Origin of the sequence: Metasolibacillus sp. (assembly GCF_025291715.1) — a bacterium.
Classification (GTDB): Bacteria; Bacillota; Bacilli; order Bacillales_A; family Planococcaceae; genus Metasolibacillus; species Metasolibacillus louembei.
Map to the genome: position 1 here is coordinate 169535 of NZ_JAMBIZ010000001.1, position 115343 is coordinate 284877.

General features: G+C 37.5%; 127 protein-coding genes and 1 other annotated feature (1 of these 128 cut by a window edge). Of the genes, 98 read left to right on the forward strand and 29 right to left on the reverse strand.

The genetic code is table 11. The features are described 5' to 3' along the window. Positions 1–391: 391 nt before the first annotated feature. Entirely contained in the window at positions 392–793 is a 402-nt protein-coding gene (locus M3Z76_RS00930) for a VOC family protein (protein ID WP_293920011.1), read from the reverse strand. A 120-nt stretch (positions 794–913) separates the two neighbouring features. On the opposite strand from M3Z76_RS00930, the gene M3Z76_RS00935 reads away from it, so the two are divergent. Then, entirely contained in the window at positions 914–1504 is a 591-nt protein-coding gene (locus M3Z76_RS00935; protein ID WP_293920010.1) for a biotin transporter BioY, read from the forward strand. A gap of 15 nt (positions 1505–1519) precedes the next feature. Further along, on the forward strand, positions 1520–2524 hold the full coding sequence (gene bioB / locus M3Z76_RS00940; protein ID WP_293920009.1) for a biotin synthase BioB: 1005 nt from the start codon (positions 1520–1522) through the stop codon (positions 2522–2524). A gap of 65 nt (positions 2525–2589) precedes the next feature. Here the strand turns inward: bioB and M3Z76_RS00945 are convergent, their stop codons facing one another. Continuing rightward, the gene (locus M3Z76_RS00945; protein WP_293920008.1) at positions 2590–2775 is read right to left on the reverse strand and encodes a hypothetical protein; all 186 of its coding nucleotides are present in this window, start codon (positions 2773–2775) and stop codon (positions 2590–2592) included. A gap of 190 nt (positions 2776–2965) precedes the next feature. On the opposite strand from M3Z76_RS00945, the gene M3Z76_RS00950 reads away from it, so the two are divergent. Then, positions 2966–4960: a methyl-accepting chemotaxis protein gene (locus M3Z76_RS00950; protein WP_293920005.1), complete on the forward strand. Its 1995-nt coding sequence runs from the start codon at positions 2966–2968 to the stop codon at positions 4958–4960. Positions 4961–5395: 435 nt separating this feature from the next. On the opposite strand, the gene M3Z76_RS00955 is transcribed toward M3Z76_RS00950, so the two are convergent. Beyond that, complete coding sequence (locus M3Z76_RS00955; RefSeq protein ID WP_293920004.1) at positions 5396–6214, reverse strand: squalene/phytoene synthase family protein; 819 nt, start codon at positions 6212–6214, stop codon at positions 5396–5398. Between the two features lie 164 nt (positions 6215–6378). On the opposite strand from M3Z76_RS00955, the gene M3Z76_RS00960 reads away from it, so the two are divergent. Both M3Z76_RS00960 and coaW read left to right on the forward strand, forming a co-directional pair. Next, positions 6379–7440, forward strand: a complete 1062-nt coding sequence (locus tag M3Z76_RS00960; protein ID WP_293920002.1) for a 3'-5' exonuclease — start codon at positions 6379–6381, stop codon at positions 7438–7440. 16 nt (positions 7441–7456) lie between these two features. Further along, the gene (gene coaW, locus M3Z76_RS00965) at positions 7457–8284 is read left to right on the forward strand and encodes a type II pantothenate kinase (protein WP_293920001.1); all 828 of its coding nucleotides are present in this window, start codon (positions 7457–7459) and stop codon (positions 8282–8284) included. 39 nt (positions 8285–8323) lie between these two features. Here the strand turns inward: coaW and M3Z76_RS00970 are convergent, their stop codons facing one another. After that, the gene (locus tag M3Z76_RS00970; protein ID WP_293919999.1) at positions 8324–9505 is read right to left on the reverse strand and encodes a chromate transporter; all 1182 of its coding nucleotides are present in this window, start codon (positions 9503–9505) and stop codon (positions 8324–8326) included. A gap of 100 nt (positions 9506–9605) precedes the next feature. Further along, the gene (locus M3Z76_RS00975) at positions 9606–10001 is read right to left on the reverse strand and encodes a ribonuclease HI family protein (RefSeq protein WP_293919997.1); all 396 of its coding nucleotides are present in this window, start codon (positions 9999–10001) and stop codon (positions 9606–9608) included. A gap of 110 nt (positions 10002–10111) precedes the next feature. Between M3Z76_RS00975 and M3Z76_RS00980 the strand changes: the two genes are divergently transcribed. Next, a complete protein-coding gene (locus tag M3Z76_RS00980; protein WP_293919995.1) occupies positions 10112–10303 on the forward strand; it encodes a zinc-finger domain-containing protein in 192 nt (63 codons plus the stop codon). A gap of 31 nt (positions 10304–10334) precedes the next feature. Here the strand turns inward: M3Z76_RS00980 and M3Z76_RS00985 are convergent, their stop codons facing one another. Further along, complete coding sequence (locus M3Z76_RS00985; protein WP_293919992.1) at positions 10335–11303, reverse strand: SEC-C metal-binding domain-containing protein; 969 nt, start codon at positions 11301–11303, stop codon at positions 10335–10337. Between the two features lie 201 nt (positions 11304–11504). Then, positions 11505–12404 (reverse strand): DMT family transporter, encoded by a 900-nt coding sequence (locus M3Z76_RS00990; RefSeq protein WP_293919989.1) that lies wholly within the window; start codon positions 12402–12404, stop codon positions 11505–11507. A 234-nt stretch (positions 12405–12638) separates the two neighbouring features. On the opposite strand from M3Z76_RS00990, the gene M3Z76_RS00995 reads away from it, so the two are divergent. Genes M3Z76_RS00995 through M3Z76_RS01010 form a run of 4 tightly spaced genes read left to right on the forward strand, consistent with a single transcriptional unit; the run spans position 12639 to position 15502 of the window. Next, positions 12639–13529, forward strand: a complete 891-nt coding sequence (locus M3Z76_RS00995) for a LysR family transcriptional regulator (RefSeq protein WP_293919986.1) — start codon at positions 12639–12641, stop codon at positions 13527–13529. Positions 13530–13541: 12 nt separating this feature from the next. Next, positions 13542–14222 carry a phosphopantothenoylcysteine decarboxylase domain-containing protein gene (locus M3Z76_RS01000; RefSeq protein ID WP_293919985.1) on the forward strand — a complete coding sequence of 227 codons (681 nt, stop codon included), beginning with the start codon at positions 13542–13544 and terminating at the stop codon, positions 14220–14222. Continuing rightward, positions 14212–14688 (forward strand): YbaK/EbsC family protein, encoded by a 477-nt coding sequence (locus M3Z76_RS01005; protein ID WP_293919983.1) that lies wholly within the window; start codon positions 14212–14214, stop codon positions 14686–14688. Before M3Z76_RS01000 ends, M3Z76_RS01005 begins: the two co-directional genes overlap by 11 nt. Positions 14689–14701: 13 nt before the next feature. Beyond that, entirely contained in the window at positions 14702–15502 is an 801-nt protein-coding gene (locus M3Z76_RS01010) for a VOC family protein (protein WP_293919980.1), read from the forward strand. 37 nt (positions 15503–15539) lie between these two features. Here the strand turns inward: M3Z76_RS01010 and M3Z76_RS01015 are convergent, their stop codons facing one another. Then, positions 15540–15740 (reverse strand): cold-shock protein, encoded by a 201-nt coding sequence (locus M3Z76_RS01015; protein ID WP_293919979.1) that lies wholly within the window; start codon positions 15738–15740, stop codon positions 15540–15542. A 187-nt stretch (positions 15741–15927) separates the two neighbouring features. Between M3Z76_RS01015 and M3Z76_RS01020 the strand changes: the two genes are divergently transcribed. Next, on the forward strand, positions 15928–17601 hold the full coding sequence (locus M3Z76_RS01020) for a formate--tetrahydrofolate ligase (protein ID WP_293919978.1): 1674 nt from the start codon (positions 15928–15930) through the stop codon (positions 17599–17601). A 1-nt stretch (position 17602) separates the two neighbouring features. Next, the gene (locus M3Z76_RS01025; RefSeq protein WP_293919977.1) at positions 17603–18232 is read left to right on the forward strand and encodes an HD domain-containing protein; all 630 of its coding nucleotides are present in this window, start codon (positions 17603–17605) and stop codon (positions 18230–18232) included. A 111-nt stretch (positions 18233–18343) separates the two neighbouring features. Here the strand turns inward: M3Z76_RS01025 and M3Z76_RS01030 are convergent, their stop codons facing one another. Beyond that, positions 18344–18787, reverse strand: a complete 444-nt coding sequence (locus M3Z76_RS01030) for a hypothetical protein (protein ID WP_293919976.1) — start codon at positions 18785–18787, stop codon at positions 18344–18346. A 91-nt stretch (positions 18788–18878) separates the two neighbouring features. Beyond that, positions 18879–19136, reverse strand: a complete 258-nt coding sequence (locus M3Z76_RS01035; protein WP_295655648.1) for a helix-turn-helix domain-containing protein — start codon at positions 19134–19136, stop codon at positions 18879–18881. 197 nt (positions 19137–19333) lie between these two features. On the opposite strand from M3Z76_RS01035, the gene M3Z76_RS01040 reads away from it, so the two are divergent. The 5 genes from M3Z76_RS01040 (at position 19334) to M3Z76_RS01060 (ending at position 26101) form a co-directional block, all read left to right on the forward strand. Then, entirely contained in the window at positions 19334–20038 is a 705-nt protein-coding gene (locus M3Z76_RS01040; protein WP_293919973.1) for a hypothetical protein, read from the forward strand. Between the two features lie 52 nt (positions 20039–20090). Next, positions 20091–21047 carry a S66 family peptidase gene (locus tag M3Z76_RS01045; RefSeq protein WP_293919972.1) on the forward strand — a complete coding sequence of 319 codons (957 nt, stop codon included), beginning with the start codon at positions 20091–20093 and terminating at the stop codon, positions 21045–21047. 194 nt (positions 21048–21241) lie between these two features. Beyond that, complete coding sequence (locus M3Z76_RS01050; RefSeq protein WP_293919971.1) at positions 21242–23128, forward strand: ABC-F family ATP-binding cassette domain-containing protein; 1887 nt, start codon at positions 21242–21244, stop codon at positions 23126–23128. 12 nt (positions 23129–23140) lie between these two features. Next, entirely contained in the window at positions 23141–24268 is a 1128-nt protein-coding gene (locus tag M3Z76_RS01055) for a conserved virulence factor C family protein (RefSeq protein ID WP_293919969.1), read from the forward strand. A 147-nt stretch (positions 24269–24415) separates the two neighbouring features. After that, positions 24416–26101: a methyl-accepting chemotaxis protein gene (locus M3Z76_RS01060; RefSeq protein WP_293919968.1), complete on the forward strand. Its 1686-nt coding sequence runs from the start codon at positions 24416–24418 to the stop codon at positions 26099–26101. Between the two features lie 22 nt (positions 26102–26123). Here M3Z76_RS01060 and M3Z76_RS01065 read toward each other — a convergent pair whose 3' ends face one another. Further along, positions 26124–27002, reverse strand: a complete 879-nt coding sequence (locus M3Z76_RS01065; RefSeq protein WP_293919967.1) for a DMT family transporter — start codon at positions 27000–27002, stop codon at positions 26124–26126. Between the two features lie 119 nt (positions 27003–27121). On the opposite strand from M3Z76_RS01065, the gene M3Z76_RS01070 reads away from it, so the two are divergent. Both M3Z76_RS01070 and M3Z76_RS01075 read left to right on the forward strand, forming a co-directional pair. Next, positions 27122–27679 carry a TMEM106 family protein gene (locus M3Z76_RS01070; RefSeq protein ID WP_293919964.1) on the forward strand — a complete coding sequence of 186 codons (558 nt, stop codon included), beginning with the start codon at positions 27122–27124 and terminating at the stop codon, positions 27677–27679. A gap of 40 nt (positions 27680–27719) precedes the next feature. Beyond that, positions 27720–28292: a hypothetical protein gene (locus M3Z76_RS01075; RefSeq protein ID WP_293919962.1), complete on the forward strand. Its 573-nt coding sequence runs from the start codon at positions 27720–27722 to the stop codon at positions 28290–28292. Between the two features lie 39 nt (positions 28293–28331). On the opposite strand, the gene M3Z76_RS01080 is transcribed toward M3Z76_RS01075, so the two are convergent. Both M3Z76_RS01080 and proB read right to left on the reverse strand, forming a co-directional pair. Next, on the reverse strand, positions 28332–29582 hold the full coding sequence (locus M3Z76_RS01080; RefSeq protein ID WP_293919960.1) for a glutamate-5-semialdehyde dehydrogenase: 1251 nt from the start codon (positions 29580–29582) through the stop codon (positions 28332–28334). A gap of 4 nt (positions 29583–29586) precedes the next feature. Beyond that, complete coding sequence (proB, locus tag M3Z76_RS01085; protein WP_293919959.1) at positions 29587–30678, reverse strand: glutamate 5-kinase; 1092 nt, start codon at positions 30676–30678, stop codon at positions 29587–29589. A 650-nt stretch (positions 30679–31328) separates the two neighbouring features. On the opposite strand from proB, the gene M3Z76_RS01090 reads away from it, so the two are divergent. Then, positions 31329–31808: an RNA polymerase sigma factor gene (locus tag M3Z76_RS01090; protein WP_293919957.1), complete on the forward strand. Its 480-nt coding sequence runs from the start codon at positions 31329–31331 to the stop codon at positions 31806–31808. 45 nt (positions 31809–31853) lie between these two features. Here M3Z76_RS01090 and M3Z76_RS01095 read toward each other — a convergent pair whose 3' ends face one another. Together M3Z76_RS01095 and M3Z76_RS01100 are read right to left on the reverse strand one after the other, a co-directional pair. Continuing rightward, positions 31854–32240 (reverse strand): glucosamine 6-phosphate synthetase, encoded by a 387-nt coding sequence (locus M3Z76_RS01095; RefSeq protein ID WP_293919955.1) that lies wholly within the window; start codon positions 32238–32240, stop codon positions 31854–31856. A gap of 375 nt (positions 32241–32615) precedes the next feature. Continuing rightward, the gene (locus tag M3Z76_RS01100; protein WP_293919954.1) at positions 32616–32762 is read right to left on the reverse strand and encodes a hypothetical protein; all 147 of its coding nucleotides are present in this window, start codon (positions 32760–32762) and stop codon (positions 32616–32618) included. Positions 32763–32888: 126 nt separating this feature from the next. Here M3Z76_RS01100 and M3Z76_RS01105 point away from each other — a divergent pair, with 126 nt between their 5' ends. The 3 genes from M3Z76_RS01105 to M3Z76_RS01115 all read left to right on the forward strand — a co-directional run bounded on the left by M3Z76_RS01105 (position 32889) and on the right by M3Z76_RS01115 (position 37123). Next, positions 32889–34943, forward strand: a complete 2055-nt coding sequence (locus tag M3Z76_RS01105; protein WP_293919952.1) for a type IA DNA topoisomerase — start codon at positions 32889–32891, stop codon at positions 34941–34943. Positions 34944–35050: 107 nt separating this feature from the next. Beyond that, on the forward strand, positions 35051–35248 hold the full coding sequence (locus M3Z76_RS01110) for a hypothetical protein (protein WP_293919949.1): 198 nt from the start codon (positions 35051–35053) through the stop codon (positions 35246–35248). A 516-nt stretch (positions 35249–35764) separates the two neighbouring features. Next, positions 35765–37123 (forward strand): aspartate kinase, encoded by a 1359-nt coding sequence (locus M3Z76_RS01115; protein WP_293919947.1) that lies wholly within the window; start codon positions 35765–35767, stop codon positions 37121–37123. A gap of 79 nt (positions 37124–37202) precedes the next feature. Here the strand turns inward: M3Z76_RS01115 and M3Z76_RS01120 are convergent, their stop codons facing one another. Next, positions 37203–37754 carry a dihydrofolate reductase family protein gene (locus tag M3Z76_RS01120; RefSeq protein WP_293919946.1) on the reverse strand — a complete coding sequence of 184 codons (552 nt, stop codon included), beginning with the start codon at positions 37752–37754 and terminating at the stop codon, positions 37203–37205. A 134-nt stretch (positions 37755–37888) separates the two neighbouring features. Between M3Z76_RS01120 and M3Z76_RS01125 the strand changes: the two genes are divergently transcribed. The 3 genes from M3Z76_RS01125 to M3Z76_RS01135 are packed head-to-tail and all read left to right on the forward strand — an operon-like array spanning position 37889 to position 40365. Continuing rightward, positions 37889–39667, forward strand: a complete 1779-nt coding sequence (locus tag M3Z76_RS01125) for a glycerophosphodiester phosphodiesterase (RefSeq protein WP_293919945.1) — start codon at positions 37889–37891, stop codon at positions 39665–39667. A 10-nt stretch (positions 39668–39677) separates the two neighbouring features. Then, on the forward strand, positions 39678–40208 hold the full coding sequence (locus M3Z76_RS01130; protein ID WP_293919944.1) for a tubby C-terminal domain-like protein: 531 nt from the start codon (positions 39678–39680) through the stop codon (positions 40206–40208). 13 nt (positions 40209–40221) lie between these two features. Then, entirely contained in the window at positions 40222–40365 is a 144-nt protein-coding gene (locus M3Z76_RS01135; RefSeq protein ID WP_293919943.1) for a hypothetical protein, read from the forward strand. A gap of 58 nt (positions 40366–40423) precedes the next feature. On the opposite strand, the gene M3Z76_RS01140 is transcribed toward M3Z76_RS01135, so the two are convergent. Beyond that, positions 40424–42283: a recombinase family protein gene (locus M3Z76_RS01140; protein ID WP_293919941.1), complete on the reverse strand. Its 1860-nt coding sequence runs from the start codon at positions 42281–42283 to the stop codon at positions 40424–40426. A 499-nt stretch (positions 42284–42782) separates the two neighbouring features. Here M3Z76_RS01140 and M3Z76_RS01145 point away from each other — a divergent pair, with 499 nt between their 5' ends. Then, entirely contained in the window at positions 42783–42962 is a 180-nt protein-coding gene (locus tag M3Z76_RS01145; RefSeq protein WP_293919940.1) for a hypothetical protein, read from the forward strand. A 43-nt stretch (positions 42963–43005) separates the two neighbouring features. Here the strand turns inward: M3Z76_RS01145 and M3Z76_RS01150 are convergent, their stop codons facing one another. Continuing rightward, a complete protein-coding gene (locus M3Z76_RS01150) occupies positions 43006–43380 on the reverse strand; it encodes a helix-turn-helix transcriptional regulator (RefSeq protein WP_293919938.1) in 375 nt (124 codons plus the stop codon). A 157-nt stretch (positions 43381–43537) separates the two neighbouring features. Between M3Z76_RS01150 and M3Z76_RS01155 the strand changes: the two genes are divergently transcribed. Beyond that, complete coding sequence (locus M3Z76_RS01155; protein ID WP_293919937.1) at positions 43538–43723, forward strand: hypothetical protein; 186 nt, start codon at positions 43538–43540, stop codon at positions 43721–43723. Between the two features lie 46 nt (positions 43724–43769). Here the strand turns inward: M3Z76_RS01155 and M3Z76_RS01160 are convergent, their stop codons facing one another. Then, complete coding sequence (locus tag M3Z76_RS01160) at positions 43770–44405, reverse strand: DUF5710 domain-containing protein (RefSeq protein ID WP_293919935.1); 636 nt, start codon at positions 44403–44405, stop codon at positions 43770–43772. 75 nt (positions 44406–44480) lie between these two features. After that, positions 44481–44699 (reverse strand): helix-turn-helix domain-containing protein, encoded by a 219-nt coding sequence (locus tag M3Z76_RS01165; protein WP_293919934.1) that lies wholly within the window; start codon positions 44697–44699, stop codon positions 44481–44483. Between the two features lie 101 nt (positions 44700–44800). Between M3Z76_RS01165 and M3Z76_RS01170 the strand changes: the two genes are divergently transcribed. The 57 genes from M3Z76_RS01170 to M3Z76_RS01450 all read left to right on the forward strand — a co-directional run bounded on the left by M3Z76_RS01170 (position 44801) and on the right by M3Z76_RS01450 (position 93794). Beyond that, positions 44801–45049, forward strand: a complete 249-nt coding sequence (locus M3Z76_RS01170) for a helix-turn-helix domain-containing protein (protein ID WP_293919932.1) — start codon at positions 44801–44803, stop codon at positions 45047–45049. Between the two features lie 107 nt (positions 45050–45156). After that, positions 45157–45342 (forward strand): hypothetical protein, encoded by a 186-nt coding sequence (locus M3Z76_RS01175; protein ID WP_293919931.1) that lies wholly within the window; start codon positions 45157–45159, stop codon positions 45340–45342. Between the two features lie 13 nt (positions 45343–45355). Next, a complete protein-coding gene (locus tag M3Z76_RS01180) occupies positions 45356–45583 on the forward strand; it encodes a hypothetical protein (RefSeq protein ID WP_293919930.1) in 228 nt (75 codons plus the stop codon). Continuing rightward, positions 45547–46164, forward strand: a complete 618-nt coding sequence (locus tag M3Z76_RS01185) for a hypothetical protein (RefSeq protein ID WP_293919929.1) — start codon at positions 45547–45549, stop codon at positions 46162–46164. The genes M3Z76_RS01180 and M3Z76_RS01185 overlap by 37 nt, the downstream gene beginning before the upstream one ends. A gap of 161 nt (positions 46165–46325) precedes the next feature. Further along, on the forward strand, positions 46326–46721 hold the full coding sequence (locus tag M3Z76_RS01190) for a hypothetical protein (protein ID WP_293919928.1): 396 nt from the start codon (positions 46326–46328) through the stop codon (positions 46719–46721). Positions 46722–46739: 18 nt separating this feature from the next. Beyond that, the gene (locus M3Z76_RS01195; protein WP_293919927.1) at positions 46740–47330 is read left to right on the forward strand and encodes a Rha family transcriptional regulator; all 591 of its coding nucleotides are present in this window, start codon (positions 46740–46742) and stop codon (positions 47328–47330) included. A 27-nt stretch (positions 47331–47357) separates the two neighbouring features. Next, complete coding sequence (locus M3Z76_RS01200) at positions 47358–47597, forward strand: ORF6C domain-containing protein (RefSeq protein ID WP_293919925.1); 240 nt, start codon at positions 47358–47360, stop codon at positions 47595–47597. A gap of 23 nt (positions 47598–47620) precedes the next feature. Beyond that, positions 47621–48127: an ArpU family phage packaging/lysis transcriptional regulator gene (locus M3Z76_RS01205; RefSeq protein ID WP_293919924.1), complete on the forward strand. Its 507-nt coding sequence runs from the start codon at positions 47621–47623 to the stop codon at positions 48125–48127. Next, positions 48121–48498 (forward strand): hypothetical protein, encoded by a 378-nt coding sequence (locus M3Z76_RS01210; RefSeq protein ID WP_293919922.1) that lies wholly within the window; start codon positions 48121–48123, stop codon positions 48496–48498. The genes M3Z76_RS01205 and M3Z76_RS01210 overlap by 7 nt, the downstream gene beginning before the upstream one ends. Positions 48499–48529: 31 nt before the next feature. Continuing rightward, the gene (locus M3Z76_RS01215) at positions 48530–48811 is read left to right on the forward strand and encodes a hypothetical protein (protein WP_293919921.1); all 282 of its coding nucleotides are present in this window, start codon (positions 48530–48532) and stop codon (positions 48809–48811) included. A 140-nt stretch (positions 48812–48951) separates the two neighbouring features. Next, positions 48952–49227: a DUF2786 domain-containing protein gene (locus M3Z76_RS01220; protein WP_293919919.1), complete on the forward strand. Its 276-nt coding sequence runs from the start codon at positions 48952–48954 to the stop codon at positions 49225–49227. A 42-nt stretch (positions 49228–49269) separates the two neighbouring features. Then, on the forward strand, positions 49270–49701 hold the full coding sequence (locus tag M3Z76_RS01225) for a DUF7168 domain-containing protein (RefSeq protein ID WP_483310134.1): 432 nt from the start codon (positions 49270–49272) through the stop codon (positions 49699–49701). A gap of 29 nt (positions 49702–49730) precedes the next feature. Next, positions 49731–50177: a transcriptional regulator gene (locus M3Z76_RS01230; protein WP_293919913.1), complete on the forward strand. Its 447-nt coding sequence runs from the start codon at positions 49731–49733 to the stop codon at positions 50175–50177. Next, positions 50178–50699 (forward strand): hypothetical protein, encoded by a 522-nt coding sequence (locus tag M3Z76_RS01235; RefSeq protein WP_293919911.1) that lies wholly within the window; start codon positions 50178–50180, stop codon positions 50697–50699. Positions 50700–50900: 201 nt separating this feature from the next. Next, positions 50901–51149, forward strand: a complete 249-nt coding sequence (locus M3Z76_RS01240) for a hypothetical protein (RefSeq protein WP_293919909.1) — start codon at positions 50901–50903, stop codon at positions 51147–51149. Between the two features lie 49 nt (positions 51150–51198). Continuing rightward, positions 51199–51396 (forward strand): hypothetical protein, encoded by a 198-nt coding sequence (locus M3Z76_RS01245; RefSeq protein ID WP_293919908.1) that lies wholly within the window; start codon positions 51199–51201, stop codon positions 51394–51396. A gap of 48 nt (positions 51397–51444) precedes the next feature. Further along, positions 51445–51627, forward strand: a complete 183-nt coding sequence (locus M3Z76_RS01250; RefSeq protein WP_293919906.1) for a hypothetical protein — start codon at positions 51445–51447, stop codon at positions 51625–51627. Positions 51628–51655: 28 nt separating this feature from the next. After that, the gene (locus tag M3Z76_RS01255; RefSeq protein ID WP_293919904.1) at positions 51656–51916 is read left to right on the forward strand and encodes a hypothetical protein; all 261 of its coding nucleotides are present in this window, start codon (positions 51656–51658) and stop codon (positions 51914–51916) included. A 79-nt stretch (positions 51917–51995) separates the two neighbouring features. Continuing rightward, on the forward strand, positions 51996–52397 hold the full coding sequence (locus tag M3Z76_RS01260; protein WP_293919902.1) for a hypothetical protein: 402 nt from the start codon (positions 51996–51998) through the stop codon (positions 52395–52397). 31 nt (positions 52398–52428) lie between these two features. Then, entirely contained in the window at positions 52429–52620 is a 192-nt protein-coding gene (locus M3Z76_RS01265; RefSeq protein WP_293919899.1) for a hypothetical protein, read from the forward strand. Between the two features lie 59 nt (positions 52621–52679). Continuing rightward, a complete protein-coding gene (locus M3Z76_RS01270) occupies positions 52680–53048 on the forward strand; it encodes a DMP19 family protein (RefSeq protein WP_293919897.1) in 369 nt (122 codons plus the stop codon). Positions 53049–53477: 429 nt separating this feature from the next. After that, the gene (locus tag M3Z76_RS01275; RefSeq protein WP_293919895.1) at positions 53478–54626 is read left to right on the forward strand and encodes a hypothetical protein; all 1149 of its coding nucleotides are present in this window, start codon (positions 53478–53480) and stop codon (positions 54624–54626) included. An 814-nt stretch (positions 54627–55440) separates the two neighbouring features. After that, entirely contained in the window at positions 55441–56649 is a 1209-nt protein-coding gene (locus M3Z76_RS01280; RefSeq protein WP_293919893.1) for a hypothetical protein, read from the forward strand. 92 nt (positions 56650–56741) lie between these two features. Beyond that, on the forward strand, positions 56742–57266 hold the full coding sequence (locus tag M3Z76_RS01285) for a hypothetical protein (RefSeq protein ID WP_293919891.1): 525 nt from the start codon (positions 56742–56744) through the stop codon (positions 57264–57266). 56 nt (positions 57267–57322) lie between these two features. Continuing rightward, positions 57323–57487: a hypothetical protein gene (locus tag M3Z76_RS01290; RefSeq protein ID WP_293919889.1), complete on the forward strand. Its 165-nt coding sequence runs from the start codon at positions 57323–57325 to the stop codon at positions 57485–57487. A gap of 41 nt (positions 57488–57528) precedes the next feature. Continuing rightward, the gene (locus tag M3Z76_RS01295) at positions 57529–57732 is read left to right on the forward strand and encodes a hypothetical protein (protein WP_293919887.1); all 204 of its coding nucleotides are present in this window, start codon (positions 57529–57531) and stop codon (positions 57730–57732) included. Positions 57733–57739: 7 nt separating this feature from the next. After that, entirely contained in the window at positions 57740–57985 is a 246-nt protein-coding gene (locus tag M3Z76_RS01300; protein WP_293919885.1) for a pilin, read from the forward strand. A 17-nt stretch (positions 57986–58002) separates the two neighbouring features. Next, positions 58003–58992: a hypothetical protein gene (locus M3Z76_RS01305; protein ID WP_293919883.1), complete on the forward strand. Its 990-nt coding sequence runs from the start codon at positions 58003–58005 to the stop codon at positions 58990–58992. Continuing rightward, a complete protein-coding gene (locus M3Z76_RS01310; RefSeq protein WP_293919881.1) occupies positions 58958–60349 on the forward strand; it encodes a toprim domain-containing protein in 1392 nt (463 codons plus the stop codon). The genes M3Z76_RS01305 and M3Z76_RS01310 overlap by 35 nt, the downstream gene beginning before the upstream one ends. A 15-nt stretch (positions 60350–60364) precedes the next feature. Beyond that, complete coding sequence (locus M3Z76_RS01315; protein WP_293919879.1) at positions 60365–60790, forward strand: hypothetical protein; 426 nt, start codon at positions 60365–60367, stop codon at positions 60788–60790. Between the two features lie 53 nt (positions 60791–60843). Beyond that, positions 60844–61185 carry a hypothetical protein gene (locus tag M3Z76_RS01320; RefSeq protein ID WP_293919877.1) on the forward strand — a complete coding sequence of 114 codons (342 nt, stop codon included), beginning with the start codon at positions 60844–60846 and terminating at the stop codon, positions 61183–61185. Positions 61186–61202: 17 nt separating this feature from the next. Next, on the forward strand, positions 61203–63413 hold the full coding sequence (locus M3Z76_RS01325; RefSeq protein ID WP_293919876.1) for a VirD4-like conjugal transfer protein, CD1115 family: 2211 nt from the start codon (positions 61203–61205) through the stop codon (positions 63411–63413). After that, entirely contained in the window at positions 63413–64123 is a 711-nt protein-coding gene (locus tag M3Z76_RS01330) for a hypothetical protein (RefSeq protein ID WP_295655672.1), read from the forward strand. Before M3Z76_RS01325 ends, M3Z76_RS01330 begins: the two co-directional genes overlap by 1 nt. 16 nt (positions 64124–64139) lie before the next feature. Further along, the gene (locus M3Z76_RS01335) at positions 64140–64403 is read left to right on the forward strand and encodes a PC4/YdbC family ssDNA-binding protein (protein ID WP_293919873.1); all 264 of its coding nucleotides are present in this window, start codon (positions 64140–64142) and stop codon (positions 64401–64403) included. Continuing rightward, a complete protein-coding gene (locus M3Z76_RS01340) occupies positions 64387–64578 on the forward strand; it encodes a hypothetical protein (RefSeq protein WP_293919872.1) in 192 nt (63 codons plus the stop codon). The genes M3Z76_RS01335 and M3Z76_RS01340 overlap by 17 nt, the downstream gene beginning before the upstream one ends. Further along, positions 64575–65711 (forward strand): ATPase, T2SS/T4P/T4SS family, encoded by a 1137-nt coding sequence (locus M3Z76_RS01345; protein WP_295655675.1) that lies wholly within the window; start codon positions 64575–64577, stop codon positions 65709–65711. The genes M3Z76_RS01340 and M3Z76_RS01345 overlap by 4 nt, the downstream gene beginning before the upstream one ends. Further along, positions 65712–66452: a hypothetical protein gene (locus M3Z76_RS01350; RefSeq protein WP_293919868.1), complete on the forward strand. Its 741-nt coding sequence runs from the start codon at positions 65712–65714 to the stop codon at positions 66450–66452. Between the two features lie 205 nt (positions 66453–66657). Further along, positions 66658–67845 carry an S-layer homology domain-containing protein gene (locus M3Z76_RS01355; RefSeq protein ID WP_293919867.1) on the forward strand — a complete coding sequence of 396 codons (1188 nt, stop codon included), beginning with the start codon at positions 66658–66660 and terminating at the stop codon, positions 67843–67845. 242 nt (positions 67846–68087) lie between these two features. Further along, complete coding sequence (locus tag M3Z76_RS01360; protein WP_293919866.1) at positions 68088–74585, forward strand: PKD domain-containing protein; 6498 nt, start codon at positions 68088–68090, stop codon at positions 74583–74585. A gap of 74 nt (positions 74586–74659) precedes the next feature. Beyond that, positions 74660–77215 carry a pLS20_p028 family conjugation system transmembrane protein gene (locus M3Z76_RS01365; RefSeq protein ID WP_293919864.1) on the forward strand — a complete coding sequence of 852 codons (2556 nt, stop codon included), beginning with the start codon at positions 74660–74662 and terminating at the stop codon, positions 77213–77215. Then, positions 77215–77562 carry a DUF5592 family protein gene (locus M3Z76_RS01370; protein ID WP_293919863.1) on the forward strand — a complete coding sequence of 116 codons (348 nt, stop codon included), beginning with the start codon at positions 77215–77217 and terminating at the stop codon, positions 77560–77562. Before M3Z76_RS01365 ends, M3Z76_RS01370 begins: the two co-directional genes overlap by 1 nt. Further along, a complete protein-coding gene (locus M3Z76_RS01375; RefSeq protein ID WP_293919862.1) occupies positions 77546–78178 on the forward strand; it encodes a hypothetical protein in 633 nt (210 codons plus the stop codon). Before M3Z76_RS01370 ends, M3Z76_RS01375 begins: the two co-directional genes overlap by 17 nt. 19 nt (positions 78179–78197) lie before the next feature. After that, a complete protein-coding gene (locus tag M3Z76_RS01380) occupies positions 78198–80183 on the forward strand; it encodes a VirB4 family type IV secretion system protein (protein ID WP_293919860.1) in 1986 nt (661 codons plus the stop codon). Then, positions 80184–80816 (forward strand): hypothetical protein, encoded by a 633-nt coding sequence (locus tag M3Z76_RS01385; RefSeq protein WP_293919858.1) that lies wholly within the window; start codon positions 80184–80186, stop codon positions 80814–80816. It abuts the gene before it with no gap. Between the two features lie 56 nt (positions 80817–80872). Next, positions 80873–82072: a lysozyme family protein gene (locus M3Z76_RS01390; protein WP_293919856.1), complete on the forward strand. Its 1200-nt coding sequence runs from the start codon at positions 80873–80875 to the stop codon at positions 82070–82072. A gap of 22 nt (positions 82073–82094) precedes the next feature. Next, entirely contained in the window at positions 82095–82988 is an 894-nt protein-coding gene (locus M3Z76_RS01395) for a hypothetical protein (RefSeq protein ID WP_293919854.1), read from the forward strand. Between the two features lie 248 nt (positions 82989–83236). Next, on the forward strand, positions 83237–83524 hold the full coding sequence (locus tag M3Z76_RS01400) for a hypothetical protein (protein ID WP_293919853.1): 288 nt from the start codon (positions 83237–83239) through the stop codon (positions 83522–83524). Positions 83525–83610: 86 nt separating this feature from the next. Further along, positions 83611–83862 carry a hypothetical protein gene (locus tag M3Z76_RS01405; protein WP_293919851.1) on the forward strand — a complete coding sequence of 84 codons (252 nt, stop codon included), beginning with the start codon at positions 83611–83613 and terminating at the stop codon, positions 83860–83862. Beyond that, on the forward strand, positions 83849–84316 hold the full coding sequence (locus M3Z76_RS01410; RefSeq protein ID WP_293919849.1) for a hypothetical protein: 468 nt from the start codon (positions 83849–83851) through the stop codon (positions 84314–84316). Before M3Z76_RS01405 ends, M3Z76_RS01410 begins: the two co-directional genes overlap by 14 nt. Before the next feature lie 14 nt (positions 84317–84330). Then, positions 84331–85560 (forward strand): MobP2 family relaxase, encoded by a 1230-nt coding sequence (gene mobP2, locus M3Z76_RS01415; RefSeq protein ID WP_293919848.1) that lies wholly within the window; start codon positions 84331–84333, stop codon positions 85558–85560. Positions 85561–85724: 164 nt separating this feature from the next. Next, on the forward strand, positions 85725–86498 hold the full coding sequence (locus tag M3Z76_RS01420) for a DNA-methyltransferase (RefSeq protein WP_293919847.1): 774 nt from the start codon (positions 85725–85727) through the stop codon (positions 86496–86498). A 154-nt stretch (positions 86499–86652) separates the two neighbouring features. Beyond that, entirely contained in the window at positions 86653–86910 is a 258-nt protein-coding gene (locus M3Z76_RS01425; RefSeq protein ID WP_293919845.1) for a hypothetical protein, read from the forward strand. 57 nt (positions 86911–86967) lie between these two features. After that, positions 86968–89580 carry an LPD25 domain-containing protein gene (locus M3Z76_RS01430; RefSeq protein WP_293919843.1) on the forward strand — a complete coding sequence of 871 codons (2613 nt, stop codon included), beginning with the start codon at positions 86968–86970 and terminating at the stop codon, positions 89578–89580. A 59-nt stretch (positions 89581–89639) separates the two neighbouring features. Beyond that, positions 89640–89825 carry a hypothetical protein gene (locus tag M3Z76_RS01435; protein ID WP_293919842.1) on the forward strand — a complete coding sequence of 62 codons (186 nt, stop codon included), beginning with the start codon at positions 89640–89642 and terminating at the stop codon, positions 89823–89825. A 77-nt stretch (positions 89826–89902) separates the two neighbouring features. Continuing rightward, complete coding sequence (locus M3Z76_RS01440; RefSeq protein ID WP_293919840.1) at positions 89903–90328, forward strand: type II toxin-antitoxin system PemK/MazF family toxin; 426 nt, start codon at positions 89903–89905, stop codon at positions 90326–90328. A gap of 59 nt (positions 90329–90387) precedes the next feature. Then, entirely contained in the window at positions 90388–91077 is a 690-nt protein-coding gene (locus M3Z76_RS01445) for a hypothetical protein (protein WP_293919839.1), read from the forward strand. Between the two features lie 74 nt (positions 91078–91151). Continuing rightward, positions 91152–93794 (forward strand): type IA DNA topoisomerase, encoded by a 2643-nt coding sequence (locus M3Z76_RS01450; RefSeq protein WP_293919838.1) that lies wholly within the window; start codon positions 91152–91154, stop codon positions 93792–93794. A 412-nt stretch (positions 93795–94206) separates the two neighbouring features. Here the strand turns inward: M3Z76_RS01450 and M3Z76_RS19750 are convergent, their stop codons facing one another. The 6 genes from M3Z76_RS19750 to M3Z76_RS01475 all read right to left on the reverse strand — a co-directional run bounded on the left by M3Z76_RS19750 (position 94207) and on the right by M3Z76_RS01475 (position 98363). Next, positions 94207–94311 (reverse strand): putative holin-like toxin, encoded by a 105-nt coding sequence (locus M3Z76_RS19750; protein WP_363320658.1) that lies wholly within the window; start codon positions 94309–94311, stop codon positions 94207–94209. A 176-nt stretch (positions 94312–94487) separates the two neighbouring features. Next, positions 94488–94847, reverse strand: a complete 360-nt coding sequence (locus tag M3Z76_RS01455) for a YhjD family protein (protein ID WP_293919837.1) — start codon at positions 94845–94847, stop codon at positions 94488–94490. After that, complete coding sequence (locus M3Z76_RS01460; RefSeq protein ID WP_293919835.1) at positions 94840–95136, reverse strand: YolD-like family protein; 297 nt, start codon at positions 95134–95136, stop codon at positions 94840–94842. Before M3Z76_RS01460 ends, M3Z76_RS01455 begins: the two co-directional genes overlap by 8 nt. Before the next feature lie 47 nt (positions 95137–95183). Further along, entirely contained in the window at positions 95184–96443 is a 1260-nt protein-coding gene (locus tag M3Z76_RS01465) for a Y-family DNA polymerase (protein WP_293919834.1), read from the reverse strand. A 109-nt stretch (positions 96444–96552) separates the two neighbouring features. Continuing rightward, positions 96553–97974 (reverse strand): FtsZ/tubulin family protein, encoded by a 1422-nt coding sequence (locus M3Z76_RS01470; RefSeq protein ID WP_293919832.1) that lies wholly within the window; start codon positions 97972–97974, stop codon positions 96553–96555. A gap of 11 nt (positions 97975–97985) precedes the next feature. Further along, positions 97986–98363 (reverse strand): hypothetical protein, encoded by a 378-nt coding sequence (locus M3Z76_RS01475; protein WP_293919831.1) that lies wholly within the window; start codon positions 98361–98363, stop codon positions 97986–97988. A 297-nt stretch (positions 98364–98660) separates the two neighbouring features. On the opposite strand from M3Z76_RS01475, the gene M3Z76_RS01480 reads away from it, so the two are divergent. From M3Z76_RS01480 to M3Z76_RS01515, 8 genes are all read left to right on the forward strand, one after another. Continuing rightward, entirely contained in the window at positions 98661–98873 is a 213-nt protein-coding gene (locus tag M3Z76_RS01480; RefSeq protein ID WP_293919829.1) for a helix-turn-helix domain-containing protein, read from the forward strand. Positions 98874–99065: 192 nt separating this feature from the next. Continuing rightward, positions 99066–99374, forward strand: coding sequence for a hypothetical protein (locus M3Z76_RS01485; RefSeq protein ID WP_293919827.1), 309 nt, complete (start codon positions 99066–99068; stop codon positions 99372–99374). Between the two features lie 106 nt (positions 99375–99480). Next, a complete protein-coding gene (locus M3Z76_RS01490) occupies positions 99481–99615 on the forward strand; it encodes a hypothetical protein (protein WP_293919825.1) in 135 nt (44 codons plus the stop codon). Between the two features lie 116 nt (positions 99616–99731). Continuing rightward, positions 99732–100121: a CotY/CotZ family spore coat protein gene (locus M3Z76_RS01495; protein ID WP_293919823.1), complete on the forward strand. Its 390-nt coding sequence runs from the start codon at positions 99732–99734 to the stop codon at positions 100119–100121. Between the two features lie 13 nt (positions 100122–100134). Continuing rightward, entirely contained in the window at positions 100135–100560 is a 426-nt protein-coding gene (locus tag M3Z76_RS01500) for a hypothetical protein (protein WP_293919822.1), read from the forward strand. 48 nt (positions 100561–100608) lie between these two features. Beyond that, positions 100609–100853 (forward strand) — a binding site (T-box leader). Positions 100854–100905: 52 nt separating this feature from the next. After that, the gene (tyrS, locus tag M3Z76_RS01505) at positions 100906–102120 is read left to right on the forward strand and encodes a tyrosine--tRNA ligase (protein ID WP_293919820.1); all 1215 of its coding nucleotides are present in this window, start codon (positions 100906–100908) and stop codon (positions 102118–102120) included. Continuing rightward, the gene (locus M3Z76_RS01510) at positions 102120–102341 is read left to right on the forward strand and encodes an FtsW/RodA/SpoVE family cell cycle protein (RefSeq protein WP_293919818.1); all 222 of its coding nucleotides are present in this window, start codon (positions 102120–102122) and stop codon (positions 102339–102341) included. The genes tyrS and M3Z76_RS01510 overlap by 1 nt, the downstream gene beginning before the upstream one ends. A 100-nt stretch (positions 102342–102441) precedes the next feature. Next, positions 102442–104670, forward strand: a complete 2229-nt coding sequence (locus M3Z76_RS01515; protein WP_293919815.1) for a YheC/YheD family protein — start codon at positions 102442–102444, stop codon at positions 104668–104670. A gap of 288 nt (positions 104671–104958) precedes the next feature. On the opposite strand, the gene M3Z76_RS01520 is transcribed toward M3Z76_RS01515, so the two are convergent. Next, positions 104959–106164, reverse strand: coding sequence for an ATP-grasp domain-containing protein (locus tag M3Z76_RS01520; RefSeq protein WP_293919813.1), 1206 nt, complete (start codon positions 106162–106164; stop codon positions 104959–104961). Between the two features lie 157 nt (positions 106165–106321). On the opposite strand from M3Z76_RS01520, the gene M3Z76_RS01525 reads away from it, so the two are divergent. Both M3Z76_RS01525 and M3Z76_RS01530 read left to right on the forward strand, forming a co-directional pair. After that, positions 106322–107704 (forward strand): Mur ligase family protein, encoded by a 1383-nt coding sequence (locus M3Z76_RS01525; RefSeq protein WP_293919810.1) that lies wholly within the window; start codon positions 106322–106324, stop codon positions 107702–107704. Then, entirely contained in the window at positions 107701–109092 is a 1392-nt protein-coding gene (locus tag M3Z76_RS01530; protein ID WP_293919808.1) for a Mur ligase family protein, read from the forward strand. Before M3Z76_RS01525 ends, M3Z76_RS01530 begins: the two co-directional genes overlap by 4 nt. Before the next feature lie 70 nt (positions 109093–109162). Here the strand turns inward: M3Z76_RS01530 and M3Z76_RS01535 are convergent, their stop codons facing one another. Beyond that, positions 109163–110089, reverse strand: a complete 927-nt coding sequence (locus tag M3Z76_RS01535; RefSeq protein WP_293919806.1) for an NlpC/P60 family protein — start codon at positions 110087–110089, stop codon at positions 109163–109165. Positions 110090–110346: 257 nt separating this feature from the next. Here M3Z76_RS01535 and M3Z76_RS01540 point away from each other — a divergent pair, with 257 nt between their 5' ends. Next, a complete protein-coding gene (locus M3Z76_RS01540) occupies positions 110347–111927 on the forward strand; it encodes a Na/Pi cotransporter family protein (protein ID WP_293919803.1) in 1581 nt (526 codons plus the stop codon). Between the two features lie 54 nt (positions 111928–111981). Here the strand turns inward: M3Z76_RS01540 and M3Z76_RS01545 are convergent, their stop codons facing one another. Further along, positions 111982–113664 (reverse strand): methyl-accepting chemotaxis protein, encoded by a 1683-nt coding sequence (locus M3Z76_RS01545; RefSeq protein WP_293919800.1) that lies wholly within the window; start codon positions 113662–113664, stop codon positions 111982–111984. Positions 113665–113800: 136 nt separating this feature from the next. Here M3Z76_RS01545 and M3Z76_RS01550 point away from each other — a divergent pair, with 136 nt between their 5' ends. Both M3Z76_RS01550 and M3Z76_RS01555 read left to right on the forward strand, forming a co-directional pair. After that, positions 113801–114517 carry a reverse transcriptase-like protein gene (locus tag M3Z76_RS01550; RefSeq protein WP_363319814.1) on the forward strand — a complete coding sequence of 239 codons (717 nt, stop codon included), beginning with the start codon at positions 113801–113803 and terminating at the stop codon, positions 114515–114517. A 75-nt stretch (positions 114518–114592) separates the two neighbouring features. Next, positions 114593–115343, forward strand: the 5' portion of a protein-coding gene (locus M3Z76_RS01555; protein ID WP_293919797.1) for a methyl-accepting chemotaxis protein. The gene runs 68 nt beyond the window's last position; 751 of the gene's 819 nt are visible here — the first part of the coding sequence; it begins with the start codon at positions 114593–114595; the stop codon falls past the right edge of the window.

Sequence of the window (115343 nt, forward strand, 5' to 3'; positions counted from 1 at the left end):
AAACAAGAATGCTTATCATGGGGATAGGTTTCGTTTTATATACTTAGACATATTTTTCTGGTATGTACAACCGCATATAAAGATAACCATCCTCCATATCGTCTGTTATTTCAAAGCCTATGTTGCGCCAAAATTTTTGTGCGGTTATATTTTCTAATTTATTTTGAATCAGTTCTCCTTGATAATTACTTTTTTTCTCTAACCATTTAGAAAATAGAAGTAGACAATTCAAATAGGGTATTGCAGAGCTTTTACCAATTTGCCCTAAACAATCATGATAATAATCTGTCAAAGGAATAAAGGGCTGGTTATCTTTTAATACAATTACTTGTACTTAATCTTACAGAGTAAGAGCTTCCATTCATTTTTGCGTTTTTTCAACAACAGAGCCCTATAATTCAGGAGCAACTAATTCAACTTTCATTCTGTCTGGATCTTCAAAGTAAACGGCATAATGCTGCTGTCCACCAGCAAATGGATGCTGCTTCTTGTAGAGGATTTTGACGCCACGTTCTTCGAGTTTTTTTGTCATATTATCCACATGCTCACGTGAGGTTGCATGAAAGGCTAAATGATTCAGACCCACTCTGCAGCGATGATAAGCAATGTCTAAAAATCGTTCCTCTGCTTGAACAAACACAATATATGTATTTTCGAGCTTCCAGCTTTGTCCGCCATCCCATTTTTGAAACGGTTCATAGCCTAATTCCTCTAACAGCCAGCCCCAAAACATAACGGATTGCTCCAAATTGGAGACATATAATTCGATATGGTGTAATAGCCCTTTAGTCAATATAATTTCCCCTTCCTTTGAAAATTATAGCAAATTTCCATATTGACGAATATACAACATTTCGATAATATTTACGTTAACATATAAAATATTTTGGTTAACTTAAATGGAGGGTGTTTGATGGAAATAGTATCAAAAAGTACGACTTGGCGTACGGTGGATTTACTTTATTGCAGTGCGTTTGCAACATTAATGATGATTGGAGCAAATATTACGTCGTTTGTGCCGTTTTTAGTGGCGGGCGGTGTGCCTATTACACTGCAAACCTTTTTTGGTGTACTGGCAGGGCTTGTACTTGGGCGTGTGAAAGGCGCCGTAGCATGTACGGTTTATATGTGTATTGGATTAGCAGGTGCACCTGTTTTTGCGAAATTTACAGGAGGTCCAGCCGCTCTCGTTTCACCGACATTTGGCTTTATCATTAGCTTTATTATTTGTGCATATATCGCTGGTGCGATTGTGGAGCGCTACCAAACAACAAAGGCGTATATCGCTAGCGCTTTAATTACAATGACATTAATTTATCTATTAGGCACGAATTGGATGTACTTTGCCTATCAATTGTGGGCAGCCGCACCGGATGGCTTTAGCTATAAAATGGCATGGGCATGGATGGTGCCACCGATGCCGAAGGATGTTATTTTAGCGATTGTGGCAGGCTTACTGGCATATCGACTGCAAAAAACATTGCGTATTTTACCAATTAAATAGAGGGTAGGGGAAAATATGAACTGGCAACAACTAGCGAACGATGTAATTGAGGGGAAAATGTTAACAAATGACGAAGCATTAGCTATTTTACACACACCAGATGAGGAGCTGTTACCGCTATTGCATGGTGCTTATACGATTCGTAAGCATTATTACGGCAATAAAGTAAAGCTGAATATGATCATGAATGCGAAAAGTGGCTATTGTCCTGAAAACTGTGGCTATTGCTCACAATCGTCCATTTCAACAGCACCAATTGAAAAGTATCCGTTTATTACGAAGGAGGAAATTTTAGCAGGGGCAAAGCAGGCGTTTGACAATCAAATTGGCACGTTTTGTATCGTTGCGAGTGGGCGAGGGCCGACGCGTAAAGATGTCAATGTTGTGAGTGAGGCAGTGAAGGAAATTAAAGAGAAATACGGCTTGAAGGTTTGCGCCTGCCTAGGCTTATTGAAGGAAGAACAGGCGGAGCAGCTAAAGGAAGCAGGCGTTGATCGCTATAATCATAATTTAAATACGTCCGCAAGGCACCATGATTATATTACGACATCGCATACGTATGAGGATCGTGTCAATACGGTGGAAATGGCGAAAAAGCATGGACTTTCGCCTTGCTCAGGTGCGATTATTGGAATGAAGGAAACGAAGCAGGATGTGGTAGATATCGCCTATGCGCTTCATGCCCTTGATGCGGACTCAATTCCAGTTAACTTTTTAAATGCCATTGATGGCACAAAGCTTGAAGGGACAAAGGAATTAAATCCGCGCTATTGCTTAAAGGTGCTCGCCTTGTTCCGCTTTATTAATCCAACGAAGGAAATTCGTATTTCTGGTGGACGAGAAATTAACTTAGGCACATTGCAGCCGTTAGGGCTATATGCGGCAAATAGCATTTTTGTTGGTGATTATTTAACGACAGCGGGGCAGGAGAAAAATAAAGATTATCAAATGCTTGAAGATTTAGGCTTTGAGATTGAGCTGACAGCGAAGCAACGGGAGCTTTGCGAAATTTCTAGTTAAAAAGTAGTGATTCGCCTATTAAATAGTTAGGGGCATGTCTTTTTTAGACAGCCCCAATTAAAAGTTTAGACTTCCTCAATATCATATACCACTATTTTATTTTGGTTTAATAGCATAATAACGGACATTTTTTGACTTGGATTGAATGCGATTTCAATAAATGTACCGCTATCTTTCCCTTCAAAGCCTTGTTCTTTTAGGACAGCAAGCGCCTGTGAAATATTCGTGACATAAATTTTATATGTTTGCATAAAATCCCTCCTTGCTTTGACATAATAGCATTTTTTAAAAGCATTTACTAAAATTATTGCTTTGTGTGACATTTTATTGAAAAAACTGAAACTTATATCCTGATATATGTGTAAAAAGTATTAATATATTTGAACTAGTAATGTATGATAGAGATAATGCTACATGTAGGGATGGAGGAGAGGTTGTAAAATGCTAAAGTCGATGAAGTGGAAAATGATGTTTGAAATTATGTTAGTCGTTGTAATAATTATTGGGGCATTTTCAGTTTATATTTACTACACAACTTCTCACAATATAAAAAGCAATGGAGAGGCGTTAGTAGAGTCGGTTGCAATGGGGATGGAGGGCGCTATCCATTCACGGGAGAAGGCTGAAGAAATTATGGAAAAAGAGATGCTTGGACAGTCAGTTATGGCATCGTATATTATTCAGCAAGGGGCTACATATAACGATTTAAAAGAAATTGCGGAGCGTGCAGGCATTGATGAAATTTGGAGCACAGACGATAAAGGCAATACAGGTGTGACATCTGTTGCTCCGTCTATCGATTTCAACTTTGGATCCGATCCGAATGGCCAAGCAGCTGAATATATGCAGCTATTAGACGGACGTGCACAGCAAATTGTTCAAAAGGCGCAAATTCGCGATATTGATAATGAGTTTTATAAATTCGTAGGTGTTGGTGGCTGGGATGCGGCAAATCCGCAGATTGTTCAAGTGGCACGTAACGGTCAACAATTGTTAGATTTAGAGGCAAGCATCGGTAGCGAATATTATGTCAATCAGCTAAAGGAGCATTTATCTGCTACTGTTTTATATGCAGCGATGGTATCTGACAGCGGGGAAGTGCTAGCTGCTACATCAGAGCAAGCGTTAACAGATTTAGGCTTTACTAGTCAGCATTTTACTGATGAAGCTTTGCAGCAGTGGACAGGAGAATACGATAATGAACGTGTTACACAATATGTAAAGAAGCTTTCAAACGGCTCTTATTTAGCTATTTCTGTATCCAATGCCATTTTAACAAAAATTCAAGTTGGTACAGTGATTGCTGCACTTATCGTTATTATTGTTATTTTTATCGTGACAAATTTAACGCTTTCAAGACAAGTTTCTCGTATTTTAGCTGTGCGAGATTCATTGGAGGATATTGGACAAGGGGAAGCCGATTTAACGAAGCGTATTGCTGCAAGCTCACAGGATGAAATTGGGCAGCTTGTCGTATCCTTTAATGCGATGATGGATAATTTCCAGCACATTATTCGTGATTTACAGCAGGAGGCAAATGGTATTCAGCACGCAGCAGCAACGATTCAGCACAGTGCAAGTCAAACATTACAAGCATCGCAATTCATTCAAACGCAGTCAGAGCAGGCGGCAATAGGCTCTAGTCAGCAGCTTACAAGCACACAGGAAAGCGCCTATGCAATGGGCGAATTAGCACAAGGCATTCAGCATATTGCAGAATCTATTACGGAAATTGCCACGATTTCACGTACAACTGAAGAAAATGCCACTGGTGGCTTAGCCATTATGAATCAATTGCAGCAGCATTTGAAAGTGATTTATGAAAAAAATGATTCCTCTGTTGCGAGCACACAGGAATTAGTGAAGCTATCATCAACAATTGGTGAATTTACGAAGGTGATTACAGACATAGCGGATCAGACGAACTTGCTCGCATTGAACGCATCAATTGAGGCAGCACGTGCTGGTGAGGCGGGCAAAGGCTTTGCTGTCGTTGCAGATGAGGTGCGCAAGCTGGCAGAGGATTCGAGAACAGCAGCTGAACGCATTTCACAGGTTGTGATAAATGTACAGCATGAAACAACCGATATTGTACAAGTGATTCGCTCATTAGCAACTGTTTTAGATGAAGGGCATATGACAGCAGATAAAGTACAGCAATCGTTTGAGGGCATCAATGCAGATATTCGCTCATTAGCTGTAGAGGTGGACTCTGTTTCGGGGGCTGCACAGGAGATGGCGGCAAGCACGCAGGAGGTAACAGCGACGATGGAGGATGTTTCAAGCTTGGCAAAGCAAACAACTTCAAGCATGGAGGACATGGCAGAGCAAGTGAAAAATCAAGTGGCAAGCATGGACAATATGACTAATGCTATTACGCAATTAAATGACACGGTCAATAGCTTAGAGCGTGTCGCAGGGCATTATAAAGTATAAAGGATGGGAGCTGCCCGCAAAGGGTGGCTCCTTTTTATCATGATTCAGCAGAAAACGCCTACTGCTATAGGCTGTGCCATGAATCGCTTCATTCAGTGACTGTCCAAGCATAATACAAAATCCCGAAACAATTAAGCCAAAGCGTAATTGATATTTGAAGCGTTGTTAGTTTAATAAATTAACCTATTCAATTATCTTGGAAAAGTCACAAATAAAACTGAGAGTTCGCAAATATCTTAGAGAAATCGCAAATAAAAAAGCAAACCCTGAATATTTAAGACAATCGCTGATATATTTTATCAAGTGTTTTGCAGTATTTTATGTGAAATAAAGAATAATCAACATGCTTGCTATTTTATAAATCTACCGATTCTTAGCACAAAAGGCTTACTGGAAAAGGGAACGCCCATTTCCAGTAAGCCTTTATTGTGCAGTTTAATCTGCTTGAATTTCCTCGACTGTTTGCTCTACTTCTGCACGCGACACTTTTTCACGACCATCGCGTAATGCCTTTAATGTTTTATGTGCTAATGCCAATGGTAAACGACAGAATAACAAGACTGTGCGCTTATTAATGCTTTTCATATATTCATCAGCCTTCGCTAAGTTTTCCTCGGCATAGGCAAATAGCTCAGGGCGCCCCCAGCCATCTGGTACGAAGCTGACACCGCGCTCATTTAAATCTTCCTGCTCGTTGCGCAAAATATTGACGGCCTGTAAGCCGCGACCGTAACCAATAGCTAAGTCTCGGTCTGTTTGGATGCCCTCAAACTCATACCATAAATCAGACAGCATAACACCGACAAGACCTGCGACATAATATGTATAATCATCCAAATCTTCACGTGTCGACACCTGCCAATTTGCCTTCGCCCATTTCGCCATACCTGTTGCCATTTCGCTCGTTGCTGCTGTTACAAGTGGCAGTGCTCTTGCAGGACATGCCTCTAACCAATCGGCTAAACGCAATGTTACTTCAGGTAATTTATCTTGCTGTGGTGCAAGAAGTGCTGCATATGCATTTGCATCAAATGGCTTTTGCAACAGCTCGCTTGTTGCCATTAATAGCGCATGCTTTGTGTCATTATCAATCTCTTCGTGGTCTTCAATTTCGTCGATAGCACGCATCGCTAAATAGGCTGTAGCTACTGCCATCTTCAATTCTTTTTGTAAAAATGTTATCGGAATATAAAAAGTGCGGCTCGTTTCTTTTAAAACGCGCATTGCCTCTTTTTGAAGCACTTTATTTGTCATACCGACGCCTCCTCAAATATATACACACTCTATCGTAACGCAAAATAGTGAAAAGATAAAATGCAAACTGCTAAAATCATTATTTTATTTTCGGCTGTGGGGTTTTCCTCCTTACTAATCTACGTTAAAATGGTAGAAGCAATACAACAATGGTAGGTGGCTAAATGACACGTGAAAAAACGTACATATTTATCGATATTGAGGCTGCGCTAATTCGAGGACGACAATGCATCATTGAAATTGGTGCGGTTAAATGGCTGCCAAATGGTTCGCAGGAAACCTTTACGCAGCTTGTTCAGCCTTATAAATTTAAAAAATTAAATAAGCATATACAGAAACTAACAGGTATCACAACAGAGGAGCTATTAACAGCCCCCTCCTTTAAAGAAGCAATTGCCAAATTTCAAGATTGGTGTGAGGGACAATATATATTGTTTACGTTCGGGGAGTTTGATCGCAAAGTGTTAGAGGAGGAAATGGAGCGTCATCGTTTAAGCAGTGATTTTTTATTTCCAATGGTAGATTATCAGCAAAAATATATGATTGCTCATGGTTTACGTGAACAGCCGAGCTTGCAAAAATTAATGACGGAGCTAGACTTAGAGGCGAGCACACAGCATCGTGCATTAGCTGATGCGGAAAGCTTGCAGCAAATTTTTGCAGCAACGAACGGCGAAGTGTTAATGGAAGGACAGCAAACAACCGATATGCTAATGCTGTTCACCTATTCCCGTCAGCTTGATGCCGAGTTTGATATGATAGTTTCCTATGTGCATTGTAAAGTACAAAAGGACCGCATTGACATCGTGCAACAGGCAACACATCGCGAAAGTCTGCCTTTCTCTGTTCAGGAAAAAGAGCAAGTAAATGAAAATGGCGAAGTGTATACGAAGCAATATATTAAAATGAAGCCTTCGCAAAAGCTACAAAGGACATTGCAGGAAATTAGTGTACAATCCGTAGGGAAGGTTATTTTAACGTACGCAGGCTTAAAGTCAATTTCCAAATGGATGCGCCTACATCAATGTGTGATGCCAAAAACAGAAAATATGAAATGGCAAAGCTTGTTGAAGGAAGAGGAGCTAGCCATTGAAAAATTAATCGAAGTGCCAACAGTAAAGGTGTACGAAGAAAATATTTGTCAATTACTAAAAAAATATGAATATGTCATTATTGAGGAGTATAAAAAGCGCAATTTATTCCCAAAGGAAGTAGTTGGCATATAGTTTAAAGGGGATTATTATGTTGAAGTCGATAGGCATCGATGCAGGGGGAACATTAACGAAAATTGCTTATGTCAATGAGCATGACCAACTAATAGTAGAAAGTTTCCCGTCAAATGATTTACAGCTGGTTAAAGAGTGGCTCAAGCAGCACCCAGCAGTTGAAGAAATTGGACTAACTGGTGGACGTACAGAGCAGCTACGCGAACAGCTAGAAACAATGAAGTCGATTGAATATATTGTCGAATTTGAAGCAACATTAAAAGGTGTGCGCTATTTACTGATGCGTGAAGGCTATCAAATTGATGATGCCATTATTACAAATATCGGTACAGGCACATCAATTCATTATATGAACAATGGGCAGCATATACGTGTAGGTGGCACAGGTGTCGGAGGGGGCACATTAGTAGGGCTTGCAGCACTGTTAACTGGCTGTAGCGATTTCAATAAAATTAAGCAGCTTGCCTCAAAGGGTGTACGTGAAAATATCGATTTGCTTGTGCGCGATATTTATCAAGGCATGGATACACCAATTGCAGGAGACCTAACAGCGAGCAATTTTGGTAAGGTTGGGATTACGGCGCATACAGAGCATCCACAGGAGGATGTGCTAGCAACGGTGCAAGGGCTTGTTGGTGAAGTCATCACAACGCTTAGCATTCAATTTGCAGAGCAAAAAGAAACGTCACATATCGTTTATATTGGCTCAACACTCGCAGACAATGCCGATTTACAAAAGGTCATTGCCAACTACACGATTTTGAAAAAGCATAAGCCGATTTTTTTACAAGATCGTGGCTTTGCGGGGGCAGTTGGAGCGTTGTTAAATGTAGGTCGAAAATAAAAAAGATGTTTGGTGCGCCAAACATCTTTTTTGATTTGTTCACAACAATAGCATGCCACCAAGCATACCAGCTATGACGATGCTCCAAGGCGGTAGCTTAAAATAAGCTAGCATGCTAAATAGCAGCGCTGCAAAGGCAAAATCAATCGCTTGCGTAACGGTGCTCGTCCAAATCGGCTGATAAAAGGCAGCAATCAAAATACCAACGACCGCTGCATTGACACCCATCAATGCACCTTGAATAGAAGCATACTGACGGAGAGATGCCCAAAAAGGCAGTGCTCCTAAAATTAATAGAAACGCAGGCAAAAAAATCGCCACTGTTGCGAGGAGACCGCCTTGCCAGCCATCCATTACTGCGCCTAAATATGCCGCAAACGTAAATAATGGACCGGGAACGGCTTGTGCTGCGCCGTATCCTGCAAGAAAGGCTTCACTACTAAGCAAATGTGTTGCAACAAACTCCTTCTCAAGCAATGGCAGGACGACATGTCCACCACCAAAAACGAGCGAGCCCGCACGATAAAAACGGTCAAACATTGCAATCCACTGTAAGGAAGTGACTTCCCTTAGAAACGGCAGCAGTGCAAATAAGCTAAAAAATAACGTTAAGCAAAAAATACCAAGCTTTTTTGAAATGACAAAGGGTGTATGTACAGGATGCGTCTGCATCGTCTGTTTGCGATAAATAAAGTAACCAATTACACCAGCTAATGCAATGACAGTAATTTGTGTGTATGCTGTTTGCCATAATAAAGTGATGATCAGTGCCAATAAGGCGATTGCTTTGCGTTTGATATCAGGCGTTAAATTTTGTGCCATGCCTAAAATCGCATGTGCTACGATGGCGACAGCTACTAGCTTCAAACCTTGTAGCCAGCCAGCCTCAGCAATAGGCAGTCCTTGTAAAACAAGCGCAAAAAGTATGAGTGCTAGAACAGACGGAAATGTGAAGCCTAGAAATGAAACGATGCCACCTAAAACACCGCCTCGTGCAACACCAATGCCAATGCCAACTTGACTGCTGGCAGGGCCTGGAAGAAATTGCGCTAATGCTACTAAATCCGCATAGCTTTTTTCATCCATCCATTTTCTTCTGCGAATATATTCCTCATGAAAATAGCCTAAATGTGCTGTAGGGCCGCCAAAGGAAGTAAAGCCTAATTTGGTGGAAACAATAAAAATTTCAAATAATGACTGCTTGTTTGTTTGATTTGCCATGTTGTATCTCCTAAAATGTAGTTGCTTATAAAGTTAGCACAATGCAATAGCGAGGTTCTAGCGAATTCAATATTTTTTACAAAACCTTTACATTTAATTGTTAGCGTTTTTCCTTTTTTTGAATCGCCTCACGTGCAAGGGCGTCTGCTGCGCGATTTTCTTTTTCTGGAATCCATTTAATGAAAAACAGCTCAAATTGCTCGATTAAGGTTAAAGCCTGTGCTAAAAAAGGCTTGAATTCTTCATTTTTAACGTAGGCTTTTTCAATTGAGGCAACGACGATTTTAGAGTCAGAGCGCAAGGATATCAATGTAGCGCCAAGCTTTTTGGCTTCCTCTAGGCCGCGCACAAGTGCGGTAAATTCCGCAATATGATTATTTGTCTCGCCGATATACTCACTTATTTGAAGGTGATGACCTTCGCCTTTAATAAATAGACCAATACCACTGGGTCCTGGATTGCCAGCACTTGCGCCATCAATATAAATTTCTAACATCGAAACCCTCCTTTTCTTTCTCTATTATAAGCGTAAAACAGCTTGCAATGGACAAAATAATTTGTAGCACAGTATAATAAAGAAATGTGAAAATCAAAGGGGGAGCAGATTTGAATAAAGTGTCTGTTATGCAGGAAATTGACTTTATTACGGATACGTACTGTGTCGACTGCCCTGTGATACGAGATTTGCGACAAAAGCGTGGCAAGCCAGGTGCACATAAATTTTGCATCCAATCCTGTACGGTTGGAGAGCAGCTACAATTTTTAGGGCGAGAATTAATGAAGGTCAGCGATAAATAAAAGGAGACAGCCGAGGCTATCTCCTTATTTTTTATGCAGTCGCCAGCTGGTAAGCAAGCATATCTTGATAATATTTGTTCAGCGATGCTGCGGAAATGCCAAAATGCTCCGCAATTTCCTTTACCGTAAAGGAGGCTTCAAATAACGAGCGCTCCTGACCGAAACGGATAGCACCTGCGGCAATTGCGGCAGCTTTACGCGCTGCTGGTTGCTGCTCAATTAAATAATCCTCTACAATAGGAATTAATTGCTCCTCATTCAGTGCATGCTGCTGTAAAAACTGCTTTACTTGTGTCAGCACATCTGCTTCAAATGATGTAAATTCCTCTCCTGCATAACCATTCTCTACAAGCAGTTGCCAAAAGGCCAAATGATTTTCTGTCGCTTTTTCAACAGATGGGTAATCTGCTGCGAATTTTTGGAAAACTTTAGCGTATTCACTAGAGAAGAAAATCAATGTTGAAACAGCTAGGAAATGGTCTTCCTGCTCTGAGCCATCTGGTAATAAAAATGTAAAGATTTGCATCTCTTCAGGAATTGGCTTATTATTTTCGCGACGAATTTTTACGTTTTCCTTTGTAATTGCGTGTGTCGCATGGATATACTGTTCATCTATATGAGAAATCGCACCGATAAACATGGCAGGCGATGTCCATTTTTCTAATAAGCGAGCCGTTGCAGGACGGACCGTTTTTTTGCTTACTTTCTTCAAATAGCCTGTCCAAATATCAGGTCTTACATGGAAGAAAAATTCGTCTAAAGCAACCGCTTCAATTAGCTCTTTTTGTAGATGTGCTTGTAGCTTAGGGCTCCACGCTTGTACAAGCTCGATATATTGTCCAATATCTTTACGTTGAGGATAGGCTTCATAAAAGCTCTGTAAAATCGTTTCAATTTCTTCATTAAATAGTGAAGCTGAAGTGATTTGTGCTTTTCCCTCACAGCATTTTTTATATTTTTTGCCGCTACCACAAAGGCATGGATCATTACGTCCGATCATTTTAATAACACGTCCTTTATATATTGTTTCATATACACGAATAGAAAAATCACATATTCTATCATACCGCGTGTTGCATTACTTGAAAACTGATTATATATTTCGAACTGTCAGAATAAGGCGCGCCTATTGTTAGTATATTCCTAGATGGTAAAAAGTAGAACAAAAAAGTTGCCAGAAAAAAATTTCTGACAACAATCTTTAATAGGTATTTTCCTCTATTGCTTGCTCGCGAACAAAGCGTAGCTGGTAAAATTGCTCTAATTGGGCAACTAAATTTCCCGCTAAAATAAAAGTGCCACCGATGATTAATTGTATTGTTACCACTTCCCCTAAGAAAAGTAGGGCAAACATCGCAGCGAAAATCGGCTCTAATGAGAAGATTAAGCCTGTATGTGTAGGCGATGTATATTTTTGTGCAACAGATTGCCCGATAAAGCAAAATGCGCTACAAATAATGCCAAGACCTAAAATCGCAATCCAACCAGATGTTGTTGTTGGAATTTGTGGGACCTCGAAAAATAAACAGAACACTGCACCGAAAAGTCCAGCAAAGCCTAATTGGTAAACACCGTAGGCAATCGAATCTACATTTTTTGTGAATTTGCTATTTAAAATTAAATAAATTGTGTAACAAATCGCTGCAATCGCCATTAAAATATCGCCGATTTGGAATGACATAGACCCTTTCAACGTTAAAACAGAAATACCAATCATTGTCATCACGATAGCGAACATGACAGCGCGTGAAGGCAGCTTTTTATCTAAAATGCTCACAAAAATGGGTACAAGTACAACTGTTAAGCTTAAAATAAATCCTGCATTTGATGCTGAAGTCGTTTGCAAACCGAATAATGATAATGAAAAAACAACGAATAACAGAAAGCCTTGAATACTTGCATAAAAACACGTTTGTTTGTTTATTTTCAACATTTTTTGATAAAAAATAAGCCCAGCTACTGCAAATGCAATAAGGCATCTGAGCGCAACAATATTGTATGTTTCAAGCGCATCCAACCCCATGACCATGAACGTATAGGATAATCCCCAAAACATTGTCACAATCACCATTAATATATTTGCTTTACTTTGTATGCTCAAAACATTCACCCCATCCAATAGTGCTCTAAAAAACAATATAAACGGTGCTTTACGATTAGTAAAACGAATGTTTATAATAGGTAATATGAAAAGTTTTCATGTATAAAATAAAGATGATTGTTCCCGATTTTAGAGAGGGTATTGCCTATTATTTTGCTTTTACAGCAATATAGAAGGTTGAAATTGTAATTGATTTCTGCTACCAAATGATTTGAAAATTTGAAGGAGGCTGCTATGAGCTTAGTAAAATATGAGATTTTAAGTAAGGTGGCGGAGGTGCAAAGCTTTACAGAGGCGGCACAGCTACTTGGTTTAACGCAATCTGCTGTGAGCCATGCAGTATCAAGCCTGGAAAAGGAATTTGGCTTTGCTTTAATTCACCGCAATCGCAATGGTGTGAGGCTGACAACGGAAGGACAGACGATGCTCTTGGCAATGCGTCAAGTGCTGCAGGCGGAGGAGCTGCTACAGCAGGAGGCAGCAAAAATTGTTGGTGTGACGAAGGGAACAGTGCGAATTGGGCTAATCTCAAGTATTTCCACACAATGGATGCCAAATATTATTCATTCGCTTGACGGCCAGTATCCGGGCATTAAAATTGAGCTACGTGAGGGCGATTATTATGAAATCGAGCAATGGTTGATTAATGGAGAAATCGACTGTGGTTTTTTAAATAGAACGAGCTCTAAGCAATTTAATTTCATGCCATTAAAAAAAGATTATTTATTTTGTATCGTATCTTCTAAAAGTCACCTTTATAATAAAGAGGAGATTGATTTATTTGAAATTGCGCAGGAGCCATTTATTATGCCCTCGTATCGAGGTATGAACGATGTGGTAGCGACATTTGAAAAGCATGATATTAAGCCGAATATTCGCTTTGAGCTGTTTGATGACTGGGGCATTATGTCGATGGTTGGGCATCATGTTGGCGTGTCAATTTTACCGAAGCTTGTGTTGTCACAGCTACCAGAAAATGTGCGCGTCATTCCATTGAAGCAGAAGAGCTTTCGAACGATTGGCTTAGCAACGAAGCAAACGTTGTCACCAGCAGCGCAAAAATTTGTAGAAGTGTTACAGCAATGGCTAGAGGAAAATGAGGAAGATTTAACAGCTAGGAAATAAGGGGAGAACAATATGCTACAAGGGAAAAAAATTGTCATTACAAGCGGAGGTACGCTGGAGAAATGGGATGACGTACGTGCGCATACGAATTTATCAAAAGGCATCATGGGATGCTATTTAGCGGAGGATGCATTAAACTTAGGTGCAGAGGTCATTTATATGCATGGTTATTTCGCACAATTGCCTGAGCGCATTGCAGAAATGCGAAAAATTGGCTTTGAGGGCATTGAAGATTTGGCGCAAAAGCTGCAACAGCTTTTACAGGAGGAGCATATTGATATCGTCATTATGGCGGTGGCAGGCTCTGACTGGCTTGTGGACAAAGTGTTTGACCAGGCAGGGAACCCGCTTGCGGCTGGTGGCAAAATGTCATCGGATGAGCCACCAACAATTCGCTTTAAAAAAGCACCAAAAATATTGCCGCAAATTAAAGCATGGGCACCAAATGTAACATTAGTTGGCTTCAAGCTAGAAGCAACAACAGACCCGCAATATTTAATTGATCGTGCAAGGCTGCGCATGCAAACATCGCAGGCGCAATATACTGTAGCAAATAGCTCTGAGTCATTGTATGGCAATAATGCACTGCATTTAATCGTTCATCAAGATGGACAAGTAATAGAGGCAAATGGAAAAAAGGAAGCGAGTAAAAAGCTTATGCAATTATTAGGGGGACAAGCAGATGGCGAGTGAGCGCGTACAGGCATATTTTCAAAAGCTGCACTATGCTGCACATATTTTAACATTTGCAGAGTCAACGGCAACGGTGGAGCAGGCAGCAAATGCTTTGCAAGTTGTGCCAGGACGCATTGCAAAAACATTAGCTTTTGCTGCAGCAGACGGCTCCACATTTTTAGTTGTAGCAGCTGGGGATGCAAAAATTGATAATGCAGCGTTTAAGTCGACCTTTCAGGTAAAAGCAAAAATGCTTAGCCCTGAAGAGGTGCTTGCGCATACAGGACATCCAGTTGGTGGTGTTTGCCCATTTGGCTTAGCGACAGCTATGCCTGTTTTTTTAGATGTTTCGCTACAGCGCTTTCAAACGGTGTTTCCAGCGTGTGGTACGGCGAATTCAGCAATCGAATTAACATGCGAACAGCTAATGCAGTTTGCTGCTGCAAAAGAGTGGGTAAGTGTGTGCAAAGCTTGGCAAAAGTAAAGGGGGAATAAAGATGTACGAACTAGATCATATCGTTCATTTTGTCAGAAAGCCTGAAAAAACGATGGAAGAGATGAAGACACATGGCTTCCATGTAGTGCAAGGCGGTCAGCATGAAATATGGGGCACGTATAATACGTTAAGCTATTTTGATTTAACATATATTGAATGGATTGGCATTAACGATGAGGCACAGTTTACGATTGCAGCAAGTCAACCATATACATTACATGAAACGTATGCGAAAAAAGGGCGAGAAAATGGCTTTGCGCGCATCGCGATTCGCACAACAACGATTGAGCAAGATGCACAAATGTTTCGTCACGCTGGCTTAGAGGTGCACGGACCAGAGCATTTTTCACGCACACGACCAGACGGCAGTGTTGTGCGCTGGCAGCTCCTACATATTGGACATCCAGAGCAGCGCTTAGATTTCCCATTTTTTATTCAATGGGAGGCTGAGGAAGAGGCGCGACATGCTGAATACAAGGCACTGAATATTATTGCACCACACCCAAAAGGTGATTTAAAGCTTACTGAAGTGATTTATTTCGTCAATCGCCTTGATTATATGAAGCAGCTGCAAAAGCTAGGTAAGCTAAAGGCAGAGGAGCATTTTGATGAAAAGCTTAATGCGATGAAATATACATTATATTTACCAAACGCAAAAATTATTTGCTACTGTGCGCAAGGAGAAGGCGAGATTTGGGATGCAATTTTAGCGGAGGGGTTAGGCATCCATGCAGTTGTATTTGAAGGTGCCTCACAGCCAGAAACGATTGTTTGTGAAAATGCGACCTATATTTTGAAATAAAAAAGAGGGCTACCTAGACATAGGCAGCCCCAGTTTTTTATAATTTAGAGACGTTTGCTGCCTGTGGTCCACGATTGCCCTCCACAATTTCAAATGCTACTTCTTGTCCTTCTTCTAATTGACGGAAGCCTTCTCCAATAATGCCAGTGAAGTGAACAAAAACATCCTCACCGTTCGCACATTCGATAAAGCCGTAGCCTTTTTCATTATTAAACCATTTAACCTTTCCTTGATGCATGAGCGATCGCCTCCCATACTTGCGGATTGAATTGAAAAGTGTCGAAAAATTAAGACAACTATTCATTAAATATACGTGATTTCTGTATGAATGTCAATAATTTGGTGAATTTTGACGCTTTTTCCCCGCTATTTTTGTAGCAAATGCTTTATAATAAAAATAATAAGGATAGAAAGCAGGGAATAAGATGACACTGACAAAATATTTATCCGATTTAGAAATTGCAACAAATGCCAAAATGCAACCGATTATGGACATTGCGAAAAAAGCAGGCATTCCAGAAGAAGCGCTTGAGCAATATGGCCGCTATAAAGCGAAAATTGATGTCAATCAAATTGCTTCAACAAAAAAAGGGAAAGTCGTGTTAGTAACAGCAACAAGCCCAACACCAGCAGGGGAAGGCAAGTCAACAGTGACAGTTGGGTTAGCCGATGCCTTTCAACAACTAAAGCATAATGTTATGGTCGCATTGCGTGAGCCATCATTAGGACCTGTCATGGGTGTTAAAGGTGGTGCAACAGGTGGTGGCTATGCGCAAGTTGTCCCAATGGAAGATATTAACTTGCACTTCACAGGCGATTTACATGCCATTACATCGGCAAATAATGCTCTTGCAGCGCTTATTGATAATCATATCCACCAAGGCAATGAATTAAACATTGACCCACGCCGTATTATTTGGAAGCGTGTGTTAGATATTAATGATCGCGCACTGCGTAAAGTGACAATCGGCTTAGGTGGTCCATTACAAGGCGTGCCGCGCGAGGATGGCTTCGATATTACAGTAGCGTCTGAAATTATGGCGGTTTTCTGTTTAGCGACAAGCGTAGATGATTTAAAGCAGCGTTTAGCAAATATCGTAATTGGCTATACATATGACCGAGAGCCAGTATTTGTGCGCCAATTAGGTGTGGAAGGTGCCTTAACATTATTATTAAAAGAAGCATTTAAACCAAATTTAGTACAAACGCTTGGTGGCACACCAGCATTGATTCATGGTGGGCCGTTTGCCAATATTGCGCACGGCTGTAACTCAGTAATTGCAACAGGGACTGCGCGTAAACTCGCTGATATCGTTGTGACAGAGGCTGGCTTCGGGGCAGATTTAGGCGCGGAAAAATTTATGAACATTAAAGCGCGACAAAGCGGTATTTCTCCAGATGCAGTCGTTGTTGTGACAACAATTCGCGCATTAAAAATGCATGGCGGTGTTTCAAAATCGGAGCTCACAATAGAAAATGCAGCAGCAGTGACGACGGGGATTGCCAACTTAGCACGCCATATTGAAAGCGTTCGTGCATTTGGTGTCGAGCCAGTGATCGCATTAAATCGCTTTGTTGCAGATACAGAGGCAGAGTTAGCCGTTGTTTTAACATGGGCTAAGGAAAACGGTGTGCGCATCGCCCTTACAAATGTCTGGGAGCAAGGCGGAAAAGGTGGCATCGAGCTTGCTGAAAAAGTGTTAGAAGTGCTAGCAAAAGAGCAGAATTTCCATCATTTATATGAGCTTTCTGAAACAGTAGAGCAAAAAATTACGAAAATTGTTCAAAAAGTATATGGTGGTGCGGGCATCCATTTCACAGATAGTGCACAAAAGCAGCTGATGCAAATTAAAAAATTAGGCTGGGATGGGCTGCCTGTTTGTATGGCAAAAACGCAATATTCCTTGACTGACCAACCTTCTTTATTAGGTCGACCGGAAAACTTTACGATTACGATTCGCGAAATTGTGCCTAAATTAGGCGCGGGCTTTTTAGTGTGTTTAACGGGCGATATTATGACAATGCCTGGCTTACCAAAGCAGCCTGCCGCATTAAAAATGGACGTAACAGCGGATGGCCGCGCAGAAGGGTTGTTTTAAGATGAATGTGATTGAGCAATGTCAAAGGCTGGTGTATGCCATTTACGAGCAAATGGATGCAAGTCATGATTTTCAGCATATTGAGCGAGTGTTAATGAATGCGGAAGCGATTTTACAAGCGGAGCCAACAGCGGACGAAAAAATCGTCAAGCTTGCGGTGTATTTACATGATGTTAGCGATGCAAAATATGCTACAGATAAATCGGTACAAAATGATATTTTAGGGCAACTTATTTTAACGGATGCAGAGCGTCAACATATTGAGGATATTATCGAATCGGTCTCATTTAACGGTGGCAACTCACTTGAAGCTAAAACCATCGAGGCGAAAATTGTGCGTGATGCGGATCGTTTAGACGCAATTGGTGCTGTTGGTATTGCCCGTACATTTGCTTACGGCGGAGCAAAAGGGCGCAAGTTATACGATGATACGGAGGAAGCACGCTTTCAAATGACAGCAGATGAGTATCGCACAAAATCAACCGCATCTGTTACACACTTTTACGAGAAGCTGCTATTGTTAAAGGATTTAATGGTGACAGCAAAAGGGCGTGAAATGGCAGAAGCACGTCATGCGTTTATGGAGCAGTTTTTACAACAGCTTGCAAATGAGAAAAATGGCCATGCTTAAAAATGGAGCTTGTTTGAAAAGGTTTTCCTTTTCAGACAGCTCCTTTTTTATAGGCGGAAAGTAGTGATTCGCCTGCAAGGATATCATTTTCGCCCATGAAAATGTATCGTGCTACTCAATGTCCAATGCTGTGACATAAGTAGCCGTACCCTCTTTCCAAGTAGCGACGATTTCAATAATGTACCCCCCTTTTTCCTCTATTTCTTCAAGGGAAGAATACGTTTTGACAATCGCTTGATTACGCCATAAATTGATTTCTACCTCTGTTGGCTCTTTTGTAAAATGTAAGCTTATAGGTGCTGCTAGATTTACATTTGCACTTTGGTCAATGGCAACTATCTCATATGGAGGGGCATAGTCCGCCATAACATTAGTCGTTTGCCCTGAGCTCACATCAAAATAGCTCCAGCTATACGTTCCTCTATAAGTTTTAATTTGCTCATCAGCAATTGTTAATTGGACAGCAGGGGGCTCCATATTCTGATTGGGGCTAGCAGGTTTGCCCACACAGCCAGCTACTAATAACAAGAGCACTAAAATAAATCCGATTCGCATTGTCCATCACTCCTTTAGTAATTAGTCGGAGCTGCGAAAGGAAAGTTACAAAATGCGTATTAGCTTGCTTTTTATTCATAATATGTTTTACTCATACAAAGCGAATATCCTCTGAAATCTCCTGAATTGCTTGCCAGTCTTTAATGTGAATCATATCGTCTGTTCTACTAATAATTTGCTGCTCCGTCCACTTTTGCAGTACGCGGTTTAGATGGCGGCTTGTTGTGCCAATCAATGCAGCGATTTCCTGCAAGCTTTGCACTTTTAAATAATCATTTGCAATGTCAGGTGAGTCAATTGTACATAAATAGGCAGCAAATTTGACCGCAACGGAGGAAAGAGCATTCACACGTGATAATGTTGTACAAGTTTTTAATTTAAAGTTTAGCTTCTTTGCATAACACAATTACGATAAGGGATAATGGTATTCTATAAATTTATATGGAAGTATACTTTCTCATTATGTATATTTGTATAAAAAGATTGCTAAGGAATTCATATAGTACATTAGAGTGAGGTATTGATAGAGAGGGAGAGGAGTTATAAGTGTTAAAGAAAATTTTGAGGTCCTATATGATGATTTTTTGTTGGACAGGTTGCTGTGTTTTTCTATTTGCTTTTGTTAAAACATTACAAGAAGATTATTCAACTATTGGGCTATCCATATTTTTAATTGTAGCATCCTTGTTTTTACTTTGGGGAGGTATTCAATTTTGGAAAATGGGGAAAAGGAGCAAAAGAAAAACAACGAGCGAATCCGTATTAATTAAGTTAAAAAATGAATGGCTAGTGAAAAGAAAGAAAAAGGCAGAAGCGAAGAAGCGAATAGAGCATCAGTATTTGGTACTGCAAGAGGATTTGAGGCTTTTGCAAGAAACAGTGGAACTGATGAAATCCGCTAAAAGTATTGATCTTTTGCTAGACAGATTTAATTTAGCTTGTAGAATGGCATCAAATATTGAGGAAGGAAAAAAGGCTGGTATTCCTTTTAATCATACATTCATGTCTGACAAAGAATTACGTGAATTAACTAATAGATTAATACCAATTGTAATAAATGATTCATATTTAAAAATGAAGATGGGGACATTTAAGTTAGACAGAAAAGAAGAACAGTTAGAGAGATTTGAAAGTTATCTGCACTTACTGAAAAAATATGAAAATGATATCGCTTTTGCTAGCAACTATATGAAGACTATTGCTAACGTAGAAGATGATATAAATCACTTAAAAAAAGCACAATTTACTTGAGATATTTTACGGCTGTCTATTAAGTTGCGCAGACAATTGGAGGAATGAACAAATGAGGAAATTACAACAAGGCAATGAAATACGTGTGATTGCGCCGAGCCGCAGTGCACAGATTTTAGGTGAGGAAGGCATCAAAAAAGCGACACAAGCATTAGAAAATATGGGCTTCCGTGTAAGCTTTGGTGAATATATTTATACATGTGATATGCAAAGCTCTGCATCTATTGAGGAGCGTGTTGCAGACCTTCACGCTGCATTTGCGGATGACAATGTGAAAGCAATTTTAACGGCGATTGGTGGCTTTAATAGCAATGAGCTGCTACCGTATTTAGATTATGAGCTGATTGCTCGTCATCCAAAAATCCTCTGTGGCTATAGCGATATTACAGCATTGGCAACAGCGATTCATCATAAGTGCGGATTTATTACCTATTCAGGACCGCATTTTTCAAGCTTTCAAATGGCTGGTTTACAGGCATATCAAACAAAGTATTTTCGAGAATGCTTTATGAACGAAGCGCCATATGACATTGAGCCATCCGAGAAATGGAGCGATGATTTATGGTTTTTAGATCAAGACAACAGGCAGTATGAGGCGACGGAATGGAAAGTGTATACAGAGGGACAGGCACAGGGCAAATTATATGGTGGCAATCTTTGCACATTGAATTTGCTACAAGGCACACCGTACATGCCTGAGCTAAAGGATTGCATTTTATTTGTTGAAGATGACGAAGAAACAAAGCCTGAAACGTTTGCGCGCGATTTAACCTCATTGCTACAAGTGGCAAGCAATGTGAAGGCACTATTAATTGGGCGTTTTCAACGAGTGAGTAAAGTGACAAGTGAGCAGCTACGCTTTATTTTAGACAAACACCCGTTATTGCAAGACATCCCTGTCATGTATGATGTGGACTTTGGGCATACACAGCCAATTATGACATTGCCAATCGGCGGAGAAATTGCGGTGGATACAGCTAGTAAAAAGATTTCAATAATACAATTTTAACAAGGGGCGTGTTCGAAAATCATTTTTTTGAGCACGCCTTTATACTGATATCAGCGAGTTTTGAGGAAATATCGGCGACTTTCCAAAATCCTGCTGCTGATAAAGTCTAAATCTTGCTAAGACAACCTCAACCTGTGCAATTCCCTCGCATTTCCTCTATAATAAAAACAAATGCATGAAAGAGATGAGAATAGATGAGTCATTTAATCGTATCGAATTTAACGAAAACGGTAGGCGATAAAACGTTATTTAACAATATCGAATTTACCATTTATGAGGGGGAGCGTGCGGGGCTAATCGGTATTAACGGTACAGGTAAGTCGACATTGCTATCAATTTTAGCAGGCACGCAGGAGGCTGATAAAATCGAGCTGGATCACCCGAATAAATATCGCGTCGCTTATTTAGAGCAGGATCCAACCTTTGCGCAAGGAGAAACGGTGTTACAGGCTGTGTTCGCAGGAGATTCCCCCGTCTTACAATTAAACCGTACATATGAGGAGGCAGTTGCCAAATTAGCAGCTGACCCGACAAATGAAGCGTTGCAAAATCAATTATTTCACCTACAGCAGCGCATGGATACAGAGGGCGCATGGGATGTCAATGCGCTTGCCAAGCAGGCACTGACAAAGCTGGGTATTGATATGTTTGAGCATCATGTGACAGAGCTGTCAGGTGGACAACAAAAGCGTGTAGCACTTGCTCGCGTACTAATTGAGCCTGCGGATTTATATTTGCTGGATGAGCCAACTAACCATTTGGACATTGAATCGACAGAATGGCTACAGGAGATGGTGACACGTTTAAAGGGAGCGGTCATTTTTATTACGCATGACCGTTACTTTTTAGATGAGGTAGCAACGCATATTTATGAGTTAGCCGATCAAACGCTGTATCGCCATACAGGGAATTATGCAGACTACCTAGAAGCAAGAGCGATTCGGGAAGAAATGACAGCGGCGACACAGGCGAAGCTGCGCAACCGTTATCGCAATGAGCTGAAATGGATTCGTCGTGGTGCGAAGGCGAGAACGACGAAGCAAAAGGCACGCATCCAGCGCTTTGAGGAGCTGGATGATAAAATTGACCGCTCACACGATGATGCCAATTTAGAGCTAGGTCTTGCAACAACGCGCTTAGGAAAAAAGGTGCTAGAGGCGGAGAGCATTTCAAAGCAATTTGGTGAGCGCATTATTTTACAGGACTTTAGCTTTTTAATTCAGCAAGGTGACCGTATCGGCATTATTGGGGCGAATGGGCATGGCAAATCGACGCTGCTCAATATGTTAGCAGGAGAGCTAGAGCCAGACAAAGGAGAGGTTATTGTTGGCTCAACCGTGAAGCGGCTGCATTTTAAGCAAGCATTGCCAAAAATGAATGAAAACCAGCGCATGATTGAATATGTGCGCGAGGCATCGAATGATATTACCGATGCAGATGGCATTCGCTATAGTGCAGCGCAAATGCTGGAGCGCTTTTTATTCCCGCTACATACGCATGGCACGCCGATTGGCAAGCTGTCAGGCGGTGAACGCAAGCGACTACATTTACTGCGCTTATTAATGGAGCAGCCCAACGTCCTGTTACTTGACGAGCCAACGAATGATTTAGATATTGAAACGCTCGGCGTGCTAGAGGACTTTATTGAGCAATTCCCTGGCGTTGTTATTACGATTTCCCACGACCGCTTCTTCCTAGACCGTATTGCGAAAAAGCTGTGGATACTAGATGGCAAAGGGCAAGTTGAGGAAAGCTTAATGGTTTACTCGGATTATTTAATAGAGAAAACACAGGTACAACAGCAGGCAATAAAAGAGGAAAAGCAAGACAAGCCGAAGCAGGAAAAAATCAAGCAAGAAAAGAAACGACTTAGCTTCAAGGAGCAAAAGGAATGGGAAACAATTGCAGCAGACATCGAAAAAGTTGAGCAGCAAATTATGGATACAGAAGATGGTATTGCGACAGCAGGTGCTGATTTTACAAAATTGCAGGAGCTAACGCAAAAGCTTGATGAACTCAACGCAACATACGAGCACCTTATTGAGCGCTGGAGCTATTTAGATGAAATTGCCAACGGATAGGAGACGTGAAGAATGAAAATACTTACAATTGAACCAACACCAAGTCCAAATTCAATGAAAGTGGTCATTGATCAAGAGCTGCCATTTGGCACAAGCTTTAACTACACGAAGGAGAGCGTAGCAGAAGCACCAGCCTTTATTCAGGCAATTTTTGCCGTGGAAGGTGTTAAAGGCATTTATCATGTGGCAGATTTTTTAGCGGTAGAGCGCAATGCAAAATTTGCATGGGAAAATATTTTATCAGGCATCCGCACAGCCCTAGGAGAAAATGACACAACGAATTCTGTTGAAAATCAAGTCGCTGATCATTTCGGTGAAGTATATGTGCATGTGCAAATGTTTAAAGGGCTTCCTTTGCAAGTCAAAGCCTTTGATAGCGAAGGGGAGGTGCGTGTTGCAACAGGTGAAGCTTATACGACGGCATTCCAGCAAATGCAAACGAAAGATAGCGATGAAAACTATATTTTCCTACGTAAATGGGTTGATTATGGTGTACGCTATGGCGACAAGCAAGAAGTAGCAGAAAACGTCTTGCAAGAAATATGGGCGACCTTCCCAGCAGAGCGCATTCAAGCAATTGTAGAGGCGGCAAACAATAAAGCGAGCTATACGCCAGCCCCTCGTGAAAGGGTGACATTAGCGCAGCTACAGCAAACGCAAGATTGGCAGGAACGTTTCCAATTGCTTGACCAAATGCCTGACCCAGAGGTAGAAGACATTGAAATGCTGAGCTTTGCGCTACAGGATGACCAAATGGCAATTCGCCGCTTAGCAACCGTTTATTTAGGGATGATTGAAGATGAGGCAGTTGTTCCTGTGTTGGAGCAGGCATTGCAAGATAAAAGTGCCGCAGTACGCCGAACAGCAGGGGACTGTATGAGCGATTTAGGCCTCGTTCAATTTGAAAATGCGATGATTCAAGCATTGCAGGATAAAAACAAATTAGTGCGTTGGCGTGCCGCAATGTTTTTATATGAAACAGGAACGGAGCATGCGCTACAAGCGTTGCACCAAGCAGCGGAAGACAAAGAATTTGAAGTAAAGCTACAAGTGAAGATGGCGATTGCCCGTATCGAGCAGGGCGAGGAAGCAAAGGGCTCTGTTTGGAAACAGATGACGGATGTGCGCTCAGAAAATTAACAAAAAAACATATGGGTACATAGCCCATATGTTTTTTGTTATATATCTAAATAATCAAAATTATATGACTTTTAATAAAAAGGTGCTATAAGGTATTATTTCGTATATACTAATACTCATATTTGTAAGAATGAGAAGGTGAGCATTATGTCTATACGCACGAAAATTTTTATTAGCTTTGCAACTATTCTCCTAATGGTGTTGATTGTATCAGGAATAAATTATACACAGCTTCAGCGTGTTCAGTCGATGTATGAAAAGATGATTAACGAGGAGCAGGCAAATGTCTTAACGATTGCCGATATTCGCAATAATATGACGACACAAGGTATGATGATTCGACAATATGTAATTTCGGGTGATATGAGCATTTTGCCTGAAATTATTGAACAACGCGAGCAGATGAATGGGTTACTAGCAACATTAGAGCAAAATAATCAAGATACATATGTAAGTGAAGAGCTTTTAGCCATTGATGGCTATATGGAGGAATTTAACTTGGCAATGGAGGATGCTATTTCGCAAACGAAAGCGATGAATTATGACCGTGCCAAGTCCATTATTGTCAATCAATTACGTCCACCAAACCAAAGCTTAATCCAGCGTGCGACAAATTTAACAAAGCATTATGAAGCAAATTTAGAACAAATACAAAAGGAAGCAAAAACGGCTGCTAAATCGGCTTCTTTATTAAGTGCTATCGTCCTTGTGTTAAGCATTATTGTCGCAGTTATTATTAGCATTATCATGAGCAAAAACTTTTTAAATCCAATCAAGAAGCTACAATCGGCTTTAAGCGTCATTGCACAAGGCAATTTACAGCAGGATGACATACAAGTGAAATCAAAGGATGAATTTCGCGATTTAGCAGATTCATTTAATTTAATGAAAAATGAATTGAAAACAGTGATTATATCAGTGGCAGAAAATACAACAAAATTATCTGATTCAAGTGAACAGCTAACGAAAAATACGAATGCGGTCGCTTCATCGGTTCAGCAAACTTCAGCAGTAGCAGATAAGCTAGCGATAGGCTCACATCATTCGGCAACTGCGGCGAATGAAAGCGCGACCGCAATGGATGAAACGGCGGAGGCTGTTCAAAAAATCGTTCACTCGACGGTTGCACTCCATACAAATGCATTAACGACACAAACGTTAGCAAGCGAAGGAAGCAGCAATATCGCAATAGCTGGGAAACAAATGCAGGAAATTCAACAATCGACTACTTTAACGAGCAATTTAATTGATCAATTAATCGCACGTTCCAATGAAATTGACCAAATTACAGCAGCAATTACGGAAATTACAGAGCAAACGAATTTATTAGCATTGAATGCAGCAATCGAGGCAGCAAGAGCTGGCGAGCATGGCAAAGGCTTTTCCATTGTGGCAGAAGAAGTGCGCCGTTTAGCGGAACAATCCAAGCACTCTGCAGCAGCCATTGTCCAAGTGACAACGGCAATTAGACAAGATACGGAGCATATCGCACAAGCGATTCATGATAGCGTGCAAAATGCTGCGACAGGGGTAACGATTGTACAAACAGCTGGAGAAACTTTCGGCAAAATTCATACAGCTATTGAGGAGATGGCAGAGGAAATTGGCGCAGTGTCCTCATTAACAGAGCATATTTCGGCAACGGCTGAGGAAGTAGCTGCATCCGTTACGCACATCGCAGCAGATGCCAATAATGCGGCAAGCTACACACAAGAGGTAGCGAGCATGGCTCAGCAGCAAGTCAATGTATTACAAGAATTAAATACGATATCTTCGGAATTAAAAAATCAATCTATGCATTTACAAAATATTGTTGAAAAGTTTGAATGTTAAAAAAGAGCAGCTTGGTAAGGAATTATCCTTCCAAGCTGCTTTTTCGCTGTGGCTTAAATAAAATATACAGTATGCTGCCGAAAATGAGAATAATCCCAAGTATTTGCAAACTATCAGGTCTAAATGACAAAATTAAAATATCAAGTAAAATGGCAACGACAGGGTCGACAAAAACGAGCACAGAAACAATAATCGTCGATAAATTGCGAATGCTATCAAAAAATAAATAGTATACGAAGCCTGTATGTATAATGCCTGTCCCTAAAATAAATAGCCAATTTGTCATTGTCAGCCCTTCAAATACAGCAAAATCGCAAAAAGGTAGTAGCATGACAATGCCAATCGCTGTTTGGATAAATGTTAATGCATAAGACGAAAGCCCGTTAATATTTTTGCTCGTAAACATCGTCAGCGCATAAAAAATGGCAGACAATAAAGCCCAAATGAAGCCTGAATTAAACAGCTGGTCGAGCGATTGAAAATGCTCGATACCAACGATTAAGATGCTACCAAAAAAGCAAATCGTAGTTGCCATAATCGCAGATAAGGTCATTTTTTCAGCAAGTAAAATGGCACCAAGTAACAGAACGAAAATAGGAGCTAAATTATAAATGGAAATCGCCACAGAAATGGACATTTCCTCAAATGCTTTAAATAAAAATACCCAGTTTAACACTAAAAAGATGCCGCATAATGCGGTTGTCCAAACTTGCTTTTTGTCCCAGCGCTCCGTTTTCAAACCGCCTGTTAATAGCCATAAGCTTCCTAAAAATAATGTCGCAAAAATACAGCGCACAAAAACAAGCTCTACTGCGGGAATGCCAGTATACTTTGTAAAAAAGCCAATCGAGCCAAATATCGCCATCGAAACTGTTAATTTAATGATGGCTTGTACTTGCATCGCTAATTCCTCCTTTTAAAATATCTGTATTATACCATATGTTCTGAATTTTTAAAAAAATTAATTTTTTTAAGCAATCATTGTATAATGTTACATATATTATACAAGGAGGTAAATAGATGGCAAATAGGAGGCCAAATCGTTATGTGTTTTTTGTGATTGGTACATGTTTACTCGTTTCTTCGCCAATCCTTATTTTTATCATTCCACGCATGATTCCGATAACATTTTATTTTGTCAAATACACATGGGTGTATTATGTGCCAATGGAAACATTTATAGTGTTTGCGATTGGCATTGCACTGCTTATTATTTGCTGTGCAATTTTATTTTTCGGAAAAATGAGAAGATGGGCGATTGTGTCAAGTGGTCTGTTGTTTTGCATAGCACTTTTTATGTTTTATGGCAGCTCTCGATGCTATCTGACAATGGCTGACGATGGTTTTACATACAGAGGGTTATTTGAGTATGAAAAGCAGCACGTAGGCTGGGAAAATGTCACACAAATTGAGCGTATTGAAGTACCAGTTGGTAAGAGTGGTAATGCTACATATTTAGTATCGCTTGATAATGGGGATGTGTTATCGTTCAAGGAAATCCCACATGTGCAAGAAAAGCGCAGCAAAATGCGTGTGAAATATGGGAAATATAATATTCCTGTGATTTATACGAATTAATTAAAATTTTTATGGACATGTTTTCAAAGGGGGATTATACATGGAAAGTAACGTATCACGTCGTTATATATTTTTTATATTGGGAGTTTGTTTGTTGATTTTTTCACCAGCGATTATTTTCTTTATTCCTTCTGTTATTCCAATGACTTTTTATTTTGAGAGGGATATGTGGTTTTATTACACACCGCTAGAAACTTATATTGTTTTTGGGATAGGGGTGGCACTATTGATTGCATGCTGTGCCGTGCTGTTCTTTGGGAAAAAGAAAAAAATCTCCATTCCATCAGGTGTTTTGTTGTTTATAGGAGCAATTGTTTTATTTTACGGAAGTGCTAAATGCTATATCGCAATGAATGATGAAGGACTTACATATAGAGGGGTATTTGGCTCTGACAAAAAGCATGCTAGCTGGGAAGATATTCAAGAGGTCGAGCTGATTGAAGTGCCGATGAATGAATCAGGAAGCTCAAAATTTATTGTGGAATTGAAGAATGGGGAAGTCATTACGTTTAAAGAAACAGTGCATGTGCAAGAGAGTCGAGGTGGTATGCGCTGGAAATATGAGGAATATAAAATTCCTGTTACTTATACAGACGCAAGTGAGGTCAAATAAACATCAAGAGGCTGCCGAATTTTGGCAGCTCTCTTTCATTTAGCTTCGTATTTGTCCGTTTCCATAAATGTAGTATTTTGTTGATGTTAATGCTGGTAAGCCCATTGGTCCACGCGCATGTAGCTTTTGTGTCGAGATACCAACCTCTGCGCCATAGCCGAATTCAAAGCCATCTGTAAAGCGTGTGGATGCATTATGGTAAACTGCTGCCGCATCAATCATTGTTAAAAATAAATCGGCATGTGCTTGCGTCATAGTAATAATTGCTTCCGAATGCTTTGTGCTATATCTTTGGATATGCTCAATTGCCTGCGTCACAGAATCAACGGTTTTAATACTTAACGACAATGCTAAAAACTCCTCCGCATAATGTGTTTCACTCGCTGGAATTGCCTGCTCGCACAACTCGCACACTACCTCATCTCCGTAAATTGTAATACTTAACTCTCGCAAAAAGGCAAAAAACTCGCTGCCATACTGCTGTAAAAACTGGCGGTGCACGACTAGACTTTCCACCGCATTACATACGGAGGGACGCTGTGTTTTGGCATTTTGAATAATATCGCATACGATTTTAAACGGAGCAGTATCGTCAATAAAAATATGACAATTGCCTGCACCTGTTTCAAGCACGGGCACGCTTGCCTCGCGCACAACCGTATCAATTAAGTCTTTGCCACCACGTGGAATAAGTACATCTAAAAATTCATTTAAATGAAACAGTGATTTTGCTGTTTCTCTGCTTGTATCTTCTATTAAAAGAACAGCATCTAATGGGAAGTTTACTTGCGCTAACGCCGTATGGATGGATGCAACTAAGGCTATATTCGAATGCTTCGCAGAGGAGCTACCTCGCAATAAAATGGCGTTGCCTGTTTTTAATGCTAATGTAGCAGCATCAATTGTCACGTTTGGACGAGCCTCATAAATCATCCCGATAACGCCAAGCGGTACACGCTTTTTTACAATCTGGAGCCCGTTTTCCTTCTCAATATTTTCAAGTGTTTCACCGACTGGGTCAGGTAGCCTAGCTAATAATTGAATGGCTTCACACATCGCTTGAATGCGTGTTTCATTGAGCATAATGCGGTCAAGTACAGCTGTGGAAAGTCCTATATCAGCCCCTTGCTGTAAATCCAGTCGGTTTGCTTTGATAATGTTCTCCGCATCCATTTGTAATTGTCTAGAGATTGCTGCAAGTGCTTTATTTTTCTCGTCTGTTGTTTTCATATTCATAAGGATGCTTGCTTTTTTGGCACGTCGCCCTTTTTCTATTACTTCATTTGCCATCGATTTAAACCTCCTTTAATTGTACCCAATAATCACGATGAATGACCTCGGGGGGCTGCTTCAATTCTGTACTGCGCTTGCCCATTGCCTGCATGAGCTCCTCCTTCGAATACTTCACTTCACCGCGCCCAACACAGTGATGCTGGTAAAATACTTCGACAACATCGCCTTCCTTGAAATGCCCCTCCAATGCATAAACACCTGCGGGCAATAAGCTTTTCCCATCAGCTGTTAACGCCTTGACCGCACCTTCATCAATAAAAATTTTCCCTGCTACCTCAGATAAGCGTAGCCATTGTCTGCGATTCGATAAAATGGATGCTGTTTCACTCGCAATATACGTGCCATCGCCATCGCCTGCTAAAATACGGAGCAGTTTGTCAGCACCAATGCCTTTGCCGATAAATACATGGCTGCCTGCCTCGATAGCATAGCGTGCGGCGAGTAGCTTCGATTCCATTCCACCAGTGCCAATCTTTGAGCTGCTACCAGATGTTACCTTAAGCAGCTCATCTGGTATATGTGTTAAGAAATCGAAGCGCTTAGCATCGGGATTTTTCATTGGATTCATTGTATATAAGCCATTGACATCTGTTAAAATAATGAGCTGATCTGCATGCACAAGCCCTGCAACTAATGCGGACAGCATATCATTATCACCAAACGTCAGTTCAGCAACAGAAATTGTGTCGTTTTCATTAATAATTGGCAAAACAGCACGCTCTAACAGCTCCGAAAAGGTCGCATGGGCATTTTGATAGCGCTCCTTTTCACTAAAATCGGTGCGCGTCAGCAACACCTGCGCAGAAACGATGTTATGCTGGAGAAATGCTTCGTTATAAAGCTGAATTAATAAGCTTTGCCCAACTGCCGCCGCTGCTTGCTTGCCTTTCATCGTGACAGGGCGAGAAGGGTAACCTAGTCTGCGAAAGCCTGCTGCCACTGCACCAGATGATACGAGCAGCACTTCATGACCGGCGAGCTTCAGCTTCGCAAGTGCCGCAATATGATCATTGAATTTTTCAACATCGATTTCTCCTTTATTGTTTGTCAGCGAGCTGCTCCCAATTTTTACAACAATGCGTTTGCGTTCCATATTTGTTCCTCCTCATTAGAAAAAGCCCATTTCGTCCTAAATTGCTTAGGACGAAATGGGCTTCCGTGGTACCACCTAAATTGAATGCATGTCGCGCATTCCACTTATCTCATAACGCTGAGTGAGCGCTTAGTTTGGCTAAGGGCGTGTTGAAGGAGGTTAGGCGGGTGGTCTATACGAATTTTACAGCCGACAATTCGCTCTCTGTTAATAGCCAGTTACCGCTTACTAGTCTTCAATAAGCAAAATATATGTTACATAGCATGCATCATCCTATCAATTTTGTCAATATTTATTTAGAATATTCCGATAAAGTGAACCTTCAATCATTGGGGATTTTCCTCATCTCCCATTGATTGGTAGTTTCACCAATCGGGTTTTTACAGGCTGTTTGATTCCCCACTTCAACACTTTGATTTTATCTGCTGTTTTGAGATGGGGGTCTTACAGCCTGTTAATACGGGATAAATAAAAATGTATTCATACTGAATTTTGCATAAAAATACATTTTACTTTATGGAAATATGCTTTTTTTATTATTTTTTTGCTGAAAATAGACTGCTTCGAAATTTGTCTGCTTGCTGCACGCTAGCTATAGTTGAAGCACCTAGGAATAAACCGCTTGTGCACAATGCAAAAGGACTTTTTTAATGGACTTTGAACAATGTTATGAGCAGTACAAACCGTTAATTCAAAAGGTGTTATATCGCTGTCGTGTATACGGTCATTTTGATGAATTTCACCATATTGCAACAGTTGCATTATGGGAAGCGTTACAGTCATATGATAGCAAAAAGGGAAGCTTTGAAACATATGCCTATTTTATGATGCGCTATCAAGTGATTGCGGAAATGCATAAGCAAAACAATCACCGCAATCGTCATCTATTAATTGGAGATGATGTGTTGCAAACATTTATCGAGCATGAACAAAATGAGGTGTTTATTGAGATGCCAGCATTAGCCATTGCATGGGAGGAGCTGACACCAGAGGAGCGCTATATTTTGCATAGCTATTACATGCAGCAAAATAGCGATAAGGAAATTGCTGAAAGCTTACAATTGAAAACAGACACAGTGAAAAAAAGAAGACAGCGTTTATTAAAACGTTTGAAAAATCAAATACAATAAATAAATGGCTGAAAAGCAGGCGAATATGCCGCTTTTCAGCCACTCTCATAATTTGCTATAGAGCTGTTCAATAAATTGTGTGCGCTCCTCTGACGTTTGCTGGACATTATCAAGAAGCAATGCTCCAAGCTGATGGTTGTTGTTATCTCCAACTAAAAATTGCAAATTTACCGACTGCTCTTCACATGTTCCTTTAAATTCAACAACAGCTTGCTCACGCTGAGTTTTGAAAAAGACCCATTTACCTTTTGTGCAAGAATGGTCTAGCACCTCTTCAATCGTTGCTTCATTTTTTACACTAAATGATTGCTGCTTCATTTCATCTATGTATGGATTTGCTGTAATATCATCCTTTGGGCCATAAAAATAAACAAAAAGCCCAAGCATGCCGAGTGGTATAAGCCAAAAAATCGTACGTTTGCCAAATTTCATTTTTCTACCTCCTTATCAAGCATTATAGCATTTGCTTATGATGTGCGAATAGTGAAAAAAATGAATTGATTTTTTCAAAAATATTCCTTAAAATGAAGTTGGAGGGGTGAATTGTTTGAATTTTATGATTGTTTTTCCTATATTAATAGTTTGGATTTTTATTCATTCGGTTATTAGCCAAAAATATTATTGGAAAGCAAGTCTTGCTAGCATATGCTTATATTTTGTTTGCATTGTTGCGCTACGAGACATGCTACCATTTCTTATCATTTTTTATATGTCCGCAATTTATTTGACGATGATGAGCATTGGTTGTTATAAGCAAAGAATTACAGTACGAGGATAGGACAGCCTATCCTCGTTTATTGCTATGTATTAACGTTCGCTTAGCTTTTCCACAACTTCCTTCAACAACATATTCCTCTCGCGCTGTAGCTTGATCAGTGAAATCGCAAACCATATCCCAACAATAATTGGTAAAACATAAATAATTAATAATGGTAATATTGCTAAACCTGTCAATCTATTTCCCTCCAATTCAATATTCTGTTTCATTATATATTAAATATGGAAAAAATAGAAATGTATTTAGAAAGAAATTTACAAACATATGTGCGTTTAATATAATGGAAATAACAGAAGGGAGCGATGTATAAAGTGAGAGCACTACTCATTGCCGAAAAGCCGTCGCTAATGCGAGATATTGAAAAAGTATATAAGCGGATGCAGTTGCCATACACAATTGACTTTGCCTCATTTGTGGGACATGTTGTGGAGTTAAAGGAGCCCCATGAATATAAAAAGGAATGGAAAAAGTGGGATTTAGCTGTTTTACCAATGATGCCTGAGCGCTACGAATTCCGCGTCAAAAAGACGGCCTATAAAGTGTACAAGGAGCTGGAGCAAAAGCTCAAAGCAGGACGCTATGATTTTATTATTAATGCGTGTGACGCAGGAATGGAAGGTGAAAATATTTTTTATTCCTTTTATAAAAAAGTAGGCTGCAAGCTGCCTGTTAAACGATTTTGGACATCGCAAACTACGGATAGTGCTATCCAAAAGGCATTAACGCATTTATTAGATGAAAATGATGCATTAATTCGTAATTTGCGCAATGCGGCGATGTATCGCATGATATTTGACTGGCTGATTGGCTTAAATTTAACACGTGTTGCCACAGTGAAGGGCGGGCGTACAATTAAAGTAGGGCGTGTTATGACGCCAACCCTTGCGATTGTTGTGCAGCGAGAGCTGGAAATTCGCAACTTCAAGCCAGAGCCCTATGCGCAGATTGAACTACAGCTACCTGAAATGACTGCATTATGGTTTGATCCAATCCAAAACACGAATAAAATACAGCCTGACAAAGTGCAGGAAATCGTCGCACGTATTACAGCAACAGCGCTTGTGAAAGAGCTAAACACAGAGCGTAAAATATTGCCTGCACCACCGCTTCATTCATTGTTAGAGCTGCAAAAGGAAGCGAATAAATTTTACGGCTTTACATCTGCCACGACATTGAAAATTGCGCAAAGCTTATATGAAAAAAAGCTCATCACTTATCCACGTACAGAATCAAAGCATTTACCAACAGCCTTTGCCGCAAATATTGCCGCACATTTACAAGCGATACGTGCAGTGGAACAATATAAAGAAGTGACGGCTAGCATTTTAGGCAATCCACAAAAAATTCAACAGGTCACTGCCTCAAAGCGCTATGTTGATGATAAGAAATTGACCGACCATCATGCCATTACAGTAACAGATGTAGCAGTGGGACACAAAAAGCTAACAGAGGCAGAATGGAAAGTATACCATCTTATTTGTAAACGACTTTTAGCGATTTTTTTACCTGCCTACACATTCGATAAAACAACTGTCATTTTACAATCAGGTGGTGAGCTCTTTAAGCAAACAGGCAATGCGATTGTTGAAAAAGGTTACACAGTTCTATATGAAGCATTTCGAAAAAAAGGCGAGCATCCACTGCCGTCTTTACAAGTAGATCAGCTATTGCCGATTGAAGATGTACAAGTGCTGTCAAAAATGACAGAGCCACCACCGCGTTACACAGATAGCACGCTGCTCGATGCGATGTTCCATGCAGGGCGCTTTGTGGAGGATGCACAGCTACAAAAAATATTAAAGGATGCAGAAGGAATTGGTACCTCCGCTACACGTGCCGAAATTATTGAAAAGCTATTAACAATCGGAATGCTAGCACGTCAAGGGAAAGCACTAGCCGCCACAGACTTCGGCATTGATGTCATCGCAAGCTTAGCTCATCATGATGTCGTTTCACCAGTATTAACAGCCGTTTGGAGCAAAAAGCTGAAAGACATTGTTGATGGTGGTTTAAATGCTACTGCCTTTTACCGTGAAATGCTTGCCTTTGTAGAAGACACAACGGCACGTATGAAAGCATTGCAAATGGAGGTCGCTGAAAAGGAAATTGTCATCGTAGGAAGCTGCCCGCTATGTAAGGAGCCTGTTATAGAAGGCTTCCGTGCCTATGCATGTCAAAACAAAGCATGTAAATTTGCGATTAGCAAAGTGCTGATGAAAGGTAAAGTAACGCCAACAGACGCAAAAAAGCTACTCACAGGCAAAGAAACCCGCGAAATCCGCTTCACATGGAAAAGCGGTAAAAAGGGCAAGGCTCGCTTGAAATTGCAGGAGGGGAAGTTAGAGTTTATTTTTTAGTTTGGAAACAACTGTATTTTACAGATTATTTACTAACACTACCGAAAGAACTTACTAAAAAAATTAAACCAAGAAATATTGCAATTTATGAAGAGAGGGGCCTACAAATGGAATCGATTCGAAGGGAAGACCTATCTCCAACATTCGCCTACGTGTATGATAGGATTTATGAGGATGGAATTGAACAAAAAGCTCGTGAAATTGCAGTTCGCTTAATCAAGGAAGGCTTTTTAGAAGATGAATGGATTGCCGATGTAACGGGCCTGTCTGTGGAGCAGGTTCAGGAAATTAGAAAAAATGGATAATGATTATGAAAAGCTTGCACCATGGTGCAGGCTTTTTCATTTTGTTAAAAAGAATGCTAGATTTTTCGAGCTAAAAATAAACTTTACTAATCAACTCAGATTTCTATTGTTTTTTATAGTATATGCGTTTACAATAATGCTCTGTATAGTAATTTATGAAAACTTATCTGAATTGTTTTATCTTGGTGCAGTGGGTGTCCAAACTCCCACTGCACCAAGATAAAAGCCTCCGGCGGATGTCACAGATTTTGAAAAAGAGCTTTTCAAGCAAGCTTGAAAAAAATCTGGACGCAATTACGCCGAGGCGTAATTGATTGATAGCTAGAATTTTTGCACTTTTTTGAATGAAAAACCATATAATAAGTGCAAATGTTTTGAAAATGTTCATTTTTTATAAAAAAAACACAAACTTATTGGAAATAGTATTGACGTATTTCTGATAAGTTTGTACACTGTGTAAAATCAAATGTTTTTTCAGGGGATACAATAATATTATAAGGTAAGGGATTTGGTAGAATGATTGTATGTAAATTTGGTGGAACTTCTGTTGCGAACGCTGAGCAAATTAAAAAAGTTGCGAATATTGTAAAGGCGAACCCAGCAAGAAAAATTATTGCGGTATCTGCTCCCGGCAAACGCACGGACGATGATATTAAAGTAACTGATTTATTAATTGATCTTGCGGATAGCGCATTGCACAATATAGATGTTGAATTGAAGTTGAATAGAGTGATTGAACGCTATGCTGATATTGCAGCAGAATTAGGGTTAGATGATATTATTATCAAGATTATCGAAGCTGATTTGCGAGAACGTTTAGCGGCGGATCAATCAGAAAAAGCACAATTTATCGATAGCATTAAGGCAAGTGGTGAGGATAATAATGCCAAGCTAATCGCAGCTTATTTCAGTTCAATCGGAATGCCTGCCAAATATATAAGCCCAAAAGAAGGTTTAATCGTTAACGATTTACCAGAAAGAACTTTTGCTTTGCCTGAAACCTATGATAATTTAAAGAAGCTTGCAAACGTGGAGGAAATTATTGTCTTCCCAGGCTTCTTCGGTTATACAAAGGCAGGGGTGCTACGTACATTTGATCGTGGCGGCTCTGATATTACTGGTTCGATTTTAGCTTCTGCAGTTGGTGCAGAGCTTTATGAAAACTTTACAGACGTTGATTGCGTCTTTTCAGCAAATCCGAAAGTGGTGAATTGTCCAATGGAAATTAAGGAAATCACATACCGTGAAATGCGTGAACTTTCATACGCAGGGTTCTCTGTATTTCATGATGAAGCGTTAATGCCTGTTTATAAACAAGGAATTCCAGTAAATATTAAAAACACAAATAATCCTGCTGCACCTGGTACACGTATTGTGCCGAAGCGCCCAGCAACAGGTAGCCCTGTAACAGGCATTGCGACGGATAGCGGGTTTTCTATTTTGTATGTATCGAAATATTTGATGAATCGTGAAGTTGGCTTTGGCAGACGTTTGCTGCAAATTATCGAGGAAGAAAATATTTCATATGAGCATACACCATCTGGACTTGATGATATTTCAGTTATTATGCGCTCTCACCAATTAAATGATGAGGTTGAAGCACGAATTATGAAGCGTGTGAAAGAAGAGCTGCAAGCGGAGGATGTGCATTTCCGCCACGATTTCTCAATGGTCGTGATCGTTGGAGAAGGTATGCGTCATAACACAGGCTTAGCGGCTCGTGCAGCAACAGCTATTTCCAATACAGGTGCCAATATTGAAATGATTAATCAAGGCTCTTCAGAGGTTAGTCTTGTGTTCGGTGTGCTAAGCCAATATGAGAATCAAATTTTAAAAGCGCTATATGAAGAGTTTTTTGCCCATACAACAGTTTAAAAATAAGAGAGCGGTCTTGAAAACAAGACCGCCTCTTTTTTGTCTTGCGGGCGAATTTCATAGTTTAATGAGCGAATCATTACTGGCAACGATACACTAATTGCACTACACCTGATGAAAACGTTCTTGTGTTAACTAATTGTAAGTTTAAACGATCTGCTATATTTGTGAATAGCGGCTTGCCTTCACCTAAAACAACAGGATGAATGGATAAACGGAATTCATCAACAAGCCCTAAATGGATAAAGGTTGTAATCAGGCTAGCGCCGCCATAAAGCCAAATGTTTTTACCAGGCTTTGTTTTAAGTGCTGTCATTTCCTCGGCAATATTTTCTTGAATGAAAATGGCTTTGCTGTCATCTTGCTGCCGTGTTTTTGAAAAGACGTATTTCTCTTTGCTATGGACAATCGCCCAAAATTGTTTTTCCTCCTCATTCGTTTCAGGTGTAAAATGCCCCCATAGATCGTAGCTTTTTCTGCCATATAAAATTGTATCAATGTCATTCAAAAAGTCGGTGAAATTCATATCAGGCTCCATAATGCACCAATCAATTTCTCCATTTTTCCCTTCAATAAAGCCATCTAACGTCACTGCTAAATCTAAAATGATTTTTCTTTCGTTATTTTGCATATTCTTACTCCTTTTGCTTTAAGGTGAAGAGTTTGATTTTATCATTGTAAGGGGAAAGAAACAATGTAGAGAGCTGAGCTTTCTTGCATACAAGTTGTCGCTTTTTGCGTAAAATAGAATCTGGAGGTGAGTGGATGGAGCGCATTTTGCGTATCACTCGACTAGTTTTTCATAATATTTACATGTATCGAGTAGATTATATTCGCGTCTTTTTGGCGATTCGACTTTTTCAATTGCTTATTGCCCTACCGTCTATTTCATTACTAATAACTGCTACATTACATATTTTAAAAATCGATAGCATTACAGAGGGAAATATCGTACAGCTCCTCGCACATCCGCTGTTTTTATTTGTGCTGACGCTAATTATTTTAATTGTTCTGTTGTTTATTTATTATGAAATGGGCATGCTCATTTTGCTTGCATATCATCAGCAAAGGGGTATTTCCTATACATTGCAGCAGCTATGGCGCCGTCTAAATCAAAAGGTTGTCTACTTTGTGAGCTTTGAAACAGGCTTGCTGTTTCTTTATTTAATACTAGTAATGCCACTGATTTCTTCTATATTGCCATCTACTATTACACAAAGCTTAAGCATCCCTGATTTTATTGTAGATGAGCTTATGACATCCTCAAAAGGGCGCATGTTGTATATAGTTGGTATGCTGCTGTTGTTTGTAATTGGTTTGCGTTTTATTTTGACGATGCCGTATTTTACAATTTACCAATGGACGACCATTTCACAGGCGGTTAAAATGAGCTGGCAATTTTCGAAACGCCGTTTATTTGAGCTTGTTGGTATGTTAGCAATAATACTCGTGCTGCATATTAGCTTAACGATTATTTTATTAGCTCTAACATTTTTACCACTATTCATTATTGAGCGGGTGATGCCAAGCTGGGCACTTGTTACAGCAGCCTTTACATTGACGTTTGCACAAGGGCTGTTGCTGCTTTTATTTACGTTATTACAGGCTGTTTTTTCACAGCTTGTTGTACTTGTTGCCTTTCGTTTAACGCGACAGCCACCTATTGAGCTTCAGCATGAATCTTTCCGTGAAACGATAATGCACTGGGCGATTATTTGTACGATTTTTGTTTATTTTTTAATGAGTGCTGTACAGGTGATTAATTTAGAGAAGGCATTGTATGAGCCAACAACGAAAATAATTGCCCATCGAGGGTTTATGGAAAAAGGTGTAGAAAATACGATAAGCTCACTTGTTGCCTCAGCACAAGCAGGGGCTGATATGGTAGAAATCGATATACAGCAAACGAGGGATGGGCAATTTGTTGTCTTCCATGATGCGACATTAGCGAGAATGGCTGGACGTAAAGAAATAACGCATCAACTCACATTAAATGAACTAACGAATATGACAGTAAGAGCAGGCAAATTGCAGGATAAAATTCCTTCCTTAGAGGAAATGCTGCAAAAAAGTGAGGAGCTTAATATGCCATTACTGATTGAAATAAAGCCTCATGGAAATGAAACAGAGGACTATTTGCAGCGTTTAATTGAGCTGCTTGTGAAGTATGATGCACTGGAAAAGCATTATATTCAATCGTTAGATAGCGAGGTTATTTGGCGATTAAATGAATTAGAGCCTCGTTTAAAGGTAGGGCTTGTTTTTGCGCTTTATATTGGTAGAATCCCACCGATCGAAGCTGATTTTATCGCCATACAGCAGGACGTTGCATCAGGTCGATTGATCGAACAAGCGAAACAGAGCGAAATGGAGCTGTTTATTTGGACGGTCAATACGGAGCGTGATATGCAATACTTTTTAGAGCAAGGCGTGGATGGGCTAATTACCAATCATCCAGATACAGCGAAGGACAGTCGTACGATGCTAAGTAATGCAACCTATTTTTTAAAGCGTATTTATAATAAATTGACGATATTATTTTAAGGAGCTTACAATGAATCAATATACGTATCAATTAACAGGAAATATTGCCTCGACAGAAAAAGTAGCTATTAACAATGAGGCTGGTGAAACGGTCAGTTATGTGGCACGTGTTTATAGCAATAGATTGAAACGGCTTGTCGATGGCTATTTTGATTATCGCTATTTCCTCACATATGAGGTGAGGAATATGCGGGAGGAGCCAACATTCCGTATTACTAAAAAGATTCGTCGAGGCAAGCTTTGGTTTGAGGCGTTTTCTTATACGCAGGACAAGCGCTATACAGTCACATATGAAAACTGGCGCATCGGCTTACCAGAGCTAGCCATTCATTGGTCAAATGGCACGATGAAAATTGATAAACAGATGGAAGGATGGTCAAGCTTTTTAGTGAATGACGAAGTGGTTGCACGCTGGCAGGCGGTATACAAGGAGCAGGAGGATACTTTTGATGTCACCTTGCAAATTGAACCGAATAGCCCTATCCAGCAAGTGGATTTTTTCGCAGCCATTAGCCAAGCCACATTATTTATAGGTTCGTAAGGAGAGATAGAAAATGAATGTTATTTTTGCACTAACAACAACAGGTGAACAGCTTTTAGAAATGGTATCAACAGATGTAGCAGGCTTATTAGCTGCAGTACAAGGAGAGAGCGTAACATTTCCGTTACCGTTAGTAAATAGACTAACGATTGCGTAAGAATATAGATATATCAAGGTTTCTAAAGCATGGCAAAGCCACTTGAAATTCTAGTTTTTCAAGTGGTTTTTTCATGATTATAATGATAGCGTGTTAATGTCGATTGTCCTGTTTTGATAATTTGCTCACTTGTAATTAATTCTTTTAACAAAATATATATGCTACCTATAGTAATATTTGTTGCTTTTTGAAGCTCACTTCTTGTAGCAGAACCATTTTCTTTTAAGTATTCCAATACAGCTTCTTTGTATTCTCTATATTGCATATGAGCTGGAGCTGGGGCTTTGCTATCCAACAAAGCTTTATAAGCAAATGTATGAGTAATGCCGTTCTTGAAAGTAATCGAATGTATACGTTTATCAATTACAACAATACGTGAAATGATTTCCCTTACAAAATCAGCCATAACTTCTCTACCAACAGTATCCTCAAGTTCACGATAATTTATAAAACGAACTTGCTCCATTTCTTTGGTAATTAAAAAATGTTGAGCATTATCAACGAAAACTTCACTTATATTTTCATTGTTTTTATTAAGTTCATACAATTTATCATCTATTTTTTCAAGAAAATTTATTATTTCGCGCTTTTGAAGTACATATTCTGTTTCACTCATGTCATTTTCGTCAAATAGATATAGATTTTTTAAGCGTTTTAATGATGTTTCATATTTTTTCCTTTCTCTGGTTAAACGTTCTACTTCTAAATTAGTTACAACCTTATCAGATTGCTTAGTCACAGTATACTCGTAATCATTTCTTCCGCGAGTAAGTATTCTGTATGTGTCTTTTAGCGCTGTGGTATCTATACCAACTACATCAAGAAACGGATTCCCGCGTAATAAAGCTCTTTCTATGTCTCTTATACTATGATTAGCAGTTATGCGGTGCTGCAACCGTATTAAATTAGATACATAGTTAAAAATAAAAGGAGCAACAACCATATCGCTAACATAGTTATCACAACTTTTTGCTACATTTAAGTTCATACAAATATAGCGTGAAGGGCGATAACCATTTTTTCGAGGTCCATCTAAGCCAGACGATAATAACATATTACACTTCCCACAATAAATCATTTTAGAAAATATATGAGTATGAATATTTGCGCGTTTTACATCTGTTAGTCCTCGGTAATTATCATCTAAAAGCTTATTTACACGAAGAAATTGTTCTTTATCTATGATTGCTGGATGGTTATTTTCAATTTTTATATCTTTATATTTATAAGTACCTATATAGAATTCATTTCGTAAAACATCACGAACAGTTTTCGCTTGCCATTCGCCACCAAATTGGGTGCTGATATTTTCTTCTCTTAGCTTTTGGGAAACTATTCTTGTAGATTTGACAGATTCATAAAGGTTGAAAATATCTTTTACAATAGCAACAGTATTGACATCTACAACAGGAAATGAATTATCCGAATTTTTCGCATAACCTATTGGGACAGCACCACCATTCCAGATTCCCTGCTGTGCACGATCTAACATGACCGCAGTTACACGTTCTGAAGATAGTTGACGTTCCAATTCTGCAAACACCAGAATAATTTTCAACACTGCTTCACCTATAGGTGTAGATGTATCGAATTGTTCATTTTTGGATACAAAAGTAACGCCATAATCTTTCAATTCCTCATACATAACAGTGAAGTCTTTTAAATTTCTCGAAATACGATCAATCTTCCAAACAATTAGATGCGTAAATTCACCTTCTTTAATACGCTGCATCATTTCTTGATATTTAGGGCGTTTAGTATTTTTAGCAGAGTAACCAGCATCTTCAAATACAACTGTTTCTTCAATATTTAGTGCATATTTAGCGTAATTTTCTAAATCTTTGCGTTGTAATGGCAACGAATCTTTATCAACTTGATGAGACGTACTTACCCGTATGTATAATGCTGCTTTTTTCATAAATTATTCCTCCTATAATTTTTATGACTTATTAAAAATAAAATAAATATGAGTATCCTTGTTTTAGTCTATATTTAATGGAGTGATTTTTGTCATTTAGCAAAATTATTAATGAAATAAAGAATTTTTAAGAAAAATCATTTATTGTATTTACCTAGTTTAGAAAAATATTTATTTAAAAGAAAATTATTCTACTACAATTGAATCAATTTCATAATTCGATTTATTTTAAATAAATGCGAATATTTGATTTTATAATAGACAATTTCACCTTTATAATCCGAATATTTTTTGTTATTTAGTCGATTACAATCTTAATTATTCGTGTTTTTCGAGTAAAAAGGCATTTATGAAATTGACTCAATTATATTAAATTTAGATATAAAATTGGCATAAGGAAAAATTGTATGGGCTTGGTAAAATATGAAGACCATAGATACAATTTCATAATTGAAACAGAACTTACGTTCTGTTAATATATACCCAAGAGGTGATAATAGTGAAAATCGAACTAAAAGACGCACTAGAAAAACTATTGGTAGAATACAATAGTAATTACACTGAAAATCATCTGAGAATTGTCGAAATGGTGTTACAGATTGAAAACATTGCTGCATTGAATTTTTTGTATTGTTTATCTAAGGATTTTCTACATGAGGAAAAGAGGCAACCTAATTAAATTAGGTTGCTTCTTTTTAATTTTAAGTTTTTATAAAACTGAGCTATATTTTGTCCTCTTCATCTTCAATTAGAGAACTTAAAAATTGAGCAAATGCCTTCTTTTGATTTTTAGTTAGTTTACTAGCATTAATCATTATATCTTTGATGAGATCATCTCCTTGCAAAGTAGCGTCAACTAGGATTTTACTAAGAATTTTATCCTTAATGTTTGCTACAAACATTTCCCCATTACCTGTACGTAACCATTCTTCTGAAGCATTAAATTTTCGACAAATATCATCTACAAGTCTGTTAGTGAATATTTTTGTTCCCTTCTCTAACGCTGAGATGTGTGCTTGCGACAAATTTAATTTGTTTGCCATATCAGTTTGATTTAGTCCGACCTGTAATCTTAGTTGTTTAAAACGTTCATTCAAGGTATACCCCCCCTTCATTTAATAATAGTACACCACGAAATATTTCTAAGCAATAAATTTTAACATGTAAATATTGACTTTGTATTCTGTTTAAATTATATTTTAAATATATATTATTATATCTAAGAAATAATATTGATAGAAAGGAGTGTTTAAAATGGCATATACAGAAGAAATCTCATTTGAGGAAATGTTAGAAATTTTAGAAATGGTAAAAAAATTGGACACCCCCAAAAAATGGGTTGCTAAAGGGTTTTTGATGGGGATGCAGGCAGATCAATCTTTAACAGTCAAGAGGGAATCAAAAGAGAGTGCAAAACAAGCGGATGAATGCGACTCATAATAAGCAAAAAGGGGTACGCCATTTTTTGGATATACCCTTGTTGAATTTAACTATTCTTTAATAGATATCTTAAATAGTTTGTAGCTTTTTCGCTGATTGAACCTTCTTCATGACAATAAAACGAAAAATCATAGTATAGAGGAGAAATGTTAAAGGCTACATAGTTCTTTTTGAGACCATCTATTATTCTGTTTGGATAAAGCACAGTGTATTCATTGATGTAATCACACTCTAACATCCGTTCACCACAGTTATTACAATAGTTGTTAAATTCGACATTCGTAAGTTCATCTGGTTGAAAACAATTTGTCAAGGAACACATCCAATTGGTCATTTCTATATTGGATTCTATGATACTTCCAAAAAGCGTTAAATTCTTATGTCGAGTATATCGATGATTCCCTAGATGTTCTTTGTAGTCACTACTAGCAAAGACACCAACAAGATTTTGATGTTCGCAAGAATGGCAGTAAACATAACCTAAAATGAAATACGATTCTCTAGGATTGAAGATGTATCTTTTAAAGTCGCTATCAAGAAATTTTTGAAAGGGTGCTAAATTGCAAATGTAATCAGGAATATACCAAGTTTTTGCATTAGGGTTCCATCTTGCACCATGCGATTTAATAAATTCTCGTGTTTCTTGTGACTCATAAACTGGAACGTTAAGTTTGATTGGCAATTCGAGAGAACCTCCTATCTGAGTATTTATTTGTATAAACAATAGGGTTATAACAAGTTTTCTGTACCATGTGATTTAATGCCTAGTAGGATCGTTGGAACGCCCAACAAGGTAGTCTAGTGAAACGTTAAAGTAGTCAGCTAATATTACAGCTTTTTCTAAAGGTGGGGTTGTTTCACCTTTGATATACCTTTGAACAACCCTTATTTGAACATTTAACAGGTCAGCTATAACCTGATTTGAAATGCCTTTATGCTCTCTTAATTGTAAAAGGCGTTTTGCAAAGTTATCCAAAAAGAAAACTCCTTTAAAAAACATTTGACTAACGTCATTAAATGACGTTAAAATAAACACAAGGCGTCATTAAATGACGTTTTAAAAAGTAAGGGGTGGTGATGTTGTTACTTAAAAAACTCCGAGTAAAACAAGGTCTTACTCAAAGTGATGTTGCTCAATTCATTGGTATTAGCACAAGGCAATATCAACGAGTAGAAGCTGGCAAAGCCTTTTTATCACAAAGTAATTTAAACAAACTGGAAGATATGTTCAGACTTCCGCAACGTGTACTTTTGGCGAAGAACGTTGCGGAGATTCCTGAATACTATCATGTTTACATACTTGGTACAGAAAACTGTTACTTCTAGTATACAGAAAAAGTTGATATTACGCATTGAGTAAAAGTTTAAATAGATGTTACCCGTTTAGTAAAACTCTAAGAAAAGAAACTAAATTTCAAAAGGGGATGGAGATAATGGCAAAAGCAAAAAATTCAACCAATGAATTTAATGGTAGCCGTATTGAAAAATTATGGGCAGCTCTTAACAAGTATGGCATTTACACAGAAGATGAATTACAAAAAGCCATTCAAGAAATGCAACCTTTGAACATCAGTTGTATGGTTGCACCTATTAACAATAATAATAAAAAAGCAAATTAGGAGGATTAGTTATATGACACCATTATTAGTCCAAGCTATCGGACACACAACAGGGAAAATTTACGTAGAAGGTACAAAAGCAGATTGTTTGAAGAAGCTACAGCAAAAATATCCATCATGTGGTTCATACAGTACATCCAATGGTAGGGATGGAATGACTCTCCCTGAGCCAATGAAATTTATTCGTGTTGGAGGTGAAGAGCCATGTCAACGTTTCTACAACGCATTATGGACAGTTTAGAAGAGCAAGCTGATTGGAATGTGACAACAACGGTAAGTCGTATGGATTTAATACAGCTTGTAGATGCTTATCACAACATACTGGAGCAACAGGGGGAGAAATTTGTAGAAAAAAAGACTGATATAGAAATTGGTAATATGGCTCTTGTTCAAAATAGTCGAAAACATTGGTTTTGTGAAATTGAAGATATTTACACATCTGAAATTGGTGAACCCAATCTCTATAAATTAAAAGGATCAGGTTTGTATACAAAAGATCAATTGACTGTAAGTAAATATCATGAAACTTTTACTGATTTAGGTTTAGCGATTGCTGAGAATTTGGTAGAGCGTATCAATGCACATGGAGGTGAAGCTTGGATTTCAATAAGTTGGCATGATTATGGTCAAAAGTGGTCATGGGAAACAATCCTATGTAAGAACAATTCATTAGGTATGACTGTTCAGTTACTCAGCCCACGTGATTTCAGGGAAATGAACGATGGCACATTTAATCGTCATACTAAGGTGCTCGAATTAGCAGGAGTATTGAATGAGGCAACTAGAGAGACGAAACCAAAGGATGCCGATTATGGGCGTTAGACAAAAAATTACATCACATGAGCGAGGGAGACAACTCGCTCCCATCAAGTAGCTTACAACTCTACTAAACCCCCTTATCGACAATAAGTAGTGGAGTTGTTGGTTACTTGATGGGAAACCTATAAACAGAAAAATGAAAACAAAAGAAGGGATTGAATCTAATGGATCAATTGAAAGAATTTGTTGCACTTTGTGAAGAAAAAGAAAGTTATAGTACATCAGGGTTTTTATTTTGTCAGTCGGATAATGAAAAGTTAATTGAACTAACTGCCCTTATTAAACAAAGAGCATTGGAGTTAAATATTTTATCTATTTATAAGATAGGTGAGAATTATGTAATTAGTTTATATGGGTTAGATGAAATACAAAAATACTGTTCAGAGGGGCAAGAGGTACAACACTCTCTTCCTGACATTAGTAAAGAAAATGACTCACTTCTTTATCACAAGTATGAGGTGCAGGTTGAAAATTTTAAATTAACTACAATGGTTTCAGAGTATAAACCTGACATGGAAAAGCGAGTTAAAACGGTGAAAAAAAATATTGAAAGAGAGTAAAGGGAAGGAGGAGCTGATATGACACTCCAACAATTATTAAATCAACAAGAAATTGTGTATGTAGAAAAAGGCGCAGCCTTTACAAATAGTCGTATCGTTAGTGAAGTTTTTCAAAAAGGGCATGACAAGGTTCTACGAGATATTCGAGGTCTAAAATGTTCGGAAGCATTTAAACTCGCCAATTTTGGAGAGTGCGATTACACCAATGCGCAAGGGCGAAAAATGCCTATGTATACACTTAGTTTTGATGGGTTTGTCATGTTAGCAATGGGTTACACAGGAGAGAAAGCCATGCAATTTAAAGAGCTATACATAGCAGCGTTTAATCGCACACATAAATTGTTGGCTGAACAAAATCAAACATTATTATCAAGTGAACAAAAACAAATAAGTAGGTTGGTGCAGTGTGTTATTAAACAAGCCTATCCACAACTTACAACTGCTGCTAGACAAAAATATTACACGGCTTTGTATAAAGCATTGCGTCAACAATTTGCTGTGATGTCTTACAAAGATATTCCACGTAGCAAATTGTTAGATGCTATCTCATTTATAGAGAATTGGGGCTCACCAAAATTGGAGAGTGTACTTATTGATACTAATAAATAATTAAATACTAAAAAAGGAGATGGTGTTATGGAAAAACAGTTACAAATGATTCCTTCACAGCCGTTGCAGCAAGGAGAACAAATACGTATACGTAAAGCTGTTTCAGAACGAGTATACACTTTAACAAAAATACCAGACGCACGGCAAGTATTGTTCAAATCTCTTTTTAGAGCATTAAAAGAGCGATATGGTGTCGATTCGTATAAAGATATTCCACGTTACCAAATGCAAAACGCATTACATTTTATAGCAAAATGGAGAGGTTAAGTTAGATAGTGAGGTGATTCTAATTGTCAAGAATAATTGAGGAACAAAAAATTTTAAGTATTGTTGGCAAGACAGCAATGGAAGACGATAAAGGACGAATTATTAACTGGGTTTTAGAACATTGTATTTCAAAATACTTTGAAATGTCTTTACGTGCACATTCTAAATCTTTACCTAGCTTAACCAGTCGTATTTCTGACATACCTAGTAGTCGGAGTAATGAATTTTTTAGTAAAACCGAGGCAGCAGCCATTGAAAGAGTATCAGCTGGTGAATGGCTGCGCATTTTTCATGTCAATTTGGACGGATTACCAGCTGCACATAAGCAAATTATTGAACAAAAATATTTACAACGTGCTCCAGATGGACGCTATAGATCGGATTTAATTGTTTATCAGGAATTAAATGTGGGACGTACAACATACTACCGAATGAAAAAAGAGGCGCTTTATTGGCTGGGTGTAACTTTAATAGAAGAAAAAATTTTTGAAAATACTGAAACAGTTCTGGAAGGAGATTGGGAATGCTAAACATCCTGAAAAAAATATCAGAAAAAAAGTGTGAAAATTGTGGCGTGATTCTTCAAAAAGATGGCACTAGACAGATTAATTTAAAGGAATTTGAGTTAATTAATTACGATAAAGCTTTAAGGGAAATTATTGAGTCCCCTCGTCCATCATATCTAATTAAAGTCCTTATTTGTGAATCTTGTCATATTACTTTGGAGCAGATAGTAGAAAAAAGACGTGAAATAGAGTGTGAGGCAGAAAATAGACAGAGAATCCGACAGCAGAAAAAAGAAGAGGAACAACGATACCTAGATGCGTTGAGAAAACAAGTGGAATTAAAAACACTAGAAAAACAAGCTGTCGAATTAGGCATAAATTTAAAGGAATTATGAATTTTTTCAATTTCAGAAAGGATGCATAAATATGACAACTTATTCAGAAGAAATGGAAAAGTTAGGACAAGTTACAATTTTTGATTTGTTGCCATCTTCATCAACTCATACAAATATATTTTCAATTGGAGATCGTGTTCGCGTTGTCATTACAGCTGAAAGCGATCCAGAATCATATTATTACTTGGAAAGTTATCTACCTATTGTTTTTAAAAAAAGAGGCGAAATTATTGAGGTACTAGGTAATCAACTATATCTAGTAGATTTCGCTGGTGAACGTCATCTTTTTAAAGAGCATGAAATTGCTTTGTAAGGGGAGGAATCTATATGGATTATCAAATTGCTTCTTTTTATAAAAAATGGGTTGCAGATGGTTATATTGATCAATTAAAAAAAGGGATTAATAGGCCTTATTTTAAGCCTAATAAATGATATTAATTGAGGCGTTGTATTATGGATAATGAAAAAATTGATGCAATATTGCGGAAAGTAAAAGGCTTATTAGCTATTGCAGAAGATAATGCAAATGATGAAGAAGCTCAGTCAGCTTTTGTAAGAGCACAGATATTAATGATGAAATACAATATCGATCAGCGTGAAGTGGAGAATCGATTAGAAGAAGATGCTTCAACCATTGAAGATTTTGGCACTGTCTATAAGACATTGTATTGGTTTGAAAGAGCACTTGCGATAGTAATTGCTAAAAATTTTCGTGTTAAAAACTTTTAAAATTGGAAGCGACATAAAGGTGATTCAAAACTAAAGAGAAGAATAGTATTTTTCGGTTTAGCAGCAGATGTAAAAATTGCAAAGGAAGTGTACATCCTAGCGAATGAAGCATTACTATTTTATGCGAATCGTTATGTGGACCACTATTATTCTATCACTTCGGAAAGTCGCAATCGAGCGAATACGTTACGAATAAAGAATGCCTATATGCTTGGGTTTATCGAAGGTTTAGAAATGAAATTAGAGGAGCAACGTAATCAATTGCAGCAAGAATACGGTTTAGTAGTTTTAATGCCTGTAGTGGTAGAGGAAAGATATAAAAAAATTGAAAGTGGTTTTACTGGCAATGCTAATCCTTTCCAATTGCCTAATATTGATTCAATTAATGAAAGTTTAGCATATAAAAGAGGGTTGGAAGATGGAGAAACAATCGACTATACCCAATCTACAATTCATGATGAAATTGTCATTTGAACCTAGAAATAGCAGAGGGGGAGTATAAATTGCGAGTTAACCATTTAAAGCCATTATATAAACAATTAAAAGATGGGAAATTACATCTTGCTTTTGCTTATCAACACCTTTCAATTATCAAAGACGATAAGGAGTTTCATTTTATTCCTTTAGATGGAAAAGAAATGGTTGTTAATTTGAAGACTTATAAAATCGAGAATGTGTCAGATGTATTTGTATTCCAAAATGGTAGTCATTTTATGCGTTTGCCACTTTATCAATTATTGTGCTTCCCAAATATTTATGATTATTTGTTGCCAATCATTGAGGAAAAAATAGTTAATCATCATGACTGTAATAAGGATGAAATAAACGAAGAAACAAATGAATTGATGAAAGAAATTATGCAATTTCATCAAGAAAATTTAATTGACAAACTCTTAGATGCTAAAGATTTCGATGGTCTAAAAACAGTAATGGAATCAACAAGGGGGTAAATGATGCTAACAATACTATCATTTTTAAAAAAATTATTATCTTGGATTATGGTTTTATCGGTACTTTACTTGAGTCACGAAGGAGTACAAGTTTTTATAAACGAGATTCGAAGTATGAATGATATTGATATCGTTAAACAAATTCGTGGAATATATGGAGCATTTATTATCATTACAATTTCAATTTTGGCTATTACAAAAATCATTTTCAAAACTAGGATATCTGCTGACGCATTTTTCTTTGCTTTCAGTATGTTAGCAATATTAGCCCTTGCTTTTAAAGGAAATGATGATGCAGCTAGTTTTGTAATACTTAGTTATCTATCTATGTCTGTACTAATTATTCTTATTGAAAAATACTTTGAGAGTAAGCTGAAGGTTAATCGAATTGGATGGGTATATGGGGCATATGGTGGACTTCGAGCTGCAAAAACACCTCAAATTGATGAAGTATTAAATAACACTAATACTGCGTCAAATGATAGCAATTTCACAGAGGGATCAAAGGATTCAGGAAGCTAGATGCTCTAGCTAAAAGTACACAAGTCATTATATTAATAGTTGAACAGTAGGCATTAATATGTAATAGTGCCTACGATTGAACTACTAATTAAGGAATAACTTGTCTATTTTATTATTTTGACAAAATAGAAGAAGGGAGAGCTAGAGGGATAATCAGTAAGAAAATTGACTAGACTTGATGCGGCGGAAGGAGAATTTAGGATGAGGTTTCGAAAAAAGCACATTGAAATCGAAGCGATTCAGTGGAATGGCGAAAATAACGAAGAAATAATGCAATTTTTAGGTATGGGGGACGCTGGAGATTACTTCCTTACAAAAAAATATATTGGCATACATACACTAGAGGGCATCATGAAAGCTAGTGTTGGTGACTACATCATTAAAGGTATACAAGGAGAATTTTCCCCATGTAAGCCTGATATTTTCGAACAGAATTACGAAAAAATTTAATAAACACAATGACAATTATTACTAGCGATTTCTCAAAAGGAGGGTTTACTTGAATTCGCATACAAGCTTGACCAACTTTATTGTTGCCGTGAATGAATTAGGTATAGATTCGTATGCTTGGATTGTTATTATTTTGACATTTGGTTTCTTGGGAATGTTTTTAGAAAAATTTAAAGAATATGCTTTTTGGAAATGCTTCATTTTAGGTGTAGTTATAGCAAGTTTGGCAGCAATTTTGATAAAGTGAAAAATTTGCATTATAACCATTTTATTAAAAAAGAAAGAGGAATTTTACATGAGTAACTATAACAGTGTAGGAATGATGAATGATGGAACAATCTTAGTTGTTGTAAGAGAGGAAAATACACCGATTGAAGCCTGTTTTGATAGAGTAAATGGTCTTAAAGTTGGTAATATGAGTTTGCCTAACCCTACTAAAAATAAAGAACATATTATTAAAATCGTATTTAAAGCTTAATGACAGAGAAAAAGAGGATGGGGAATTAATGAATAAAAATCAAAAGTTAGAACCAAGATTTTGTTATCGTATTTCTGCAAATGCAGGATTAGCTCATGATGGGGAGGGTAATAACGCTCCATGTTTTACACAAGCTAATTTCGAAGGTGGAAATCTTTTAAGAAAAGTGGATTATGATTCTGCCCATGAAAAATTAAAAATAGATTTATCAAAACAATTAAATATTCCAATAGAATATTTCGAGTGTATAAGTCAGGAGGAATTTGACAAAAACCATCAAGATGATTAAGCAATTTAATAAAAGTAGTAGTTTTTTAGCAATATGTCAGCTGGTAAATATCAAAAAAATATCATGAGGTGAAGGCAAAATGACAAACGAAGAAAGATTGGCACTTTTAAACAGCATGGAAGTTATTGAAGTAGATGCCAATGGTGATGGAGTAATTTATGTAGATGTTGCCTATAACGCTGAGAATATCGAAAAGCTCTCAAAAGTTGTAGGGGATGTTCACACGTATTTAAAAAAATATGGTGATATTGACGGAAAGAAAGAGACTATTGATATCAGTATAGCAGCATTTGAACACGCTGGCGCAGAGTATTATCACGAAGGCGCATTCGTTATTTTTACAAAAGAACAATTACTTGAAATGTATGAGGGCGAAAGGGGTAAGTGTATAGCAGTTGAAAGTGAATTAAAGAATTTCACTTCACAGTTTAACCTTGTGAAAGAGCATGTTCAAACAGCTTTAAATGCTATTGGTAATTAAGCACAATGCCAATTTGGTGGAGGGGAAGTTTATGAAGGTTTATGCTGGTGAATATATTGAAGAAATTGAGACTGGAAAAAAGTTAAGAGTAGAACATGATTTTGAAATAGAAATAGACACACCAATGTCTCATGCATTTGATTTCTTAGCAAAATATTCAGAAAGTGGAGTAGTTAGGGGATTCCTTCTAAGTGATGAAGGTGATATTTGGGAAAGAGTTTAGCTACTCATAATGACCATTTTAAGCAGTGACCAAAATTAAAAATAGAGGTGAACGAAATTATGTTAAATAAACAAGACATAGAGCTAATAGAGTACATGGACTATCAAGTAATGAATAATGGTATGGAAGGATGGTTAAGTAATCGAGCTTATGAAAAAGTATTTGAATTCATTGAAATATTAAAAAAAAGAAATTCGGAATTGGATCAACAAGTAGCTTCTATTTTTACTAAAGCTACTGTATCAGGGTTAGGGCATTACCAACATAAAGATTCAGTATTTATTCCTGAAGTCAAAGAAATGTATGATAAATATGAAAAAGAAATCGATGAATGCAGTAAACAATATCAGCAAATCGCTAAAGATTTCTTGAATAGTTATGGGTTAGAAGATTACCATACTAAATTCATAAAAAATATTAATAGTTAATAAGGAAGTAATACTTAGATATAGGATTAGAATTTAGTTATGGTCAAGTAGATATAGAGGAATTTAAATTTAATTCTACTATGATTTCTACTCAAAACTGAACAAATATAAAAAATATCTTAGTAAAGATAATGGCACTATTCAAGCAGCAAATTACCTTTGTGCTTGTCATAACAAGGAGGATATGTGTTGAATTTCCTAATTTTACTAGGGATTGCATTCATCGGGTTAGTAATCACTATAACAAGCTTAGATTTTTTTGGAGATAGACAAAATTATGGAACTACAACTGCAATAGGTTTTAGTATAACTTTCCTTGCTGTGGTATTCATCGGGTTAGTATTTATATTTTAAGAGCTGAACAACAGGCATTGATTTTGCCTAGTGCCTGTGATTGAGCTTTTAATAAAAATGAAAGGAGTGGCAGGGATGAAAGTATTAGATGGAATCCAGTTTTTTGATGCAGAGCAACAATACTTAAAACTTTATGAATACGAACTAGAGCATGAAGCGCATAAAAAACTAACTGCTGCTTCCGTTGTTACATATCTTTTATTACGATCTGTTTGTGATAGTGCAGGTCAAATTTATGAAGCTGATTTCAATTTAAAAGAACTAAGCAACAAGTACAGCTTGCCATATAGCTCAATACATAATGGCTATCACCGATTATTTGATATTGGATTATTAACAATTAAACGCATTGCTGGACATACATATATTACAATGCCAATGGTCGCTGCTCATTTACCTGATAAAGAAGACAGTGAAATTAGCAGTTATTTTCGCATACCTCGAATGCTCTTTAAAGGTGGCTTTTTAAAGCAATTTATTAAGTCACGAGATGTTCGTGGTTTATTAGGGGTGCTTGATTTATTAAATGGTTTATTCCGCGAATGGGGACGTAAACGTAGTACAACGTTAAAACGTAAAAAAGAAACGTTAATGAAGAAAATTAAGCAATCAAAATATGCCTTTAAAAACTGGCTACAGCGTGTATTATCAAATGAAGTGGATAGTCCAATTGTTGTAAAAGGGGAAACAGGCGAGCTATTTGAATTAGCTCTTGCTGAAGCTGCTTTTGTAGAACGTGAAAAAGATGATGAATTTGAGCAATTCAATGCAGCGACACGCAATACATTGTTGAGTTTTATCAAATCAAGTCATATTAAATATCGTCAAGAGGATATTGAGGACTTCCAGTGGGTATGCCAACAAGAATTAACAGAGCCAATTTATAAGGGAATCGCAGAATTTATTTCTTACGAACAAGATTATGCAAATAAAGTAGCTGACGGAATAATATATGTGGACGGACCAGGACCAAGCACTGAACAATTACGTTTAAAGTCACTGCTAAGATCAAGAAAATTATTAGTGCCTGAAATTTTAAGCGCAACCATTGTAGCTGTTGAACAGAAATCGAAGTCGCTTAAAATAAAGAGCTTGGGGGCATACTTTAGAAAAACGTTGCGTATTCAAATTCGCGCAGCATTAAAAGAAGATATCGGATTAAGACTAGCCATTGCCGAATCGTATAGAGAGAAAAATCTCCCTGTGCCAGTGCAATTTAGTTAAAAATAATGAGCCTTTTTCAAAAATATTATTTGAAAAGGGCTATTTCTCATGGAATCATCGATTTTTTTGCGAATCCACAAAGTGATTATCATAAATTTGATAAGTATAAAACCAGAATGCAGCTGAAGCTGCATTTTTTATTTTTTTCATCAATTTATTTCACCTTGTGGATTACATTTCATCTTGTAGATAAGAAGAGTTGCAAAAAATTAAATTTAATTCATCTTGTGTATAGTTTTAATCATTTTTATCGAAAAAATGAACAATAGAATTAGTGAAGTGAATAATTTATTTAATGGAGATAATATCAGTTGAAAATTTATTGGTTTATCCAATCTTCAGTTAAAAATGTTGGTACGTATGCATTTGTAGGTACTCATCAGACTCTCTATTTATATATGTATTACTATTTATTGTTTTCTATTTATTGATTTTTTCTTTCTATTACCTCTCCTATAAGTTTCTAATTATGATGCAATGGCTTATCAGCAAAACGATGCATCATAATTAGGAGCTGGAAAGGCTGCGCTTTTATCAAAGAAAATGAGAAAAGCCTGTCCCTCCTTATGGTATGCAATAATTAATAAACTCATGGAGAGTAATGTGAACAATTACCGTACAAAAACCTGTACAAAATCGGTACAAAAACCGTGCTTTTTTTGCAAAAATATGTGGTAAATTATTAGTATCAGAAAATATAGGCGAAAGCGTGTGTACATGTAACGTCTATATAAAGACCTTCCAAACTTTGCATCTGCAAGGTTTATGGGAGGTCTTTTCTTTTTCTGAAATATAGTAATAAGGAGAGAAGAAAATGGAGATTGTAAATGTAGCTCAATTTTCAGATGCCTACTCAAAATTGTACAAAGAGTGGCAAGAAAACCCTGCTGAATTCGATCCAACAAGCCGAGTATCTTTACATCGTAGTAACACAACAAATTTGATTCGGCTAGGAACCTTTACAGGAAAGGAGGAGGACCTCGAATTTCATGAAAAATCAGATGTAGCGATTCGAATCATTGATTTTAATGATTTGCTAGAGCACGCTCATACGTCAGGTGTTCATTTGGCTATACATGATTCTTTCCGACAGGATGTTAGCCATAAAGCAGCAGTATTAGAAACATGTGCTGACCAATTGGTAGCTCATGGCATTGATGAAAATGATGCAAAGCAAATTATCCATGAAAACTCAAAGCACAAAGGAAAGTTTACTCAGAAAAATGTAGAAGAGATTCTGGAGTTTACTGAAAAAGTGCTTCAAGAGAAAAAGGATCATGCTGTAGAAGTAGAAAATGAAACACCATTAAATGAACAACCTCCAGCAGCTGAAGCAATTTCTGAAAAAGAGCAGCAATTAAAAGAAGAATTGCAAAGGCACGGTGAAGAATTAACGCAAATTATCGAAACATATGTTGTTGGCAATCAGCAGGGGCAAGCGTATTTAACAAAAGATGATGCAGAACAAATGCTGGATGCACATTTTACACGCATTACGGATTATATTCAGGATCATTTCGGGCAACCAAAAAAGCAATCATTTGCAGAGCGTTTTGACGCATTTAAAAGCGATTTAAAAGGGTTTGCTAATGGATTTAAAGAAAACCTTGTGAATCGTTCTACAAAGGCGAAAGAGGCTGTAAACGATCGCGTAGAGGTTGTTAAAATGGCTGCTAAATCTAAAATTAAAGCAGGTATTTCTACTATTAATGAAAAGGTTAAAAATTTAACTAACTCTGTGGATCGGATGCTAGAGCCTAAAGTGGCAGAAAGTCTTGCTGTGGAAATGGAACAAGTAGTAACCCATACACATGAGCCAGAGCAATCAAGCGGTGAACCAAATGAGCCAACGCAAGCAGCTACGCCACTAAATAATGAAAGTAAATCCGTATCAAAAGAAGAGGCCTTGCAGCATGTGCAGCAAGAAGTAAAACGTCATGATGAAGCTTTACAGCAAATTATGACACCAACAACGAAAAAAGCAGGCAAAAGCAAAAAAAGTGCTAAAGCACTTGAGCGCTAATATTGCATGGTTTTTAAAGAGTAATTTAATCGAAGGGACTCTCTGTTTGAAGAGTTCCTTTTGTTCAATGTATTTGAAAGGAGGTGTGAATAGTGGAGAATCATGTACGTGTGGATGGTAAATGGCTCAATTTCGATGATCTAGTTGAATCGATGAATGCTGAATTATGCGCAGAAATTTATTCTATTGAAGCATTCGATAATGACCAAGAGTTTGTTGAATTTTATACGCAACTAGCCTTTAAAGAGGACCCATCATTTATAGAAGCTTTAAGGTATCGATTTAAAGTAGATGTTAAAGAGGTGGACCCGTATGAGGCAATATTGGTCATTCAAGAAAATTTTGGTCTATCATCAAACAAGGTTGAATGGGAGCATGAGAGTTTCCTTAATTTGTTAGCAGAAAATGCCCCTGAAGACTATCAAAAATATTTGTTTTACAAGCATTTATATCAACGACAAAATCTTGAATTGGAATATGAAGCAGGAGAAGAGTACGGTATCCCATCTGCGAAAGTTGGCGATGTTTTGGTTGTTGAAGAAAAAATTGACTTCCAAAATGAGCAGCAACAAAATCCAGTGAAAAAGAAAAATAATGATCATGAATATGATCGCTAAGGACTCGCCAAATATGGAGAGTTCTTTTTTTATTCATTAAAAGGAGATGAAGAGTTTTGAGTATTTTTAAATCAGATTTGTTTTTAACAATTATTGCTTTGGCTATATTTGGTCTTGTCATTGCATTTGTCAATGGCGTGTTTGATCCGTTATTAGGTGATGTTGGAGAAGGAATGCGATCATTCGTGAGAAGTAAATTTGCTGAAATTACAGGCATTTAGATAATTGATGAATTTAGAAGAATGCAAGTGGAGGAATTATTATGAGTTCTACTGGATCAAAAGGACGTTCAAAAGTGGCACAAAAGCCTAATGGCTTTACTGAAATGGAATCTCTAGTTAAGGAGATTTTTGAAGGGCAGGACATGTCCTATCATGAATGGCTGCATGAGCAACACCAAGCATTCATTTTAGAATTTAGCTTAAAAAATAAGGGCAGTATTGCCTCGTTAGCAAAAAAGGAGTGATACTAAGATGCAAGAAACAGCAACATTAATTAATAGTATTGCAAAAGATGTACAGTCGCTTGCACCAGCTGTTGCAGGTATTGCATTAGTTATTATTGGGCTTGTTTGGATGTTTGCGAAGGACCCAAACAAAAAAGAAGGTGCACAACAATGGCTAACAAATGTTGGAATTGGCTTTATGATTGTCTATTTAGCTGCAACTTTAGTTGCATGGGGAACTGCGAAAGTAGCAGGGCTAGGAGGCTTTAGCTAGAAGGGAGTGGCTATAAATTGAGAAAATTATTCATTCGTTTTAATGATGAAGGGGATCATTTTCGAGAAATTGACGAGGATCGCAATTACTTTTTAGTTGAGGCAGAAGAATTAGTTGAAAAGCTAAGACAACGATTAACGAAAGAAAAAAGAGTTGCTTCTAAGCCATTTGAGTTTTGGATGGATGGAAAATGTCTGGTGATAAGTCATGTAGATTTTAACCAAACAACAAGCCTGCAAAAGCAACTTGAACAAACGATGTTAAGTTTCGGAAGTTGGGATGAAGAACTGCGCCATCAGTATATTAATAAATTGATAGAATTAGCTGAGGAGGAGAGGCAGCTCTTTGTAAATAAAGAATTTGCTCTATTCGCTATTCGAAATGATCAAATATTTGGTGTACCATCATTTACACCATTTCCGATACTTTTAGATATCAATCAACTTTATTTGTTATATCAAAGCCTGCAACCACTTGTGAAAACAGGTTTTTACACAGAATTGGAACGAATGATTACTGCAATAAAGTCTACGGTCTACAAAACAATTGACAAAGTTGGTAAATCAGACGAAGTACAACAACAAATTGGTTTAGCACAACGACAAAAAGCGTTACAACAAGCTTTTGCTGCTTGGCTATCTGTGAATAACCATTCATTTGTACAGTATACATGTGCTAGTTTTCAGTCAGTGGGGAAAGAGCGTATTGATGCCCTTTGTCCGAATTTTAAATTGTATCAAAATATACAACAAATACTTTTCACTGCATATGTAAATCAATATAGTTTTGCTCAGGGCTACGAGCAAAATCTATTATTGTTCGAAGCATTATATGAGAAATATAATGCGATTTTGGAGCAAGGATTTGCCCTTATAGATGATTCAATGGTTGAATCACTCGTCCTCACACCTGTGCTGCAACAATTCCGTAGAAGTATTGAAGAAGCATTACAAAAAGCTGAGGAAACTGAAAATGAGCAAGAATCGGTTAACCTATCAGTCGATTAATGATATGCTTGCTGATTTAAATGCACAGGATCGAGGGCGTTATTACATTTGTAGTTGTCCAGAGTGTCAGGAACAAGAAGCGTTTATATATAAGAACAATTTAAATTTTATACAGTGTAACCGTGAAAATACTTGCGGGGAACGCTTTCTGTTACAAATTGCAGAAAAAAATGAGGACTATACGTATCAAGAAAAAATAGAGCAAGAAAAAGGACTAACCGTTAAACAAGCAAAGCAATTAGATCAATTTACAGAATTGATGCAACATTTTTTACACCATATTCAAAGTGAAGCTTTGGACAATGGTTATCGTGGGTTATCACGAGAAACGACAACACCATTCATTGCAGATTTTCGCGATGCGGGTGTTTCATTTATGTTCGAGTATGCTGGTGAATTACTCCCAAAAGATTATTCGACAAATTACTGGATGTGTCAAAGAAATTTAGTATCACCGATTTTTGGAGAAGATGGGCGTGTAGATCGGATTTTACTTCGTTCTACAATAAATCCAGATATTCAACCAAAGGAGCTGCAATTAATTGTGAATCCCTCCAATAAAGCGAGGGATTTTTTTGTGGATATTCCTGAACAGACACAAACAATTGTGATTAGTGAGGCTTTATTGGATGGTTTGTCATTTCGTGAAATAGATAAGGAAATAGGCGTTATGGCATTGACAGGTTCTCGTAAATGGCGAAATCTTTGTTCATACTTAAAAGAGCAGGCTTCACAGTATCAGGATAAAAAATTCCTTATTGCTATGGACGATGATGTGGCTGGATATAAAGCAGCATTGGAGGTTGCCAATTGTTTAGAGGAAATGGAAGCAGACTACCAACTGTTTAGTTACCCTGAAGCCCAAAAAGATGCCAACGCCTTTCTAGTCGAGAATCCGAAGCGATTTGAACGCGATGTTCAATTGTTTCAACAACGCTTTTTATCAGAAGACAGAAGTTATATTGATGTCAAAAGAGAGATGAAACAAGTAGTGATTTGTCATTCTAATGTAGATGCACTTGCCTTTCGTAGTGTAGATGCAAATTTAGGCGTTATGGCTATACAGCATCAAGGCAAGGACAAAGAAATCGAAGAGCGATTGAATCGCTGGATGCAAAGTCGAGATATGTTGGATAAGACATTTTTAGTAGCACTTCCAAATACACCAGAAGGACAGACAGAGACGAATAAAGTAATAGATTTACTACAAAAAAATGGACTGAAATACCAAGCATTTGATTATACGAATGTACCTTATGTAACACCGTCTGAATTTGTTTTATCTGACCGTAAAACTTTTGAACGTCATAGGTCTTTCCAGTCTTCAATAACCCAACAGAAGCCATATGAACGGTAAGAAAGAGGTGAGAATTTGCCAGCGTTTTTAAAGGTTTCTATTTTAATTGCAATCGTCTTTGTTTTTGTTACAGCTGTTATCTATTTTGGCTCAACACAACGTCTAACAGTTCGTACAATCACTGAAACGGATAATATTATTGAAAATGTGAATGTGGGTGTGCTTCGAGCTGAAACCACCCAAGATGGTACGTTGCAAGAAGAAGCATATATTGTGCAAGAAGAATTAAGACAAAATTTAATCATGGAAATTGCTTCCGTACAAAAAAACATGCCTTACGATGTAAAAGTAGACTATGTATTTACAGATGCAGCTGGACAAGCAACCAAAGAGCAAACTGCAATTCGTGGAATTTATTATCGGATGCAATATGTTGATAAGAACGGTAATATAAAAGGTTCTGCTGAAAAGCATTTGATGCTAAACGAATTATCAAACTAACTGCACTCACCAAATTTGGTGAGTGCTTTTTTATGTAGGAGGTGAAAAGCTGCGTGTCTAACATGAAGAGTTTTATTTTCGCGTTATTGATTATTGTTCTATTTGTCTTTCCACATTTTTTGACATTTACAATTGATACGTTTCAACAACAATTTTTTATGAAAGTAACAACAGAAATTCCTGAGCTTGTGAAAGCAGAGGGGGGGATATCCCCACTCGTTAAGGAACTGACAAATAAATTGGAAAGGACAGGCATTCAAATAACCTATTCACAATCAGATATTGTGCGTTTTGGCGATGAAATTGTCATTCGCTATCAATATGAATATCCCAATGTAAAAGGCATGATCCAGCTAGAAACACAAAATGTAGTCACCATTATGAAACGAGAATAAAGGAAAGGAGCGAGAAGATGGGATATCAGCTATTAGGGAAGCTGGCAAAACCAAAAATGTTGCTTGTTTTTTCGGTTTTGTATAGTGCTGTTATGTTTTTGTTAGCGAATATTGTACTTGCTTTTATACAAGCCCTTGTAGTTGCATTTCAACAATTTCAAGTAGATCAAAGCTTAACACTTCAAATGAGATGGCAAAGTATGTGGGACTTTCAAAAAGACATACTCCCTTTTTATTTAGCTTTTGCCTTTCTTAGTTTAATAGGACTCATCAAGTTTATTTACAAAATACGGATGAGTTATACAGATTTAAATGAAGGCCAGCATGGTACAAGCGAATTTGAACAGATGAAGCAGTTGAAAAAGCAATATAAAATCATCCCAGCAGCGCATGAGGAGTATGATGGAGACGGTGGTATCATCATTTCTGCTTTGCAAGAAAAAGGTCGTCCGTACCGATTGTTAATTGATAATGGACCAGTCCATACAATCGTAATTGGTATCACACGTTCAGGTAAAGGGGAAACTTTTGTTTTTCCCATGATTGACGTACAGAGTCGATCTAAGAATAAGCCCTCGCTTGTTGTTAATGATCCGAAAGGTGAGTTAGCAGCTGCAAGTTATGATACATTGATTGCTCGTGGCTATGATGTATATGTCTTTAATTTACTACAACAGTACATGGGAATGGGCTTTAATCCACTAACAATTGTTGTGGACGCTTGGAAAAAAGGGGATAGCAGTTTGGCGCAACAATACGCCAACAGTGTAGCGTTTATGCTATACAATGATCCCAATGCAAAGGACCCATTTTGGAATAACTCTGCAAAATCATTAGTGACAGCCATTATATTAGCATTGGTGGAAGATTCTTTGTTAGTTGGTCGAGAGGAAACCGTTAACCTTTATTCTGTAGCTAATTTCTTAGCAACGTTAGGAAGTGACACAGATGAAGAAACAGAAGAGAATGCACTTGATTTATTCTTCAGAGAACGTGATGAAAATAATCCAGCACGTATGATGTATGCCACAAGTAACTTTGCAGCTGGTAATACAAGGGCAAGTATTTTCTCAACCGCAATGGACAAGCTTCAAATCTTTACATTAGAACCAAATGCAAAAATGACGAGTTATAACAGCTTAGATTTGACGGAAATTGGTTTTGGTGATAAGCCAATTGCTGTGTTCATGGTTACACCTGACTTTGATGAATCTAACCATGTATTATCAAGTATTTTTATCAGCCAAATGTACCGCGTGAATGCAGAAAAAGCTACGTTAAGCCCTAGTGGTAAAATGAAGCGTCAAGTACATGCTTTACTTGATGAGGTAGGGAACATGCCAGCAATTGATGGATTATCTAGCATGGTAACTGTTGGTGCAGGGAGAGGTTTCCGTTTCCATTTAATTATCCAAGCTTATTCTCAATTAAAGGGGAAATATGGAGAAAACGATGCAGATACTATCATTGGTAACTGTTCTAATCAAATTTATATTTTGACAAAAGATGAGGGAACTGCAAAACAATTTTCGAGTATGGTTGGTACTAAAACCATCACAGATATAAGTCGTAGTGGGAATCTCTTATCTATGGATAAAACTCATAGTGAATCTACAAAAGAACGTGAATTGTTAAAGCATGACGAACTCATGCAATTACTAGAGGGCGAATCAGTCGTTGTTCGTTCAAATAAGCGTCAAGATAATAAATTTAAGAAGATTAAACCTAAGCCTATTTTTAACACAGGCAAAACAGCAGCCAAGTTTCGTCATGAATATTTAGCAGATGATTTTGATAATAGTAAATCCATTTTAAATTTACCAATACTCTCACCAATGTATCATCGCTTAAAAATGTCAGATATCGTATTTACTTCTAAAACGGATCGTGATTTATACATTCGTATGAAGTATGTCATGGGGAATAAAGTTTTCGAGGAATTGACAACCATTTTGCATACTTTTGTTCCAAAAGACTATATGGATGAAATGGAGCAATGGTCATTTTTACACTTGTTAAGCTTTTTAGCGTATACACCTGAATTGGAGATGCCTAAACCTGTAGAGGCGCAAATATTTAAGCGATTAGAAAAATATTTGTCACAAAAGACGCTTGAAATGTGGAGGAACACTTTACATGATCAGCAAGAAAAATGGGATTTGGAAAATGAAGACGAGGAAGAATCACTCTTCCAAATACAAAAACAAATTAGAGAAGGGGAAATATAATGATTCGAGAATTGTTGACAGAGCATTTACGAGATGTTCATCTCGCATTTTTTCAACTGCCTAAAAAACAGTTCATGATAAAACGGTTTTTGAACAGCAGTCTGTTCTCACTGTTTTTGTGTATAATTATTTCGCTTACGAAAGCAGAAGTGATTTGGTATCTAGGTTTACCAATCGCTTTTTTTGTTGGCTGGAAATTACCTTACCTTCGTATATTAATGGAGAAGAACACAGCTGATGTCAAAAATGCCTTTTTGTTTTTGCCATTTTCGAATAGCTTCATGGTGTTACTACCTAATGTAAATGGAAATGTATATCAAGCATTAAAATTAACTCTTCCTTATACAGCTGCACCGTTAGATAAAAAATTAAAGGAATTAATAGAAAAAATTGAAAAAGGGAATAATCGTCAAGATTATTTGGACTTTGCAAAATATATAGGCTCGCCAGAAGCCTACATGATTATGAATATGATTTATCAATTTAGTGAGCAAGGTATTCAAAAAGAATCAATTCAAACTTTGCAACGATATATCCAAAATATGCAAGAAAATAAGGTGGACCAATTAATTGAAACAAAGATGGATACAAGTTTCAAAATCTCCTTTTTGCCAGTATTGCTCTCGCTATTTATAGTGGGAGCTTTTATTGTGCTGATATTTGCTCACTATTTCAAAACAATCGCAGATGCGCTAGATGTATTAATTTAATGTGAGGTGAGGGTAGATGACAGGACAAACGACAAGACAAACATTTGAAATTGTTGAACAAGTGAGCGTTTTACGCATAGCAGAAACAGGGTGGACTAGGGAGTTGGGAATGGTTACTTGGTATAACAAACCAACCTCTATTGATGTGCGTTGGTGGTCACCAGATAAGAGCAAAGCAGGTAAAGGTATTTCCATGACATCAGACGAAGCAAAACGTCTTTTTGAAGGTTTAAAAGTGATATTTGAAAAAGGGGGAAATGTTGATGGACAGGAACTCTAACAATCTAAAAATTGATGAAATGCGTGGCATTTACTTTGGAACAACATTCTCTACAGGGAATGTTGTTTTTGATTTTTATGAACAGCCCCGTTTCTATAATGCAGTTGTAATAGGGACAATGGGCGCTGGTCAGGGGTTTAACTTTATCAATCGTGAAAAGGAGTGGAAGAAGTGAACACTGAAGAACAAAGAATTCATACTATTTTGAGTGGTAGTTTTCTAGGTCCATATTTGGAGGTAGAAAGTATAACAGACATTAAATTCAATGGGACTCGCCTAAGAATCAAAGATAATGAAAGAGCACCATATTATCCAGAAAAACAGCCAACAGAGGATGATGTCAAAAAGCTAATCAAATTAATTGCAGATGTGATGGGGCTAACATTTACCTATGAAGAGCCACGTTTGAATACAGAGATTGGTTTTTTACGTATCAGTGCACTTCATAAACGAATTAGCCCAGATGGTACAGTTCTTTCAGTACGTATTTCACGCCCACGTTTAGCGATTCAATCGGTAGAAAGCTTGGTTGGTGCTAATTATGAAGCAGTGGAGCAACTATTTCGTGTTTTGATGTTGGCTGAATTAAGTCTAGTGCTCTCTGGAAGAACAAATGCAGGAAAAACAGAGTTTCAAAAGTTGCTTGTGGGTTACATGGCTGAAAATGCGAGTATTTTCTTAATTGAAGATACGAGAGATAGTCATATTAAAGCATTATATCCAGATCGAGATATTATCAGTGTGAAAACAATAAAAGATGTATATGAAATGTCAGACTCGGTTAAAGATGGTCTACGAAACGATCCAGACTATTTAATGCCAGCAGAAGTAAGAAGTGGAGAAACAGCCGATGCATTAGATGCAGTCAAAACAGACCATGCGGTTATCAAAACGATTCATGCACCAAGCGCAATGGATATTCCACGTCGTGCCATTCCGATGATTCGTCAATCGCCATCTTATACAAGAGCAAGTGATGTAAGCATTGGAAATGAATATGTTCGTTTCTTTCGATTCGCTGCTTATTTAAAAAGCGAACGAAACAAAGAGCAAAAAACTATGCGCTATCTAAAAGAGTTAGTGGAGTTTGATGGTTATACAGAAAAAGGTGCTGAAGGACGTTATCTCTACCGAGTTGTAAAAGAGTTTGCTCCTGAAACGGGTTTATATGTCCAAAAGCAGCATTTTGGAAAGCTTTCTGATCGAACACTTGAAGAATTAGAAGATAAAGAATTGGTTCATCTAGTGCCACCTATCTTTTTATCAGATAACTATATTCGAAAACTGAGTAAAGCGGGTGTTCTATAAATGAAACAATTAGTAAAGGAGGCACGCCATTTATTTTATGGCTGGGAACTTGCCCTTTATTTTATTTTTTGGTTTGTTGCAAATTGGCAACTATTCTATTTTATATCAAGTAATGTGCAACTTAGCCTAGTTATTGGCGTGATAGGAGCTGTCTTTTTCTTTTTTGTTTTCACGATTCAGACACGTAAATTGACAACACATCAAAAACATTTATCTGAATTACTAAACTATGTGATTAATGTAGTTTTCTATTTGCAGACAGGTGAAAATATCCTATATGCACTGAAAGCTACAAGGGAACATATGCATCCCGATATTCAGAAAAAAATCGATCAAAGCATTGAACACTTAGAACAAAAGGCTGAATTACAAACATCACAATTTGAAGAGTTTGATTTCCCGATTCTGAATCAATTTCACCAAAATTTAGCGATTAGCTATGAATATGGTGGGAATAAAGAAGAGCTATTTGGACAAGTTCAGCAAAATATGGTATTTGAGCTGCGAAAGCGGGATGAATTATATCGAAAGCGGAAAGGGTTTGCCATGAATGTGTATGCGTTGCTTGGCATGGTGTTGCTCATACCTATCATGCTAAAAACAAACGTGAATTCTTTATGGATACTTTTTTTAGAAGCAGGCTTTGTTAGTCAATCTGTGTTGTTCATTTTGTATATGGGTATCTTATGGACACTCTATTTAGTGCAAAAGAAAAATATGGATATTTCGGTACGTAATTAAAATAACAAGATAGGGATTCGCCAAAATCGGTGAGTCCTATTTTAATTGAAATCGAAAAAGCATAAAGAAATCCTAGAAATGTAATTTATGGATTGATATTTGTAAGAATTATGATATCATATTTGTAATGAGTAACTTCCTATTTAATAGTGGTGAGTTACAGGTGATCTTTTTTGAAAATAATACCTAACAGGGGGATTTTAATATGCATAAAAAATTATTTATTGCTGCATTAGCAGCATCGATTGCACTACCAGCTATTGTTGTACCTGTTTCGACAGAAGCAGCAACTTACAGCAAGACTTTTAAAGACGTTTCCAAGAGTAGCCCATATTATGACAGCATTCACACAATGACTGAAAAAGGAATTATCAGTGGCTATGAAGATGGTACTTTTAAACCAAACGAAACATTAACTCGTAAACATGCAGCTGCATTATTAAATCGTGCTGTTTCTGTCAAAGCGACAAAAAATGTAGATGCACCAAAAGACTTACCTAAAACAAATGCTTATTATAATGATTTAATGAAGCTGGTGAATGCTGGTTTACTTGATGTGGATGCAAAAGGTAATATCAATCCAAATGCATCATTAACACGTGGAGAAATGGCGAAGATTTTAGCTACAGCATTTAATCTAAAAGGAGCTAAACATCCTTTGACAGATGTTTCATCGAAGTACAATAGTTATGTAGCTGCGTTATATGAAAATGATGTAACGACAGGCTATGAAGATAAAACGTTTAAAGAAAAAGGATCATTAACACGTGCACATTATGCCGTATTTATGTATCGTGCAATGGGCTTGGAAAAAGCAGGTGGTGATATTGCACAAAAGCCAACAACACCATCGAAAAAAATTACGATGAGTAGTACAGAAAAGGAAATTAATGAGTATATTAAATCAAGTCCGTTGTTTAAAAAAGGTATTGATATGCCGTTATCATTAGCTTTAAAAGAGTATTACGGATTTAAAAAGGTTATTGTCAATGCGGAAGACATTTTGAAGAACACAAATTTAAAGGTGACAAAGTTCAGTGTAAATGCTTTCCATTTTAATAATGATAATTGGAAATCTGTAGATAGACTTTTGGGTGCGCAGGTTATTTATGAAAGTGCTCCTTCAAATAGATTCCAAAATATCGCGTTTGACTATACACAACCTGATTCACAAATAGTGGCGAAATCCATTTTAAGTACTGTATTTGGTGAGGATTTTGATACAGAGGCCCTCGGACGTATGATTGATGAGAAAGTAGCGGAAGGGTTAGAAAAACGGAACCAAAAAGTTTTTGACAATATTGAACATATCGAGATGGGCAAATACAAAATTCGATTAGGTGTCGATAGAAACAGTGAGCGTGACCATTTTTGGATGGATATCGAACAATAAAATAAGGAACAGGTGATGAAATGATGAAGAAGTATTTTTCGATTCTTTTAATATTCATCCTTGTGTTTAGTGGCTTTCCTCCTCAACTTTTTGGGGAGGTTTTTTCGTCTACGAAAACACAAGCAGCGAATGAAGTACCGTTTTTTGATGGGGACACACATTTAAAGATAGAGCGATTAATTCCAGGAGGGGACACAGAATTTAGACGTGTTGACAGTAAGGGGTTATCGGGGGTGCAATATTTGGGGGACTATCGGTATGCGACTATTTATGATGGAAAATTAACAGGTAGTCCATCAAGTGATAATACAACCTTTAATGTAAGTGGAAAATCTGTAAGAGCTTACGCTGGAGATAAGTGGTATCATATTGTACCGAAAAGTTTAGGGACGGCACGTAATTTAATTCGCATAGAAGATTTGACAGAAAATGAGTTTGTCAATCGTTACGGTGGTAGTAAAGAAAACTATAAGAATTTAACAAGATTCACTGTAATGGATATGAAGGGCAGAGATTATGGTGATTTCCGCTACATCGGTGACATTGTGAAAAAAGCTGGTGGTTTTGCTGAAAATACAAGTGCGAGCTTTGATAGCACCAACCCTACACGCTTACGTATACTGCGCACAGCGCATCCAAATATCTCAAGTTTCAACGTTAGTGCAACAAATACAGATGTTGGAAAGGCTGTGACATTTGATTTCACAGCATTTGAGTACAATTATGGTGGCAATAAGCTTGATTACACGTTGATTATTACTGACGCAGAGGGAAAAGAAGTAGGACGTAAGGTGCAATCTGTCTCATCGACAAAAAATGCTTCAGGAGGTTTAGCTTCGCAGGATCGTGCACATACAGGTAAATACGATGCAAAAAATTTCTTTTCCTTCACACCTGCTACAGCTGGTAAATTTACAGCAACATTGACTGTAACTGACGGTGTTTACCGTTCTTCTACAGCTTTAGTCAAAACATTCACAGCAAAGCAAAAAGGACAAGCATATTTAGAGGTGACACCTCCAACAATCACAATTCCGAAAGACCATAAAGCGTCTTACCAAGCATTTTACACGGATGCAACGGGTAAAAGGACTGAAGTAACTGATAAAGCTATATGGAAAGCTATTAAAACAGATATAGCAGCGACATCAGGAAAAGGACTATTCACAGGTTTAAAAGAGGGCAAAACACAAGTAGAAGCAAGTTATCAAGGTGCTAAAGATCAAGCAGAGTTAATTGTATCGTCAACGCCAGCGCCCGAAGAACCAGAACCTGAGCCTGAAGAGCCAAACATTCCTCCAACTGTAGAGTTAATTGTGCCACCAGAAGTAACAGTTGGTCAAAAGTTTTGTGCAGTAGCAAATGCTCATGATGAAGATGGTGAAATTGTAGCATATGGCTGGGATTACACAGGTCGTGGCGATCCAACAGGTAGACAAACATGTGGTTTGTATTACGAAGAGGAAGGCGAAAAAACGGTAACCGTTGTGGTAAGGGATGATGATGGTGACACAGCAATGGACACTAAAAAAATCATTGTCACAAGACCAATGCCAAATGCTCATTTTGTAGCAAGTGGCACTTTTAAAGAAAACCGAAAAATTAGTATTGAAGCAGCACATCCATATGAAGGAGAAAATGATGCAGCTTTAAAAGCATACCCGCTTGTTAAGCAAACTTGGACAATTGTAACCGTTGATTCAGCAAAGCAAGACAAATTAAGAATCGTACAAGATATTAGTGGAAACGTACCACATACACAAGTAATTGATATGTTGCTCAAAACAACAGGAGAAATTCGAGTAACACGTTATGTAGAAAATAGTGTAGGTGACCATGCAACATATACCGTGACGTTAAATGTCATTCCTGATCTTGAGCCTGTTGCAAACTTTGAGGTGGCGTCAACGATATACAGAGAACCCATTGACGAAACAGCAGCACAAGCAACTATCGAAATTCAAGATAAATCGTATTCGCCAGATGATATGATTCAAAAACGGATTTGGAGAGTGGCACATGATTCAAATAATGATGGACGTTTTGACGACGAGCAATTCGTTGTGTTTGATGAAAATAATACAGAACTGGCTAAATATCTGACATCTAAAGTTGGGAAATATCAGATTGAGCTAGAAGTGTTTGAGAAGTACATTCATGAAACAATCCCAGCGTTCGTTGATCTAACATTTAACAAGGCTACTACAGATTTGCGACATGATAATACTGATGAAAAAGCAATAGCCACAAAAATTGTGGAAGTTGATAATTTAGCGCCAGTTGCTACGGTTGGATTGAAAGATCAAAAACAAACTGTGGAAGTACAATATGATGTTGTAGATTCTCCATACAATGAATCACAGCTAAAATCTATGACACCGTACCTCAATAATTTGCTTGAAAAACACAATTTACAAGCAAATGTAACCTTTGCAACAAGCAAAACCATTGAGCATCAAGTTTTTGCTGACGGATATGATAAAAGTTATATCCTTACCGAAGATGGAAAAGTTTATGGTGCTGGGGGAGGGATTATTGGAAATGGAAGTACGACAGGGGTTTTAGATGCTAATGGTAATATGATTACCCCATACGTTGAGATTCCATTGCCTGCCAAAGTCAAACAAATAACAGCTAAAAACCGTACTTCAACTCACTTTTTACTAGAAGATGGATCGGTATATGGTACAGGTTCTAATAGCGCGAGGCTTTACTCTAGGTACGATAAAAATGGTGCTTATATAGCTGGAGTAATCGATATTGGGGGGATAGGTGATGGGACAACAACACCTAGATTGTCTCCTGTTAAAATTGATTTACCTAAAAAAGTAGTCAAAATGGATAGTATTAATTTCATCACTGTATTTTTACTAGAAGATGGATCGGTATATGGTACAGGGAATTTTGTATATGACGGCAATCTGAATATATTTAATAAAAAAGAATTGGATATTCCTTCAGACAAGCCAAGAGATTTAAAAATCCCTATCAAAGTAAAAGACCTCGCTGTTGGATATAGTGATGCAGGTTACTATTTGATAGTATTTGACGAAAATGATGTGGCTTATGGTTTGGGGAGTGAAGCAGCTTTTCCTTCCGTAAGATATTGGGTTCCAGGAGAGGGTAATTTAGATTCTGTTAATCGTTATGCTTGGAAAAGGTTAGATTTTCAAAATATTGAGAAGGTAGTTACAAAAACAAGTGCTAGTTATAGTGGTGGGAACGCTGTACTTGACCTTCAAAATTTATATATCAGAAAAAACGGAAATGTTGAATATGCACGAAAACAAAGCTTTTCTAGTCATGGTACGCACCGTACTTATTGGAATATGATGCAATTTGGAATTCCAGAGCCAATAAAAGATGCAGCGATAGGCTTTACAAGCGATAGCATACATTTTATCACTAGAAGTAATGAAGTATATGGTATAGGTTATAACAATTTTGGGCAATTGGGCATACCTATAGGTACTGTATTTAAATCTGGCTACTATGAATATACAGATTATGCTCCAGACCCAGTAAAATTAAATATTCCTTTCAAGGTAGTACAAATATCAAAAGGGCAACAATATACGCATATGTTGGCTGAAAATGGAATTCCCTATGTAGTTGGTCAAAATTTAAATGCGAATCTAGGTGTAAATACCAAAGACCATGTACCTCAGCTAACTAGAATTGAAGGTTTAAATATTAAATTTAAACGTAATGCAGAATTCAAGCAGCAGTCTTCTTCCATGTATATGACGACTTTTTCTAATAAAAAGCTAAGTTTGATTGATATACAAGAGAAAATGAAAAATGCTCGTGGCTATTATGTAGGGGTTACAACAAGAGAAAACCAATCGAATGTAGAAACTATCATCCAAAATAATAGTAATAAAGGGGCATTTTTTGATATTGGTCCATCCTACAATGACGCTAATTTACGTGCAAAAATTGAAGAACTAGCTAACTACATCATCAAAACACAAAATAACAATGCCATTGAAATTGAATTTTTACTTGATTCAGCATCAACAGGTATTAGTGCAGCTATGTTAGAAAGTAAAATCAATGCTATCGTTAAACCACAGGTGGAGGATAATACTTCTGCACCTTTTGAAGCACGTGTACGTGAGTTAACAAATGCATATCAATTTAGCGATGTGCAACTAAGTGCTAAAAATAACTTTATAGTAGGATTAAAAAATGATGCGTATTCAGCTGACATGGAAAAGCAAGTGATTGCTACAAACCTTGTTAACAATGCGCATTTTTTAGGTGTTAGTGGAACTGTGAATCAAGGAACAATCAATAGGATGGTTGCAAAGTCCATGCACAAAGGATCGTATATTAACAATACAAATATTGATGCAGCTTTAAATGAAGTTTCAACTTACATTTTAAATGAATTGGCAAATAGCAGAGGTATCACAGAACTATTCATAACTAATGAGGAGCAAGTGGATTATGAAGCCCATTACTCCGATTATGAAAAGGACCCTATATTAGAAGATTATTGGAAATTTAAGCATGAGCTTAATTTCTTTGAAAGCGAAACGGGTGTAATTGCTGATAATCAACAACAAAGGCAAAGCCCATATCGTCATTTTGGGTTGACGGGGCGTTATCAAGTGTTTTATGCAGCACAGGACGATCCATTAACGCGCTATTTTGCGCCGAATACAATTTCACCATTTGTAGATTACCGTAAGTGGTCCAATGAAGCCGATAATTTAAAAATTTATGTGCATAAAATGCCATCTGCTGAATTTACATTTACAGTGGACGAAATGACAGGAAAAGTCGATATCTTATCTGTTGCGCACGATGAAGATAAAGCCAGTATTAATGTAGGTTTTGGGGATGGTCTACAATCGCAACGTTTTGATTATCGTACTAAAGGTGGAGAATGGATTGATGGTGTACCAAGTCACCTAGAAGTAGATGTTGAATATGATGTGCGAAATAGTGTCATTGATTTTCAAGGAAAAGCAGCTGAAGTCATCAAAACGCTGTCTTTAAAAAATTTGCCCCCAGTTGCAAGATTTGAAACGGATAAACCAATCTATGAAGTAGGTGATTTTGTTGTACTAAAAAATACTTCGTACGATCCTAATAACGATAATCTAATTGCTGAATGGTCTTATAAATTAAGAGAAGAATCAACTTATAAGCCATTAGGCACGGGTAAGTTCACTTCAGGAACAGCTGAGGAAGGTTGGCATACAATGATCCCTCGTATTGCTTGTGACAAACCAATTAATGAATCTTGTTTTTACGACATACATCTCAAAGTAACCGATACGCATGGCTTATTTGATGAAACTGTACAAACTGTAGAAGTACAGAGCGTAGAGAAAAGCATTGCACCAACAGAAGGGACTGTATATTGGGAACTTCAACGTTTAAAGGAAGATGAGGATAGTTATGTTGTCATGAATGTGGAATTTGAAGTACCAGAGGGCAAGCATTATGCTACACGTGCTCCCTTACATGTATTATCCTATGGCTCAACAAATATTTCACAGATACAACCTATTAATATTCAAGTTGCTGGAGCAAGTGTGAAAGGACAAACAATGTCATATCAATTTAGCTATGAATATGCTGAAGAACCCATTGGGTGGAAAACAACCAGCTGTATAAACGGTATTTGCGAATGGGAATTTGATTACGCTCCTGATTGGAGCAAAATGAAAGTATTGGAGTTAGCAGGTTCTTTAGCTATTGATCATTCCATGAAAGATACAATTCAAGCATCGACATTTTCAGAGATTTTAGAGCGAGAATGGGTAGTAGGTCGTGAAGATAAGTGGGATGTAGTAGCAGAGAGGCTTGTAAATTCAAATGTATTTCATGAGCGTTATCAACAAGCTACAAGTAGTATGTATGAAGACCATTTACAATTAAAAACTCAAACAATGATGCCAGCAAAGCCAGATACATTGAGATATCAAGTATCTTTACCATCTGCAATTCAAACCGAAGCATCATTCTATCCGTTAAAAAAATCACAAAGCCACGGAAAATTTATAGCAGCTGAGCTAGATGAAAATCTTCAAGAAGAATTTGCAGATGGTATACAGCTACAACAATTAGAGCTAGATGACAAAGGAATGAATGGTGCGAATCGTGTATTTGAAGCGAATTATGTATCTGATTTATTCTTTATTACTAAATCGTTAGGCTTTATATCAGGCTATCCGTATGCAGAACAAGTGCAACAAGCTATTGTCAATGACCAGCCATTGCCAGCCTATGATGATGTGATGAAGGTAGGTATTGCAAAAGGAGAGAAAGACTTTGCTCGTTATACAGAGAACAAAGTACCTTTTAAAGATGAATGGATGTATACAGAAGATGAAGCAAAATTTGCTTCGTTGCAGCGCTACGCAATTCCTGTAAATCCATACTCAGAATTACAATCAAATGAGGTATATGAAAATGAGTTTGAGTTAGTGGATATGGGGTTAAATGATTTGCGTTTTGAATTTAAACAAACATTTTCATTTGAACATTATTTGTTCGGCTCTGGTTATGACGATGCTTGGATTATCGGTCAGCAAGGTTCACTTTCAGGACCACCTTTCAAACAAGAAGATATTGCAGGGACAATTATTTTAACACAAGATCAAATACTTGAAATTGGAAAACTCTATTATGAACGGATGAATGAGCCTTATAATAAGATTCATAATTTCCGTTACATGGATCGCACGTACCCAGATCAAGTACGAGAGATTTTAAATAATTAATTTATAAAAGGATTTACCAAAAATGGTGAGTCCTTTTTGTTTTCAAAAAATGTAAAGGGAGGAGGAGTTTTAAGTTGAATGACCAAGAAATTATTGAGAAGCATAAAATCTTAGACTCTATTTTACATCTGAATGATGGGTTTATGTGGCAAGATGTATTACGAGCTTTTGGTGGATTTATCGTTTCAGCGCTTAGTTGGTTTAATCGAACAATAGAGACGATTGTCACGAAGTTTATAACGTTAAACGATTTTTATAAGACAGGAGCAGTTGGAGCGTTTATGGACAATGCACGACCATTTATTTGGGTCGTGTTTTTTGTTGCACTTGTTGTTCTTGGTTTCCAGTTTATGTTTAATAAAATTGAGAAGCGAAATGAAGTGTTATTAAATATTGTCATGGCGCTTTGCTTTATCGTGATTATTCCTGATTTAATGTCTAATATACAAAAGATTGTTGGAGCAGGCATTGAAGAGATTAAGCCAAAAAATGAATCTTTAGCGAGTAATATGATCAAAAGTAATGTTGCCGATCTTCTTTACTATGCTGAAAAAAACTTTGAATTTGCTAATGGTACAAGCCGAGGGGATGCCAATACTCCCCCTAGACCATTTAATAAAGATAATAATACAGGGACACCAGATTACACATTTGCGAATCGCCTTTCAGCAACGCACGATCTGAAAATTCCATACACACAAAAACTTGATTTACACGATGATGATGGATGGATATTTAAGGCAGATTGGGTAAAGGGATTAAGTAAATCTTCAAAAGATGTATTAAGTCATAAATCAGTCCCAACGGGTGTAGGGAAAGGTTATCAAGTAGAGGAGTTAGCAAAAAATAAAATAAGAGGGACTGAAATAGGAAGGGAAACTTATTATCGCTATCACGTGAACTGGTTTACTTTAATTATGACCTTACTTATTACAAATTTTGCGCTAGCTATTACAGCTATTAAAATTGGACGATCTATTTTTGATTTAGCATTTCATCAAATTTTTGGTGTGTTTATTGCAGCTTCTGATTTGACAGGTGGACAACGGACTAAAAAAGTTCTTATTGAAATTCTAAACACCTTTGTAGTCATGGCTGTAATGATTGCTTTAATTCAATTGTTTATTCTTTTTGTTACGTGGGCAAATTCTTGGCGCTATGAAGTAGGAACTTTAGGAGTAATAATCCTCTTGATTGCTGGTGCTTGGGCATTGATTGATGCACCAGATATTGTACAACGTCAATTAGGAATTGATGCTGGCTTACGCAATGGCTGGCAAGCAATGATGGGAGCATATGCTGCTAGTAAAGTTGCATCTGGAGGAGCAAAAGCACTTGGTGGCGCAGGGATGAAATCTGCTGCAACAGCAGGTGGTGGCGCAAACTTTATGCGTCGTATGGTACAAGGGATGCGAACACAAGCCCAAACACCAATTTCTTCGTCTTCATCTACACAAACTGGTCAAAGAGGTGCAAGTGGTGTTCCTAAAGTACCAAGTAGCCAAAATGGTGGAACAGGGGGACAATCAACAACAGGGCAACAACAGGGAAATTCGGGTGTTGGACCAACTTCACAAGGTTCGCAAGCAATGCCTACATCTAATAATAATACAGGGAATGCAGGAGATTCTGCGCAAGGTACAACACAGGCTGCACAGAATAATACCAACACTTCTGTGGCAACAGTACCAGCTACTCCAACTAATCAAGGAGCATCTGAAGGAACTAAAGAACAAAATGGTCAAGGGAGTTTATCTAGTCAGCAGAGGGCAGAACAAAGAGCACAAAGAAGAAATCAATCTTCAGACGCTACTAAAGGGCAAACAAGCAATCAAAGTGCCAATACAGTACCATCAAAACAAGTAAATGGAGATCAGCAAACAGCAATCCCTGCTAATGATACACCAATAAATAAGACAGATGTAAAAGAAATGCCAACACAAGATAGCTCACAAAATATAGGGCAAAAAGGAGGTACAGAGATACCATCAAGTGGAGCAGTCTCACAGGGGAATCAAAATACAATAAGCCCATCTGAAGGAACGCCGAATAGCCAACAGCAAAAGGTTGCTGAAATTCCATCAAATAAAACAGGAGGACAAGTTGCTCAAGGAGGTAATACACCAACTTCAGCACAGAATAGTGTTGCTGATACCAAAGGCCATAAAGAAACAGCAGCTACTATACCAACAAACGAAAGTGGTCCATCTAATAATCAAGTAGATATACCTGCTATACCAACTAACCAAAGTACAAGTACTGTTCAACAACCAACAAATGCACCAGCTGTAAACAATGAATCAACACAGTCCATTCCTTCCGAAACATCAACGGGTGGTACTAATCAGGAGCAAAGACAAAATAGACGTCAGCAACATATGGCACAACGTGCTACTAATCAACTAAATGTAGCACAGCAAACTCCACATGGGCAATCGAATCAAGCACCATTTGGACATAAACAAGCTGTGCATAAAAATACGATTATAGGGGGAAATCGTAATGTGCAAAAATTGAAAGAACAAGTAACAAGAGCAGGAAATTCAGGCTTTACGCTGGGGCAAAATATTCGCCGTGCAACAAATGTCTTTAATAAGAAAGATAAAAAAGACGAAGGGGGCAATAAATAATGTATGAGATTCCAAAGGAAATTAAATCTAAGCCTAAATTATTTGGTTTGGAAATCAAGGAGCTAATCATAGTTGTGATTAGCTTCTTTTTATTTTTTACAATTTTACGTGATCTGGTTCATGGTGTATTAGTTGTTCCATATATGCTTGTCGCAAGTTTTACATTGTTGTGGTTTGTAATGCCTTCTGGTAACAATCCGCGAAAAAAAAACTATCAATCAATTTTCTTATATTTTAAGCATAAACAACGTTCTAGCTATCATGCATTAGATATTCAAAAAATAATGAATGAGCAGAATAAGCATTTATTTGAGGATGGTGAGACTTCAAATGAGCGAAGATATTAAGCCAATTATTGTACCTTCTTATACAGAGGAAAAAGGTACTAAAAAGAAATTCTTCCGTTTTGAAAACCGTAAAAAGAAGAAGGCGAAAAAGCAAGTTAAAAAACAGTACGTATTGCGTAAAACACCTGAATTAGTGCCTTTTTTAAAATATGGAGCTAACGAAAACATTGTGATGAAAAATGATCTACACATGGATTTGTTTCAGATTACACCAAAGGACTTGCAATCTTTAACGGATGAGGAACTGGAAATGCATGTCTTACTTGAAGCACGTTTTAATCGTAGTACAACTGCTGGATATAAAATCATTGCATTAAACTTCCCATCAAATATGGAAAAGCAGCGACAATACTGGCTACGCAAAAAGGAGCGAGCTACAAGTCCATTACAAGTACGTTTCATTGATAGAAAAATTTTTGAATTTAACTTTTTAGAGCAAGAAAGACCGAATCGTGAATTTTTCTTATTTCTATATGCACCATCTGAACAATTGTTAGAAGATTTAAAAAATCAAGCGATTCGTGGGATGCGTCAGACATTTCCGTTGCAGAAATTAACTGTAGATAAAAAACAAGATGTTTTATTTTTGCTAAATAACCCGAACTCAAAATTGTAATTGTGAAAGGAGATACTACATGCTTGCTAAGCTTATTCCACCTCGGTTTAGAGGTGTAGAGAAAGAATCAGTAGAAGAGAAAGAAAAGATAGCAGCTAAAAATAAGAACTATGATCCACTTTTTTTAGCTGCTATTCAGCCACAAGGTGGGGTGCAACCAAAAGATAAATATATCCAAAAAGGTGATGGCTATGAGGCTTGTATTCATATTTGGGATTATCCAACCAAAGTGTCTCCGCTTTGGTTAGAAAAGTTATTTTCAATGCGTGAAGTAATTGTTGTAGAAGACGTGGTGACTATGCCACGTGATGAAACGGTTAGTGCAATCAATAAATCGATGTTGGAACAAACAATGCGTTATTCAAATAGTAAAAAACAGTCGCAAAAAATGGATGCTGAAAATAGTTTCCAAGAATTAGAGCGACTTTACCATGAAATTGCCCAAATGGGCGAGGTAGTGAAGCTTGTTGATATTCGTTTATATGTTCATGCAAAGACCATACATGAACTTGAGCAAAAAGTTCAACTTGTTGAAACAGACTTACGTTCCTATGGATTCAAAGGTACGATTTTCTTAAATGAAACAACTTGGGAATGGCAATCTCTATTCCTTCCTTATGAAGAGCAACAAAAGCTCCCTAACCAAAGAGAAGGTAAAGGGATGCAAGGATTAACATTAGCAGCAGGACTACCCTATCATTTTTCAGAATTAAATGATCCAACAGGGAGCTACTTAGGAACCACATTTTCAGGAGGAAATGTGGTTTTTGATCTTTTTCATAAAGATAAACAGCGACGTTTTTATAATGCAGTTGTCGCAGGGTTGATGGGTGCAGGTAAATCTACATTATTAAAAAAGTTGACTGTTGATAATGCCTGTCGACAAAATATTATTCGTGGATTTGATGTGGTTGGGGAATTTGAAACGGTAGTTAGTGAACTTGGTGGTCACATGATTAGTTTAGATGGTAGTCAAGGGATTTTAAATCCCTTACAAATCTATCGTCAAGAAGATGGCTCTAAAGAAAAATCAAAGCAAAAAAGTGAAGAGCTTTGTTTTATGCAACATCTGTCAAAAGTCGCTAAATTTTATCAATTTATAGCTAGTCAACCATCTGCTGAAGATTTAGAAGAGTTCAAAAAAGTAACACGTACTTTTTATGGATCACTAGGATTTCTGGAACGTATTCAGCAAGGTGAAAGTGTTACAGACTTATCAAATGAATCTTACCCTATTTTTAGTGATTTATTAAACTTCGTGCAACAAGAACTATATGAAGATGTAGAGCGCCGTCTTATTCGAACAGAATTGTCAATTGCTCGTGCAAACCGATTAGAACGAATTGAATTGATTCTTGATAATGTTGTACACACATATGGCTATTTATTTAATGGCCATACTTCTATCCCTGATTTTACAGATGAACAAGTGATTATGTTTTCTGTACGCCGATTGACGAACTTAGAAAAGAATATTTTCAATGCACAGATGTTTAATGCATTTACATTGATTTGGGATAATCTGATTTCAATTGGTGCACCCCAAATGCGAGCAATGTATGAGGATGCGAATTTTAACTTCGATGATGCGATTCGATTTTTTGTAGTCATCGATGAATCACATCGATTTATTAATGCTGACAATCCGTTGGCTGTAGATTTCGTAGTTGATTATGAAAGGGAAGCGCGAAAATATCTTGGTGGTATCGTGTTAGCCAGTCAATCTATTCGAGATTATGTACCTGAACATGCGAATGATGAAGTTGTATCGAAGATAAAGAAGTTGTTTGAATTAACACAATATAAATTTATCATGCAACAAGATGCCAATGCTTTAGATGCAATACGTACCATTTTCGAAGGTCAGATTTCTGAAAGTGAGTTGGCTCAAATACCACAGCTTCAGCAAGGTGATTGCTTCTTATCTATCAGTGGTGTAGGGAACTTAATGTTTACAGTTGAAGCATCCGATGAAGAAATTGCGTTGTTTAGAGGAGGTATGTAAATGAATCGTACAATGATGTTCAAATTTCTTTTATTGTTATTTATTGGGCTAGTGCTGTTAGCTCTAGTTTTTTATAATCGATTTTTTAATGGAAGAGAGAACAGCGATTTTGAGGTGGGGACAGGCTATATTCATATGGAGTCTAATACAACAGAAAGAACTAATTCCCATGAAAATGAGAAGAAAGAAGAGGTTCAAATTGTAGAAACAAATGATGAAAAAAAAGATACTAAAGTGTTAGAGATTAACCCAGATATGGGGAGTTCGAAGTCGACTAAAGAGTTTGATTATGAAACAATTGTTCAGCAGCGGACAGGTAAAGCAGCATATAAATCCATTTTACAAAATGCAGAACAAGCGATGAATTTACTTGTGTCTGGTGACCTGCAAGGGTGGGAAGAAATCGCTACATCAAACTTAATAGATAAAATATCTGAAGGGGAAATTCAATTATCTTATTACACAAAGGTTGATTCATTAGAAGTATTTCCTACCAAACAAGTTAATGAAAAAGACGTCATCATAGGTTCGATGATTAGTGCTGAAGATGATGTGAAATCGTATCAGTTGATCTTTGTGGAGGTGCAGGGAGTTTATTTAATAGATGAAATTGTTCTCATGTGGAGCAATTAAACAAAGAAGTCTTTGTATAAAACGAAGGCTTCTTTTTTGTGAGGTGAAAGGGTGTTTTGAGGCATATTGGAGACTTAATAAAAAAGAAGTTGCTATTGTGGGTAGTCAGCACAATAGGAGTGAGTGGAGTAGTTTTTATTGGGTTTGCTCTTTGTATCATGATGGTTATTTTAATGATTATGGTTGGTGGTGGAGGTAAGTTTGCATGTGCACAATTTCAAATTGGGAACATATCACCCCATGTGAAAAAATACGAATATCTTGTTTCAAAGTATGCAGAAGAGTTAAACATTGAAGAGTATACACCTCTCATTCTCGCTATTATGCAGCAAGAATCTGGAGGCAATCCAAATGAGCGTGATCCTATGCAATCTTCTGAAAGTTTATGTGGTTATATAGGATGTATCACTAATCCAAAGCAGTCAATTCAGCAAGGTGTTCATCATTTTAATCAAGTGCTACAGAGCGCAAGTGGAGATATTTTTTTAGCTATTCAATCTTATAATTTCGGATCGGGTTTTATTGAGTTTGTAAGAGATGAACGAGGAATAGATGCTGTATGGGAATTTAATGTTGAATTTGAGGATGAGAAAGAATATGACGAATTTTATGTTGAACCTGAAAATCCGAAAGCAACATATGATTTGGCGATTGAATATTCACAAATTCAATATAGAATACAGGTTTTTCTAGGGAATGGACATTTATTTAAATGTTCGAGATCAGAAGCGAAAATGTATGGCGCATGTTATGGTGACATTCTCTATGTTTGGGCTGTTTTAAATTACGTAGAACAAGTTGAAGGATGTGGAGAAGAGCTACCAAAAGGAGGAATAGGTTCAGGAATTCCGAATGCTCAAGGCTGGGTTAAACCACTAGCAGGTAACTATCCACTAACATCAGGCTTTGGTTGGCGAGACATAGGGGCTGGACCAGAGTTTCATAAAGGTGTTGACTTTGGTGCTCCCACTGGAACATCTGTCTATGCAGCGAAAGAAGGTGTTGTCATTTATGTTGTCCCAGCATCAGGACCATATCCAGACTCATTCGGTAGTGTAATTTTCGTTGATCATGGTGGAGGAGTTGTTTCAATTTATGCGCATTTAAGTGCAACTCATGTACATGTTGGGCAAACAGTTGATCAAAACCAACAAATTGGTAGTGTAGGCATGACAGGTCGCTCAACAGGACCACATTTACACTTTGAAGTTAGAGTAAATGGTCAATCAGTAAATCCATTACCATTGATACAATAACTGCAAAGGAGCTTGAAGTGTATTGAAAAATAAATTAAATAGAGGACTAGAAAATTTCGTATATAAAGTTTTTTTAAGTTTACTAGCTGTCAGTGCTATTCTATTTTTTACATCGAAATGGTGGCTGTATGATGATGATCCAATCAATCAAACTCCATTTAATCAGGATGTTGCAGGATTAGATCAAACCACGCTAGTGTTAAAAAAGTGGCATTATAACCCTGAGAAAAATTTAATGGAGATAATGCTCGAAACAAAACATACAGGTACAGATAATGTCCAACCAACCTTTGCTTTTGCTGCAAAAGCTTCTCAAACACTGGACCCGTATCCTGTGAAAATTGTTTATCAAAAAGAGAATCAATTTGTACTACATGTAGAACAAGTACAAGCAGATTATCAGCTAGTAGGTGTTTTCATTAAAGAGTTTCGTAATCCTAAAATACTTGAAAGTGCCACGAGAGATCAGCTTTTAGCTGAAGGAAAAGTGGTAAGTGATGAAGCAATAAGCCAGAATATGCCGAAGCCTAAAGAAAAAGTCATTGTGGGAGATTATCGTAAAGTTGAAGTTGATACATCACTAAAAGAAAAGACACCAGCTGGTTATCAGGAAGAATTTGTTTTACTAGAAATTGAACAGTTGGATAAACAAGTTCAATCAATTAAGCAAAAGCAATTACCTTTACAAGATGAAATAATTGCATCAATTAATCATGAAATTGACCAACTTGAAAGTGAGATGATTTACAAAACGGACGAGGAAAAGCTAGAAGTGCAACAACAAATTGCTAAGAAAAAATCTGCGATTGAAGATGTTCATGAGAAGCAAAAACAATATGAACAACGAGTACAAGCGTTGCAACAAAAGCGTGAGAAATTACTCGAAAAAATCGAGAAAATACGTAATGAAAAATGAGCAAAAGTATAAAATGAAGCAGCTGCACCTAGCAAAAAATATATAGGAAGTATATAGAATGGAAATTATTTTATATAGGAAGTATATAGATTCTTGCTTTTTTATGGGGACACCGAAATACTAGGCTCTGCCTAGTCTAGCACCCCAAGTGCTAGCAGATTTCCCTTATGCTCTTTCTCTCATTCCCCTGTTTTACAGGGGAATTTCTATTATTAATTCATCACTCAAATATGATGGGAGGATGATGGATGGCTGAAATGAAAGTACGTGGGATTGATCCTGCAATTAAAAAGAAAATTAACAGCATGGCTAAGCAAAAAAATATGTCGGAAAATGCATTTGTTTGTGCACATCTTGAGCGCATAGCATTACAGGAAAATGTATTTCAGGAAGAAAAAAATCGTATCAAGGAAACGTTGCTTATCCATGCGAACGCTTTCGCTGCATTTGCAAAATCAAATGAAGAGTTACAACAAAAAGTAGGGGCTATGGAAAATTTATTAATCAAAATTATAAGTGAGGAAGGGGAGCTTTAATTGGGGATATATTAATTCGTGATGTTGATGAAATTGCTATAAGTAAATTAGATCAAGCTGCTAAAAAAGCGAAGGTGTCCAGACAAGTGTTTTTAAAAAATGTACTTGAACGACATGCCTATCATGAAGCATTTATTGAAGAACAGTTGCACATTGAAAAGGTTGTACGAGAATCGCAACAACAAATGACAGACTACTTACAACAGCAGCGTGATCTCTATCAAAAAATTGTACGTATTGAATCAATCCTTCAAGCTTTATTTAATGTGGATGATGAAGAATTAAATAGTCAGTTAGATAAAATAATCGGAAAGGAATTAACAAATGGCGAAGAGTGAGGAACTGAAAAAGAAACAAAAAAACTTGTCATTACGACCAGACATAATAAGCAAAATTTCGCTTATTGCTAAGGAAAGAAATTTAAAATATGATGCTGACGTAGTGGAATATTTAGTGTCATCATATTTTGAGAATCAAACGGAAGAAAGACAGACTCTATTAGCTGAAATAGATGGTCTAATCCAGAATCGTTTATTAGAAGCAGTTGTGGAAGATGTAAAACGAATGCGTGTCATTCTGAATGTGATTGATCGTGATAATAAAATGATGATGGAGTTTTGGAATCATTATTTCATTATGACGGGGGCAAAATCGTTAGGATCAACGGAAAAGCTTATCAGTGTACCAATGCAAGAAGCTAACCAACTTGTGCGAGAACGAATTGCACATAGTCGACAAAAGAAGTTGGACCAAGAATTGAAAAGAAGTGTACCTAATAACCAAAATCACTAAGGAAGTGAGGCTATATGACAACAGGTGTTGTTTTAAAAAGTCAATTTGTGATGTCAGGTAGTGATGAATTTAAAGAATATATTAATTACATTGATCGTGAAGCTGCAAAAGTAAAAGAGATGTTGTCATTCAATGAAGATGAATCATTTTCTGTCTTTTATCGCTACATGGAATACATGGGAGATGAAGAAAAGCAAGGTTCTCTTTTTACCAAAGACACCGATTTTGCTAATCAGCAACATAAAGATGACTTGAAACAATTATTCGAGCTTGCACAAAAAAATGGCTCTCCACTTTGGCAAGATGTCGTTAGCTTTGATAATAGCTGGTTACAAAAATTTGGAGTCATGGATGCTACTAATGGACAAGTAGATGAAGTTAGATTGAAAAATATCATTAGAGTGTCAGTCGAAGAAATGTTGAAAGCTGAGCATATGTCAGATAGTGCTGTATGGTCAGCTTCAATTCATTATAATACAGACAACATACATGTTCATATTGCAACTGTGGAGCCTGTACCTACTCGTAAAAAAGCATGGATTAAAAATGAAGAAACAGGACATTGGGAAGAGCAATATAGAGCGAAGCGCAAACAAAGTTCACTTGATAAAATGAAATCAAAAGTAGCAAATTTAATCATGGATCGTACTGAGGAACTTAATTTAATCACAGATTTAATTCGCGGTAGTGTAAAGCTAAAAAAGGAACAAGAAATTGATTTATCCAATTTTCACAAAACAAAAAAATTATTTCAAAAGGCACTTCGTAATTTACCTGAAGATCGTTCACAATGGCGATATGGTTATCAATCCATTGATAAGGCTAGACCATATATTGATAAAATCGTAGATGTATATTTAGAACATTATTATAAAGATGAAATGAATGAGCTTCATCGTCTACTGGATGAGGAGGCAGAAGTCATGAAAGAGAAGTATGGTGAAGGTAGCCGATATCAAAATTACAAACAAACCAAATTAGACGATTTGAAAAAGCGCATGGGGAATGCAGTTTTAACTGAATTGCGAGTGTATGACAAAGAAAGGACCAAACAATTATATGGCAACAGAAAATCATATCATAGAAGCCGAGGGACAATTTTTAAACAACGCTATGAAAAAGCTTCTACATTGAATTATGCAATAAATAACTTGAGTTATCGATTGCGAAAAACCTTCCATGATTATCAAAGGGATCGTAATATAGAGGAGTTTGATCGTATGTTAGATGGATATGATCGTTGATTAATTCAGAAGAAATTTGTTGATAAAGAGAACTTATCTATTTAGAGATAGGTTCTTTTTTTATTAAAGGTAAGCAGGCTTGAAAATCGTATTCAAGCCCACCAATGAAATGAAGAAACGTATGTTCTTCAAAAAAATTATATTACATTAGGAGGAAAAAAGAAATGGAAATTAAAAAAAATACGATTTATAACATGGATTGTTTAGAAGGTATGAAGCACATACCTGACAAATCAATCGATATGATTTTATGTGATTTACCATATGGGACTACAAATTGTGCATGGGACAGCATTATTCCATTTGATCTGTTATGGGCTGAATATGAACGCATTATTAAAGACAATGGAGCCATTGTCTTAACAGCAAGTCAACCCTTTACAAGTAAGCTGGTGATGTCGAATCCGAAACTATTTCGCTATGAGTGGATATGGAAAAAAGGCAAGCATACTACAGGCTTTCAAAATGCCAACCGTATGCCACTAAAAAACCATGAGGCTGTACTCGTTTTTTATAAAAAATTGCCTACGTACAATCCACAAGGTGTACAACATATTAAACCTGTATTAATTAAAAACTCTCCCAAAATGAAAGTGCTGGGGGATCGAAATGTAACATTGAGTAAACCACATGTCGTGAAGAAAAAGAATTTCCCTAAATCGGTGATTGATTTTCCTCGCGACAGCAAAACATTTCATCCAACACAAAAACCTTTGAGTTTGTGGAAATATTTAATGTTAACTTATACGAATGAAGGGGATACAGTTTTGGACACTTGTGCAGGAGGGTTAACTACAGCTGTAGCTGGTGATGATACAAAACGAAATTGGATTTGTTTTGAAATAGAAACACCATTTTGTCTACAGGGGAAAGATCGTGTTAATGAAAATAGATTAATTTTGGGCTTGCCACCTGTTGAAATTTACCCAAATATATAATTTGCAATTTTTATAAAAGAATTCATCTCATTATGGGGAAGTTCTTTTTTCAGTTAGATAATAAATAGAGTAGTCCATTTAGAAATTAGATAAAAAGAACTTATCTTTTGAGGTAAGTTCTTTTTTTATACAAATGATTAGGAGGAATGAAGCAATGAAAAATACAATCTTCGCTTTTATTAAAGAACTAGATAGACATGGAGTGTTACTTCAAGCAAATGGAGAAGAGGTGAATGTAGCATTAACAGAAGAAAATCGGCAGTTTATTTTTGAGGCGATTGAGCAAGGTACATATATTGTACCTTTTAATAAAGCTAATCAAGAAATAGTGATGGACCTTTCATCTCTACACTATCCAGAAATGGGGAGTCCAGCATTAAAGGATGCTGATTATGTGTCAGCGAGTAATTGAAGAAATAGCTAACAATGTTTTTTAGTTGCGGTTTAAAAAATAAAAGGAGAGGATTTTATGGCAACTACAAACAAAAAATATATAGCAAAAACAGCAGAAGAAAAGCAAAGAGAGATTGATGAATTATCCAATCGTATGACAGAACAAATTAGTCATTATTTTGTTTCAGAAGCTACTTTAAAAGAGCATTTAGCTTTTATGTCAAATTTCTATTCATATTCCTTGCGTAATATGGCATTGATTCAAAGTCAGTTTGCAGGAGCGAAGGCAGTTGGTTCATTTAATTTTTGGAAAGATAAGGGGGTATCTGTCAAGAAAGGAGAAAAAGGAATTCAATTGTTTGTTCCTACACCTGTCGAGTATTTCCAACGAGATGGAGGATGGGTACGAGTTCAATCTGCCAATATGGTTGAAAAGGCACAAATACAAAATGGTACGCTTGAAACACAAAAGAAGTTATTTTTCAAAATTGGTCATGTATTTGAATATACACAAACGGATGCAAGAGAAAAAAATATGCCGATTTCTGAAATTTTTGCTCAGTATCATCAAGAAGGCGTAATGGAAAATGAAAAAGAAATGTCAGAAGCATTGCATAAGATTGCTGAGAAACTAGAATTCGAGATACTTCCAGAACCTATTGAGGAATTAGGAGTAGCCAAAGGAGCTGCATACCCTTATTTAAAGAAAATTGCGCTCAATCCTCGAAATACAGCTTATGAAAATGTAACAACGTTACTTCATGAATTAGCTCATGCAAAATTACACACACCAGATGTGCGAGATAGTTTTACAAAGGCTGAACGTGAATTTCAAGCTGAAATGGTGGCTTATGTAGTGGCAAATAGATATGGTATCGATACTGAAGATTTTAGTCTATCTTATTTAGCTGGCTGGACACAACAAGGAAAAAATATAGAAGACAAAGTAATGTTATTAAATGGGGTAAGAGAGGCTGCACATGAATTTATTGAAATCATTGATGGTCATCTTCAAGAAATAGAGCTTTCTAAAGGGAACGTTCTTAATCAATCAACAGAAGCCTTGCACCATGAACAGCAAGACGAGTTAGTGAATAGTATCTATTATCCAATTGATGAGGAAGCTGCACGCAGAGCAAAAGAAGCAAACAGCTTTTCTGATTATAATGAAGGGAGCGCCACTGCAAATTATCGACAAGCAGTTGATGCAGCGGTTAAAATTGCGGAAAAACAAAAAGCAGAAGTCGATTCTTCTTTTCATGAGAAGATAGATATTTTACTTGATACTTACTCTCGTAAATTGGCGCAAAATCTTAATAACCGTTATGTAATTGATGCGCGAGTACCTTCTTTAATGATTGTAGGTGGAGGGAATTTTCCAACAAGGAAAAAAGAAAAGCAGAATGCTGCAAGGGATAAAAATATGGAAGAATGGCGGGAAATTCAAGGATTACTTGATAAAATTCAAAGTACAGGCAGAGGAGGAATCAGTGCAGACGATCCTGAAGCCATTCACAAGCTTGAAGCGAAACTAACATCTTTAGTAAAATTGCAAGAAACTATGAAAGCAACTAATGCATACTATCGTAAGCATAAGACAATGGATGGTTGCCCTCATTTACCAAAGTCAGAGGTTGAAAATTTGAAAGTAGCTATGGAAAGTAATTGGAGAAGTGATCCGAAACCATTTGAAGCATTTCAATTGTCCAACAACAATGCAGAGATTCGAAGATTAAAGGAACGTATTCAAACTTTAAAAGAAAATAAGGAAAAAGATTATGCTGGCTGGTCTTTTGAGGGAGGCAAAGTTGAAGCAAATAAAGAAGAAAATCGTCTCCAAATTTTCTTTGATGATAAACCAAATGAACAAACACGCACCGATTTAAAAAGTCGTGGTTTTCGTTGGTCGTCTAAAAACGGCGCATGGCAACGTCAATTGACAGATAATGCAGTACATGCTGTGAGGAAGATAGCATCTTTGCAACCAATAGTTGAGGGGCAGGCACAAAATAAAGGTCAAGGAGCTGTACATGAGCCTAGCTGGTTGTTAGTTCGATATGGTGCATTGTCTGAAGCAAAATTACATGTGATTTCTGAAAATGATTTGAAAAATGAAGTGATTACTTTGGTACAAAATCAAATCGAAGAATGGGAACAGATGGCAAAGGAAAATAATTGGGGGCTTTCGCCTAGTGTTGATCGATGGAAAAATTATCATGAAAAACTACTTTCTTTTTCACAGGTGGATGAAGTGTTTGTTCAATTTGTCAGTGAAACATTCCAAGATGATTTCACACTAATTCCTAAATTTGCTGTTCAGACACCACAAATTTTGATTCAATGGTCAGAAGAAAGTGCTTTAAGATCAAATGAATTGATGGAATTTGCCAAAGGAAATCTGCGGATGTCACAGCTAGAAAAAGAAATTCATTATAGAGAAAAGCAGTATAGTTATTGCAAAACGCGTTACCATGTGTTGATACCAAATGAAAACGGGGAGATAGATTTAGTAAATCCTGATCGATGGGATTTAGGTTGTGGTGATTATAAAAGTGTGTATGATCAGTTGCTTGCTGAAAAGAAATTAACTCCTACACAACATAACCAACTGTTAGAGACAATGGCGGTCTATGAGGAAATCAAGCCAAAAGAAGCAAAAGTAAAAAAGATTGTAGGCAATGAACGTTAGAAGTTGGTTGGATATTTTGGTATAATGGCATTAAGAAAATCCTGTGGAGGTGTTTTGTGATGGCAAAACAAAAATATGAGGATATGAGCATTGAAGAGCTAAAGCAAGCTATTGGAAAAATAGAAGGTAAAATGGGGTACACACCAAGAAAGCTTGAAACAAGCAAAGATGGTGCATTATTACTTGATCCGAATAATCCTCATGATCGGGAATGGTTTGATAATGATGAGGATTATAATTTTTAAATAAAATAGCAAAATAATAAAGAAGAATTCATCTTTAGAAGATGGATTCTTTTTTTGTTGAAAGGAAGGTTTCCTGAATGAATGAAGAAAAAGAAAAACCAATCCAGCTGCAAGAGAATGATACCTACCAAGATGGGGATATATTTTATGCATATGTTCATTTTGCAGAGGATGTCGAACAAGGGAAAGAAAGACCCATTGTTGCAATGAAAGATCAAGATACTGACACTTGGAAAGCGTTCAAAATAACAAGCCAGATTGGAAAAAAGCTAAATCATAAATATGGCTATTTAATGGAGGATTGGGCAGAATCAGGTTTAACAAAGCCTTCCATTATTAAATGTGATCGCGAAAGTATTTATAATATTGATCCGAATAATATTATCAAAAAAATTGGCGATCTAACAGAACAAGATTTGAAGGGACTCTTAATGAAAATTGTTACAGTTCGTGAAATTGAATATCGTCGTGAACGTCAAAAAATAAATGAAGCCGAACGATAGGACAAGCCAAAAATGGAGAGTCCGTTTCTATTCAAATAATGAAAGGACTGAGCTTCGATATGTCATTAAATGATGAATTATATCCATATCTCGTTACGGTGAAAAATCCCCCAGAACAAAGAGGAGAATTTGAAATAGCAGAAATTGTTATAAAGAACTGTATTAATAACAAAAAGTATATCTATACAGTTTGGGGAGACGATGAAACACTTGATGATCCTTTGAGTTTAGGCGGAACTTATATATTTTGCCATGATCTACGGAAATTTATATTGACTGATCAGGCATTTCAACATTGTAGTAAAAGCGAATTAGCTGACATATTAGAAGATGAGATTAGTGACTATCCATTAGAAAGTTTTATCGATGTGGACCAATCTCTGTTACACCTTTTGAGAGGCGAAAGTGAATTTTCAATTGAGGTTGATCATATTAACCCTGATTTTATTCACTACCTACTTGTTGAAAGAGAAATTGTTGAAATGACTTACCAAGTATATAATGGTGAGCTGACAAATAAGGAATTACACGAATTTGCTCAATTAGTTAGCTATATCAAAAGAGAATTTGATTTTCCACCGAATGCTTTTAGTTATTTACGAGAACCTATAAGTAAAATTTTAAAAGAAGAGAAGGCCAGCAATCCTGAACGAGATTTTTTAAAGCAAGCTCTTATAGTTTTACAATTAGATGATTTGATACAAAAATCTGAGATGAAAGTGAAAAAATGCTCAAACTTAGAGCGGTAACAATAAAAAAGAGGGAATCGCCAATCTTGGTGATTCCTTTTTTTTAAAAAATTTGATGATGGGTGGTTATAAAAATGAAAGTAGTCATTGTATGTGAAAAACCTTCACAGGCTCGAAATATTGGTAATACGTTAGGAATTGAAGGTAAGCATGAGAATTATTTAGAAATTAAGAAATCAGAGCTATTGCCATACGGTGCTATTCTTGTATGGACTGTAGGTCACTTAGTATCTTTAAAAATGCCCCAAGAATATGATCCAAAATATGAAACATGGAATTTAGAAGATTTACCAATTAAGCCAGCAAAATATGAGTATAAAATCGAAAATAGCACGCGCGATTTATTCCAAACAATTAAATATCAGTTGGCTGAAGCTGACACAATCATTAATGCAACCGATGCTGGGATTGAAGGGACACATATCTTTTTCTCCATTCTTGAAACTGCAAATATTAATATTGCAAATAAGACATTAAAACGCCTGTGGATTTCCTCTGAAGAGAAAAGTGAGGTATTACAGGGCTTCCGTAATTTAGAACCAATTGAGAAGGATTTATTACGGTTTGAACGTGGAAAAACAAGGGCTATTAGTGATTGGTATTTAGGCATAAATGCCAGTCGTTACGCAACGCTAAAAGTAAAAGAAAAAACGCCAAATGCTCCCAAAATTGCGATAGGACGAAATATGCAAGTAGTTTTATCAATGGTTTACCAGCGACAAAATGAAATTGCAAATTTTGTGTCTAAGCCCTTCTACGAATTAGATGCGAACTTTTTTAGTGAGCAAGGCGAATATAAAGGGAAATCAAAATTAAAATTTGATACAAAAGAAGATTTCAACAAATTTATCGCAGAAAATAATCTTGTCTTATCTGAAAATTTAGGAGCTAAAGTTTCAGAAGTGACCAAAGTAATAAAATCGCAGTATGCACCCACTTTATTAAGTCTTTCATCACTTCAAAAGCTTGCATTCAAAAAATTTAAATACAGCCCTGAAAAGACATTGAAAATTGCACAAACTCTTTACGAAAAACGTGTTTTGTCATATCCACGTACAGATAGTAAATACATCAGTGAAAATGAGTATGAATATTTAAAAGATTTAGTAGGCGATTTGAAAAACTTACTCAACATTGATTTTGAGCCGATTTTTAAGCCAATAAAAAAACATGTTGATGCTTCAAAGGTAACAGATCATTATGCACTCTTACCGACTCGTAAAATAGCAAATGTTGCTGAATTATCAGCTGAGGAAAGAAATATTTATTTAGAGGTTATCAAAAGTGCCACAGCATTGTTTATGCCTACTTATCAATATGAAGAAACAAAAATTATTACAACTATTCACGATATTCCATTCTACACAACGGGTCGTATCGAAAAGGTACGAGGTTGGAAAGAGATTTTAGATGAGGCAGATACAAAAGACACCATTTTGCCAAATGTTTTTGAAGAGCAAGAAGTACAAAGTGTCCTAATAGAAAATGAGGGATGTACACAACCTCCTAAAGCCTACAACGAGGGGGACATGATTGAATTAATGGAATACGCTGGGCGAACACTTGATGATGAAGCCTTTAGTGAGGAACGAGAAATATTATCAGAGATAAAAGGGATCGGAACAGCAGCCACACGAAGTGGTACAATTGAAAAATTATTTTCAAACGGTTATTTAGATTTAACTGATAAAAAAATTGTTTATGTGACAGCTGTAGGAAGTTCAATTTGCAAGTTAGTAGAAGGTACTAGCTTAGTTAGCCCTGTGATAACAGCAGAATGGGAAAAATCTTTGAAGGACATAGAAAATGGGATTTTAAAAGGGGAGGAATTTATTATGACAATCGAAAAAGAAGTGACAGAAATTAATGGAAAAATCACTGAAAATCTTGAAACAACTGAATTTAAAGCCAAAGATGCGGATGCACCAACTTGTCCAAAATGTAAAAAAGGCAAGGTTATAAATAAAGGAAAAGTATTTGGATGTACACAATATAACGAGACAGGGTGCGATTTTTCTATTTTTACAATGGTTGCTAAAAAAGCTCTTACGGATCAACAGGTACTTGATTTAATCAAAAAAGGGCAGACAGGTGTTATCAAAGGTTTTAAATCAAAAACCGACAAAGACTTTGCAGCGATTTTAAAATTAAACGCAGAGTGGGACTTAGAATTTATTTTCCCTGATCTTCCAGCATGTCCAAAGTGTAAAAAAGGGAATGTAGTTGATAAAGGAAAGTTAGTAGGTTGTTCCCAATACAATGAAACAGGTTGTGACTTCTCTATTTTTAAAAATATTGCTGGTAAAACACTTTCAGACAAGCAAATTCTTGATTTAATTGAAAAAGGGGAAACAGCGTTGATAAAGGGGTTTAAATCAAAAACAGATAAAGAATTTGCAGCGATTTTAAAATTAAAAACGGATGGTACAATAGAATTGGTCTTCCCTCAAAATGCTACATGTCCAAAATGTAAAAAAGGGGAAGTAGTTGATAAAGGGAAATTGATTGGCTGCACCCATTATGCTAAAACAGGCTGTAGTTTTTCAATATTCAAAGTAATTTGTGAGAAGGAGCTTACAGAAAAGCATTTAACCGATCTAGTGACGAAAGGTAAAACAGGGAAGATAAAGGGCTTTGTAAGTAAGAAGTCAAGAAAAGAATTTGAAGCAAAGTTGATCTTGAATAAAGATTTCCAAGTTGAATTTGATTTTAGTTAATATTTGATAATCTAGTAGCTTCAGTTATTAAATAAGAATAACCTGCTTTCCGTCTTGTGTAGAGGGTGGATATGGATTACACATAATCATTTATATAATAAATCGTTTGAAAAAAAGAAATATGGAACTACTTGAACATATGGCACTATTCAATAATACATTAGAATTTGAAAAGTCGCTGAGACACAGAGTAATTTGCAAAATCGAGTTTCTGAATGAACGTTTGACTTTTTAGTCATGTGCGATATAATTTATAATATATAAAGATTATATAAAGATTATAAAAAGAAAAACCGTTTAGTGCGCCAACACTAAACAGTTTTAGTAACAAACATCGCTTTAAAAGCGGTTAACTAGGTTTGATTAAAAAGTAGCCATCTGTTCTCTTCTGACATGAGAAAGTATAGGATGGCTAATTTTTTTTTGAAAAATTGTATGATAAAGTAATCACAGAAACAATTAATATACCAAAAGTTAACGCGATTGTTAAAGATTCATATACAGTCATGTGCAACATCTCCTTTCCTCTCACAAACCAATGTGAAATAATTTGAATGGAGATTGTTAACCACTAGAAAAGTTTAACTGTTTGTTGCACCCTATTATAGCATTTAAAATTCTAAGAAAACAACTCTTGCATTTTTTTTATTTTAGTGAAAATTGAAAGTGTAAATTAAAACAGGTACTTATGTACTAAGTACCTGTCAAAGATATATTTTTCATATGGTTTATGATAAGTTGCTCAACTTGTGCTTTTAGCCCTTGCTTTGCGTAATGTAATATTAAATCATTTCCAACTGTAGCCACTTTTACGTCAATAAAATATTCGTCAATGGGATACCATGCAATTACTTTAATCTTATGAAACTTCAATTGGTGTTTAAATTGAAAATATTTTTTACGTAAGTCTTTTAATAATATATTTAGTGTAGGTAATAAAACTGATTTCATTTTACATTGTTCCAAATATTTTTGGTCATGTTGTAAAGATTTAATAGCAAGATCAAGTAATAAATAGTTATGCAAAAGATCACGTTGTTCAAAATTAATCATAAAAATCAACTTCTAAACGAGCGAATTGAATATTTTGGAATAGTATTTTCTTTGATTTATTAGTTGTTTCAAGGATTAATCCTGTAGCATTAACCATTTTTATGATACCAACCCATTGCTCAAAGTTATCATTTTCCCATATCAACAATTCCACAGTCACTTTAAATTTATAAGCATTTTCTATCGTTTGTTGTAATTCTTCAAGTTCCCACTCAACTAACTCTCTAGGTTCTTGTTTTTTTTCTTGCTTTAATTGCTTAATTTGGGCTAGGTGCTCAGGTAACATCATAGATGTCCACTTTATATTTCCTCGGTCACGTATCAAAAAAATCACTCCTATGCTAAATGTCCACCAAGTAAAATATTTCGCTTGATAGCTGTACCAGATGCGGTATATGAAGCAGCTCTCATAATAGAGGTAGTGCCATATTTCGCACGAATTGCATCCATTGTAGGACCTAAGAGTTGACGTTTTAATTTATTTTCATCGAATAAGTCCAGTTGGATGCTACGTTCACGTTCTAAATTTGTGACTCGGACTGATAATTGACGAGCTGGTTCACCAGCAAAATGCTCATCTAGCAGTTCAGTACATACCCTAAACATTACCATCGTTTCGTTCGTTGGTATAGGAATGGTCTTTGAACGGTAGAAGCTTTTGGTCATTGCCTGTCGGCTATACGATACACCCAAGCTAATTGTACGAGCTGTGAACCCAGCTTCTCTTGTGCGACGCATAACATCTTCGCACATCTCTAGCAATACGACAGAAATTTCCTTCCTTGTTGGGTAATCTCGCATGAGCATTTGCCCTTGACTAAAACTAATTTGTCCTTTTGTGAGGATTGGCTCTCCAATTGTTGACAAATCAATTCCCCAAGCGTGATGGTAGAGTTGATTGCCGATTATTCCGAATTCTTCCTCTAGTTCTTTTAAGTCAGTATTTGCTATTCCACCGACAGTGTGTATACCCATTTTATTTAGCCTTGATTCTATTTGTTTTCCGATACCCCACATTTTTGATAAGGGATTTACGGACCACAATTTTGTTGGAATATCCTCATAACTCCATTTGGCGAAACCTGTTTTTTTAGACTCTAAATCCAGTGCTAGCTTTGCTATTAACATATTCGGTCCCATACCAACAGCACTCGGAATACGAAATTGATCCATAATAGCTTTTTGTATTTCTTTTGCTATTTCTTCTGGTGCGCCCCATAATTTTTCAGTACCTGTTAGATCGACAAAACTTTCATCGACACTATACACATGAATATTTTCCAATGGTACATAATTGGCTATTAATTTTGTAATCATCATAGACATTTCAATAAAAAAATTCATTTTCGGTTCGAAAAGTCGAATTTCTGGATGATTAGGTATTTCATAACGTCTATTGCCTGTTTTTATATGAAACCTTTCTTTCATCATAGGTGATGCAGCTAACACCACACTACCAGACTGTTTTAAATTGGCTACGACTGCAATTGGAGTAGACATGATGTCAAGTCCATGCAACATTGCCATACAACTGGCATAAAAAGATTTTGCATCTATACAGATGATGGGGCGCTGAGGCATTAAAGTGTAATCCATCTTGTATCACTCCTAATAAAAAGAACACTTGTTTGTATATATTATACGCACAAACGTTCTTTTTTAACAATGGTAATTAATAGAATACTACCTAATTCAATACTTTAGATTAAAACGAAAAATCAAATCCATCTAACTGATCCTTAATTGATAACTCATTTTTTACTTCTTCTTGTTCTTCAGATAAAAGATGGATTCCAAGATCAGCGAATGCTTCAGCATCTATTTGTGTAGCATCTTCTTGAATGGTTTGAATGGTTGCTGCTGTAAATTGTAATTCTTTATTCTCCTTCATATATTGCTGGTATTCTTCAACCAATCCTTTTTCTAATCGTTCTGGAAGGACTTTCGCTTTATAAAAAGTATAAACTGTTACATTTTCATTATTGCTTTCTTCTATATAACCTGAGAATACAGTTCCTGAAATTGGTAGCATTTCATGTAATTCTTCAACTGCATTTTCGATAAAAGCGCCATTCCCGAAATCTTTTGAGCGATCAATAATCGCTAATAATCCAGCATGATGTACTTGACTTACTTCGCCTTCTTTATTGATAAGATTTACATTTCCATGCAGATGACTTTTTGATAGAGCTGTCTTGAATAATTTTGTTATATCTGCATGTGAGTTTAAGAGTGCAGTAGGTACTTCTTGTTTCCCGATAATTAAGCAACCTTGATGTTCCCACCAAGCACGTTTTAAATCTTGACTATCTAAGACTAAACTTGTACCACCTATGTTTGCAGCTGTGTTAATATGGTGAATTGTTTTAGCAATTTCTTTATTGGCATAATCCCTAAAATTGTCTAATTCATTTTTCTTGCTTTGAGGTAGTTTTGTAAACTGCTCATAGAAAAATTGATTATCGGGGAATTTCACCCATGCAACACTTTTTGTTACATCATTTGCTAACGACCAAATTTCTTGCGCAAATTTATTGACCTGTCGTAATACATCAGGACCATCTTTACGAAGTGGAATACATGCGACAATACCAAGTTTGCGGAAGTTCTCTGAAGCAATTTGGAAGGCACGTTGATGAAATTCATTTTTCTTCTCTTTGTATGTTTCTTCACTGAATTGCTCAATCATGGCTTTTAATACTTGCTCGATTTTAGGCTTGTTGTAATGATTATGGAAATCTTGAATAGCCTGAATAATGGTTGCTGTACCTGTACCACCACCTAGCCCAGCAAAGAAAATGACATGTTGGTCATCTGTATTCAGTTGTTTTGTAATAAAGTGATTCATTTTTGATTTAGCTTGATCATCTGTTTTTAGAATTTTCATAGCTTTTTCAGGATTTTTCCCTAAGCCACCTAACTCTAGCGATATTCGGTTTTTTGGATCAATGAATTTCAATCCTTTTAAATCACCATCATTAGAATTTAATGCAAAACAGTGATAGGTTTGTTGTCCTTTAGCTGTATGGAATTTGGCTAGTTCGTCAACGATACGGGAGCCAGCTTGTCCAAAGCCTACCATTGTCATGTCCATTGCAGGTTGATTAAATGTAAGATTTTTTGTCATATGAGTTCCTCCTAGTTTTTAGCTTGCATTTTCTTTTGGATATAGATAGCTATTTGTGCGCCACGATCAGTCAATCGTATATATTTGTGAGGCTTTTGAATCTCAAAAGTAATAAGAGAAGCATACACAAGACGATCCACCACTCGCTCTGCACGTTTACGATCAATATAGACTTCCTCAACAATATAGCTTTTTATATTACCTTTTCCGTTTTTCTGTCCAACTGGACGGGGGATTTTAATATTTTCGGAAAGGGTTTTAATGTGTACTTTAGTTTTATTTTGTTCACATTGAGCGATATAAAATAAGATTTTGATGTTTAGGATATCTTGCTCTAATATTTCAGAAAAAAGACTAACTTGTTCATTTGTAAAAGCGATATTGTCCATAAAACCCTCCATTTCATAAGGTAACCAAATGTGGTTACTATATGTGGTTACCATATATAAAGTTTTGACTTTAAAAATTGAATTACACTAGAAATAACAAGTATTTTGCATGGTAACCTAATATGGATACCATGCCTTATTTGTTATACTTTTTCCTATTGAGGTAATTATATAACCTATAAGTTATAATTTCAAGCCTTTTTTATATCTTTTTAGTTATATGTATTTCGAAATAGGGAAATATCATATACAATTAGTTATAAAGGTAACGATATGTAGAGGAAGTGGTTATTTAATATGAATGAAATGAGTGAAAAAATTCGCATTGCACTAATTAAAAAAGGGTGGACATTGACACAACTTGCAGCAGAGATGGAAGTATCCCAGCCAAACTTATCTAAAAAATTAAAACGAAATAATTTTAATGAAGAGGAATTAAGGCGTATTGCAGAATTATTAGATATGAAATATGAAGCATATTTTATAATGGAGGATGGAACGAAAATATAGCCAGATATTCATTTAATCGAACTTATTTATCTCGGAACTGAGGCTAATCCTTTCGCTGAGATTACTCCAGTCCAATATAAAGAGATTACAGGACAAGATTTTTAAATGGGGTCAAACAAGCTGATATTATTTTTATTTTCGTGAAACTTTTTCTGACTTTATTCGTAAAAAATGATAGTACAGAAAAGGGAGTTGGCATTTATAAAAATCACGTTAGACCATCAAATTCAGTTACAAGATTTTAGAGAGGGTTTTGTTAATATTTACAAGGATTTCGAATCTAATATAATTCCTCATAAAGGGGATTTCATTTCAGATACTTGTTTTAAAGACCCTTATGAGCATGAAGTAATTGACGTTGTCATTGATTATCAACAAAACGAATGTGGGGTAATGTTAAAACCTATAATAGTTGAGCACAACGAGAAAGAATTTCTTTTGCAATATGTAGAAATGGCAGAACTGCATGGCTGGTATTGTCCAACTAAAGAATGCCTATAAGTATTGTGAATTTGAAGGATACATCATAATGATGTGTCCTTTTTATGAGAGTAAAGATTAGGATGGTAACCACATAAGGTAGCACAATTTCGACAGGATGAAATAAATGAGTGAAGTTCGTCAAGAAATCGTAAGTCTTTTTACATTAGGTTTTGGTAGCTATCAATATGATTTCCATGCACTAGATCATTATGAGGACAATGGTGTATATCGTCAGGAGCTTGTCATTTACCTAAAATGAGTGCCAGGCACACACACAATTTCCATACAATTCACTAGGCGATGCCCCCTGTCATCAAGCAGGCTTTTGACATATGGTAAAGGTACAGAGGTTTTGCTTGAGGGGAGAGGGGTGTGTTGGCGCATTTAAGTGAAGTATTAGAGGAAATCCACTATTTTCAACAGCTCATTGCGCAATCACGAACGAAGCATTTTGATTATTTGCTATTAAAAATTGTTGGGACAGATACAATTCCAGTTGTGCTGTTGACAAAGCAAGGTACACCTTTGCGGATGACAGATTATGATACAGCCTTTACGACCTGCTATTTTCGAATTGAAAAAATAGCGTCAAAGCGGGGGCTTTTAACGGTTTCTTTTCTACGTCCTGTAATGATTGAAGGAGAGCTGGCAACATTGGAGAAGGTAAATAAACGAGCAACAATTCATATCGACACATTGTCAGGGGTACAGCTACTGTCAACTTCGTTGTTAAGTGCGAATGTCTTTATTGAGTCGAAGTGGTGAAAGGACTGAAGTCATGCAAGACGTGTTACAAGTATATTATGCTATAGATGATGAAATTCAAGCGCTACCAACGACCGTATTTTTACAGCACGATGAGGATGGTGAGCTGATAAGTGTTCACTTTGAAGTACAAGACTATCGCTCAGCGCCAACAAGCTGTTCGGAGCTAGCAGTGAAAAATTTGCAGAGGGCATTGCCATCAAATATGAAAATCACCGCTTGTCAAACATGTATGTTTGGCAATTTCAATCCTTATGGCGATATGGATAATGAAATTTTTTGTTTAAAGGGCTTTGTGGTGCGCAACAAGATGGAGGTTTGTGAAATCATACAGAAAGCAGAAACACATGAACGCAAGCGCACATTGCTAGCATTTTGTGCAGATTATAAGCCGATAGATAATAAAGCGTATTATACGTATAATGATTGGAATATCTGAAATAATTGTTGACAAAATAAATACAGTGCATATAATAAAGTCTAATATTAAAAAGCGTTGAAAAGAACGAGTAATTTTAATGGAACTGACAGAAAGTAGCCGGTTGTTGAGAGGCGCGGGGAAAATTAAAATGAATACATCTTGGAGCTGCGTACCGAAATTAGAGTAGGCTACGACGGGGTTGCATCCGTAATCCATGCAGGAGGTATCGCATTAAGCCGTACCGGTAGAGGAGAGCCTGTGTGAGCAGCTCTTGAAAAAAGGTGGTAACACGTTGATTATACGTCCTTTAGACATTGTGTCTAAGGGGCGTTTTTATTTTGATGAAAAAAAGGAGAGATTTAAATGTTTTTACAGCCAGCAGAGCAAATGAAAATGATTCAAAAAGGGGCGGATACGATTGTCGATATGGAGGAATTGCAGGCAAAGCTACAGCGCTCCTATGAGCAGCAAAAGCCATTAACTGTTAAATTAGGCTTAGATCCATCTGCGCCAGATATTCACTTAGGGCATGCGGTTGTGCTACGCAAAATTAAGCAGTTACAAGATTTAGGGCATCATGCAGTGATTGTCATTGGCGATTTTACAGGCAGAATTGGTGATCCAACTGGCAAGGCAAAGGGACGTGTCGCATTGAGTGATAAGGTCGTAAAAGAGAATGCTAAAACGTACTGTGAGCAAATTTTTAAAGTGCTGGATGCCACAAAAACGACAGTGCGCTTCAATAGTGAATGGCTATCGAAGCTGACATTTGAGGAGGTCATCAAATTAGCTGCTAGCACCTCGGTTGCGCGAATTTTAGAGCGTGATGATTTCCAAAAACGCTATAAAGCACAGGTGCCGATTGGCATCCATGAATTTTTCTACCCATTAATGCAGGCGTACGATTCGGTCGAGTTACAGGCAGATATTGAGCTAGGTGGCACAGACCAAACATTCAATGTTTTAATGGGGCGCACATTGCAAAAGCATGTAGGGCTTGAGAAGCAAATCGCCATTTTCATGCCGCTATTGGAGGGGCTTGATGGTCAGGAGAAAATGAGTAAAAGCTTAAATAATTACATCGGCATTAATGAAGCGCCTGAAAACATGTTTAAAAAGCTAATGGAAGTGCCAGACCAACTGATTATCAAATACTTTGAACTTGCAACAGATGAACATCCAACGATGATTGCGCAAATTAAACAGCGCTTAGCGGACGGAGAAAATCCGAGAGATATAAAAATTGAACTAGCAGAAATTATTGTAGCTTTATATCATCAAGAGGAGGCGACAGCTGTAGCAAAAGCTTATTTTGAAACAGCCTTTCAACAAAGAAAAATTCCTGCAAATATTCCGATATTGCAATTAGAAAATAATCACATAACTTTGAATGATGCTATACCAGCACTTGTTGCACTAGGGCTTGTAAAAAGTAAAAGTGAGCTTCAGCGATTAATTCAGCAAAATGGTGTTTTCTTGAATGAAAGCAAGCTGTCTCTAAAAGAGCTGGCGACAACGCTTGATACTGGAGATGTCCTTCAAATTGGTAAAAAACGCTTTTTAAAATTTATGAAGTAATGTGCAAACATTCCTTTGCCAAGCTACTCGTTGTTGGAGCGAGCACTTTATTTGCGACACAGGCACTATATGCATTGGCAATGAGTGCTGGGCTTGCACCAATTATGAGCATCCCAATGCCATTTATGACATATGGTTTAACACCAACTGTTACTAATGCCTTTCTGATCGGGCTCGTGCTTAGCGTTTATCGAAGAAAATCTTATATTTTTAGTGCATGAAGGGGTGAGAAATCGCCCCTTTTTCTGTTTTTTCAGCGTCTGCCCCAACCGTTTTCACTTTCCTTGAATTTAATAAATAGAGATAGTAGAAGGAGGGATCATGTTGACAACGATTGGGATGCTGCACCATCGCAAAGACCCGACAACGGTGTTGAAATCATATGCTTTTGCGGCGGTGGCGAAGGCAGAAGGTGTTGATTTTTTTTATTTCACACCGAAAAGCGTTAATTTTACGAAGAAAACCATTTTGGCACAAGTGTATGAAAACGGTACATGGCATGAAAAGGAGTGTCCGTTTCCAGATGTCATTTACAATGCAGGAAGTCCTGAGAAGCTAGCGGTATCAAAGGATATTATCGGTAAGCTACGCAAGGAAGTGCCATTTACAACAAATTCTATAGGGAATAAGTGGAATGTTGCAAAGCGTTTACTTGCCTATAAGGATTTTGCTAAATACATTATTCCAACAGAAATTATTCAAAAAGTGGATACCGTGCATCAATATTTAGTGAAGTATTCGACGGTTGCTTTTAAACCAATTGATGGGCGTAAAGGCAAGGGAATTTATTTTATTTCAAAAGAAGGCACGAGCTACTCCGTTAAACATAATAGTGAAACGACGAAATATACGAAGGGACAGCTTGATGCACTGTTAACAGAGCAATTAGCAACAGGTACATTTATTGTCCAGCCATATATTCGCTCTGTCACAAAATCAGGCTTAGTGTTCGATTTCCGTCTTCATGTACAAAAAAATGGAGAGGGCGAGTGGGTGGTGACAACGGTATATCCGCGCGTTGCCCCGGCAGGTAGTTTAGTGCCAAACATTAACAACGGTGGCTATACGAATTATTTAGAGCCATTTTTACAGCAGGAGTTTGCGGAGCAGGCCTTCGATTTAAAGCGTACATTGGAGCATTTTTCATTAGCGCTTGCGAAGCATTTGGACCATATTCAAATACAGGAGTTTGGCGAAATGATTGACGAAATCGGTGTCGATGTTGGCTTAGACCAAAATATGCGCTTATGGATTTATGAGGTCAACTGGCGCCCAGGCTGTCCGCCAACCTTTTACTTAGAGCTAGATGTTGTGAAAAATACAATTCGCTATGCGAAATATTTAGCAGAAAATAGACAGGTGTTAGCAAAGGCAAGGCAGACGAAGCGAGCGCACAAAGCGAAGCAAGAACAGGTACAGGAGCAGCAACATCAGCCTGCTGTGCAAGCACCAAGGGAGCGTCCACGCAATATGCCGATTATCGGAATTACAGGAAGTGCGGGGAAAACGACGACGAAAGCCTTTTTATCGTCGATTTTGCGCACGAAATGGTCGACCTTTGAGTCAAAGGATTATTGGAACACGACGGAGCATACGAAAAAGCATGCAGTGGAGCTAGCGAATGGCTATGAGGCAGCGGTGCTGGAGTACGGTATGGCATACAAAGGAGTTATTACAGAGCATTGTCGCATCATTCAGCCAACGATGAGTATTGTGACGAATGTCGGGCTTGCGCATGTTGGGAACTTTGATGGTGATGTAAGGCAGGTGGCATTAGCGAAATCAGAGCTCATTCAAGGGATGGATCAGCGCGGGGTGCTAGTCATTAATAAGGATGATGCCAATTCCAATTATTTAACGACAGCGCAATTTAAAGGCAAAATTTTAACAGTTGGTGTGCATTCAGACGCCGATTATAAGGCGTACAATATACGCTATAAAGAGGACGGCATGACATTCCAAATGAAGCTGCAAGGCAAGGATATAGCACTCTTTATTCCAATTTTAGGTGAGCACCATGTATACAATGCGTTGAGTGCCATTGCCGTTGCGGACTATTTAGGCTTTACACCACAGGAAATCAAGCAAGGGCTGCTGTTTAAAAAGCCTCCACGTCGTTTAACGCTTTATCATTGCAAACGTCATATTACGTTAATAGATGATACGGTGCACTCGCATCCACAGGGTGTTAAGGCAGCCATCGATGTGCTGTCAGCTATCGCCAAGCGTCGTAAAGTAGCAATTATCGGGCAAATGCGCGAGCTAGGTGATTTGCGAGAGGCAGAGTATCAAAAGGTTGGCGAATATATTGCAGAGCAGGACATTGATATTTTCATCACATATGGCTTCCGCACAGAGGAAATGAATGCAGCTGCGCAGGCGAAGGGCTTTAATCCAAAAAACATGTATCATTTTACAAACAAGGAGAAGCTGCATGAGCTGCTGCCGAAAATTTTGAAGCAAGGTGACACCATCCTTGTCAAAGGGGCAAGCAAAACGAACATGTTTGAAACCGTGAAATTTTTAGCGGACTTGTATGAGGGGAAATAGCTGATATATTTGAAATTTCGCTGATAAATTAAGGGAGTCGCAAATAAAATGGGAAAGTCGCAAATATCAGAGAGAAGTCGCAAATAAATTGAGGAAGTCGCAAATATCAGGGAAAAGTCGCAAATAAATCGAAGGAAGCCGCAAATAAATTGAAAATTTCGCTGATATTTGTGTGAAAGTCGCCGATAAATTAGCAAAAGCCGCTGATATCATCAACCAGCTCTGCAACAAACATCCCCAAATCAAAATGGCTATCGAGATGTCACATGCATCTGGATAGCCATTTCTTTATATTTTCAAATGAAAATGAATTTTTTTGGCGGCTGTGTAGGCATTGCGTTTTGCCTCGTGTTTGGAGTTACCTGTTGCGATGACGTATGCATAGCGGTGCCCCATCGAGAGTGGAGGGATGAGCAGTGTCCCTCTCCTTGGCTTAATATAAACTTCGACAACACCACGGCTATTTTTGGCTTTATTTCTCCCTGTTACTCTTTCTAATATGCCCTTGCGCTCAACGACTAAATACTTTGTATAAACAAAGCGCTGATGAAGCGGCTCGATATTTGGCTGTTCTCCTGTTAAAAGCTTTAATGTCTCCTTTACTAAATTAAAGCCAAAAGCTGCTTCTAGCATATGGTTCATAGCTCCACCTGAAATGCGTGGATTGATTTCGATAAGCTTCCAACCATTTTTAGTTAGGCGTAGCTCTAGATGCATCGCACCATTTTTCACACGGAAGGACTCAGTAATCGATGTAACGATGTTCTGCAAGCTATCCTGCATTTTTTCAGGGACGCGGGCAAGCACGGTATAGCCTGTAATAATAAAGCGTTTGCCTTGTGTAATATCCTGCTCAATGAGCGCAATAATATGAGGCTCCCCGTTATAAATAATCGTTTCAACTAAGTATTGTGGTCCATCAATGTATTCCTCAATCATAATCGTATCTTGTGGATATTTCTCTTGCAGTGAGGCAATATGCTCAGTAAGCTGCTTTTTATTTAAGGCGAAAAGGACATCCTTTGAGCCGGTTGATTTTGGGGATTTAACGATTAAAGGAAAGCTCATTTTCGGTAGCTCACGCATATCATTTGCGTGTAAAATAAAAAATTTTGGCGTGAACTCGAAATGCTGTAAGTGCTGCCTTGTTACCTCTTTATCCTCCATGCTAGCAATGGCATCAGACTGTGCATAGTTTTTGCAAAATTCATCGCATAGCTGGGAGGCGGTATGGACGTATGGGTCTGTAAAACTGACGATGCTAGTAATCGTCAGCTGTGTTTTTTGTAGGCTACGAATTGCTCTGCGCATCGCCTCCATATTCGTAATGTCGACAAATACCATTTTATGCACATCAACGTACTCTCTTCTTTGTTGAAATTGCTTTTCATTATTTGTAAAAAGAACCGTAAAATAGCCGAGGCCTTCTGCGGCTTTAATAGCTTCACGACTTGAGCCACTTTTATTTGTCCCAATAAAAACAATCGTCTTCACAACATCACTCCTATATACGAATTCTATCTTTCTATATGTATGAGCATAATAGGGCTTCATATAGTTGACTATCACGTGCAGCTTATAAAAATAAGAGAACATTCATCCAAATGCTTGCAATGTCTTTGCATATGCTACAAGCAGAAGGGGGGAGTGTATGAAGCCTATACCTGTTAGTGCTGTCGTAGAAATAGTCAGTGGAGAATTGATAAAAGGGTCCGCAGATCTTGTAATTGAGCATGGTGCGTACCGTTTGAAACAAATCAAGCATAAAAGGACGATTTTTTTTACAAATACGAAAATTGTCAATTGGCAAAGCGTAGCGGCATTTTTTCCGTTAGTTATTGTGACAGAATGGAGCTATCGTCTAAGGGAAATACCTGATGGTGTAACAGTTGTGAAAGTAGAAAATATGACAAATGCGTATTGGCAGTTTGTGGAATATTACCGCCGCCAATTTAACATTCCGATTGTTGCCATTACAGGAACGGCTGGAAAAACGACAACAAAGGATATGGTGAAGCATATATTGTCAAATGACTATGAGGTTGTTGCGACACATTTAAGCAATAATTCCCGAACGGAGCTTCTCCAAAATTTATTGCGCATTAGTGAAACGACAGAGGCGGCCGTTTTTGAAACGGCAGTTGGTGCTCCGGGAGATGTGCTAGGCGCAGGGCGTTATTTTCAGCCATCTATTGGTGTCATTACAAACATTGGCTCACATCACTTAAATTACTGTAAAACGCAGGAAGGATATATCGAGGCAAAGGCGGAAATGCTGCAAATCGTTGGCAAAGGCACGCTCATTATTAATGCGGATGATGCTAATACAAAAAAAATAAATCTTCGCGCGTTTCAAGGGAAAATTATTCGCTTTGGCAAGCATAACGCGGATTTTTTAGTAAGTAGCATTACGTATACGGAGCGTGGCATGCGCTTTATTTTGCATCATCAAAATAAGCAATATGTCGTGAAAATACCTGGCTATGGGGAGCACCAAGTATACAATGCTTTAGCAGCACTTGCGGTTGTACATGAAATTGGCATGCCATTGCACAAGGCCATTGCACAGCTTGCGACATTCCGCAAGTTAAATAAGCAGCTGCAAATTTTAAAAGGGATTAATGGCTCGATGCTTATCGATGATACGTGGAGCATTACAACGACCTCGCTGGATGCAGCATTACACGTATTAAATAAGCTTGGGCAAGGCAAAAAGAAAATTGCGGTCATTGGCACGATTACTGATTTAGGGTCATGGGGCTATAGCATTCATAAGCAAGCGGGTGAGATTATTTACAAGCATGGGGTGGATGTGCTCATTACCATCGGCGAGCATGCCAGCATCATGGCTTCAAAGGCGCAGCAATTAGGGCTTGAGGCCGATATTTACAGCTTTAAAAATAATATGTTAGCACGCAGCCTTTTGAAAAAAATTGTTGATAGCAATACGATCATTTTAATTAAAGGGGATATGTATAGCGAGGCAATCCATGAATTAGCCGCGCAATTGCGTCGAGGGGAGGAGCTAGCTTGATTGCATTGTCTGTCAAAGACCTCCAAGCATTGTTAGGCGGTCAAGTTTTACAAGGCGCAACGAACTTTTCAGTGAAGCAGGCGCTGCATTATACACAGTTAGATAGCGTGAAGCGTTATGCGTTGATTTTCCTTCGTAAAAGTGAAAGCGTCGATTGGAAAAGGCTGGAGCAGCACACGCCGTTGTTAATTGTATCAGATAAAGCGGAGGAGGAGCTACGCAAGGCTCCTGCTTCTATTACGGTTTTACAAGTAAAAAATATGCATGGCGCATTTTGGCAATTTGTCGACTACTACCGCACACTTTTTACGATTCCAGTCGTAGCATTAACAGGCACGTGCGGGAAGACAACAACGAAGGAAATGCTCCGTCATATTTTACTTGGCGATTGGCAAGTGCAGGCAACGGTTAGTAGCATTAACGAGCCGAGGCAATCGCTCAATTACTTAACGATGGTTGATAAGCAAACAAAGGCAGCCATTTTCGAATTAGGCTTAGGCAATTTAGGCAATATTAAGCATCAATGCTTAATTTATAAGCCAACTATCGGCATTATTACGAATATTGGTGTCCATCATTTAGATGGCTGTAAAAGCTTAGAGGGCTATATTCAGGCCAAGGCAGAAATCGTAGAGGGCATCGCACAAAATGGCACATTAATTATGAATGCAGACGATGCTAACAGCAAAAAAATTTCATTAGCTGCCTTTAAAGGAAAGGTCATGACATTTAGCGTGAAGCAAAACGCCGATTTCAAAGCGAGCAACGTACGCTACGGAGAGGGCGGAATGCGCTTCACTTTAAATAAAGGAAAGGAGCGCTATGATTGCTTCGTGCCAGGCTACGGAGAGCATCAAGTCTATAATGCGTTAGCAGCGCTTGCTGCTACGACAGAAATGGGCTTCCCACTGCGCAAAGCGATTGCTAAGCTGCGCACCTTTAAAAATATGGAGCGCCATTTACAGTTTTCTAAAGGGCTAGCAGGCAGCACGATTATTGACGATACGTGGACCAATAACCCAACCTCGATTGAAGCGGCGTTGAAGGTGCTAGCAGCAGTCGGCAAAGATAAAAAGCGCATCGTTATTTTAGGGGATATTAAAAGGCTTGGCAGCTATGAGCGGCAATATCATCGTGAAATCGGCTCGCTACTTGCGAAACAACCTGTTGATACATTAATTACAATTGGACAACGTGCGAAGGATATTGCACTTCAAGCGAAGGCAGATGGCATCACTGCTGACGTGCATAGCTTTGCAGATGTCAAAGGTGTGATGGCTTTGCTGCAAAAAATCGTTACGAAAAATTCATTAATTTTAATTAAAGGGCCAATGTCCAGCAGGTCGATGATTGATTTTGCAAATGAATTGAAGGGGGATTTAAAGTAGTGATTCGCCCGATTAAGCACTGAATTCGCCCGCAAAATAAGCGTGCCTGATTTTTCAGGCACGCCCTCTTTTATTTCGTAATGCGCTTCGCTGTAATATAGCGATCTTTATAATAGTCTACTAGCAACAAACGCGTAATGACGCCATCCTTTGTTGGTAAAATAATGCGGTGCTCACCTGCATAAATACCAACTAATGAAGGGTTTTTAGAGCCCTTTGCACTGCTGAAAAAGACGAGATCCCCTTTTTGTAAATTGTTGCGGGCAACGGTTGTCCCAAGCTTCATTTGCTCCGATAATACGGTTGTATTGATTTTCACACCGCTTTGACTTAGTACATATTGTACGTAGCCACCAGCCGTAAAGCGCTTTTGTGCAGCTACATTGGCAGTGCCGATGCGTGCGCTATTTTTATATAGCAACGCCTTATCAACAATTTTTTCACCTGTCGAAGCGGGGTTAGCAGTCATTAATGATGGCAACACGCGACGAGCAGCATAGTAATTATCTTTATAATACGGCTTGCTATTCATATCTGAAATGACGATATTTTGCTTTGTATCCGCCATATGCAAAAGCTTATTATTGCCAATGTAAATGCCTACATGGTCAGGGTCTGTCCCTGTTTTTTTACTTTTGAAAAAGACTAAATCGCCTTTTTGTAATTGGCTTCTTGATACGGCTTTCCCTTGCTTAAGCATATAATCTTCGTTATACGTACCTAAGTCAACACCATTTTTCTCAAAAATATACATTAAAAATGAAGCACAGGAGAATTTATAAGGTGCTGTTGGCTTATATTGCGTATTGCTATATGTGGCTTTCCCTATTAAGCTTTTTCCTGTCGCAATAATTTGATCTGCCTTTTGATTGACTGCTTGTTGGCTGACAGTGGCAGCGGCTACCTCCGTTGTTTGCAAAGCACTAGGCAGTATTGGTAGTGAGCTACAGCTAATCGTTAATGCTAATGTCGCTGTTAGTATTTGTTTTTTCATCATGATCCCTCCTGATTTCAAGCTCGTCCCGATTGTAGCACGCATAAATTGTGTATTTGGGAGGTAAGTTTATCCAATCGGGAATGTAACAATTTGAAACCGTTATAGGTCAAGGGGGGAGGACAGCAATTTACAGTTGTGTAACAAATGTAACAAAAAAGCTGATAAAAAGGCGTTTTATAAATGATTTATGAAATTTCAGTTAATTTATTATTAGGAAAATGGTAATATAAATACTTACTAGATGAGGTGATGAATGTATGCTAACGATTTTTGGAGGGATTGGGCTGTTCCTGCTTGGCATGTCGATGCTTACGAACGGACTGAAGGAAATTGCAGGAGAAGCGCTAAAGCGTTGGCTCAATAAGTTTACGAGAGGAACGTTTAGCTCCATGCTGTCAGGAATTTTTATGACCATCTTAGTGCAGTCCTCAACAGCAACGACCTTGTTAACAATCGGCTTTGTCAGCGCAGGCTTGCTAACATTTATTCAGTCCATCGGTGTCATTATTGGTGCAAATATTGGGAGTACATCAACAGGGTGGATTATTTCATTAATTGGCTTTAAAATTAGCCTGCAAGCAATGGCATTGCCGATTATTGGCGTTGGTGTCTTTATGTCGTTTATCGCACCGCGCGATATTAAAAAATTCGGTGGTGTCTTGGCAGGCTTCGGCTTGCTATTTTTAGGAATTGATATGCTACAACAAGGAATGGGCGATGCGCAAAATTTAATTGCCTTCGATAAAATTCCTGCTAATTCATTTATGTCGATTATCCTACTTATTCTCATTGGCGTCATTATGACGATTATTATGCAAGCATCAAGCGCAGCCATGGCAGCGACATTAGCGGCTTTATTTACAGGCGCAATTGATTTTGAACAGGCTGCTTATTTAGTCATTGGGCAAAATATCGGCACAACAGCAACGGCATTGTTTGCAGCAATTGGTGCATCGGTAGCGGCAAAGCGTACTGCGATGACCCATTTATTGTTTAATGTAGTGACCGCGATCATTGTGACCGCGACATTCCCGTACTTTTTACAATTAGTGCGTTTGCTGACAGAAGCGACAACAGGACACTTTGATGAAACGATGGCATTAGCTATTTTCCATACGTTATTCAGCGTGCTCGGTGCGATTATTTTCATGCCATTTATTCAACAGTTCGCAAAGCTTTTAATGAAAATTGTACCAGAGCGTGAAAATGCTTTAACACGCAATTTAGATAAAAAGCTTTTAGAAGTACCTTCTGTTGCACTGGATGTTTCGTTTAAAACGATTCGCGATATTTTAATCGTCTTAACAACGGCACAAAGCGCCTTAATGGTGACGAAAAAATTCACAGCAGACTATGAGCGCAAAATGGATGAAGTCGAAGAGGCCATTCAAATTACAAATGATTTTTTAAATGCCATTCAATCTACATCTAAAAGAGAACGCAATAAGCATATCGCCATTTTACATACACAGGACCATCTTGTTCGCTTAGTCAAGGTGCTACGTGAAGAGCAGCAGCTAGAGGCGCTCGTATTGCAGCCACAATTAATGACAGAGTGGCAGGAAATATTAGCAGATGTACAGCAATATTTGACTGGGGAGCAGCCAATCAGCGATATTGCCCAAATACTAGAGGGGCATTCACGCATGATGGCAGAGGCGCGCCGCAATAAGCGTAACGAATATTTCGAGCGCTCTGTTGCGAACGAAACGGAGCTAGGTGTAGCTGTTTCGAAGGTAGGGGCACTGCTTTGGATTGATCGCCTCGTCTATCATTATTGGCGTTCAACCGCACGAATGGCGGAATTCCAGCAGCTTGATGAGGAAAAGCGCATTTGAGCCAATGAAAAGAGGTGTCTGTAAGTCGACTTACAGACACCTCTTTAGCATGTGCTATAGCTTAAAGTGATTAATAACTGCTTGTAATTGCTCTGCTAAGTTTGTTAATGATTCCGTTGCTGCTGAAATTTCCTCTGTTGAGCCAAGCTGTATTTCAGTTGAACGATTGCTGCTTTCAGCATTCGTCAATGCGAGCTGGGCTAAGCGCTGAATTTCAGTTGTATGTTCTAAAATGCTTGTACTAATTTGAGATATCGCATGAATCGACTCATCAATATCTGAAGAATTGTGACGCACCGTTGTAACCATTTGAGCTAATTCATTAAAGACAAGCGTCACTTGCTCTGATTTTGCAAGTCCATCATTGACGCGGTTTGTTTCCTCATGAATCGAAGTAATAACGGTTTGAATGTCGCCTTGAATTTCTGAAACCATCATTTGAATTTTCTCAGCAGAAAGGCGTGATTCCTCCGCAAGATGGCGCACTTCATCCGCAACAACTGCAAAGCCCTTTCCAGCTTCTCCTGCACGTGCAGCTTCGATAGCAGCGTTCAATGCCAATAAATTCGTTTGGTCGGCGATGCTTGTAATGATATTAATAATATCGCCAATCTCCTGCGATTTTTTGTCCAGACTGTTAACGGATGTTTCCGTTATTTGTGAAGATTCCGCAATGGAATGAATTTGCTCATTGACGGCTTTCACTGCATGTGAACCGATTTCTGTTTGCTGTAATGTCGCTTGGGATAATTGACCAAGCTGTGTTACTCTTTCGGCAATTGATTGCACATTATGATTCATATCTGCAAAGGAATTGGCGATGTCAGTTAAATTTGTTAATTGTGTTGTTGCATTTTCAACAGAGCTTTGCGCAAGCTCTGCAATCGATTCAGCAGCCCCCATCGTTTCATTTGTTGTAGCGGACAGCTCCTCTGCACTTGCAGATACTTGCTGGCTAGAGTCTGTCGCTTCGCTAACCACACGTGTTATAGCTAATTGCATTTCGTTTAAGCCAGCAGCAAGTGTGGTGATTTCATCCGCTCCTTTTATTTGTAGCGGTGCTGCTGTTAAATCACCTTGTGCGATTAACGCAGCACGATCGACAGCAAGCGTTAGGCGCTGAATCATTTGGCGACTGAACATATAGGAAATAACGAGTGCAACAATCGTTGTCACGATAATTAAAATAATGCTTACTGTTAAAATATGCTGATAAACATCCTCTGTGCTTTGCTGTACTTGCTGTAGCTCTACTGTATGGCTAACGAGTGCCTCATCAAATGCAGCTTTAGCATCCTCAAAAAGCGGCTTTCCAAGCTTTAAGCCTTCCTCTGCCTCAGCCCAACGACTGCTTTGAATGAGCTGATGATTTGTGCGCACACGTTCATCAAATAGCAGCCACTTTTCTTTAAATTGATTAAAATCCTGTTGGAGCTGCTCTGTTAAAATAGTCTTGTCAAAAGCGGTCTGTAGCGCTTGAATTTCATCTAAATCTGCAAGGGCAAATGCAGTTGCCTCTTTATTTTGAAAAGCAAGCGCTGTTAGCATTTGAACACGCGTATTTTCCGTTAAATTAGCAATTTCGATTAATTCAATAGACGGCTCTACACCGTTTGTATAAAGCGTTTGACTACTGTCCTTTAATTTTGAAGACTGTGTCATAGAGTAAATGCTGAGCGCAACAAATAACAGAATGACAATGGAAAATGATAGAAGAACTTTCCAAAATAATTTCATAAGTACGATACTTCCTTTCTAATTTCTAATATGGGAAAAACTATGTATTTATTGTTTAATTATAGCAATTAACAGAGGTGAAACCTATCTTTTTCTTTTGTAGTGAGCCAAAATCATTATATCGGAGGCTTTATTCATGATTTGGCTGAATCATGGTAAAATAAGAAGCATCATAGATGGAAAAGGGGATAGATGTGTGAATATACGCATTGAATGGTTATATAAGGCGAAAAATGGAGCAGAAACGCTATTTCATTCAGCGCTATTACCAGCAGCGCAAGTGCTGATGCTTGTGGAGGATGTCATGCAGACAGGGCGAGTGAAAAATATTGTGTTAACAGATGCATATGACAGCACATGGACGTTAAAGGAGCTAAAAAAATATGTGCAAGAAGTCGCCTCTGAGCCGCAAAATATCACGATTTACTTTGACGGAGGCTTTCAGCAAAATACAAAAACAGCGGGCCTAGGCTATGTTGTTTATTTTGAGCAAGATGGCAAAGCTTATCGCATGCGTAAAAATGCCTTTGTAGAAGGACTGATATCCAATAACGAGGCAGAATATGCAGCACTGCATTTAAGTATTCGCGAGCTAGAGGAGCTAAACGTACATCATGCAACCGTGCATTTTAAAGGTGACTCACAAGTTGTCATCCGACAAATGGCAGGGGATTGGCCAGCCTATGAAAAGGAATTAGCGGCATGGGCAAATAAAATTGACAAAAGGCTAGAAAAGCTGCATATTACACCGATGTATGAGCACGTCTCAAGAAAGCAAAATGAAGAGGCAGATAGACTAGCAACACAAGCCTTAAATGGCGTTACTATTGATGGGCGGAAGGAGCTGCAATAAAAAATCAATAGTGAAAATAGTCGAAATAATGCTAAACTAATGATATCTAAATTTTGTCGGAAATGAGGCTATGTTATGAATGAAAAGCTAAAAATAGTAGTAGATGCAATCGATTTTTACCACGCAACATACTCAGAGGATGCTTGTATCATCGTAGCAGACACGGAAAAAATTATTGCTTATAAAGAAGGAAAAAAGGTTCGTCTCCCGATTAAGGTTGGACAGCTTGTTGACAATTATAAAGGAACGACCTCGATTAAAGCACTATACTCAGGGCAATATTTACGAGAGGAGCATGGACCAGAATTATTTGGCTTTGCTTATATTGCGACAGCGCAGCCTATCAAAGACAATGGGCAAGTAGTTGGCGTTGTAAGCGCAATTATTTCCAACGAAAAAATAGAGGGTATCCGAACGTTAGCAACTGATTTGTCAAGCACAGTAGGCGATATGACGACAACAAACCACTCCTTAACAAAAGCGAGTGATGATGTCGTAGTGCGTCTTGATGAGCTATCAAGTCTTTCAGAAACGATGAATGAGGATATCCAGCAAATTAATACAATCGTGGCATTCGTTAAAGATATTGCGGTTAAATCAAGAATTCTCGGCTTAAATGCTTCGATTGAAGCGGCTCGCTCTGGTGAGCATGGACGCGGCTTTGCGGTCGTGGCAGCTGAAATTCAAAAAATGGCACAAAACAGTACAGAAAGCGCGGAGGAGATCGCACAGCAATTAGAAAAAATTAAAGCATCCATCGACCGCGTCAATTTATCAACGAGTGAAATCGTTGCATTTACAGAGCAGCTATCCTCTAGCATTGAGG

What these genes read in the sequence shown, in the direction of transcription:
- M3Z76_RS00935 (WP_293920010.1), top strand. Translation starts at nt 914, where the DNA reads ATGGAAATAGTATCAAAAAGTACGACTTGGCGTACGGTGGATTTACTT.
- bioB (WP_293920009.1), top strand. Translation starts at nt 1,520, where the DNA reads ATGAACTGGCAACAACTAGCGAACGATGTAATTGAGGGGAAAATGTTA.
- M3Z76_RS00945 (WP_293920008.1), bottom strand. Translation starts at nt 2,775, where the DNA reads ATGCAAACATATAAAATTTATGTCACGAATATTTCACAGGCGCTTGCT.
- M3Z76_RS00950 (WP_293920005.1), top strand. Translation starts at nt 2,966, where the DNA reads ATGCTAAAGTCGATGAAGTGGAAAATGATGTTTGAAATTATGTTAGTC.
- M3Z76_RS00955 (WP_293920004.1), bottom strand. Translation starts at nt 6,214, where the DNA reads ATGACAAATAAAGTGCTTCAAAAAGAGGCAATGCGCGTTTTAAAAGAA.
- M3Z76_RS00960 (WP_293920002.1), top strand. Translation starts at nt 6,379, where the DNA reads ATGACACGTGAAAAAACGTACATATTTATCGATATTGAGGCTGCGCTA.
- coaW (WP_293920001.1), top strand. Translation starts at nt 7,457, where the DNA reads ATGTTGAAGTCGATAGGCATCGATGCAGGGGGAACATTAACGAAAATT.
- M3Z76_RS00970 (WP_293919999.1), bottom strand. Translation starts at nt 9,505, where the DNA reads ATGGCAAATCAAACAAACAAGCAGTCATTATTTGAAATTTTTATTGTT.
- M3Z76_RS00975 (WP_293919997.1), bottom strand. Translation starts at nt 10,001, where the DNA reads ATGTTAGAAATTTATATTGATGGCGCAAGTGCTGGCAATCCAGGACCC.
- M3Z76_RS00985 (WP_293919992.1), bottom strand. Translation starts at nt 11,303, where the DNA reads ATGATCGGACGTAATGATCCATGCCTTTGTGGTAGCGGCAAAAAATAT.
- M3Z76_RS00995 (WP_293919986.1), top strand. Translation starts at nt 12,639, where the DNA reads ATGAGCTTAGTAAAATATGAGATTTTAAGTAAGGTGGCGGAGGTGCAA.
- M3Z76_RS01000 (WP_293919985.1), top strand. Translation starts at nt 13,542, where the DNA reads ATGCTACAAGGGAAAAAAATTGTCATTACAAGCGGAGGTACGCTGGAG.
- M3Z76_RS01005 (WP_293919983.1), top strand. Translation starts at nt 14,212, where the DNA reads ATGGCGAGTGAGCGCGTACAGGCATATTTTCAAAAGCTGCACTATGCT.
- M3Z76_RS01010 (WP_293919980.1), top strand. Translation starts at nt 14,702, where the DNA reads ATGTACGAACTAGATCATATCGTTCATTTTGTCAGAAAGCCTGAAAAA.
- M3Z76_RS01015 (WP_293919979.1), bottom strand. Translation starts at nt 15,740, where the DNA reads ATGCATCAAGGAAAGGTTAAATGGTTTAATAATGAAAAAGGCTACGGC.
- M3Z76_RS01020 (WP_293919978.1), top strand. Translation starts at nt 15,928, where the DNA reads ATGACACTGACAAAATATTTATCCGATTTAGAAATTGCAACAAATGCC.
- M3Z76_RS01025 (WP_293919977.1), top strand. Translation starts at nt 17,603, where the DNA reads ATGAATGTGATTGAGCAATGTCAAAGGCTGGTGTATGCCATTTACGAG.
- M3Z76_RS01030 (WP_293919976.1), bottom strand. Translation starts at nt 18,787, where the DNA reads ATGCGAATCGGATTTATTTTAGTGCTCTTGTTATTAGTAGCTGGCTGT.
- M3Z76_RS01045 (WP_293919972.1), top strand. Translation starts at nt 20,091, where the DNA reads ATGAGGAAATTACAACAAGGCAATGAAATACGTGTGATTGCGCCGAGC.
- M3Z76_RS01050 (WP_293919971.1), top strand. Translation starts at nt 21,242, where the DNA reads ATGAGTCATTTAATCGTATCGAATTTAACGAAAACGGTAGGCGATAAA.
- M3Z76_RS01055 (WP_293919969.1), top strand. Translation starts at nt 23,141, where the DNA reads ATGAAAATACTTACAATTGAACCAACACCAAGTCCAAATTCAATGAAA.
- M3Z76_RS01060 (WP_293919968.1), top strand. Translation starts at nt 24,416, where the DNA reads ATGTCTATACGCACGAAAATTTTTATTAGCTTTGCAACTATTCTCCTA.
- M3Z76_RS01065 (WP_293919967.1), bottom strand. Translation starts at nt 27,002, where the DNA reads ATGCAAGTACAAGCCATCATTAAATTAACAGTTTCGATGGCGATATTT.
- M3Z76_RS01070 (WP_293919964.1), top strand. Translation starts at nt 27,122, where the DNA reads ATGGCAAATAGGAGGCCAAATCGTTATGTGTTTTTTGTGATTGGTACA.
- M3Z76_RS01075 (WP_293919962.1), top strand. Translation starts at nt 27,720, where the DNA reads ATGGAAAGTAACGTATCACGTCGTTATATATTTTTTATATTGGGAGTT.
- M3Z76_RS01080 (WP_293919960.1), bottom strand. Translation starts at nt 29,582, where the DNA reads ATGGCAAATGAAGTAATAGAAAAAGGGCGACGTGCCAAAAAAGCAAGC.
- proB (WP_293919959.1), bottom strand. Translation starts at nt 30,678, where the DNA reads ATGGAACGCAAACGCATTGTTGTAAAAATTGGGAGCAGCTCGCTGACA.
- M3Z76_RS01090 (WP_293919957.1), top strand. Translation starts at nt 31,329, where the DNA reads ATGGACTTTGAACAATGTTATGAGCAGTACAAACCGTTAATTCAAAAG.
- M3Z76_RS01095 (WP_293919955.1), bottom strand. Translation starts at nt 32,240, where the DNA reads ATGAAATTTGGCAAACGTACGATTTTTTGGCTTATACCACTCGGCATG.
- M3Z76_RS01105 (WP_293919952.1), top strand. Translation starts at nt 32,889, where the DNA reads ATGTATAAAGTGAGAGCACTACTCATTGCCGAAAAGCCGTCGCTAATG.
- M3Z76_RS01110 (WP_293919949.1), top strand. Translation starts at nt 35,051, where the DNA reads ATGGAATCGATTCGAAGGGAAGACCTATCTCCAACATTCGCCTACGTG.
- M3Z76_RS01115 (WP_293919947.1), top strand. Translation starts at nt 35,765, where the DNA reads ATGATTGTATGTAAATTTGGTGGAACTTCTGTTGCGAACGCTGAGCAA.
- M3Z76_RS01120 (WP_293919946.1), bottom strand. Translation starts at nt 37,754, where the DNA reads ATGCAAAATAACGAAAGAAAAATCATTTTAGATTTAGCAGTGACGTTA.
- M3Z76_RS01125 (WP_293919945.1), top strand. Translation starts at nt 37,889, where the DNA reads ATGGAGCGCATTTTGCGTATCACTCGACTAGTTTTTCATAATATTTAC.
- M3Z76_RS01130 (WP_293919944.1), top strand. Translation starts at nt 39,678, where the DNA reads ATGAATCAATATACGTATCAATTAACAGGAAATATTGCCTCGACAGAA.
- M3Z76_RS01135 (WP_293919943.1), top strand. Translation starts at nt 40,222, where the DNA reads ATGAATGTTATTTTTGCACTAACAACAACAGGTGAACAGCTTTTAGAA.
- M3Z76_RS01140 (WP_293919941.1), bottom strand. Translation starts at nt 42,283, where the DNA reads ATGAAAAAAGCAGCATTATACATACGGGTAAGTACGTCTCATCAAGTT.
- M3Z76_RS01155 (WP_293919937.1), top strand. Translation starts at nt 43,538, where the DNA reads ATGGCATATACAGAAGAAATCTCATTTGAGGAAATGTTAGAAATTTTA.
- M3Z76_RS01170 (WP_293919932.1), top strand. Translation starts at nt 44,801, where the DNA reads ATGTTGTTACTTAAAAAACTCCGAGTAAAACAAGGTCTTACTCAAAGT.
- M3Z76_RS01175 (WP_293919931.1), top strand. Translation starts at nt 45,157, where the DNA reads ATGGCAAAAGCAAAAAATTCAACCAATGAATTTAATGGTAGCCGTATT.
- M3Z76_RS01180 (WP_293919930.1), top strand. Translation starts at nt 45,356, where the DNA reads ATGACACCATTATTAGTCCAAGCTATCGGACACACAACAGGGAAAATT.
- M3Z76_RS01185 (WP_293919929.1), top strand. Translation starts at nt 45,547, where the DNA reads ATGTCAACGTTTCTACAACGCATTATGGACAGTTTAGAAGAGCAAGCT.
- M3Z76_RS01190 (WP_293919928.1), top strand. Translation starts at nt 46,326, where the DNA reads ATGGATCAATTGAAAGAATTTGTTGCACTTTGTGAAGAAAAAGAAAGT.
- M3Z76_RS01195 (WP_293919927.1), top strand. Translation starts at nt 46,740, where the DNA reads ATGACACTCCAACAATTATTAAATCAACAAGAAATTGTGTATGTAGAA.
- M3Z76_RS01200 (WP_293919925.1), top strand. Translation starts at nt 47,358, where the DNA reads ATGGAAAAACAGTTACAAATGATTCCTTCACAGCCGTTGCAGCAAGGA.
- M3Z76_RS01210 (WP_293919922.1), top strand. Translation starts at nt 48,121, where the DNA reads ATGCTAAACATCCTGAAAAAAATATCAGAAAAAAAGTGTGAAAATTGT.
- M3Z76_RS01215 (WP_293919921.1), top strand. Translation starts at nt 48,530, where the DNA reads ATGACAACTTATTCAGAAGAAATGGAAAAGTTAGGACAAGTTACAATT.
- M3Z76_RS01220 (WP_293919919.1), top strand. Translation starts at nt 48,952, where the DNA reads ATGGATAATGAAAAAATTGATGCAATATTGCGGAAAGTAAAAGGCTTA.
- M3Z76_RS01235 (WP_293919911.1), top strand. Translation starts at nt 50,178, where the DNA reads ATGATGCTAACAATACTATCATTTTTAAAAAAATTATTATCTTGGATT.
- M3Z76_RS01240 (WP_293919909.1), top strand. Translation starts at nt 50,901, where the DNA reads ATGAGGTTTCGAAAAAAGCACATTGAAATCGAAGCGATTCAGTGGAAT.
- M3Z76_RS01250 (WP_293919906.1), top strand. Translation starts at nt 51,445, where the DNA reads ATGAGTAACTATAACAGTGTAGGAATGATGAATGATGGAACAATCTTA.
- M3Z76_RS01255 (WP_293919904.1), top strand. Translation starts at nt 51,656, where the DNA reads ATGAATAAAAATCAAAAGTTAGAACCAAGATTTTGTTATCGTATTTCT.
- M3Z76_RS01260 (WP_293919902.1), top strand. Translation starts at nt 51,996, where the DNA reads ATGACAAACGAAGAAAGATTGGCACTTTTAAACAGCATGGAAGTTATT.
- M3Z76_RS01265 (WP_293919899.1), top strand. Translation starts at nt 52,429, where the DNA reads ATGAAGGTTTATGCTGGTGAATATATTGAAGAAATTGAGACTGGAAAA.
- M3Z76_RS01270 (WP_293919897.1), top strand. Translation starts at nt 52,680, where the DNA reads ATGTTAAATAAACAAGACATAGAGCTAATAGAGTACATGGACTATCAA.
- M3Z76_RS01275 (WP_293919895.1), top strand. Translation starts at nt 53,478, where the DNA reads ATGAAAGTATTAGATGGAATCCAGTTTTTTGATGCAGAGCAACAATAC.
- M3Z76_RS01280 (WP_293919893.1), top strand. Translation starts at nt 55,441, where the DNA reads ATGGAGATTGTAAATGTAGCTCAATTTTCAGATGCCTACTCAAAATTG.
- M3Z76_RS01295 (WP_293919887.1), top strand. Translation starts at nt 57,529, where the DNA reads ATGAGTTCTACTGGATCAAAAGGACGTTCAAAAGTGGCACAAAAGCCT.
- M3Z76_RS01300 (WP_293919885.1), top strand. Translation starts at nt 57,740, where the DNA reads ATGCAAGAAACAGCAACATTAATTAATAGTATTGCAAAAGATGTACAG.
- M3Z76_RS01310 (WP_293919881.1), top strand. Translation starts at nt 58,958, where the DNA reads ATGAGCAAGAATCGGTTAACCTATCAGTCGATTAATGATATGCTTGCT.
- M3Z76_RS01325 (WP_293919876.1), top strand. Translation starts at nt 61,203, where the DNA reads ATGGGATATCAGCTATTAGGGAAGCTGGCAAAACCAAAAATGTTGCTT.
- M3Z76_RS01330 (WP_295655672.1), top strand. Translation starts at nt 63,413, where the DNA reads ATGATTCGAGAATTGTTGACAGAGCATTTACGAGATGTTCATCTCGCA.
- M3Z76_RS01335 (WP_293919873.1), top strand. Translation starts at nt 64,140, where the DNA reads ATGACAGGACAAACGACAAGACAAACATTTGAAATTGTTGAACAAGTG.
- M3Z76_RS01340 (WP_293919872.1), top strand. Translation starts at nt 64,387, where the DNA reads ATGGACAGGAACTCTAACAATCTAAAAATTGATGAAATGCGTGGCATT.
- M3Z76_RS01350 (WP_293919868.1), top strand. Translation starts at nt 65,712, where the DNA reads ATGAAACAATTAGTAAAGGAGGCACGCCATTTATTTTATGGCTGGGAA.
- M3Z76_RS01355 (WP_293919867.1), top strand. Translation starts at nt 66,658, where the DNA reads ATGCATAAAAAATTATTTATTGCTGCATTAGCAGCATCGATTGCACTA.
- M3Z76_RS01370 (WP_293919863.1), top strand. Translation starts at nt 77,215, where the DNA reads ATGTATGAGATTCCAAAGGAAATTAAATCTAAGCCTAAATTATTTGGT.
- M3Z76_RS01375 (WP_293919862.1), top strand. Translation starts at nt 77,546, where the DNA reads ATGAGCGAAGATATTAAGCCAATTATTGTACCTTCTTATACAGAGGAA.
- M3Z76_RS01380 (WP_293919860.1), top strand. Translation starts at nt 78,198, where the DNA reads ATGCTTGCTAAGCTTATTCCACCTCGGTTTAGAGGTGTAGAGAAAGAA.
- M3Z76_RS01385 (WP_293919858.1), top strand. Translation starts at nt 80,184, where the DNA reads ATGAATCGTACAATGATGTTCAAATTTCTTTTATTGTTATTTATTGGG.
- M3Z76_RS01400 (WP_293919853.1), top strand. Translation starts at nt 83,237, where the DNA reads ATGGCTGAAATGAAAGTACGTGGGATTGATCCTGCAATTAAAAAGAAA.
- M3Z76_RS01410 (WP_293919849.1), top strand. Translation starts at nt 83,849, where the DNA reads ATGGCGAAGAGTGAGGAACTGAAAAAGAAACAAAAAAACTTGTCATTA.
- mobP2 (WP_293919848.1), top strand. Translation starts at nt 84,331, where the DNA reads ATGACAACAGGTGTTGTTTTAAAAAGTCAATTTGTGATGTCAGGTAGT.
- M3Z76_RS01420 (WP_293919847.1), top strand. Translation starts at nt 85,725, where the DNA reads ATGGAAATTAAAAAAAATACGATTTATAACATGGATTGTTTAGAAGGT.
- M3Z76_RS01425 (WP_293919845.1), top strand. Translation starts at nt 86,653, where the DNA reads ATGAAAAATACAATCTTCGCTTTTATTAAAGAACTAGATAGACATGGA.
- M3Z76_RS01430 (WP_293919843.1), top strand. Translation starts at nt 86,968, where the DNA reads ATGGCAACTACAAACAAAAAATATATAGCAAAAACAGCAGAAGAAAAG.
- M3Z76_RS01435 (WP_293919842.1), top strand. Translation starts at nt 89,640, where the DNA reads ATGGCAAAACAAAAATATGAGGATATGAGCATTGAAGAGCTAAAGCAA.
- M3Z76_RS01440 (WP_293919840.1), top strand. Translation starts at nt 89,903, where the DNA reads ATGAATGAAGAAAAAGAAAAACCAATCCAGCTGCAAGAGAATGATACC.
- M3Z76_RS01445 (WP_293919839.1), top strand. Translation starts at nt 90,388, where the DNA reads ATGTCATTAAATGATGAATTATATCCATATCTCGTTACGGTGAAAAAT.
- M3Z76_RS01450 (WP_293919838.1), top strand. Translation starts at nt 91,152, where the DNA reads ATGAAAGTAGTCATTGTATGTGAAAAACCTTCACAGGCTCGAAATATT.
- M3Z76_RS19750 (WP_363320658.1), bottom strand. Translation starts at nt 94,311, where the DNA reads ATGTTGCACATGACTGTATATGAATCTTTAACAATCGCGTTAACTTTT.
- M3Z76_RS01455 (WP_293919837.1), bottom strand. Translation starts at nt 94,847, where the DNA reads ATGATTAATTTTGAACAACGTGATCTTTTGCATAACTATTTATTACTT.
- M3Z76_RS01460 (WP_293919835.1), bottom strand. Translation starts at nt 95,136, where the DNA reads ATGATGTTACCTGAGCACCTAGCCCAAATTAAGCAATTAAAGCAAGAA.
- M3Z76_RS01465 (WP_293919834.1), bottom strand. Translation starts at nt 96,443, where the DNA reads ATGGATTACACTTTAATGCCTCAGCGCCCCATCATCTGTATAGATGCA.
- M3Z76_RS01470 (WP_293919832.1), bottom strand. Translation starts at nt 97,974, where the DNA reads ATGACAAAAAATCTTACATTTAATCAACCTGCAATGGACATGACAATG.
- M3Z76_RS01475 (WP_293919831.1), bottom strand. Translation starts at nt 98,363, where the DNA reads ATGGACAATATCGCTTTTACAAATGAACAAGTTAGTCTTTTTTCTGAA.
- M3Z76_RS01480 (WP_293919829.1), top strand. Translation starts at nt 98,661, where the DNA reads ATGAATGAAATGAGTGAAAAAATTCGCATTGCACTAATTAAAAAAGGG.
- M3Z76_RS01490 (WP_293919825.1), top strand. Translation starts at nt 99,481, where the DNA reads ATGAGTGAAGTTCGTCAAGAAATCGTAAGTCTTTTTACATTAGGTTTT.
- M3Z76_RS01500 (WP_293919822.1), top strand. Translation starts at nt 100,135, where the DNA reads ATGCAAGACGTGTTACAAGTATATTATGCTATAGATGATGAAATTCAA.
- tyrS (WP_293919820.1), top strand. Translation starts at nt 100,906, where the DNA reads ATGTTTTTACAGCCAGCAGAGCAAATGAAAATGATTCAAAAAGGGGCG.
- M3Z76_RS01510 (WP_293919818.1), top strand. Translation starts at nt 102,120, where the DNA reads ATGTGCAAACATTCCTTTGCCAAGCTACTCGTTGTTGGAGCGAGCACT.
- M3Z76_RS01515 (WP_293919815.1), top strand. Translation starts at nt 102,442, where the DNA reads ATGTTGACAACGATTGGGATGCTGCACCATCGCAAAGACCCGACAACG.
- M3Z76_RS01525 (WP_293919810.1), top strand. Translation starts at nt 106,322, where the DNA reads ATGAAGCCTATACCTGTTAGTGCTGTCGTAGAAATAGTCAGTGGAGAA.
- M3Z76_RS01535 (WP_293919806.1), bottom strand. Translation starts at nt 110,089, where the DNA reads ATGATGAAAAAACAAATACTAACAGCGACATTAGCATTAACGATTAGC.
- M3Z76_RS01540 (WP_293919803.1), top strand. Translation starts at nt 110,347, where the DNA reads ATGCTAACGATTTTTGGAGGGATTGGGCTGTTCCTGCTTGGCATGTCG.
- M3Z76_RS01545 (WP_293919800.1), bottom strand. Translation starts at nt 113,664, where the DNA reads ATGAAATTATTTTGGAAAGTTCTTCTATCATTTTCCATTGTCATTCTG.
- M3Z76_RS01550 (WP_363319814.1), top strand. Translation starts at nt 113,801, where the DNA reads ATGATTTGGCTGAATCATGGTAAAATAAGAAGCATCATAGATGGAAAA.